The sequence below is a fragment of the Acinetobacter sp. YH16053 genome, from assembly GCF_013417035.1.
In the GTDB taxonomy this organism is placed as follows: Bacteria; Pseudomonadota; Gammaproteobacteria; order Pseudomonadales; family Moraxellaceae; genus Acinetobacter; species Acinetobacter towneri.
The window spans coordinates 230,686-319,559 of the sequence record NZ_VPEP01000003.1; the positions used below are offsets into that span (position 1 = coordinate 230,686).

Sequence of the window (88,874 nt, forward strand, 5' to 3'; positions counted from 1 at the left end):
TCGATAAAGTCGATGACCACCAAACCACCGATGTCGCGTAAACGCAATTGACGCGCAATTTCTTCGGCAGCTTCAAGGTTGGTATTAAGCGCAGTATCTTCAACATCTTGACCACGGGTAGACTTAGCCGAGTTGATGTCAATTGAAACTAATGCTTCAGTTTGGTCAATGACAATTGAGCCGCCTGAAGGCAATTTAACTTCACGCTCATAAGCTGTTTGAATTTGGCTTTCGATACCAAAATGCGCGAATAGCGGCTCATTTAAAGTATAGGTTTTTAGCTTGTCTAACTGACGTGGCATCACGGCTTTTACGAAGTTATAGGCTTCGTTATAAGCTTGTTCTGAGTCAATTAAAATTTCGGCAACATCATCACGTAAGTAGTCACGAATCGCACGTGTCACCACACCTGCTTCTTGGTGTACCAACATTGGCGATGGGCCAGAGCTTGCGGTGTTTTGAATTTGCGCCCAAAGGTCAAGCAAGTGTTGTAAATCAAGCTGTAATTCTTCTTGTGAACGACCAATGCCCGCAGTACGTACAATCACGCTCATGCCGCGTGGCACGTTTAAAGATGCCAACATTTCTTTGAGTTCTTCACGCACAGAACCTGAAATTTGACGACTGATACCGCCACCTTTCGGGTTATTTGGCATAAGCACTAAATAACGACCAGCCAAAGAAATGAAGGTAGAGAGCGCAGCACCTTTGTTGCCACGTTCTTCTTTTTCTACCTGTACCAAAAGCTCAGTGCCTTCAGTGATCAGTTCACGAATATTAGAAGTTTGGCGAGGGTCGGCTTTGTAATAAGAGTTTGCGATTTCACGCATCGACAGGAAGCCTTGGCGACCTGCACCGTATTCAACAAATACGGCTTCTAAAGAAGGTTCTACACGGGTCACATGACCTTTGTAGATATTCGATTTTTTTTGTTCACGGGTACGATTTTCTAAATCGAAATCGTAAAGACGCTGACCAGTGACAAGTGCAACGCGAATTTCTTCGGCATGTGTTGCATTAATCAACATACGTTTCATGGGTGTAACACCTAATAGTGATACACAGCAAAAAATCGCTAGACACGTAGCGAACATCAAGCATCACGGATCAACTGCTCAGATCTCAAAAAAACCAATTGTGGTCTGAGCTTTTTTTACCAGCCTTTTTGTGTGGGGCTGCGGTGTATGATTCACGTATTGATGATGGCAATACGGCTTTAACCTTTAAACGGATAAAGTCACCTGATCGCTTCACTGGCGGACGAGCGGTGTATTGGATGTGTGTAACTTTCACTGTCACATTGCTCGAAGATCATCTCTTCTTTCATAGATAGAGTGTCTTGATACGGAATTATCGTCGTATCTTTACAAATTGTGCAGATCCAATACATCAAACGCTTTAGCCTGAAGTGGTTTTCAGGGTGCGACTAATCTGATGTGTATCAGTTTACGTTTAAAAACCAACTAGAGTTGGCGACATATTTTTTCAGGCAAACTGATTTATGTACCTGAGGTACAATTAAACGCAACAGTTTGCTTTTTTGCCGATATAATAAGCCTTCGGCGTCGGCATAATTCTTTTGGGACCTGCTCGTATGTAGTGGGATGTTGGTTGATTGCTCTATTTCAGAAAAACCTGAAAAGATTCAACGTGAACCCACTGACGATGGTTTCCGTGCGCTGACTATATCAAACCTTGCATCATCTGCCTATGGGCTAAGCTTATGTTTCTTGTGTAAAGCATAGCCTAAATGATCAGTTTTTAATCAATTTTAGTATTTTATTAGGTCTCTTAACTGTATGAATTCTACCCAACAATGGCAAAGTGTCACTTGGTTTGAAGTGGATGAGCATCAAGCGGGTCAACGCATCGATAATTTTTTGTTTAGTCGTTTAAAAGGGGTGCCTAAAAGTCGCATCTATCGTTTGATTCGTGAAGGGCAGGTGCGGGTCAATAAAAAGCGCATTAAAGCAGAAACCAAACTGAATATTGGCGATCAAATTCGTGTGGCGCCGATTCGCTATGAACAAAAAGACGACAGTGCTGCTCCAATTTCAGACAAGGTGGCACAGGGTTTATTGAGCCGTGTGGTTTATGAAGATGAAGGCTTGATGGTGGTGAATAAACCTTCGGGCATTGCAGTCCATGGCGGCAGTGGCGTTGCCTACGGGTTGATTGAAGGCTTACGTGCTGCGACAGGTAAAAAATATTTGGAATTGATTCACCGTATTGACCGTGATACTTCAGGCTTGGTGATGATTTCCAAAAAACGCAGTACCTTAAAAACCCTGCAAGATTTATTGCGCGAACATAAAATCCAAAAAACTTATGCTGCGATTGTCAAAGGGCAGGTGAGTTTGGATCAACAATTGATTGATGCGCCGTTGCATCGTTATGAATTGGCGAATGGCGAACGTCGTGTACGTGTATCTAAAGAAGGTAAAGAGTCTAAAACCCAGTGGAATGTGGCTGAGCGTTTTATGCATGCAAGCTTGGTATATGCTTCGCCGTTGTCAGGACGTACCCATCAAATTCGTGTGCATGGTTTAAGCATTGGGCATCCGTTGGTGGGTGATGATAAATATGGTCATCAAACTGAATATCGGGGTCCTGCGCCACGTCGTTTGTGCTTACATGCCATGCGTTTGGAAATTCCAGGCTATCCTGTGATTGAAGCGCCTTTACCTGAAGATATGCAGAGTTTGGTGGCGCAGTTGAGAGCGCAAAAGGCGGATAAGCCGACGGCGCCACCTGAGTTTTAATTTTTGTAACTCTCTGTTGTGCGATAGCAGCTTGCTTCTTTTTAAAGATGAGGAACATTGTTTCGCAAAAAGGAGATGAGGTTTTCAGGGGTAATTCACTGCCACATTTTAAAGTTTTTAATTTAAATTTTTGGTGTATAGGCTATGCCTTACTTTTCAAAGATGAAAAGTAACAAAAAACTTTTGTTTCGCTGATGGAACATCTCTGTGCCACAGCGAAACGGCGACATCCATGTCGCCCTTCGCGTATCGAATATTTGTTGTGATATATGTGCTGATTCTTGGTCGTTTATCCTTTTGAGTTAAGGTAAAGCGAGGGAATTTAAAAGCCGAATCAAATCTAGGAATCTAATATGAACAAACCTGTAGAACTCATCATTTTTGATTGGGATGGCACCTTATTTAATTCCGTCGGTCAAATTGTGGCGAGTTTGCAGTTCGCAGCACAACAATTTCAGCAACCCCTGACCGATGCTGCGGCTAAAAGTATTATTGGTTTGGGTTTGCCTGAAGTGGCACAGCGTTTATTTCCTGAAGTGCCAGAGCTGCATCAAGCGATTTTGCAGTGCTATTCAGAACACTATGTCGAACACTCAAAAACCGATGCTTGGTTTGAGGGTGTGGCAGATATGCTCGATGAGTTGTCAGGTTTGGGACTGAAATTGGCAGTGGCAACAGGCAAAAGCCGTAAAGGTTTAGACCGAGTGTTGGCGCAAACCCAAAGTCAGGATTTGTTTGTGGCGACACGTGCTGCAAGTGAAACCAAATCTAAACCTGATCCTTTAATGCTGCAGGAAATTTTGAGCAGTACCGATGTGCAGGTCGAGCAAGCGATTATGGTGGGTGATACTTCTTACGATTTGGAAATGGCACAAAACATTGCCATGCCGCGTGTAGGCGTGAGTTATGGCGTGCATAGTGTAGAGGTGTTGCAGCGTTATCAGCCTTTAACCATTGCAGATGATGTGCCGAGTTTGCATGATTTTTTAGTGCAGCAATATCGTTTACGTCAGGCGAGTTAAACCCAGTAAAACAATTTAGATGAATTTGAAATTAGAGTAACTTGAAAAATTTCAGGTTGCTCTTTTTTTATGTACTTTTGGGAGCGTCATAAAAAGGCTTAGCTTTTAGTCTAAAGTTAGGATTAAGACATTTTAAGATTGCTGCGAATTGCCGAGTCAATGACTCGGAAAATAATGTCATAGCCTACAGACAACTGTTTTGCTTGCTTTTTATAAAAATAGATTAATAGCTAATAGCTATTGAAAAAAAGAAAATAAGTATTGGCATAAACCCGCCTTTTTTCCGATTCTTAATCAGTTTACATACCTCTGAGCTGGATAGCTTGTCCTGAGAATGGACAAGATCGGGGTCATCATCCCTATTTTCTATTATTACCTTTCCAACATCTCGGGGTATATGCCCAATTTTTGCAGTTTAAGGAAACATTGATGTCGAATTCTGCTGTTGTTGAATCAGTTGCGCAAGCATTACGTACTGCCGAACTCTCTCAAACTGCGATTGCGCCAATCCGCCCAGAACTTGGTGGTGAAAGTGCTGACGTAGATATTGCCTATGCCGTTCAAGAAGTGAATACCGAACGTGCCTTAAAAGAAGGTCGTCGTTTGGTGGGGCGTAAAATTGGTTTGACCTCTAAAGTGGTTCAAGCACAACTGGGTGTAGATCAGCCTGACTTTGGCATGTTGTTTGCCGATATGGCTTATGGTGATGGTGAAGCGATTCCTGCAGGTTTGCTGATTCAGCCAAAAGTAGAAGCAGAAATTGCATTGGTGATTAACCAAGATCTAACCAAAGAAAAACACACGTATGCGGATATTATCAGCGCGACTGAATATGCCTTGCCTGCCATTGAAGTGGTCGATAGCCGTATTGAAAACTGGAAAATTAGTTTGATTGATACCGTGGCCGATAACGCATCTTCTGCTGCATTCGTTCTAGGTTCAAAACCAGTCAAGCTAGAAAATCTGGATTTGGTGAACTGCAAAATGGTGATGACCCGTGGTGAAGAAGTAGTTTCTCAAGGCGTGGGTAAAGCTTGTTTAGCAAATCCATTAAACGCTGCCGTGTGGTTAGCCGATGAAATGGTGCGCCGTGGTCGTCCATTGTTAAAAGGCGACATCATCTTAACTGGTGCTTTAGGTCCTATGGTTGTTGCACAGCCAGGTGAAGAATTTAAAGTCGAAATTGAAGGCTTTGGTTCAGTGACAGCTGCGTTTGCTGCGGAATAAATCGAGATTCTAAGAGAGTACATGCATGAAAAAGATTAAATGTGCAATGATTGGTCCAGGTAATATTGGTACAGATTTGCTTTATAAATTACAACGCAGTGAATGGTTAGAGCCTGTGTGGATGGTGGGAATTGACCCAACATCTGAAGGTCTAGCTCGTGCGGCAAAAATGGGTTTAAAAACCACAAGTGACGGTGTAGATGGTCTTCTTCCTCACGTACTTGAAGATGACATTAAAATTGCTTTTGATGCAACTTCCGCTTATGTGCATGCAGAAAACAGTCGCAAACTGAATGAACTTGGCGTGTTGATGATTGACTTAACGCCTGCAGCAATTGGCCCATTCTGCGTACCACCAGTGAACCTTGAAGCGTTGCTACAAGCGGGCGAAGTGCCAAACGTCAACATGGTGACTTGTGGTGGTCAGGCAACAATTCCTATGGTGGCTGCAGTTTCTCGTGTTCAACCTGTGGAATACGGTGAAATTATTGCAACGGTATCGACTAAATCTGTGGGGCCGGGTACACGTAAAAACATTGATGAATTTACCCGTACCACTGCAGGCGCGATTGAAGAAGTTGGCGGTGCAAAACAAGGTAAAGCCATCATCATCATTAACCCAGCTGAGCCACCATTAATGATGCGTGATACCGTTCACTGCTTGGTGGAAGGTGAGCCAGATCAGGCAGCGATTACAGCATCTGTGCATGCCATGATCAAAGAAGTGCAAAAATATGTACCGGGTTACAAACTTGTAAACGGCCCTGTTTTTGATGGCAACCGTGTTTCAATTTTCTTGGAAGTTGAAGGTTTGGGTGATTACTTGCCTAAATATGCAGGTAACCTAGACATTATGACTGCAGCGGCTGCACGTACTGCAGAAATGTTTGCAGAACACGTTTTCAAAACTGCTGAAGCTTAAGGAATACCAAAATGTCTAAGATTATTATTAATGATATGACTTTACGTGATGGTATGCACCCAATGCGCCATCAAACCACGCCAGAGCAAATGGTTGCGATTGCCACTGCTTTGGATGATGCAGGTGTGCCTTTAATTGAAGTCACACACGGTGATGGCTTAGGTGGTAACTCTGTGAACTATGGTTTTGCAGCCGCTACTGATGAAGAATATCTGAAAGCAGTGATTCCAAACCTGAAACAGGCAAAAGTTTCTGCACTATTACTGCCAGGTATTGGAACAGTTGATCATCTGAAAATGGCGCATGATGTAGGCGTGGCAACCATTCGTGTGGCGACACATTCGACTGAAGCAGACGTTTCTGAACAGCACATTACTGCAGCACGTAAACTGGGTATGGACACTGTGGGCTTCTTGATGATGGCGCACATGGCTTCTCCAGAAAAATTGCTCGAAGAAGCACAAAAAATGGTGTCTTACGGTGCAAACTGTATCTATGTAACAGATTCTGCAGGCTATATGTTGCCTCAAGATGTGACTGATCGCGTAGGTATTTTACGTGCCAACCTCGCCTCAGACATCGAAATTGGTTTCCATGGTCACCATAACTTGGGCATGGGCGTTGCGAACTCTGTATCGGCTGTGACCGCAGGTGCAACCCGTGTTGACTTGGCTTCGGCTGGTTTAGGTGCAGGCGCAGGTAATACACCACTTGAATTGTTTGTAGCGGTCGCAAACCGTATGCAAATGGAAACAGGTGTGGACTTGTTTAAAGTGCAGGATATTGCTGAAGACTTGATCATTCCAATGATGACGCATCAAATTCGTGCAGACCGTGATGCAGCAACTTTAGGTTATGCAGGTGTTTACTCATCGTTCCTATTGTTCGCAAAACGTGCCGAAGCAAAATATGGAGTATCTGCGCGTGAAATTCTACTTGAGCTTGGTCGTCGCGGTACGGTGGGCGGTCAGGAAGATATGATTGAAGACTTGGCATTGACTATGTCTAAAGCACGTGAAATGCAAGCCTAAGTTTTTAATATAAAGCAGGCTTGAATTAAGCACTCCAAATGCGTTTGGGGTGCTTTTTTATGCTGTGAAAGATGTAAAACGTGCTGAATTTTGTGCTGATTAAAATGTTTTTCTTATAAGTTGGGTTTATAGAAAATAACGCTAACACATGGGTTTAAAGTTAAAAAAGATTAATCCTTCACATGATGCAAAAAATAACAGCGTTTTTCACCTAAATTAAGCAGTGAATTCAAATAAAAATTCATTTAGTGAGGATTTTGAGCTTAATTTTTTATCGTTAAAAAGAATTAAAAAACTTGGAAAAAAGCTGCTCGATACAGAAAGTGCTGAATTTGTAGAAAAGCTTAATACTGTGGTCGGATTTTTTTCATGACAAGAGTTTTGCATGATGCCCAGATTCGCTTATTGGATGAATAGGAAAAACGCATGCATCGTCACAATTTATGGATAGCACTTTTTGCTGCGACAGCAACTTTAGGGACAACTGCAACTCAGGCAGATTTTATTGACGACAGCAATGTTCAACTTAAATTTAAGAATTTTTATTTAGATCGTCAAATTAAAGACAACCCTGCGGGGAACTTTGGTTCATGGTCACAAGCAGTCACCTTGGATGCTAAATCGGGTTATCACGATTTAGGCGTAATTCAGGTGGGTGCTGATCTTCTCGTTCAACACGCAGTAAAACTCAATGGTCGTGATAAAAATGCAGACTGGGTTTTGCCGCATGATGGTAAAGAGTCAAAAGATCATTTTGGTAAGGTCGGTGCAACTCTAAAAGTTAAATTTTCTGAAACTGAATTAAAAGTAGGTGACTTATTACCAATGTCACCTGTGGTGTTTTTTGACCCATCGCGTCAATTGTTAACGACTTATAGCGGTGCATGGTTAGAATCAAAGGATTTAAAAGATACTAAATTAACTTTGGCTTATTTAGACGGTATTAATGCACGTTATGATAACCAATACCAAGATTTTACGTTGTTCCCTCAAAATAATTTTTCTGCTGCTGAAGCGAATAAATTAAGCACAGACGATGGCATGTATCTTGTGGGAGTAGATCATCAATTTACCCCTAAAGTAGGTGGAAGTTATTGGTATGCGGATGTAACCAACATCTATCAACAACATTATGTCGCTGCAAACTATAAAACGACTTTGGCTGAAAAAACTAAGCTGGATACCCATGTACGCTATTTTGACAACAGCGAATCGGGTGACAAGCTGTATGGTAATATTGACAGCCAGGCCGTGTCTGCGGGTGCAAAAATCAACAATGGGATGCACACTGTACAGTTAGGTTATCAACAAATGTTTGGTGAGCACGGTACAAAAGCCCCAATGTTCCCGACCTTGGGCGGGTGGGTGCCGCAGCCTTACTTAGACAACTGGTCTGTGGCGAGCTTCATTCGTAAAGATGAGCGTTCTTGGAGTTTGGGTTATACCTATAATTTTGCTGATGTGGGTGTTCCTGGTTTAACAGCGACAGTACGTCATTTCCGCGGTGACAATATCGATCTGGGCGCAGGCAAGCCAGAAGGTAAAGAAAACGAAAATAACGTCATTGTGAACTATGTTGTGCCAGAAGGTAAGCTTAAAGGTTTAGGCTTTAATTATATGTTCATCGATACCAATTTTAACTTTGCGAATGACTTAGAAGAACACCGTATCGCCACGACTTACACTTATAAATTCTAAACCGAGATAAAAATCAGAGCGGCTTTTTATAGTCGCTCTTTTTTTAATATTTACTGAATAAATACCTTATATAAATTAAGACTTTTATTTTATTAAATTTATAAAATTCAAAGAGTTGTTTAATCGTTTTTTTGTGGGTTGTGATCGTAAATTTGTATCAGTTGATGCCGTGTGAACAGGTAATATAAGCCTGTAAAAGTAATGTTGAATGAGTCCACTTGACGTCAAATTCTATACCTAGAGCCAAACGCAAGCTAAAGACTGTACGAGGAGTATATATGAGCACTGTTCAAATCCCTGACTATACAACAGATCCATTCTTTGGCTTAGAAGATAAATGGATTGAAACAGCAGAAGGCGAATTAACGCATTATCATGAAGTGGGTGAAGGTACACCTATTCTATTTTTACACGGTTCAGGTACAGGCGTATCGGCTGCTGCAAACTGGTGGTTAAACTTGCCACAAATTGGTGAGCAAGCACGTTGTATCGCCATTGATACCATCGGCTATGGTCAAACTGTGGTTGCACCGGGCACACAATATGGCATCCGTGCATGGGTAGATCATGCTGTACGTACTTTAGATGCATTGGGCATTGAAAAAACTTGGTTGGTGGGTAACTCGTTGGGTGGCTGGTTGGCATTCCAGTTGGCATTGGATTACCCAGAGCGTGTTCTTGGTATTATCTCAATGGGTACAGGCGGTGCAAAACAGACTGCAGCCCTCAAAGCGCATGCAAATCCTGTATTGACTGAAGAAGGCATTAAAAAGACGCTTTCAATGTTCGTGGTAAATAAAGACTTGATTACAGATGAGTTGGTCAAAGTCCGTTTTGCTTCTGCAAAAAATGACTATGCTTCAGACCGTTTAATGGATGTTGTGGGCGCGCGTGACCGTGACCGTTTCGAGTTCCCACTCGACTTTGACAAAATGAAAGACATCACTGTGCCTGTATTGCTGATTCACGGTACACAAGATGTGGTGATTCCAGTATCGCGTACATGGGATATTTTAAATATTGTGCCACATGCCGATGCACACATTTTCAGCCAATGTGGTCACTGGTCACAGGTTGAAAAAGCGGAAGAATTTAACACTGTGATTAAAAACTACTTAACTGCACGTGGCGTAAATTAAGCGCAGTGAGGTAAAAAAGGATGGCAATTTGCCATCCTTTTTTATGGATGTTTTATGTACCCAATTTAGTGCTGAATAAAGCTCGCGACCAAGTTAATGCAAATTGCCAAAATAGTGGTATTAAAGCTATAAGCCAAAATAATATGTAGCGTGTTCAGTACCCGCATGGGTTGTGAGCTAATCGAGACATCGGCGGTTTGTGCAGATGTACCAATCACATAGCTGAAATATAAAAAGTCAGGATAGGTTGGATGCGACGTCTTGGGAAAATCCAAACCACCTTCTTGCTGCTGTTGCAGTGCCAAATAATAGTCATGCGCATAGTGAATCGCAAAAATGGTGTGCATAAAAAACCAAGCACATAAAATAGTGGTAATGGATAAAATAAAATGTCCCATGCGCACAAACTCACTTTGTGCAAATAAATTCACCTCGACAATGATCGCAATAAAGCACATCACTAAGGTTAGAAATACCAAGAATAAAATCAGCCATTTGCTGGCATCTTGTTGTTGGGCACGTTGTAAAATATGTGCATGATCGCTGTGCCACAAACTGCGCATGGTTAAAACCAAATAGCAGGAAATCGCGATATTCCAGCTAATCAATAAACAGCTTGACCATGACCATGCAGTGAGGGTCTGAAAAATAGCATACAGCACAATGGTAATCACAAAACTGATAAAAAAATAAGGACGATATTGAATCCCTGTTTTCATTCTGCTGAAGGGTGTTTTTATCATTCTTGATCCTTTCTGGATGTGCAATCTAAAGGTGTTACTGCCTGTTATCATCGGCTTAATTTTAGAAAATAGCGATGGGGTGCCTATTTTAACTTATTAGACTTAAGTTGTAATTTGCAGGAAATGTGGTAGCGAAGCGAGGAAAAAGCAGACTGCAAAAATGCGAATGTTTGAGTGTAAGAATGAGCAGTAGTTCAGAAAAAGATTAAAAAAATAAGTTTAGACTTAAGTCTAAAGCTTTGTTTTAGCATTTAGGATGCACAAAAAAGTGCTTACTACATCAAGCAGCAAGCACTTTTGAAAGGTTGAAAAACGCGAGTGGTTTTAGAATTATTGTTCGCGGTTGATGTCCAAATAGAACACACGTGTGAGCAGTTCCATAAATTTCTGTACCGCAGCGGAATGGCTGTTTTTGCCGTAGCTGACGTATAAATCTAAATGTGGAAGTTCTACATCAAGTGGACGGATGACGGTATTTTCCATGGTGAGGGGGGCAACATAGCCCGGTAAAATGGTGCAACCCAAGCCCATACCAATCGAGTTGATATTAAATAAAATGTTGTCAGCTTTTTGCACAATGTTTAGTTCAATGTTGTGCTGTTTGGCAAAATCGACAATCAGGTGATGCAGATTATACGAAGCTTCTGCCGAAGGAATAATAAAATCAATACCATTCAATGCTTTGACAGGAATGCGTTCGTATTTTGCTAACGGATGATCTTTGGGCAAAATAAAAATTAACGGTTCACGCAGTACAAACTGGCTCTCAATTTCATCACTGTTGATATTGTGGCGGGTAAAGGTGATATCGAGTTCACCTTTTTTAATCATTTTCATTTGCTCAGTGTTGTTCAAACTTAGCAATTCAATTTTTAATTCTGGGTTTTGTACTCGTAAATTAGGCAGTACAAAAGGGAAAATTTTCATTTCTGCCACAGGAACAAAGCCAATACGCAGCATTTTCTGTTTGGCTTGTGACACCTGACGTGCCATGGCAACCGCTTTGTCGGCTTGCGCCAAAGTCAGACGCGCCTGTTCTAAAAATACAGCACCTTCTTCGGTTAGCTCGACTTTACGTTTGGTACGGTTGAGTAGCTTAACGCCGACATCTTCTTCTAAATCTTTAATTTGCTGACTCAGTGAAGGTTGCGCCGTATAAAGTTTAAGTGCGGCTTTACTGAAGTTGAGTTCTTCAGCAACGGTAATGAAGTAGCGAAGGTGACGTAATTCCATACAACCATTCCAAAGATTAATTCAAAATATGTCTAATTATAGATTAATAAAAGAATGATCTATAAACAACTATTCGGTGAAAATTATTGTGTCATTCACGAAGTAAATAGGGTTTCATCATTATGCAACGATTTAAATGCAAAATATAATGTTGGATTAATCTATAAAAACTATTAATTGAAACAAAAAAAATATTTCACTAAACGTCCCTAAAAAACCATTATCCATCAAAAGTTGAGTCTATTTACTTTGTGCCGTTGTTGGTCACAGGAGAGCTTTTCATGAGTGGAAAAATTGATGTGCGCGAAATCGACGCTTTGGTCGATGCACAAAATGGACGTATCACTCCATCTATTTATACAGATCCAGATATCTACGAATTAGAACTTGAACGTGTGTTCGGCCGTACGTGGTTGTTCCTGTGTCATGAAAGCCAAATTCCTAAAGCTGGCGACTTCTTCAACACCTACATGGGTGAAGATCCAATTATTGTGGCACGTCAAAAAGACGGTTCAATCAAAGCATTTTTAAACCAGTGCCGTCACCGTTCTATGCGTGTGAGCTTTGCAGACTGTGGTAATACCCGTGCATTTACTTGCCCATATCACGGTTGGTCTTACGGTATTGATGGTTCACTCAAAGATATTCCTTTAGAAGAACGTGCGTATCCACAAGGTGCTTGTAAAGAGCAATGGGGCTTGGTGGAAGTGAGCCGTGTGAAGTCTTACAAAGGCTTGATCTTTGGTTGCTGGGATGAAACTACTCCAGATCTAGAAGAATACATGGGCGACATCGCTTGGTACTTAGATGGCGTGATTGACCGTCGTCCGGGTGGTACAGAAATTATTGGTGGTGTACACAAGTGGGAAATTGACTGTAACTGGAAATTTGCTGCAGAACAGTTTGCCTCTGACCAATACCACGCTTTGTTCTCACACGCCTCTGCGATTCAGGTACTTGGTGCAAAACCAGATGATGACAGCAGCAAACAATTAGGTGCAGCGCAAACAGCTCGTCCTGTTTGGGAAACTGCCAAAGATGCGATTCAGTATGGTTCACGTGGTCATGGTTCAGGTTTCTTCTTTACAGAAAAACCAGATGCAAACGTTTGGGTTGATGGTGAAGTTGCCAACTACTTCCGTGAAACTTACGAAGAAGTGAAAGAGCGTTTAGGCGAAGTACGTGCCTTACGTCTTGCAGGTCACAACACCATGTTCCCAACACTGTCTTGGTTGAACGGTACTGCAACACTGCGCGTATGGCATCCACGTGGTCCAAATAAAACTGAAGTATGGGCATTCTGTATTGCCGATGCTGAAGCACCTCAAGACGTGAAAGAAGCATTTGAGCGTTCTGCAACACGTGCCTTCGGTCCTGCAGGTTTCTTAGAGCAAGATGACTCTGAGAACTGGATTGAAATTCAAAAAGTATTGCGCGGCTATAAAGCACGTCAAAACAAGCTCATTGTAGAAATGGGTAAAGGTAACGAAAAAGTACGTGAAGATGGTATTCCAGGAATCACCAACTACATTTTCTCTGAAACTGCAGCACGTGGTATGTACCGCCGTTGGGCAGACTTGCTGATCCATGAAAAGTGGGAAGATGTTGAAAAAGCAGCCGACGAATACGAGAAGGAGCTAATGAAATGAGTCAAATCAGTTTAGAACTTCAACATGAAGTGAGCCAATTCTTGTATCGCGAAGCAAAATTGCTGGACGACTGGAAATTCCGTGAGTGGTTAGACCTCATGGCAGAAGACATTTCTTATACCTTGCGTACTACACCAAATGCACAAACTCGTGACCGTCGTCGTTCAGTTGAACCGCCAACAACGTGGGTGTTCAACGACAACAAACACTTGCTTGAGCGCCGTGTTGCACGTCTGGAAACTGGTATGGCGTGGGCTGAAGAACCTCCGTCACGTACAACGCACATGGTCAGCAACGTGATTGTTGAAGCGACAGAGGTAGCAGGCGAATACGACGTACACGTGACTTACTTGTTGTACCGTACTCAAAAAGAGAAAGACGTGACTATTTACTGTGGTAAGCGCCATGACAAAATCCGTCGTGTTGAAGGTGGCTTAGGCTTCCAGATCTTCAACCGTAAGATTGTACTTGACCAAGTAACCTATAACTCACACAACCTGAGTGTATTCTTCTAATGAATAAAATCTTTGTTTGCCAAGTTGACGAATTAGACGAAGGCGAAGCGTTAAAAGTGGATTGCGGTGTGAACGGTATTGAAGCACTGGCAGTATTCAACAACGGTGGTGAGTTCTTTGCCATGAATGACCGTTGTTCACACGGCAATGCCTCAATGTCTGAAGGTTATCTTGAAGATGATGGCACAGTTGAATGCCCACTGCATTCTGCACGTTTCTGTTTAAAGACTGGTCAAGCATTATGCTTGCCAGCCACCGACCCGATTCAAACTTTCCCTGTGGTGGTTGAAGACGGCGCGTTATATGTAGAAATGGCAGGAGAGTAAGCATGGGTTGGCTAAAAGGCGAAGTGGCACTGATTACAGGTGGCGGTTCTGGTTTAGGTTGGGCTTTGGTCGAGCGCTTTCTTGAAGAAGGTGCGCATGTGGGCGTGTTACAGCGCTCACAATCTAAAGTCGATGCCTTAAAAGAACGTTTTGGTGATCAAATCGTGGCAGTCGCTGGTGATGTTGCCAACTATGCAGACAATGTCCGTGCTGTGCAGGCCACTGTGGAGCGTTTTGGAAAGCTGGATTGCTTTATTGGCAATGCAGGGATTTGGGATCACTACGCAGATATCGTCAATACTTCTGGTGAGCAGCTTGAAAAAGCCTTTGATGAAATCATGGGCATCAATACCAAGGCGTTAATCTTGGGGGCAAAAGCAGCACTGGATGAGTTGGTGAAATCTGAAGGTTCTATCATCTTAACCTTATCCAATTCTGCGCTGTATTCTTCAGGCGGTGGTCCTGTTTACACTGCATCTAAACATGCAGGTGTTGGCATCATGAAAGAGTTGGCTTATGAATTGGCACCTAAAGTACGTGTCAATGCTGTTGCGCCTTCAGCGATGAATGTCAATATTAAGGGCGCAGCATCTTTAGGTCAGGAAAACCTAGGCTTACTCGATGCACGTGATCCTGAAAAAATTGCACGCGGTATGCCGCTGAATTTCTTGCCTGAGCCAGAAGACATGACTGGTTCGTATGTGCTCTTGGCATCGCGTCAAAATAACCGTGCGCTGACTGGCGTTCTGATCAATGCAGAATGTGGTTTGGGTATTCGTGGTTTGCGTCAACCACGTGCAGGTTTTTTTGACGAATAAAATTGAGTCTAAATTCAATAGACGAATCGGCAGCCTTTCTCTGGGCTGCCTTCCTTATTTAGGAGTCTTTCATGGCCGTTAAACTCATTTGTGCATCGCACAGTCCTTTAATGGAATTTGCAACACCGCAAGATCAATCTAAAGAACAAAAAGTTCGTGCTGCCTTTGAGCAACTTTCTGCCGAAGTCAAAGCATACGATCCAACCCTGATCATTACCTTTGGTCCAGACCATTTCAACGGTTTCTTTTACGATTTGATGCCAAGTTTCTGTGTCGGTATTCGTGCTACGGCTGCGGGTGACTGGGACTACGGCAAAGACAACAACCGTATTGATGTGCCTGAAGACAAAGCCTTGGCGATGGTGCGCCGTGTGTTGGATGAAGGTGTAGATGTTGCATATTCGTATCGTATGCAGGCCGACCATGGGGTGACTCAGCCATTACACTTTTTGTGTGAAGGGCAGCTAGATCGTTATCCAACCATTCCCGTGTTTATTAATGGCGCTGCAGCGCCGATGCCAACCACCAAGCGTACCATTGCTTTGGGGCGTGCTGTGGGTCAATTTATCAAGTCGTTGAATCTTGAAAATGAACGTGTTCTTGTTTTAGGTACAGGTGGTTTGTCGCACGATCCACCAACACCGCAAATGGGTTCAGTACCGCCTGAAGTTGAAGAGTTTTTAATTGCAGGTCGTAATCCGAGCCCTGAAGCACGTCATGCACGTCAGGCTAAAGTGATTGCAGTCGGTCAAAAACTTGCAGCAGGTGATACCTCTGTGGCTGTGCCGCTCAGCCCTGAGTGGGATATTGCCTTGCTTGAAAAATTCAAACAGGCAGACTTTGTGGCTATGGAAGCCATGACCGAAGCTGAAATTCGTCGTGATGGTGGTCGTGGTGGTCAGGAAGTCCGTTCGTGGATGGCTGCTTTTGCTGCGTTAGATGAACTGGGTGCGTATGAAATGACCACGCATTGCTATGAAGATATTAGTGAGTGGATTGCGGGCTTTGGCATCGTATCTGCCGAGTTAAAAGGTTAAGCCCATGAGTGTAGAAACAATTGTGATTGTGGGGGCAGGTCAGGCAGGGGCGAGTGCCATTCTTGAGCTGCGCGGCAATCAATATGCAGGCAAAATCATCCTCATTGGTGATGAAACACATTTGCCTTATGAGCGTCCACCACTGTCTAAAGATGTAATTTTACGTCCTGAAGAAACCAAAATCGAAATTCTGTCTGAAGAAAAATTGGCAGAATTGGGCGTGGAAACCATCCGTGGCAATGGTGTGAGCAAAATCAATGCCGAAGCGAAAACCGTTGAACTCTTAAACGGTGATGTTGTTGCTTACGACAAACTTTTGCTTGCTACAGGCGGTGCAGCACGTCGTTTGCCAAATTTTGACGCTTTGGGTAAACACGTTTACACGTTGCGTAATCTTGAAGACTCGCAAGCCTTAGTACCTGTATTACAAGCGGGTCGTCGTATCATCTTAATTGGTGGTGGTGTGATTGGTTTAGAGTTGGCATCTTCTGCACGTTTTAAAGACTGTCAGGTAACCGTCATTGAAATGGGACCAATGGTGATGGGACGTTCATCACCACGCATTTTGAGCGAGTTCTTGTTGCAACAGCAGTTATTGGCAGGTGTTGATGTACGTTTGTCTACGCAAATTGCAGACTGCAAGCTAGATGGTGAAGAAATTGTTGTGACCCTAGAAGGTGGCGAAGAACTACGTGCCGATGCGGTGATTTACGGTATTGGGATTATTCCAAACGCACAATTGGCAGTTGAAGCAGGTTTAGATGCAGACTTTGCCGTGCATGTGAATGAAAACTGTCAAACTTCAAACCCAGACATTTATGCCGCGGGTGATGTCGCGTCACAACTGCGTGAATGTGGCAATCATCGCCGTGTAGAAACTTGGGAAAATGCTAACCTGCAAGCAGGCATTTTTGCACGTCATGTCATGGGCGTGGCGCATCCTGTAGCCAATCCCGCTTGGTTCTGGACTGATCAACTCGACATTAACTACCAATTTGTAGGAGATATGTCAGCAGCAGAATGGCATGTGCGTGGTGAGATGGATGCTTCCAAACGCAGTGAGTCTTCATTCGTATTGTTTGGTGTGACCGATGGCGTGATTGTCGGCGGAATTACCGTCAACTCAGCCAAAGATATGCGTCACTTGAAAAAGCTGATTGCTAAACAAGCTGCTTTTGAAGCAGACAAATATTTAGATGTGAGCCAAGACCTTCGCAAATTGGTGAAGTAAGCTTGAACTGATGAAAAACAGACCTGAGGCAACTTGGGTCTGTTTTTTATCTGCCGAAGAAAAGTGTCCATTTTATGTTGAGCAAGCGATGAATACGAATACATCTCCTGTTGTGGTAACCGCCAGTATTTATGCCTTATTGGTACTCATCTGGGCGACCACGCCATTGGCGATTGTCTGGAGTGTGCAGGAAATTCATCCAATGTGGGTTTTGATTATCCGCTACTTTGGGGCTTCCGTGATTGCGCTGTGCGTGCTTAAACTCATGCGCGATCCACTGCCTTTTGATCACACCTCAATGAAAAGCTATTTGGCGGGTAGTCTGAATTTAATTGGTGCACAGCTATTTATTTACTTGGCCGCCAATTATTTAACTTCAGGCTTAATGGCACTGATTTTTGGTTTTTCTCCTTTAATCGCAGGCTTGATTGGTCATGTGATTTTACGCACGCAAAAATTGATTGCCTTACAGTGGACAGGGATGGCAATTGCGATTGCAGGACTCAGCTTTGTCTTTGCAGACTCTGCCGACAGCAAAGTGAATCCATGGGGCGTGGTGTTGATGTTTATCAGTATGCTGTCCTATATCAGCTCAATTTTTTGGGTCAAACAAATCAATGCACCTTTAAGTCCTATGTCTCAGGCCACAGGTTCATTAATGGTTTCGGCACTGGGTTCATTGTTATTAATTCCTTTTATTTGGCAGCATGTTCCAACCGCCATGCCTGGGGTGAAAACCATGATTGGTTTTATCTTTACCATGATCATGTCATCTATTGTGGCAATGCTGTGCTATTTCTGGCTAATTCGCCGTTTAACTGCATCTACGGTTTCTTTAAGCAATGTGATGACGCCTATTATTGCGCTGATTCTGGGTGCAACGCTCAACAATGAACACATCAGCATGAATGCCTTTATTGGTATTGCTGTGGTGATGTTGGGTATTGTGATGTATTTCTGGAAAGAATGGCGCGAACAGTATTTCTGCAAAGGCTAATTTTGCAGTGCTGAGTTGTTGTCCGATACGACTTTTTTCTCAAAACAACAAAAACATAAAGGAAATTGCCCGCTTGATTTCGCTACTATGCGTGATAGAGTCAACACATGAACCAAAGCTGTGTTTATTTCTGAACAGATCAGGATTAAAAGCATCATGGCAGATGCGCTATATATTATTGGGCTTACATGAACAACGTGGAACAAAAGCATTTTCAACTGCCAACGGAAGCCTGTTGGTCACATACTTGGCGTAAACCCAAGCTACAGTTTTTGCCTTCAAATCATTATGATGGCACGCAGTTTTTTAATCCTGTGGCGTACCCTGAGGGGCGCAGCCAAACCGATTTGCTGAAATGGTTGCTAAAACGTAAATCGAACAGCTGGAAGGTCAATGCTCAACAAGAGGCACAACAGTTCTTTACAACGCCGCGTGCGGTTCCACAATTACGCCCACAGGCCAGTTTGGATGATTGGCAAGTTTGGTTTGTGGGGCATGCAACGGTGCTGATTCAAATTGGACCGTATAACTTTTTAACCGATCCAGTCTGGGCAGAGCATGCCAGTCCGAAACAGGGGCGAGGGCCTAAACGTGCCTGTCCTGCAGGGATTGCACTGGAAGATTTACCGACCATTCATGCCGTCTTCTTGAGCCATAACCATTATGACCACATGGATTTAGCCACCTTAAAATGGCTGAATCATCAATTTGCCATGCCTATTTATACAGGTTTGGGCAATGCTTGGTATTTGCCGCCTGATTTGCATGTGATTGAAATGGACTGGTGGCAATCGGCTTTATTTAAAGAAGTGAAAATTGTCTACACCCCTGCACAACATGGTTCAGGGCGTGGCGCACGTGATCAGAACATGGCGTTATGGGGCGGTTTTTCTATTTTGCATGGGCAAGATCATTGCTTCTTTGCGGGCGATACAGGTTACTCGCCACACTTTAAAGAAATCCAAACCCGCATTGGCGCACCGCGCGTGGCACTTTTGCCGATTGGTGCTTATGAACCCCGCAATTTAATGCGTTATATGCACATGAATCCTGAAGATGCTTTTCAGGCACATAAAGACTTACATTCCAAATGTTCATTGGCAATTCACTATCGAACCTTTGAATTGACTGATGAAGGACGTGATCAGCCTGAGGCAGATTTGCATCAAGCCATGAAGCGTTCTTCTAAACTGATGAATCCGTTTTATTGTATTCGTGAGGGTAAGAAATTAATTGTTTAATCTTTTAAAAACTTGACCTTAAATAAAAGTGACACGCTACTTTTCACGCTACTGAAAAGTGGCAATGATAGATATAGAACACAAAGCCCCTATCGAAATAGGGGCTTTGTTTTGGTGTTTAAAGTCTTGCTGTTTAGACTGACTTGATCTTTAACTACAAAGATTACAGTACGCCAGGCTGACCAAGTGCAGGGTCACTGGCACGTGCTGCTTGCGCATCGGCAACGGTCATGCCTAAAGCTGCTGCAACGCCTTCGCCATAAGCAGGGTCACATGCATAACAGTTACGAATATGACGATACTTAATAAAGTCTAAAGCATCACCCATCGCACGTGCCGTGTTATCAAACAGTGCTTGTTTTTGCTCAGGGTTCATTAAATTGAACAAGGCACGCGGCTGGCTAAAATAGTTGCTATCATCTTCACGATAATCCCAGAAATCTGCATCGCCACGAATTTTTAGCGGTGGTTCGCGGTATTGTGGTTGCTCTTGCCATTGATGGAAGCTGTTTGGCTCATAGTGTGGCAAGCTGCCATAGTTGCCATCCATACGACCCTGACCATCACGACGGTTTGAGTGCACAGGGCAGCGTGCAGCATTCACTGGAATTTGTGAATGGTTCACACCAACACGGTAACGTGCAGCATCGGCATAGTTGACCAAACGCGCTTGTAACATCCGATCTGGCGAGTAGCTAATTCCTGGTACAAGGTTGCTTGGTGCAAAGGCAGCCTGTTCAACATCTTGGAAGTAGTTTTCAGGGTTACGGTTCAGTTCAAATTCACCCACTTCAATCAGTGGATAATCACCTTTCGGCCAAACTTTGGTGAGGTCAAATGGGTGATAAGGGACTTTTTCTGCATCCAGTTCAGGCATGATTTGCACGAACAGCGTCCATTTCGGGAAATCACCGCGTTCAATGGCATTGTAAAGGTCAGTCTGGCTGCTTTCACGGTCACGACCAATCAATTCTGCTGCTTCTGCATCGGTCAGGTTTTGAATGCCTTGTTGAGTGCGGAAGTGGAATTTCACCCAGAAACGCTCATTATTGGCATTAATAAAACTATAGGTGTGGCTACCAAAACCATGCATGTGACGATAACCCACAGGAATACCACGATCCGACATCACAATGGTGACTTGGTGCAGTGCTTCTGGCAGCAAAGTCCAGAAATCCCAGTTATTGGTCGCATTACGCAGGTTGGTGCGTGGGTCACGCTTTACCGCTTTATTCAGGTCAGGGAATTGACGTGGGTCGCGGAAAAAGAACACTGGTGTGTTGTTACCGACTAAATCCCAGTTGCCTTCTTCAGTATAGAATTTTAAAGCAAAACCACGAATGTCACGTTCTGCATCGGCAGCGCCACGCTCACCTGCAACGGTAGAGAAACGAGCAAACATTTCAGTTTTTTTGCCAACTTCAGAGAAAATTTTGGCACGGGTATATTGGCTGATGTCGTGCGTGACCGTAAACGTACCAAACGCACCTGAACCTTTGGCATGCATACGACGCTCAGGAATTACTTCACGTACAAAGTTTGCCAACTTTTCATTGAGCCATAAATCTTGAGTAAGGAGTGGGCCACGTGCGCCCGCAGTCATACTATTTTGGTTATCTACAACAGGTGCGCCTGCATCGGTGGTTAAATGCGTTACAGGGCATTTTTTTATCTCTTGGCTCATCGTTGTTCTCCATTATTCTGATCATCATGTGGTGGGCTGTATTAGAAATTTAGCTTCTAAAACAAGCGGCCATGAACCGTTTTGTTTGTTTAAAAAATCAACTACAACACCACAATACCATGCAGATCGGGCTTTGTAGATGAAAGCTTTTCAAATCTCACCATTTTAATGTAAAACGATTTTTATAATTTTACAAATAGATAAATTTATTGTTTATGATTGGTGTATTCGATAGATCTTTGTAAACTAAATAATCAGTTTTGCTGCATTAAATATCTGAAACAGAGACTAAAAACGGTTGAATTGCTAGTGAAATATCGGTGTACAAGGTGCCCCAATCTTGAAAATGCGGATTGATTAATAAACTTTGTGAAATAAAGCCATAGCTGATGCGGTGCAGATTCAAAGCAAGGCGCAGTTGTAGTTCGGCATTATGTATGACAGGTGCGAATATCTGTTGCCACATTTGCAGCATCATGCTTTAACTTTTTTGGTAAGTTTCAATGTGTGAAACTTGTCGTTCCAGTAAAAAAGTCTGTGCCCAAAGCCATTGTTGTGCCTGAATTTGCTGAAGCTGAAACTGAATGATTGTTGCGATATAGCGGTTTATTTCAACAACTGTGGATAACTCAAGTTGCTGTTGGGCATAACTTTTTAAGCGTTCTGCATGCTGTTTGACTTGCAGGTGAATCGTCAATGCCAGTAAATCTTCTTTCTTGGCAAAGTATTCATAAAAAGTGCCTAAACCGACACCTGCCAAATTAGTAATTTCACGAATGGTAATTTCAGCTGCCGAGCGTTCATGCAAAAGCCGAACAAAACTTTCCTGTAAAGCCTCTTGAGTCAGTTTAGCCCGCGATTGGCGCGGCTTACGGCGCACTTGAACCTCAGAATTTTTCATAAATAAAGCCGAACACCTGAGCACATATTTTTCTCTATACTAAATGCAATGATAGCATCGCGTTTGTCTAGGAGTGACACAATGCAGACATGGATGACCCATCAAATTCAAAATCAGTTTGATGAATTACAAGACTATAACTTATTTGAAACCGATACGGTTTTACAAGAAATTTTAACCCGTTATGGCAGTCAAGATCAGACTCGACTGAGCGAATTGGGACATATTGCAGCATCGGCAGAATATTATCACTATGCCGATTTAGCCAATCGGCATACGCCTATTTTACATGCCTTCGATGCACGTGGACGCCGTAAAGATGCAGTGGAGTTTCATCCCGCATGGCATCACTGGATGGCGCTGAATCGCAAGTTTGACACGCATGCACATCCATTTAAACAACCGCAATCTACGGCAAAATGGGTCGATTGGGCCAGTCGTTTTTATTTGGCAGGACAGGTTGAGTGCGGTAATTTATGCTCAAATTCTATGACTTTAGGCAGCATTCCGCTCATTCAGCGTGAACCTGAGTTGTGGGCAAGCATGGGTGAGAAACTGTTATCGCATGAATATGACCCGCGTGATGTGCCGATTTCACAAAAGAAATCTATTTGGTTGGGCATGGGCATGACCGAAAAGCAGGGTGGTTCAGATGTGCGGGCCAACCAAACGCTCGCCGTTCCAGTCGCAGCGACAGGACGTGGGCAAGCCTATTTACTCACAGGTCATAAATGGTTTTTCTCTGCACCAATGTGTGATGCACATTTGGTGGTCGCCAATACCGAACAAGATGGTTTGGCTTGTTTCTTTGTACCGCGTTGGTTAGAAGATGGCAGAAAAAATAATATTCAGGTACAGCGTTTAAAAGACAAAGTGGGAAATCGGAGTAACTCCAGTTCTGAAGTCGAATTTCAGCAGGCGTGGGGCATCATGATTGGCGAAGCAGGGCGCGGTATTCCCACCATTATTGAAATGGCGAACTACACTCGTTTAACCTGTGCTGTGGGCAGTAGTGCCATGCTGCGTCAAGCCTTGGTGCAATGCCTTGCCTATACTCGACAACGTCAAGCATTTGGACAGACTTTGGCGAATCAGCCATTAATGCAGGCAGTCTTGGCAGATTTGGCTTTGGAAACTGAAGCTGCGGTACAGCTCAGTTTTCATTTGGCACATTGTTATGAAAGCGATGATGCTGTGTCTTTGGCATGGAAGCGTTTAATGACCCCTGCTGCAAAGTTCTGGATTTGCAAACGCGCGGTGGAACTTACAGGTGAGATGATGGAAGTTTTTGGTGGCAATGGTTATGTCGATAACAGCATCATGGCACGTATTTTCAAAGAAGCACCTGTAAATACCATTTGGGAAGGTTCAGGCAATGTCATGTGTCTGGATGTACTACGCGCTATGCAGCGAGAACCTGAGCTGATTCAGGTGTTATTGCAGGATTTTGCTCGCACTGCCGTTACTCATCCTATTTTGGGCAGTGAATTAGATGGTTTGCAGCAGTTATTGCAGACCACGAACAGCAACGATTTACAATTTATGGCACGTGCTTTGGTGAGCCGTTTGGTGATTTTGGCACAAGCGGTTTTGTTGTTGCGTTATGCGCCAAGTTTTGTGGCAGAAGGTTTTATTCAGTCGCGTTATAGTGCATTGCATGGGCAAGTGGTGGGTATGCTTAAACCTAAACAGGTCGATGTTGCATCCATCTTGCAGAGTGCATTTTCAGCATAGCATCCCTTGCTACTTGATTCTGCACAAAAAATTCACCCGCTTGGTAAAACCAAACGGGTGAATTGAACCGTATATTGCAGTCGAGTCGTGATCAATCACGCTCGCTTGTAGCAAAGCTGATTGCTTCAGCGAAACTTATTTCGCAGGCTCTTCAGCTTTTACACCTTTTTGATATAGAGTGTAGATGTAAATTGGAATATCCAAATCTTCTAAGTGTTTGTAGATGAGTGGACGTACATCTTCCCAATCTAAACCGCCTACACCTGTTGCAAGACGCGGTAACGCCAAGCTTTCAATTTTCTCTTCTTCAATCAACTGTTTTAAGTTTTTCAAAGTGCGGTTGACGTATTCTGTCGATGCTTTACCTGGTTTTGAACCGTTGTCATAAGCCGCTTCCTGAGTCATCAGGTTGACGATGCGTTGACCTTCGGCATTGACCCAAGTCCATTGCTCACCCGCTTTAGGATGGTAAATATGACAATAGTTGCGGAAGTCTTTATATAGCGCAGGCCAGTGCTCACGCAGACTTAAAGCCAAACCTGTTGCAAAGTTATCGTTAGGGGCAACACCGTGAGCAATCGCACGTGCTTCGCTCAGTAAAATATCTCCAGAAACTTCATAAATCATGAATTTGACTCCTGTTTTTAATGGTCTTGTTAAACTGATCTTCTATATTCATATTAGCCAATCATTGCAGTTTTTCTAGTGGATTTTATAACTAATAAGTCTTTGAAAGGTAATAAAATTTTTTAGAATTTTATGCTATAATTGTATGGGTAAAGCCGCTGAGTGTTCTTTAAAATAGCCTTCAAAAATAACCGTCAGAAAAATCTGATAAAGTGGCGGCAATAATTTATTTACCCTTCTTTTTATCTTAGCACTATTGAGTGAAAATCGCTTGTAAAATGTACAAAAAAGCGTATGATCGGCTTCCCAATTTAATATGGAACATTGGTGAGAGAATAGTCACGTTATGCAGAAGCAATTGGCTTGAATTTTCCCTCAACATCTCCATCTAAAAGAGTAGCGACACTGCTCATTTCCATGATCAACCGAAAGGAACAGCGTAATGGCAAAGAAAAAACAGCCTGAGCTTATTCAGCATAACTTTGTGGCCAAGCACATGCACGAGGTCAACAAAAGTCAGGTTTTTGTAGACCGTAAGAAAAATGCCAAACGAGGCTATAGCAAACACAAACAAGGGCGATATTCCGATGATTATCGCCCTTGTTGTTTTTGGAGTGAATGGTGTGTTGCTTGAGGCTTAAACTAAGTTTTATGGAGATACGATACGTGTCGCTAGTTTCACCATATCGCCCAAGCCATGGGTTTTAAAATAATATTCCATCAGACTTTTCACCATCAGCGGATTATTCATTTTTAACGCCTGATCTAATAAATGTTGCGCATCGGTCATCGGTACATGACAAATTGCTTTACGCACCCGCAAGATATTACTTGAACTCATCGACAGGGTATTAAAGCCCATTGCCATCAGAATTACCGCAGACAGCGGATCTCCTGCCATTTCGCCACAAACGCTCACAGGCTTGTCATATTTATGACATTCTTTCACCAAGCGGGTTAAGGCGCGCAGTACTGCAGGATGAAAGTGTGAATAGACGTTGGCCACACGCGGATTGTTACGATCCACTGCCAATAAATACTGGGTTAAATCGTTTGATCCTACCGAGAAAAAATCCACCAACGGGGCAAATTCATCAATTTGCAGCAGCACACTCGGTACTTCTACCATAATGCCAATTTTCGGTTTGGTGATTTTAACCTGTTCTTCTTCCTGCACTGCTTGCAAGTCACGATCTAGCAAATACAAGGCTTCTTCAACCTCGCTGACACTGGTGATCATTGGCAGCAAAATATGCAGATTATTCAAACCAATACTGGCTTTGAGCATGGCACGAATTTGCGAAGAAAAAATTTCAGGATGATCTAGCGTGAAGCGAATCCCGCGCCAACCCAAGGCTGAGTTTTCTTCTTCAATCGAAAAGTACGGCAAGTCCTTGTCTGCGCCAATATCTAGCGTACGCATCACCACAGGTTTGTTGGCAAAGTGACTGAGCTGTTGGCGGTAAATAGCACGCTGTTCTTCTTCGCCCGGGAAACGGTCACGTAGCATAAATGGAATTTCAGAACGATATAAACCAACACCTTTAGCACCGCGTTGTACGCCACGCACTACGTCAATCATCAAGCCTGTATTGACATACAATTTTACCGCTACGCCGTCAGGGGTAATCGCGTCTTTGGTTTCATATTGCTTGAGGTCTTTGGCAATCTGTTCTTCTTCTTTTTGAATTTCTTTATAGCGCGTCCGCATGCGACGTGGCGGGTTGATAAACACCCGACCTTGGTGCGCATCTACAATCATTTCCACATCGTCTAGGCTGTTGATGGGCAATTCAGTTACGCCAACTACGGTTGGAATACCCAAAGCACGTGCCACAATGACCATGTGAGAATTCATTGCGCCTTCGGTGGTGACAATTGCTGCAATTTTATCGACAGGTAGTTCTACCAAAGCTGCTGTGGAAATTTCTTCGCCAATTAAAATACTTTCATCGGTCAGTTCACGGTGACTGGCATCGGCTTCTTGTAAAGAGGCGAGAATACGACGCCCTAAATCTTTCAGGTCAGAAACACGTTCGCGTAAATAGTCATCTTCCATTTGCGAAAATAGGGCAATGTGATTGTCAATTACAATACGCACTGCACCTTGTGCCCAGTTACCTTCACGAATCAGTTCTTTAATTTCTGCAGGCAGGGCATTTTCATCCAACATGCGTAGGAACACACTGAATAAAGCGCGTTCTTCTGCCATTAAGGCATCCTGCATTTTGTCATCTAGTGCCTGAATTTCTTGACGCACTGCATCTAGTGCGTTGTCTAGTAATTCTAACTCTTCACTAATGTCTTCAGCTTCACGATCAGGTACAGCCGCCAAATCTGCAGGTGGATACAGAATTACCGCACGGCCGATTGCAATTCCGCCTGAACCCGATACGCCCTGAAAGGTTTTGTAGGCAGGCAGGTTGTTGGGTTTGCGGAATACATCAATATTGCCCACGGCATGCGCATGCGCAATGACACCAGAAAGCTGGGCGCAGAGCGTCACTAAAAAGGATTCTGCCGCTTCAGAAAAGTCTTGTTTATCCTTGTTTTGCACCACAAGAACGCCCATCACTTTACGACGATACATGACAGGCACGCCAAGGAAGGAATTATAAATTTCCTCGCCCGTTTCGGCCAAATACATGAAGCGTTCGTGTTTGGGCGCATCGTTTAGGTTGACAATTTCTTCACGTTGTCCGACTAAACCGACCAAACCTTCACTGGTATGTAATGACACATGCCCCACGGACTCAGGATTTAAACCCTTTGATGCCATGAGCAAGTAGCGTTGATTGCGTTCATCTAACAGGTAAATAGAGCAGACATCCACATGCATGGCTTCTGCGACCTGATTGACCATAATATCGAGTGATTCATGCAAACTGGTGGACACATTGATTTCTTGTACAATGCGTCGAAGGGTATCCAGTTGCATGTTCGACATACGCGCTACTCCATATTCCAATCAATGATTTGAGGTCAGTTTTACACCACAGATGACCCTATAACAATAAGCTAAAAAATCTACATCTTCATGCAAATTTTAAGGTTTTTTCAGGGGCAATTGATTGCACAACTCCACCATCGCTTTACGGTAGACGTCACGTTTAAAATTGACGACCTGACCAAGCGGATACCAGTAACTGACCCATTGCCATTGATCAAATTCGGGTGGATCTGACAAATTCAGCCGAATATGATGCGCTGACGCTGTCAGTTGCAATAAAAACCACTTCTGTTTTTGACCAATACATACGGGATCCGAATCCGTGCGTATATACCGATGTGGCAAACGATAACGCAGCCAACCTTTAGTTTGCGCGATAACTTGGACGTGTTCGGGCAGTAAGCCAACTTCTTCTCTCAGCTCACGATAAAGTGCCTGTTCAGGGGTTTCTCCATATTGGATACCTCCTTGCGGAAATTGCCATGCATTGTGACCAATGCGTTTTGCCCATAAAACTTGTCCAAACTCGTTTGCCAAAATGATCCCGACATTGGGTCGGAAACCTTCTGAGTCGATCATTTGGCTACCTAAATATTGTTTAATTTATGACTTTGCACTCGGGGATGATGATTTCTTTTCTCCAACTCGAAAACGCAAAGTGTAAATAATGTTAAAATTGCTATGATCTTAACGAATTTCTATCGACTAGCGGAGATAGATTTACAATTTTTTTCTTAAATTTCAGTTTTTACGAGTATTTTCATGAAATTGGCGCTATTTGATCTCGATCACACCTTGTTAAATACTGATTCAGATCATTCTTGGGGTGAGTTTTTGGTAAATGAAGGTTTGGTCGATCCAGTCCGTCATCGCGCCATGAACGACAAGTTTTATGAAGACTATAAGGCAGGGCAGCTCGACCCAATTGCATATAACGAATTTGTATTTGAATTTTTAACTCAGCACAACAATCAATACCTGACCGAATTGCATGAATTATTTATGCAAAAGGTGATTCGTCCGCAAATGCGTCCTGAAGGTTTTAAAGCAATTCAGCGTCATCAGGCTTTAGGACATGAATTGGTGGGCATCACCGCAACTTCTGACTTTATTACAGCACCTATTTTTCGTGAATTTGGCATTACTGAAATTATTGCCACCAATGCGGAAGTAGTCGATGGTAAATATACAGGCAAAGTGATTAACACCGCATGTTACCAAAAAGGCAAATTAGTGCGTTTGGAGCAATGGCTAGAAGGCCGCGATGTGACTGAGTCTTGGGCGTATTCAGATTCCATTAACGACCGTTTCTTGCTGGAATATGCAGATCACGCCATTGCTGTAAATCCTGATGCACGTTTACAGGCTTTGGCTGAAGAGCAAGGTTGGGATGTGCAGGACTGGTCAATTTAAGTCTGAATTTTTTTGAGGTGTTGCTACTCTGGCTTTTACTAGCTTATTGATTTATTTTTGTTTTTATTTATTGCAATGTTGGATTATGTCATTCATTTTTAGAATAGGCATGCTAAGGTAAGACAAGAATTAAAAATGATCAGGAGTGAAAAAATGAGTGGTGTACGCCCAAGAATGACACATTTATTTGAACAACTGGGTTTGGATGCCAGTGAAGCCGCGATTCAGCAATTTATTGAAACGCATCAATTGAATGCGGAAACAACAATTGCCGAGGCAGAATTTTGGACGGAAGCACAGCGTCAGTTTATCGTCGAAAAAATGAAATCGGATGGTTCATGGGCAATTGTGGTAGATCAATTGAATGAATCTTTACATGAAGATTCGGTGAATCGTTAAGACCTCACTTGCACCTAAATTAAGCCAATAAAAAATACCCTCAATACAATCGTGTTTGAGGGTGTTTTCATTCAAAAGAAACCATTAATCTTTTAGTGTTCATCATCTCAATCAATTCTAAAACAGCGCGTGATTGCGTCCGTCCCGGATGCCATACCATGCCCAATTGACGGTTCATTTCTAAGTCAATATCTAACTGTTGTAAGTCCTGATTGACCAACGTTTTAGGTAAAACAGACCATCCCAAACCAATTGACACCAACATCCGAATTGATTCTAACGGATTGTTGCTCATGGTGACTTTAGGTTTAACACCTTGCTTTTCAAACTCTGCCAAAGTGATTTGACTGGTATAGGTTTGCGCGGCAGGCAACAAACTAGGGTAGGCGAGTAAATCGGTCAATTGCAGGTTTTTCTGATGTGCAAGCGGATGAAAAGATGCGACCACAAACACCAATGGATCATTCCAAATGGTGACATAAGACAGACGTTCATCTAATTTGGGCGGTAAGGTCAGAAAAGCCAGTTCTAAATCGCCTGCCAAAACTTGTTCATGTGCCTGTTCTGAGTCGACAAAATGCACATCTAACGTGACGTTGGGAAATTCCTGTACATATTCACGTAAATGATTGGGTAAATGGTGCAAACCAATATGGTGACTGGTGCCGATTTTCAGTTTGCCTTGAACCTGTCCTTGCTCATGACTGAGAGTGTGGTGAATATCGCCCAGTTCATTCAGCCAGTTTTTGACTTTGGGTAATAATGAATGTGCTGCATGCGTGGCTTGCACTCCACGACCTGCTGATTCAAACAGTTTCACGCCAAAATAGTCTTCTAGGCTGTGAATACGTTTGGTCACCGCAGGTTGGGTAATAAATAACTGATCTGCTGCCAAAGAAATAGAACCTGTTTCCATGACTTTAACAAAGGCTTCAAAGGCTGCAAGATTCATTTGCACCATCCATAAAGATTTTTTATTACTGTGCTTATTATTTAGAAAAAATTAGAATTAATCAAAACAAATTCTACTTATTTTTAAACTATGCATTCGGGATGATCTTGTAGAGATACAGCAGAGATAAAAAAAGATCATCGTGGGCTGCAACCAAAATGATCTCAAACTGAAATGGAATATTCACAAGCAGAATCTATAAAACCATTAAGCGATAATTTTAGAATCTTGCGTTTGTGCTTTCTTTTCCCAAATCCGCTCGTGAATGAAATACGCAACAGCTTGTACTGTCGGTTCGACCAAACTTAAGGTAATGGCCATCCAAATATTGCCTGTGACTATATAACCGACCACCATCGCCACGGTGATGTGCATGATGTAGTAGCTTAAAGTTTTTTTGAACATGCGTTGATTGTTGGCGACAAATTTTTGAATATGGCTCATGTGAATACTCCTTCTGCTGCTTTGACCGTTTTCTGTGTGGATAGCTAAAGGATAATTATTCTTATTTAATTTGTAAAAACGAATAATTTTGTAATTTTGATTGGAAAATTAGATTTTAATAAAAATATCAAAGATAAAAAATTTTAAGTATCTATCATGTTTTGCTTATAGGTAGGTCGTGATGAATCAATAAAAATTATTTTGCTAGAAATTCCTAAAAGTTTTTAAATTAATAAAAATGATAAATTAGATTTATACAAATTCGCGGTTATAATCAAATTAATGAAAAAATTACCCAGTCCAGTGGAGTAGATCTGACATGGCAGGCGAAAACCAACAAGCACAAAATCCAGCTGCAAAAACTTTGTACGACAAATTGTGGGATGATCACTTGGTCACTCAACGTGATGATGGCTCGGCTTTATTGTATATCGACCGTCATTTATTGCATGAAGTGACTTCTCCACAAGCCTTTGAAGGTTTGCAACTTGCAGGACGTAAGCCGTGGCGTTTAAGTGCCAACGTGGCAACGCCTGACCATAACGTACCAACGTCTAAGAAAGAACGTGCAGACGGTATTGCAGGTATTGAAGATGATACCTCACGTATTCAGGTACAAACTTTAGATGACAACTGTAAAACCTTTAACGTGGTGCAGTTTGACATCAACGACATCCGTCAGGGGATTGCGCACGTGGTTGGGCCTGAGCAGGGCTTAACTTTGCCAGGTATGACCGTAGTTTGTGGTGACTCACATACAGCGACTCACGGTGCATTTGGGTGTTTAGCGCATGGTATTGGGACGTCTGAAGTTGAACACGTATTAGCAACCCAATGCTTAGTTCAAAAGAAAATGAAAAACATGCTAGTGCGTGTAGATGGCAAATTAGGTCAAGGTGTTACACCGAAAGATGTCGTTTTAGCGATCATTGGTAAAATTGGTACTGCAGGCGGTACAGGTCACGCGATTGAGTTTGGTGGTCAAGTATTCCGTGATATGTCGATTGAAGGACGTATGACAGTATGTAATATGGCGATTGAAGCAGGCGCGCGCGTAGGTATGGTCGCTGTGGATGACAAAACCATTGAATACGTGAAAGGTCGTAACTATGCACCAAAAGGCGAGCAATGGGATGCAGCAGTTGCTTACTGGAATACTTTACACTCAGATGAAGGCGCGCACTTTGACACCGTAGTGGTATTACAAGGCGAAGAAATTGAGCCGCAAGTGTCTTGGGGAACTTCACCTGAAATGGTCATTCCAGTATCACAAGCCGTACCAACTTTAGAGCAGGCGAAAGATGATGTACAGCGCAATGACTGGACGCGTGCTTATCAATATATGGGCTTAACTGCAGGTCAGTCTTTGGCAGATATTCAATTAGACCGCGTATTTATTGGCTCATGCACCAACTCGCGTATTGAAGATATTCGTGCAGCCGCTGAAGTGATTAAAGGTCGTAAAGTTGCAGCAAGTATTAAACAGGCGATGGTGGTTCCAGGTTCTGGTTTAGTTAAGCAACAAGCGGAACAAGAAGGCTTAGACAAAGTGTTTGTAGAAGCAGGCTTTGAATGGCGTGAACCAGGTTGTTCAATGTGCTTGGCAATGAACGCAGACAAATTGCAACCGGGTGAACACTGTGCATCGACTTCAAACCGTAACTTTGAAGGTCGTCAAGGTAACGGTGGTCGTACCCATTTGGTGAGTCCAGCAATGGCAGCTGCGGCAGCAATCGCAGGTCATTTTGTAGACGTACGTTCATTCTAAGTTATGCCTTCATCCCAGCCTTCTCTCAGAGAGATGGCGTTCCCTCTCGCTATAGCAGAGGGCAAGGGAGAGGTTACGGATTCAGTGAGAATTAAACATGAAAAAATATACCGTTGAACAAGGTATCGTTGCACCATTAGACCGTGCCAATGTCGATACAGACTTAATCATTCCAAAACAGTTTTTGAAATCTATCAAACGTACAGGTTTTGGCGATAACTTATTTGATGAATTGCGTTATTTAGATGAAGGTTATCCGGGTCAGGACAACTCAAAACGTCCGATTAATACTGAGTTTGTATTGAATCAGCCGCGTTATCAGGGTGCTTCAATCTTAATTTCACGTGCCAACTTTGGTTGTGGTTCAAGCCGTGAGCACGCACCTTGGGCATTGAATGAATATGGTTTTCGTACCGTTATTGCACCAAGTTTTGCCGACATTTTCTTCAATAACTGCTTTAAAAACGGCATGTTGCCTGTGATCTTGTCTGAAGAGCAGGTTGAGCAATTATTTAAAGAATGTGCGGCGACTGAAGGTTATCAATTAACCATCGACTTGGACGCACAAGAAGTACGCACACCAAGCGGTACGGCATTTAAATTTGAAGTAGATCCATTCCGTAAACACTGTTTATTGAATGGTTTGGATGATATTGGTTTAACATTACAAGCAGCCGATGACATTCGTGCTTATGAAGAGAAAACTAAGCAGTCGCGTCCGTGGGTTTTTGCCGAAATTCAGGCATAAATTCTCTGAAATTTGTCATAGCATCGCTGCCTAACTCTTGCTAACATCGGCACATAATAATTTTTATATTTTGTATCTAACAGGTGAGGTTGGGCGCGAACAATGACTAAAATTTTCGGTCGGCTTGCTGTCATTGGATTATGTATCACCACGCTAAGCGCATGCCAAACGTGGAATACAGCACGCATTAAACAGGTGAAAGAAACTGAACAAAGCAAATCCAATGCATTGATTTACTGTGCGGGTACAGATGAATGTGAGTTTGAGCGTTTAAATACGGTCACAATTGTCGATGCAGAAAAACATCGTGTTACACGTGCTGCCATTCAGGAGGGTTTAGTGCGTTTACAGGAATCATCCTTAAATAAATCCAATGCCTTGTATTTATCTGTACCGCCTAAACAACATGAATTGGTGATTCGCTTTTATCCCATTTCTAAAGATCGTGCAGAAAAACTGCATGTAATTCATAAGTTTAATGCCAAGCAAAAATATACCTTTAGAATGTATCGTGATCGAAGTCGTACTAAAGGCAGCTTATTAAATGTGTCTGCGCCAGATCCTTTATGTGTAGATTTGGTGCAAAACAACAAAACCATTCGACGTTTTTGCAAACCCTACAATGTCTTAAATGGCTTGGGTGAGTTTGTAGAACAAAAAATTTAATCCCACAGTCTTTGACTGTCATGAACAATGGAAACTCTCATGTCAAAACATATTTTGATTTTAGCTGGTGACGGCATTGGTCCAGAAATTGTGAAAGCTGCTGAACAAGTGCTGACACGTGTCAATGAAAAATTCAATTTGGGTTTGACTTGGGAACAAGGTTTATTGGGTGGTTCTGCAATTGATGCACATGGCGAACCGTACCCAGCAGTGACATCTGAGCAAGCGAAAAAAGCCGATGCAATTTTATTGGGTGCAGTTGGTGGTCCAAAATGGGACAACATTGAGCGCTCAATCCGTCCAGAGCGTGGTTTGTTAAAATTGCGTTCAGAACTCAATTTATTTGCGAACTTACGTCCTGCAATTTTGTATCCACAATTGGCAGATGCTTCAAGCTTAAAACCTGAAATCGTATCAGGCTTAGATATCTTAATCGTGCGTGAATTGACAGGTGGTATCTATTTCGGTCAGCCACGTGGTATCCGTGAATTAGAAAATGGTGAAAAACAAGGTTTTAATACCGACGTATATGCTGAGTCAGAAATCAAACGCATTGCAAAAGTAGCGTTTGAAATGGCGAAATTGCGTGGCGGTAAAGTATGTTCGGTGGATAAAGCCAACGTACTGGAAGTGACTGAATTGTGGAAGCAAACCGTGACTCAGTTACATGCAGAACAGTACCCAGAAATCAACTTGTCGCACATGTATGTCGATAACGCAGCGATGCAATTGGTACGCGCGCCAAAACAATTTGACGTATTGGTGACAGGTAACTTGTTTGGTGACATCTTGTCTGATGAAGCGGCGATGTTGACAGGTTCTATTGGTATGTTGCCATCTGCGTCTTTAGACGAAAATGGCAAAGGTATGTATGAGCCTTGCCATGGTTCAGCGCCAGATATCGCAGGTCAAAACTTGGCAAACCCATTGGCAACCATTCTTTCTGTGGCAATGATGTTACGTTACACCTTCCGCGAAGAAGCGGCAGCAAAAGCCATTGAAGATGCAGTAGGCAATGTATTAGATCAAGGTTTACGTACTGCCGATATTATGTCTGAAGGCATGAATAAAGTTGGTACTGTTGAAATGGGTCAAGCAGTCGTTACGGCACTCAACTAAAAATTTAAGCGATTTAACCTATCGCTTACAGCTCAAAATCAAATCATTAAACGCAGTCTTCGGGCTGCGTTTTTTTATTGGTTTTGTACTTTCAGAGTGTTTTAGCTAGGAGACTTAACAGCGTTGTCCCGAAACATACACTGCGGTAGCAATACCCTGCTGTAGGCGAAAATACAAATCACAAGTCAGTGCAACATCGTAACTTTCATGACTCGGGATACCGATATTTAACGGAACTGCGCCAATTCCCGTGGTTGGATGCTGCGCCATAGGGATCGGAACACGTACAGGACGAATGATACGGTAATGTAGCAATTGAGGGGTAGCTTGAGCTGTACCAAGCTGTTGATAGCCAATTTGGCTTAATTGCAAATGGGTCAGGATATATTGGCTAGATTGACCAATAAATTGCTGTAAATACGCATCGCGGTTTAAAGTGGAATGTGGTGGATTACTACTACACGCCACTAAACTGAGCGCAAAAAGACCTGTTATACAAGCAACGCAGGATCGAAATAACATGCTTTTTCTCCCTTGCTCAAAACTTTATTGTAGAAGGCAATGCAAGAAAAGAATGTGGTGATTCGATAAGCGGCGGGGACGAATTAAAGGCTAAACAGAATTTTTTTAAGTGAACGTAAAAAAGCCACTCCGAAAGTGGCTTTAGCTTACTCTAAAACTTAGCGTGCGCGGTAAGTGATGCGACCCTTGGTTAAGTCGTAAGGTGTCATTTCAACTTTCACACTGTCGCCTGTTAAAATACGAATATAGTGTTTACGCATTTTACCAGAAATGTGAGCAATCACTTCATGACCGTTTTCTAAACGTACACGAAACATAGTATTAGGAAGCGTTTCGGTGACAACGCCTTCGAACTCGATGAGTTCCTCTTTATTGGCCATAGCCTACCTGAGTATCAAATTGGAAAGGCGCAAATTATAGGCAATTTTTCTGAAAAAAACAAGATGCTTTACCCTATACACAGCGCATCTGTTAGTAAAATAAGCGAATCATCGGTTTATACTTTTTCTGTAAAAATGGGCTTGGGTAGGTTGTCAGTTCGGTCAATCGCAGTTAATCTAATTTCAATCTTTTTAAGTATAAATGAAGTACATACAAGGAAGGTTTTTGCGTGGGTCAGCTAACTGATGCATCGGTTGTATTGCGTTTAGGCTACCAAGCGATTCGTCGTGCGGGGTTGCCAGCCGAAGATATTTTAACAAAAGCAGGTGTGGCCTTAAATCAGGTCGAAGCCAATCAACGTACGCCTTTAAATGCACAATATGCGTTTTGGGTTGCGGCTGAGGAAGTCAGTAAAGACCCTGATATTGGTTTACATCTGGGGGAACATTTGCCACTTTATCGCGGGCAGGTGATTGAACATTTGTTTATTTCTTCAGAAAACTTTGGTGAAGGCCTAAAACGCGCTTTGGCTTATCAACGCCTGATTAGTGATGCTTTTGATGCCAAATTGGTGGTGGAAGATGGACGCTGCTATTTAACCAATGGCGTGCAGCCGTGGTCGGAAAATATCGTCAATCGTCATTTTTCTGAATGTGCCATGTCGGGTGTTTTACGCTTCTTTAAATTTATTACTGAAGGTCGTTTTCAGCCTATTTATATTGACTTTAACTTCAGTGATGGCGCTGCAGATGATGAATATTTTCGGGTCTTTGAATGTCCTGTGAGTTTGGGGCAGAAAGAAACGCGTTTGTATTTTGATCCGAGTATTTTGGATTATCCACTATGGCAGGCAGAACCTGAGTTATTGCAATTACACGAACAGTTGGCATTGGAAAAGCTGCAGGAGCTGGCGCGTTATGACTTGGTTGGTGAAGTACGCCGTGCCATTGGTTCAACTTTAGAAAGCGGTGAAACGACATTGGAAACAGTAGCGGCGCAATTGAATATCACGCCACGCCGTTTGCGCACACAATTGAGCGAAGCCAATACCAGTTTTCAGCAAATTCTGTCCGATTATCGATGTCGTTTGGCTAAACGATTATTATCGAATACCAATGAAAGCGTGGAGCGGATTGTGTACTTAACGGGTTTTTCAGAGCCAAGTACGTTCTATCGTGCCTTTAAACGCTGGACTAATGAAACTCCAGTGGAATATAGAAAGCGCAAGCAGCGTTAAGTTTGAAAATTTAAAACCTTTCCTAAACAGAATCCCCCCTAAATCCCCCTTTTTCAAAGGGGGACTTTCGTTTTAAAGCCTCGAAATGGAGCTCCTCTCTTTGGAAAAGGGAGGTCGGAAGGGATTAAATTATTCCGGCATATTTAACCAATGTGGCCCTAAGGGAACTTTCGGTAAATCAAACTGTTCAGGATAGTGTGCCTGAATAAAATACAAGCCATCGGGTGGGGCGGTAATTCCTGCTGCTTTACGGTCTTGAGCTGCAAAAATTTGGTCAATATGCGCAATGTCATATAAACCTTGTCCAATCTCCAATAGACAACCCATGATATTGCGAACCATGTGATGTAAAAAACCATCGGCTTGAATATCTAATACCAAATAATTGCCGTGACGAATTAAGCGACAATGACTGACATGACGGACAGGCTGATTGGACTGACACGCTGCAGCACGAAAGCTTTCAAAATTATGTGTCCCTTCAAATTTCTGCGCAGCTGCAATCATTTTATCGACATCTAAAGGATAATAAGCGTGGGTGACTTGTTTGTGCAGCAAGGCAGGGCGTTGTGGATTGTTATACACCACATAGCGATAACGCCGTGCCTGAGCCTTAAAACGAGCATGGAAGTCCATATCCATCGTTTTAATCCATTGAATTGCAATGTCTTTGGGTAGTTGGCTGTTGGCACCCATCAACCAACCGCGTTCAGGGCGAATGGCATGCGTATCAAAATGTGCCACCATATTGGTTGCATGCACGCCTGCATCGGTACGTCCTGCACCATGTAAAATAATGGGTTCATCGGCAATTTTGCTCAGAACTTTTTCAATGGTTTCCTGCACACTAGGTACGCCTGCTTGCTGGGTTTGCCAACCCCGATACCGAATGCCACAAAACTCAATTCCGATTGCAAAACGCTGCATAATCACCTCAAATCACACTGAAGACTGCCAATGCGCATACCACTGTGCAAGGCTGTCGTATTGTAAATACATTTTTAAGGCTTTGGCATAAAGATCTGCGTGACTTTGGCAATCACTGATTAAAATTTTACTGTCCTGTAACCACTGGCTGATCGCATAGCGTTGTTGCATGCCACCAAAAGTGACTTGGGTGGTGAGAATCACGGCACATTGTTGAGCTTGTAAGGCCTGAATTAACTCAATCACTTCGGCATTGACGGCCATATTGCCTGTACCATAACTCTGTAAAATGAGGCAGTGTGGTGGCTGTTGCTGTAAGGCTTTTAAATTATCGACCAAAGCGGAAATGGCAATTGGCTGTAACATCCAGTTCAGGCAGTTAAAGTGCTGGGCTTTTTCAATATGTTGAGAGCTAATGTTGAATGCTGGCTCATTCTGCGATTTGCTCTCCGTGCAAACCAAAGCGGACTGACCTATAAATGCATTTAACTCGGTGGTGTGTTGTTTCAGTGCCGTTGCGGCATGAATCAGTTGATTATGGAAGGCGAGATATACGCCCTGAGTCACTTGATGAATCTGTTGTAAAGCAAAATTTAGGTTGTCCAAGGCATCACTAAATTCACGGGTATCTGTGCCTTGTGCATTGAGTAAGGGATATTGGCTACCCGTGAGAATGACATGGGTACTTTGCGCTAAAAAACGTGCCAAGACTGCGCTGGCATAGCTGAGGGTGTCGGTGCCATGTAAAATAACGAAATGTTGAAAATCATCGTGTTGTAATTTTTGAATATATTGAATGAGCTGTAACCAGTCTGCGGCTGTGCAGGCACTACTGTCTTTAATGACAGGGGCAACAAAGCATTCAATCTCTAAATTTAGGGGTAAGACCTGTGCCAAGCGTGGCAGAAATTGCTCCGCAGGCATTGGGCTTAGTGGTTCACCGACACAGCCAAAAGTGCCGCCCATATAGATTAACGCAATTTTTTTCATCATAAAAAAAGCAGCCAAGAATGACTGCTTTATCTTAATCTGATTTGAATTAAGAAGCGATTTGATTCAGTAACTGATCGGCACGTTGGCGTTGTTCAGTAGAATAATTTGCGCCTTGTTCGCTAAGTAAAGCTTTCGCAGCATCATAAGCGCCCAACTCTACATATTGGCTCGCTAAGTCTAAGTTCAACTGAATTTCATCCACTTGAGATAAGTCTGGGAATGATTTCACCAATGGATCATTCAGATCAACATCTGTGCTGACAACGGTTGCAGCAGGTTCAAGTGCAATACTTGGTGCAGCAATGATTTCTGGTTCAGTTGTAGGTTGAAGATTGGTTTCCGCAGCAGGCGTATTGTCAAATGTGAAATTAAAATCAGGTGTTGCAGGTTCAGTTTTTGCTTCAACAGTCGCAGGGGTTTCTGTTGTTGAAAAGTCAAAGTCTAAACTTGGGGCTTCAGTTGTAGCAGGTGCATTTGCTGGTGTTTCAGATGCTACTATTTCAGTTTTATTCGGTTCTAAATCAAAAGAAAACTCAAGCGGTTGGGCTGCTTCTGTAGCACTTGTACTTGGCTCAGGAGTAATTGCGGGTGTTTCAGTTTTCTCTGTTGCTGGTGCAGTATCTACAGAAAAATTAAAGTCTAAAGCAGCAGGTTCTGCTTTTACTTCAGGCTCAGCTGCTTTTTCTACAGGTGCAGCAGCAGGGCTGAAATTTAACGATGAGGTATCAAATTCTAAAGCTGCTTCAGGTGCTGCTGTTTTATTTGAAGTTAGTTCGTGCTGTAACTGGTCAAAAGAAGAGCTATCAGAAGAGATATCATCTTTTGATTGTATGAGGGCATCAAAATCAGCAGTTGATTTTTGTTCAACAGGAGCCGATTCTAAATCCGCTGGAGTCGTTGGTTGAAAATCAATCCCATCAATTGCTTTGTTGTTTTGCTCATCAAATACTTGTTTTTGAGCTTCTGCTTGAACCAAAATATCATCAAGGCCCAAAGCGCGTATATGATTGAGTAATTGATCAATCGCAAACTCATCTTTTTGCTGTAAATGAATGTCGAGCAAGAATAAATACAGACCGTGTAAAGAATTATCACGTTTTAAGGCCTGGTTGATCTGTGCTTCCGCAGCAAAGAAATTGCGCTCCTTAATCAGATTTTCAATATTTGTCTGAATTTTAACAGGTACAGGGGTAGAGTGTTGTGGAGTTGGAACAACCTCTTCAACCACCACCGATTTCTGGGCAACTTTTTTGGTAGTTGTGGTTTTCTTGCCACTGGTTTTGGCTGGCGCTGCTGTTTTCTTGTTGCTTGGTTCGGCTTCTTTACTTGCTTCACGCTTTTTCAAGAAAATTGCGATCACCAGTAATAAAATAAACGGAATCACATAAATCAGCATGTTTATACCCCTTGAGGATGTGGTCCCTGTTTGACCTTATCCCAAAAAAATCATTGTGTGTAACATTTAGTGTTTTGGCTTATTTGCGGCTTGTTGTTTTTGCAATTGTTGTTGCAGTTCGGCAAGGCGCGCGTTGAGTAATTGAATTCTGTGATCCTTCTGACGTAATGCCAATTCTAATTCTGTTACGTTTCTCTGTAATTTAACGGTTTTCTCGCGGGATGTCATAACTTTTAATGACAAGTCACCCGAAGTTTGTGTGGATTGTGTGTTCTTCTTGGCAGAACCGTGGGTGGAGTCCTGTTGATTCTCTGCCACGAGGCTCATTTCTGCTTGATTTAAACGATATTTGGCTTTGCCTGATTGTGGTGTACTGGCCGTTTCTGGTTTTGGAATTGCGGCTTTTTTCTCTGTTTTAGAGTTAGCTTGTGCATGTAAATTTAAGGTCGCACCACGACGCAAACGATTGGCATCGCCTTGAATAAAAGCATGCTCATTATTGGCTTTAATTTGCTGCATCACTTCAGCAACAGGGCGGTTATTTTCACCCGCAATGCGTGAGGCAATTGCCCATAATGATTCATTCGATTGCACCACGTGTTGGGTATTGACTGCAGGCATGGCTGTGGCAGGGCTTGGTTTAGCCTGTGCAGCCGCTGTTTGTGCAGGCTTTTTCACGGCAGCAGCAGGCTGAGTTTGTGCCAGTTGCTTCGTGCGTTGCTGTTCAGCAAATTTTTGTACCAATGGATCAGCCGATTGTTGTGCGGTGACTGAAGTGGTGGCTGTAGATGCTGTCGGTGTTGGGTTGTTATTTGTCTGTGCTGGCGCTACTTTTGGGGCAATCACAGTCGTATTTTCACTTGCTGCGCTACGGCTTGGTGCAGTTTGAACCACCGTCACTGTTTGATGGTTTAATGCAGGTGGTGTATTACGTTTAATGGTTAACGGTGCTTCAAAAGTTTGTTGTTCAATTGCTTTAGGCGTTTCAACCTGATAGTTCGCACTTACGGGTAAATTTAAAGCAATGTCTTGCTCATTGACAATCATGACAGGCGTTAAAGCTTGTTCATTACTGCGTTGCATAGCGGCCAATGGCGCAGGTGCACTGCGTTTTAATGGTGTACGAATATGTTGCAGGCGGGTTGCATTGCCTTCTTTAATTTTGACCACAATATTCAACTCAGACTCGGTTAACGGTCGAGATGAGGTAATGGTGATAACCCCTGTACCATTGCTGTTACGACGTGTAAAAAAGTTAAGATGACCAGGCGGACGGTGACTCGCACCAATCGACATCAGATCTTCTGCCGTAGCTAAACTGACATCAATCGCTTCATTCACATTCGATTGACGAAAGTTGATTTCGGCATAGAGCAATTCCCCAGTTGTTGACTGAATTTGAATCGGGTCAACATTCATTGCATACATTTGCTGTGAAGCCAAAATAGATAAAATGGCGATCTTTAATTTGTTATATACAGTCATCTTAATTGTTAGCTCGGTCATTTATCGCAAGGCGAAAAGGATAGAGTAGCGAGTTGTATGTCGATTGTAAAATATTAACACGTTGATTACATAAAAAAGCCAGTCAAATTTGACTGGCTTGTTGAGTTTGATCACAGAATCCAAAATGATTCAGTGCTCAAGACGAGGCTTAAGCATTTTTGTAATCAATTAAGATGCGTAACATACGACGTAATGGCTCTGCTGCGCCCCAAAGTAATTGGTCACCTACAGTGAATGCACCAAGGTATTCTTTACCCATGTTCATTTTGCGTAAACGACCAACAGGTACTGTTAAAGTCCCTGTAACTGCAACTGGGGTAAGATCGGTCATTGATGCTTCGCGTGTATTTGGTACCACTTTTGCCCATTGGCTTGATTGACGAATCATATCTTCAATTTCGTTCAGTGGAACGTCTTTTTTCAGCTTCAATGTGATTGCCTGAGAGTGACAACGCATTGCGCCAATACGCACACAGTGACCATCAATTGGAACGATCTGCTGATTGCCTAAAATCTTGTTGGTTTCAACCTGACCTTTCCATTCTTCTTTTGACTGACCGCTTTCAAGCTGTTTGTCGATATATGGAATGAGAGAACCCGCTAAAGGCACACCAAAGTTTGCCGATGGGAAACCTTCGCCACGTTGTAATTCGGCAATTTTAGAGTCGATGTCTAAAATTGGTGAACGTGGGTCATCCAACAAGTCTTTGGTGTTGTTATACAAGTAGCCCATGCCTGTGATCAGCTCACGCATGTTTTGCGCACCTGCACCAGAAGCTGCTTGATAGGTCATTGAAGTTGCCCATTCCACCAAATTGTTTTGGAATAATGAACCCAAGCCCATCAACATGAGTGAAACAGTACAGTTACCGCCCACAAATGTTTTGGTGCCATTCACCAAGCCATCTTTAATGACATTCATGTTGACTGGATCAAGTACGATAATCGCTTCATCATCCATACGCAGGGTAGATGCAGCATCAATCCAGTAACCATTCCAACCTTCAGCTTTAAGCTTCGGGAAAACGGCAGAAGTGTAATCACCACCTTGACAGGTAATAATGACATCCATTTGCTTCAGACTTTCAATATCTGTTGCATCCATAAGTGCTGGGGCAGTCTTACCACCAAACGCTGGTGCTTCACCGCCAGCATTACTGGTAGAGAAATAGAATGGCTCAAAATGAGCAAAATCATTTTCTTGAACCATACGTTGCATAAGGACGGAACCCACCATCCCGCGCCAACCGACCAGACCTACTTTCATGTCACTTTGCCTCGGTGCGTTAAAAAACAATAAAGGAATATAAGTCTATCAAAAGGGGACGCAACTGCAAGCATTACATGAACAAAACATGAGTATTATTGAGTGAAATCTCTTGTTTGTGTTACATACAAAATTGATAACTTTGGTTTTCATGTAAAAACGACAAAAAATACAAAAGAGTAAAGCAAGATGATTTGGGTAGAAGGGCTTGCAATATTAGTCATTTGGTTAAGTTTTTGGTCACTGATTCCGCGTGATGAATGGTGGATTCGGGGCGCAGATTTTCCACGTTTACAGATCTTGGTTTTGGGCATCATTGCCTTTGTTTTGCTCCTAATTTGGGAGCAGACGTGGGATGTGTCTAGCCAAGTGATTTTAATTGGGCTGATTGCGGCTTTGGCTTATCAGCTCAAAATGGTCTTGCCCTACACCTTGCTGTGGAAAAAACAGGTCAAACAAGTTCGTCCAGAACAGCTAAATCCTGAAAAACAGATTTCATTAATCGTGTCCAATGTCCTGACACCAAATCAAAAATATCATCTTTTAATTGAACATATTCAAGCCTTAAAACCAGATTTGGTGTTGACCCTAGAATCTGATTTGGCTTGGCAGAAAGCCTTGTCTGTGATTGAAGCCGATTATCCTTATCGGGTCGCTGCACCTTTAGATAATTTATATGGCATGCATTTGTATAGCCGTTTGCCATTAAAAGACAGTGAGATCAAATTTATTCTCAGCGATGAAATTCCATCCATTCATACCAGTGTGATTTTGCCTTCGGGGCAGCCTGTACAGTTGTATTGTTTGCATCCTAAACCACCAAGTCCTACCGAAGCCAAAGATTCAGTTTTAAGAGATGCCGAATTGTTGATTGTAGGCGATCAAATCAAAGATTTAGATGAAAGCTGTATCGTAATGGGTGATTTAAACGATGTGGCGTGGTCGCGGACTACGCGCTTGTTCCAAAGAATCAGTGGCTTGCTCGACCCGCGCGTAGGGCGGCACTATATCAATACCTTTCATGCCGATTATCCTTTACTGCGTTGGTCATTAGACCATGTATTTCATAGTACAGATTTTGCATTGGTAGATATGCAGCGTTTAGCACATATTGGTTCAGATCATTTTCCTGTGTATGTGGTATTGCAAACTGGGCGGGTGTTTGATCGAATTCAGGAAGAACTGCCGCAAACCGATGCCGATGAGCAGGAAGCACAACAGGCGATTCAGGATGGGATTGAAAAAGCAGAGCAAGAAGAAAAACTGGTGACCGATGAAATTGCACAACCGTATAAAGCACAGGATAAATCGGTTTAGAAATTAAACGAAAAGTGTACGAAATGGCTTACACGGATTTAGGCACATGACGCATGGTTTATTCTGACTGATCTGGTTAAGATTAATTCATCAGCACAAGGACTCGGGAACGGAATATCCCATTAAGGAAGACGACGCTGAGGGATAAACATCAAGGATATGATGTAGGTAAGGAACGCCATACAATAAAATAACAATAAGTTTTGAAAGCACAACCTCATGAGCCCGAGTTTTACAGGATGTAGAACTCGGGCGATGATTTTTTAGGGCTTATTTTTTCATTCTCATTGTTTTTAAACAAATTAAATTTCAATCAGCTCGATTCAGTTTTAAGGCTTTAGGTGTGTTTTGACTGCAAAACTTGCTGATATAAATCTAAGGTTTGATGACACATATCTGCCAAGCTGAACAATTCAACAGGGGTGACACTTTGCGGTATTTCCAGATGCAATTGCACTGCATTGAATAAAGCCACTTGGTCATCTGCTGCGATGAGCCCTTGCGGATACAGTTGTGACAAAATTTCAGCCACACCACCACGGTTCCAGCCAATCACAGGTGTTCCTACAGATAAAGCCTCAAGTGCAGTGCGTCCAAAGGTTTCCGCCTGATTGGAAAGTGAAAGTACAATATCGCTAAACGCAAGCCACTCGCGAATGTCAGAACGGTGTCCAACAAAGGTTATCGCTTCGGTCAGATGTTTATCCCGAATATTGCGTTCCAGTTCCTGTAAATAAGCTGCTTTTTTAACATCTGCACCGCCTACAACAACAGCATGAATCTGTGGATACTGGGTTTTTAATTTCGCAATTAGATCAATCAATGTTTCATGACCTTTTAAGCGGGTGATACGTCCCGGCAAACAAATTAAAAACTTATGTTCAAGTTCTGGGAAATCTTGATAGGTTTGTTGCATCCATTGTGCCGAAGGTTGATACCCGTGCGGAAATGCAGCAGGGTCAATTCCACGATAAATACGGACAATATCTTCAGGTGGACAGTTTTGATAATGATCACGAATGTATTTGACTACACTGTCAGAAACTGCGATCACTTTTTCCGCTTGGGTCATAATTTGGCTGTAACGGTTAACTGAATAAAAACCATGTACAGTTGAAATTAAGTGTGGACGTTTTTCGGCTGGAATACCTTTTAGGGAAAAATGAGTTAGCCATGCAGGTATGCGGGAACGTACATGCACAATATCAGGTTGATGTTGCATAATCAGTTGGCGTAAAGGACGGATTTGCCACAAGCTTGATAATGATTTTTTGTGGATGGCTAACTTTAAATGAGTGGAACCTTCAGCTTCGAGTTGGTTAACCATCCGTCCGCCATTCGACACCACCAATGACGTATGTCCTTGAGCGACCAAGGCTCGGGCGATTTCGAGCGTACCGCGTTCTACACCGCCACTGTTTAATTCGGGTAATAACTGCATGACTTTCATGAATCTTTCCTTCTGCCGTACAGATTAGTAAATACTGTCATAACCTTCGGGGCGGCTCTTAAACCGACGATGAAACCACATATATTGGGTAGGAGCGATCCGTAATTGCTGCTCAATAATGAAATTGGTGCGCGTTGCATCTGCAACTTCATCTGCGCTTGGGAAATCCAGCAGTTCAGGTTCAATCAAGACTTTATATTGAGGGTTGGAAAGCTCACCTGTACGGTAAAAATATAACGGAATTGCTGCGGCTTTGGTCATTTTAAGTAAACGACGATGCGCTGTAACTGTCGCAGCAGGCACGCCAAAAAATGGCGCCATAACACCTTGTTTTAAACCAAAGTCCTGATCTGGGCTATACCAAATGGCACGACCATTTTTTAAGTGGCGGATTAAACCACGCATGTCATCGTGGTCAATTTGATGACCGTAAATGGTGGCGCGACAACGGTAAATCAGCATGTCCAGTAAGGGATTGTTTTGTGGACGATAGACCACATCGGGGTCAAAATATTGTGCACAGACATAGCCACCTGCATCTAGCAGAGTAGAATGTGTGCCTAACAATAAAACCCCGCGACCATCTGCTTGGGCTTGCTGAATATGTTCCAAACCTTCAACCTGAGTGCGTCCTTTAAACCACTGTGGACAGTACCATGCATTTAAGGTTTCAAATACGCCCAGCATTTGATCAACAAAGACTTGGCGAGCATTTTCATGTACTTCAGCCTCGCTCCATTCAGGAAAACACACTTCCAAATTGCGTAACGTAGTTACGCGACGTGACTTCATGCTGTTAAAGGCAAGATTGCCTAAAAGCTGCGCCAAACGATACTGAATCGCCCACGGCAAAATGGCTAAAATCATCAGGCAGACAATGCCAATCCAGATGCCCCAATATTTTGGCAACAGGAAAGACCATTGAAATTCGCCTGGTTGATATTCAGTGTGTTGACTCATAATGACCGTGTAAAGTGTTGTATCGTTGCAGTTTAGCACGAACCGATTTTAAAATTTAAAAGCATCCGTCCAATGGGAAAGATGCTTAAAACGGTTTTGCGAAGTCTTTCAGGACAAGCGTAGACGAAGTGTCAATAGACCCTAGTTACCATTCGCCAAGTTTTCCAGTTCGTCCCAACGCTCCAGTTTTTCCAGCAGTTCTTCATCAATTTCAGCCAAACGCTGTGAGGCTTTGGTGGCTGCATTGGCATCTGTTACAAACCAAGAACCATCCGCCAGTTTTTCAGCCAATTCGGTTTGTTCCTGTTCCAGTGCTTCAATTTCACCTGGCAACTGCTCTAAAGCACGTTGATCTTTGTAGCTCAATTTTACTTTTTTAGCCGTTGGTGCTGCTGCAGCCGCTTCGGCTTTGGCAACGGCTTTTTTAACATCACTTTTTTGATCAACCACAGTTTGGTCTGGGCGTTGCTGCAAATAGTCCTGATAGCCGCCAATATATTCATCAATATTGCCTTTGCCATCAAATACCCAAGTTGAAGTCACCACGTTGTCCATAAAGGCACGGTCGTGTGAAATCAGCAATAAGGTGCCTTTATAGTCGCTGAGCATTTCCTCAAGCAATTCTAAAGTGACCATATCCAAGTCGTTGGTCGGCTCATCCATCACTATCAGGTTAGATGGTTTGAGTAATAATTTTGCCAGTAAAATACGGTTGCGTTCACCGCCAGACAAGGCTTTAACAGGCGTGCGCGCACGTTCTGGTGAGAATAAAAAGTCTTGTAAATAACTATAGATATGACGACGTTGTCCGTTCACATCAACAAAATCTGAACCTTCAGACACGTTATCTTTGACCGACTTTTCCAAATCCAAGACGTTACGCAATTGGTCAAAATAGGCAATTTCCAGTTGTGTTCCTGTTTTGACAGAGCCGCCATGCTCAATTTCACCTAAAATGGCTTTAATCAGAGTGGTTTTACCGACACCGTTATCACCAACTAAACCAATACGGTCGCCACGTAATACCAATGTTGAAAAGTCTTTGATAATTGGAGCTTGATTGCCAAAGGCCACTTGTAAATGTTCAATATCAAAGACCAGTTTACCTGAGCGATTGGCTTCCTGCGCTGCCATATTGACTTTGCCTTGTTGGAAGCGACGTGCTTTGGATTCTTCACGTAAGGCTTTTAAAGCACGCACACGTCCTTCGTTGCGGGTACGACGTGCTTTAATGCCTTGACGAATCCATGCTTCTTCTTCGGCCAGTTTTTTATCAAACAGCGCATTTTGTTTTTCTTCAGCTTCAAGTTGCTGCGCTTTTAAATCTAAATAACGCGAATAGTTGCCTTCGTAGCTGCGTAATACACCACGATCTAACTCGACAATGCGGGTGGCGATACTATCGACAAAAGCACGGTCATGCGAAATAAACAGCAGGGTTAAATTGTTTTGATCGAGTAAGAATTTTTCTAGCCATTCAATACTTTCTACATCCAAGTGGTTGGTCGGCTCATCTAATAACAACACATCAGGTTGTGTGAGCAGGGCACGTGCCAACAACACACGACGTTTACGTCCGCCCGATAAATCGGCCAAGTCTGCATTCGGATCCAGTCCCATTTTACTTAAAATGGCATTGACCTTATTTTCTAGCGCCCAGCCATCCAGTTGATCCAACTTGTGTTGCAGGTTCCCCATACGGTCACAGGCATCCATATCGCCCAATACACAGGCATCACTGGCTTCGTGATAGGCTTTTAATACTGCAGCAGCTTCGCCTGCACCATCAGCAACAATATCGGCGACTTTGCCTGAATCCATGGGCACATCTTGTGCCAGCATAGAAATAGTGATGCCATTTTGCAACGATACTTCACCGGCATCTGGCAGTAAACTTCCTTCAATCAGTTTAAGTAGAGTAGACTTACCTTCCCCATTACGGCCAATCAAACACACTCGTTCGCCACGTTCTAGGTTAAAATTCGCGCCGTCGAGCAAGGCAGGTCCACCAAATGCAAGCTGGACATCCCTTAAAGTAATATAGGCCATAGTGTTTCCTAAAAAATCTCAAATGAGGATTTGAAATGACTAAACAAAGTATAGATGATCAGGCGTCATTTTCCGCACCCATTGAAGATTTGCAAGTGCGAATTGCATTTTTGGACGATTTAGTTGAACAATTGAATGAACAAGTGGTACGTCAAAGTCTGGAAATTGCGGATTTAAAGCAACAAATGCAATTGTTGTATCAGCGGGTAGAGTCGGCAGATTTGTCGGAAGGCATTGCACCATTTGACCCACTGACTAACCGTCCACCGCATTATTAAGGCTTGAAGACGCATAAATATAGGGAAGGGAGTTGAGATCAAAACAATGTCAGACATGAATTTTATTTGACCTTTACGATACTTCCCGTTGTAATGCTCGGCTGCTGCGCCTAAATCTTAAAATCTACCCGTGTTCGCTAAAATTTATGTCTTCTAAAGTTGTGTTACTTGATCTTGAAAACAACATGCCTACCGCGACTTTGTTGCGAGAGATTGTTGAGCATCATCCTAGTGTGTATCTGTTTAATTGTGCAGGAAAATTTGAATACAGCCTGCAAGATTTAACCGAGTTCGCAGGCTGGATCAGTACCGGTCAGCTCATTATTTTAGATAGCCCTCGTGCCGAATTTAAAGAGTTTGAATATGCTGTGGTGGTGGGACAACTCATGGCGCTACTTGAGCCAGATACACAGGTTGAAGTCATTTCTGCCGCAGACAGTATTCAGATTTTATTGGAAATGTTGCAGGCTTCTGAAATCGCCTGTCACCTGATTCATATTCAGCCTGAAGCACAGGCTGCGAAAAGCAAACATCATTTGCCAAGCCCTGCGGCAATTCGCAGTAAGCCTGAATTGCTATTGGTGAAAAAGTACTGTGATGCGTTGGCAAAAATGTCAGGCAAACCGACAACTCAAGACGCTTTAAAAAACTCGATCTCCAATATTTTGCAGCTTGAAACAGACAAGGCACAGCATGTGTTGGGCATGCTGATTAACCTAAAAATTGTTAAACGTGTAGATGAGCAGATCAGTTTCCGTAAAAAAGTACTGAAACAATGGGTGCAGTTAGATTTAGATGCCGCAGCAGAACCTGTCCAAGAGACGACGGTAAGGTCTACGCTAGCGGAGCAAGCAGAAGTCGCAGAATTGCATCCTCAGCATACGTTGTTTAAAAACTTTAGCCAAATTGACCCTGTGCAATGGGAAGTGGCAAAAAAACTACGTGAGTTAAAAGGTAATAAGCCTAAAGATATTTATGAGTTGCGTGATTTATTGGAACGACTTTTTCCAAAATCTGACATTCGTTTATTGCTCAAAGAACTGATTGAAAAAGGCTATATTTATTGGAATGGGCATGAAGTGCTGTATAGCCATGAAATGTTTTTGAGTTAAGCATTTCGATTAAAGGCGTGTACAGTTGCTCATAAAACTAAAGCAGATTTTTCCTGTATTTAAACTTATTGAAATTAAAGATTATCAATGATTTAAATTTTAATTTATATGTAGGTTTATATAGGTTAAAACGGTGAGAAGGACGCTTTAATTTGTCTAAAGTCTTGCAATAAACAGATTCCCCCTTAATTTTGATCTTGCGTTTTATATTGTGCTTATGCAACTCTAATATAAGAATAGAAAGGTTGTACTATGGAAAATACTGGAATTTGGGTTGCCGTTGCCGTCATTGTATTTGTGATGGGCTCTATTTTTGGTCTGCGTGTAAGCCCAAGAGAAAAAGCTTTGGGACTAATGCGTGAGAAAGCCCGAAAAATGGGACTACACCCACGTTTGGTGGTTGCACCCGACTGGACCAAAATCCCGAAAGCAGCGGAATCACGTGCCAGTATGGTGGCGTATTATAGCGTCTTAATCGCCGATGCTCGTTTACCATTGATGCGTGCTTTAGTGACAGATCAAAAGCTTAATGTGCTGCATGGCGATGAGAAATTCCAAGGCTTACTCATTGCATTAAAGGGCATTTATGCTATTGATATGCAGGCAAACTGTGTAGGAATCTATTGGGATGAAGAAGCCGATCTTCGCGCAACTCAATTAGATGAGATGAAAGCCTTTTTACATAGCTTGGCTGAACGTTAATTTTTAAACCATTAAATAGGAAATACGGTTACTTATGGCGAACGCTCCTCGGTCCACATCCAAAAGCACTGCAGCCAAATCTGAAGCTGGTCACAAACGTGCCTTAGTGATTGTGGAGTCGCCTGCAAAAGCGAAAACAATCAATAAATATCTTGGTTCGGACTACATTGTGAAGTCTTCGGTCGGTCACGTGCGTGATTTGCCAACCAGTGGTGGCGCAAAAACCACAGAAAAGAAAACCACCACCCGAACCAAACTGACCGAGGCTCAGAAAGCTGAAAAAGCTCAACAAGCATTAGTCAACCGTATGGGGGTTGATCCTGAACATGACTGGAAAGCACACTATGAAGTGCTGCCAGGCAAAGAAAATGTAGTCGCTGAATTAAAAAAACTGGCATCGCAGGTCGATGAAGTCTATCTCGCAACGGACTTGGACCGTGAAGGGGAAGCGATTGCGTGGCACTTAAAAGAAGTCATTGGTGGAGATGACTCACGTTATCAACGTGTCGTGTTTAACGAAATTACCAAAAATGCGATTCAAGAAGCCTTTAAGCATCCTGCGCGTTTAGATACCAACAAAGTCAATGCCCAACAGGCACGTCGTTTCTTAGATCGCGTGGTGGGTTTTATGATTTCGCCACTGCTCTGGGAAAAAATTGCCCGTGGTTTATCGGCAGGACGAGTGCAGTCAGTTGCGGTGAAGCTGGTTGTGGAGCGCGAGCGTGAAATTCGCGCCTTTGTACCCGAAGAATACTGGCAAGTCTTTGCAGATACTAAATCAGCAAAAGATGACATTCGCCTAGAAGCAGTTAAACAAGCGGGTAAAACCCTCAAGTTACGTAATAAAGCTGAAACTGATGCTTTACTGAACTTGATTAAAGATGCGCAATACACCGTATCTGCACGTGAAGATAAGCCGACCAAAGTCAACCCAAGTGCGCCGTATATCACGTCAACACTGCAACAGGCAGCGAGTACCCGTCTTGGTTTTTCAGTCAAGAAAACCATGATGCTGGCACAGCGTTTGTATGAAGCAGGTTTTATCACCTATATGCGTACTGACTCGACCTTTCTGAGTGATGATGCGGTCAATATGGTGCGTACACATATTGAAGCGGAGTTTGGTCAAAAATATCTGCCTGCTAAACCAAATCGTTATGGCAATAAAGCAGGTGCACAAGAAGCGCACGAAGCGATTCGTCCATCTAATGTTGCACTTAAAGGCGACAATTTAGTGGGTGTAGAGCGCGATGCACAGCGTTTATATGATCTGATTTGGCGTCAATTCGTGGCCTGTCAAATGACACCAGCCGAATATTTGTCATCGACCATTTTAGTGGATGCCAATGGTGTTGAGTTAAAAGCCAAAGGTCGTACGCTGGTTTTTGATGGTTTCACCAAAGTGCGTGGGCAAAACAAATCGGATGATGATGTATTACTGCCAGCAGTTAAAGTCGGTGAAATTCTTAAATTAGTAAAGCTTGATCCATCGCAACACTTTACCAAACCACCTGCGCGTTTTACTGAAGCTTCCTTGGTTAAAGAGCTTGAGAAAAAAGGCATTGGGCGTCCTTCGACCTATGCTGCGATTATTTCGACCATTCAAGACCGTGGTTATGTAAAACTAGAAAACCGTCGTCTTTATGCCGAAAAAATGGGAGAGATTGTTACAGACCGCCTGGATGAAAGTTTTAATAATCTGATGAACTACGACTTTACAGCAGATTTGGAAGGTCAGCTAGATAAGGTTGCAGATGGTGAACGTGACTGGAAAGACTTACTCAACAGTTTTTATGGTGACTTCAAACAGCGTTTGACCAATGCACAGGGCGAACAAGGCATGCGCCGTAATCTCCCTGTAGAAGTTGATGCAGTGCATTGTAAAGAATGTTCGCGTCCAATGCAGATTCGTACAGGTACAACAGGGGTATTCTTGGGATGTTCAGGCTATAATTTGCCACCAAAAGAACGTTGCAAGGGAACTTTGAACCTGACTCCTGTCGAGTCGCTTGCCGCATTGTCGGATGATGATGCCGCTGAAACTGCAGATTTGATGTCTAAAAAACGCTGCCCAATTTGCGAAACGGCTATGGATAGTTACGTGATTGATGGTGGTCGTAAACTGCATATTTGCGGGAATAACCCAGACTGTGGAGGTTTTGAGCTAGAGGAAGGCGAGTTCAAAATTAAAGGCTATGATGGCCCAACCATTCCGTGCGACAAGTGTGATGGTGAAATGCAGTTGAAAACAGGTCGCTTTGGCCCTTATTTTGCCTGCACCAGTTGTGAAAATACACGTAAAGTACTCAAGAATGGTCAGCCTGCGCCACCGCGTGTTGATCCAATTAAAATGGAACATTTACGCTCAACCAAACACGATGATTTCTTTGTGTTGCGTGATGGTGCAGCAGGTTTGTTCTTGGCAGCCAGCAAGTTTCCGAAAGTCCGTGAAACCCGTGCGCCGAAAGTCGCGGAATTGCGTACAGTTGCAGAACAGCTTGATCCGAAATATCAGTTTATTTTGCAAGCACCCGATACAGACCCAGAGGGTAATCCAACATTGGTGAAATTCAGCCGTAAGAATCAAGCGCAATATATTGGTTCGGAAACGCCTGAAGGCAAACAAACCAAATGGTCATTGGTTTACAAAGATGGTAAATGGGTTGAGGCTTAATTATCCAAATTACAAAATGCTGGCTTCGGTCAGCATTTTTTTAAATCATATAATTTGAAATGTGAAAAAATAAAAAACAGAGAGGTTTTGTGAATCTTAATCCGATGTGGGGGGCGAGTTTAAAGATAATAAGATTAAACTCGGTAAAGTGATTGCCTAAAGATATTTAAAGTATGTGGAAAAAAATCCGAATTTTATGCTTATTGCTGGTTTTACTGGTTGTTGCAGTCAATGCTTGGCGTGATCAGAACCAAGACTGGAATAAGCCCATCATCGTATTGTTACATCCAATCAATGCCGATGGACGATCAAATACCCAAAACTATATCAATACATTAAATATCACTAATTTAAATTCTGCTCAAGACTATCTAAAACAAGCTTCTTTGCAGTATCGTGGGCAACCCATTGCGCTTTATTTCAAACAGGGGCGAGAATTAAAGCAGTTGCCACCAAAAGTGCCTGAGCAAGCATCGCTACTGAGCACCGTACTATGGAGTTTAAAGTTCCGTTTTTACGCTTGGCAGCAACGACAAAGCAGTGATGGTGCGGCAACCGTGACGCTGTACCTGAATTATTATGATCCGAGTCAAACTCAAATTTTGAAACATTCCACCGCTTTGCAAAAAGGCAAAATTGGCTCGGTGAATTTATTTGCTTCTGCTGCGCACAGTGAGCGCAATACCATGGTGATGGTGCATGAATTACTGCATACTTTTGGCGCCACAGATAAATATGATTTGAGCACAGGTCAGCCGATTTATCCGATTGGTTATGCAGACCCAAATCAGCAACCATTGTACCCACAACGACAGGCTGAACTAATGGCGGGTTATGTGCCACTTTCGCAAAGCAAAAGTAAAATGCCTGAATCGCTACAACAAACACGTATTAACGAAATCACTGCCATAGAGTTGGGTTGGAAATAATGTGGATAAGCATGGACTTATCCACATTTCTATCATAGGGACTGTGTAAAAGTATGTGCTTGAGCATGACTTGAGTATAAATTGAGCAATTTATATTCATGGGTTTATTCCTAAACCGATCTGTTAAACTATTCATCCACCCAGTACGATGAGTCACTATGAGTTTAGCCAGCCTAATTGATGAATTGAATCCCCAGCAAAAACAAGCAGCCACGACAGCACATCAACATAGTCTGGTCTTGGCTGGCGCAGGCTGTGGCAAAACCAAAACCATTGTGGCACGTGCAGCGTACTTGATAGATCAAGGTATTCCAGCCAATCAAATTCAAATTTTGACCTTTACCCGTCGTGCGGCGAGTGAAATTGTCGCGCGGGTGGAGTTGGCACTGGGTGAGCAAGCCAAAGGCTTACGTGCTTCGACCTTTCATACTTTTTGTATGTACCTATTACGACGTATTCCTAAAGCTTTTGGCTTAGAGCAGTTTTCTATTATTGATCGTGATGATCAGTTGATGATGTTTCGCCTCATTCGCGGAAAAGATGATAAGAAAAATCCAAGTCAGTTGCCTAAGCCTCAAGAATTATGTGATTTGTATTCTTTTGCGCGGAATACCCGTCAAAAACTGAGTGTGGCTTTAGAAAAGCAACAGCCTGAATATTTGGCATTAAAAGATCAAATTGCTGAAATTATGCAGGAATACGAAAGCCGTAAACGTGCACGTGGCTTTCTCGATTATGACGATATTTTGGCTGTGGTGGCATCGGCATTGGCGCAGTCGGAAGGTCTGGTCGATTATGTCGCGTCAATTTGTCAGCATCTTCTGGTCGATGAAATGCAGGACACCAATCCTTTGCAATGGGCTTTGCTTGAGCCTTTAAAAGATCGGGTCAGTTTGTTTTGTGTGGGCGATGATGCACAGTCGATTTATGGTTTCCGTGGTGCAGATTTTGAAAATATTCATCATTTCACTGAACGTGTGCCGAATGCTCAAATTTTTAAACTGGAACAAAATTATCGCTCCACTCAGGAAATATTAGACCTGTCTAATTGGTTGCTGGAGCAAAGTGAAATTCGCTATAACAAACGATTGCAGGCGCATCGTGGTGATGGCATCAAGCCAAAAATGCATCTTTTCCCAAATGAGTTTGATGAAGCCAAATGGATCGCCATTGATATTAAAGAGCGACATTTTTTAGAAGGTGCACCGTGGTCAGATCACATGGTGTTGGTACGCTCCAGTTTTGCCGCACGGCATATTGAAGCGGCATGTATTGCGGCAAGCGTGCCATATCGTTTTATTGGCGGCATGAAGTTATTGGAAACCGCGCATGTGAAAGACTTGCTCAGTTTATTGCGGGTCATTGCCAATCCTCTAGATGATATTGCATGGATGCGTTTTCTGACCTTATGGAATGGCGTGGGTGATGTCGGTGCAAGTAAGTTGGCCCAACAACTATTGCTTGAACCGAGCATGGATAAAATTATTGGAAAGTTGGAAAAGTTTGGAAAATTGCCTGAAAAAACTTTACTGATTATGAAGCAGATGGACGTTTTACGGCATGAAGTTGCTGCTTGTGTCGGTTTGGGGATTGAAGCTATTCAGGAACAATTGGCAGAAAATTATAAAAAAGACTGGAATCGTCGTCAGGGCGATTTTCAGTTGGTGCAACAATTGGCGGCTAAGCATGCGCAGTTAAGTGAATTTTTAGAAGAGTATGTACTCGATCCTGTATCTATTTCAGAAATTGAACGTCAGTCTGATACCGATGTGGTCACTTTGATTACGATTCACTCTGCCAAGGGTACAGAGCAAAAAGTGTGCTATGTGGCCAATGTGACACCGGGGCAGTACCCACACGCACGGGCGCAGGGCAGTTTTGATGATATTGAAGAAGAACGTCGCGTGTTGTATGTGGCCTTGACCCGTGCCCAAAATGAACTGATTTTAACCAAACAAAATCTGAATTTATGGGCGCGTGACATGGTAGATGAACAGGGGCGCAAGCTAGACAGTTATTTTTTGAATGATTTGACACGTCAGTTGTGTAGCATGGAAACCCATCACCGTCCCCGTCAGCAAACGGTTAAAAGCGCCTTGGTGGAACGTCAAGCGATTAATTTAGATTTTGGCATTGATCTCGATTAAACTATGTCACATGGTTTCCTGCAAAAAGTAGAGTAGGCGAGTGCTTTTTGATGTTTTTTGCCTATTTTAAGGTTGTAAGATGAAAATTTTAGTTCGTAGTTTAGAGCGCACGGTTACTGAAGAAGAGTTATTAAAACTTTTTCAGGAATACGGCACAGTTGAATCTTGTACGTTGGTGCTGGATGCGGCAACAGGAAAATCGAAAGGGTTTGCATTTGTAGAAATGCCGCATGCACGTGAAGCTGTGAAAGCCATTAAAGGCTTGAACACATTGCGTCTGCATGGACATGGTATTCGAGTCAAAGCGGCGGAAGATAAGCCTGCCTCAAAATAGTTCAAAGGGAGCAACAAATGCTCCTTTTTTATGCGCATTTTCTAATGCAAATTCTGATATGGGCACTGTATTGGTGCGCATTTTAGGTTGTATAAAAACAGTCTATTTTTTATTGGGAATCATGTAAAAATCGGTTTAATCTAAAGCTCTTAGACCGCTAAATTGAGGAAAGGCTCATGTCTCGTGTTGCTCGTTTTCATGCAGATCGTACCAATCAGAAATTATATTTTGCCCGCCTTTCGTGCCAACAGGCAGAGCAAACCGAACACGTTCAGCAAGCGCAGGCGCATCGTGAAGCTGCGGTATTTCATTTGCATGGTGCGGTACTGGCTTTTTTGCAGGAATTGGTACGCTATTATCGCCTGAATGACAGCAATCCGACCCTTAAATCGATTGAAGAATTAATGGCTGCAAAAGGGCAGATTTCCCCTGAAGTGGCTATTTTACAGCAACTGAGTAAATCGGGCTTTATTGCAGAGTTAAAGCGAGCGTATCGCTTGTGTCAGTACACACCAGAACCGAGTGCGCCTGAACCTGAAGATGAAACCTCATCTAATTTAATTATTAAAGTCACGCAAACGCCGCAAGCATGGTTGCCAGACACCAAAATTTTACGGGAATGGCATCGAGATTTAACCCAATTGATTGATGGTTTTCGCAATGAGATGGTAGAGTTTTAAGCTGACCAAGAGCCCTTGAAAAATTTTTGATCAGCCCGATATAAATATTCTAAACGATGCAAAGTGCAAGCGCCTTTGCCGCCATGTCGAGCATGGAGGATATATGTCTATAGAGCAATTGAAAGAATTATTTGGTAATCAGGAAGCTATTTTGGAGCTGGTGCAGCTTGAAGGCGGTGAGTTGGCATTGCGTAATGCAGGCTCAGAGAAAGAGCCGTTGGTGAAAATCCAGTTTAATGACGAAGTCAAAGCCTTATTGGGTGATCAGACTGCTGTTGTTGCGCAGCACATGATTCAGGCGGCATTATTTGGCTTGTTGGAAAAACAGGTCAATGAGTGGCATGCAGAAATTGTGGATGAGCAGCCAAAATTTATGAGTTGATCTGTATGCTTCAGCGAACTTGCTAGATCAGTAGTGACGGCAATCATTCATATAAAAAAAGCGCACTGTATAAAGTGCGCTTTTGTTTGTTGCATATCTGGCTTAGATCGCCATACGTCCAAAATTGGCTTAATGCGTTGGTGGTTGATGATGCGCAATTTCAATTTGATTTAAAATATAATTACTCATATTTTTCGCCATTTCTTCTTTGGCGAAATACACCTCACCAATGTTGTCCTTACGAATCACTTCGGCTTCAGCTTTGCTTTCTGCACAAACCAAGACTTGAATTTCTGGGTTAAGGGTTTTGGCAATATCCACAATTTTATGAATGTCCAGAATATCCATAGGCGAAAGCACCAACAGTCTTGCATGCTGGATATGCGCCTGAATCAGCACACCTGCTTCTGTGGCAACTCCGCTGACCGCAGCAATGCCTTTTGCACGCAAATCTTCTACAATTTCACGGTTTTCTTCGGCAATCACGACCTTAATATTTTCAGCCATGAGATTTTGGGTAATACGACGTCCGACTTCACCATGCCCAACAATCACGACCTGATCACGTAAATAGTCCTGTGAGACTTCATCGGGTAGCATCGCTAATGGATCGCTGCTACGTTCCAGTAAACGTGCCAAGTAAGAGCGTTCCCGAATCCAGTTTTGAACGGGTTCAATTGCAGAGAAAACAAAAGAGTTGAGCGTAATAGAAATGAGTGCTCCTGCCAGAATCAGGTTTTGGCCTTCCAGCGACAACAGTTGTAGCGATACGCCTAAGGTTGCCAAAATGAAGGAGAACTCACCAATTTGCGCTAAGCTTGCACCTACAGTTAAGGCCGTGTTGAGTGGGTAGCGGAAGAACAGCACCAAAGCCATTGCTGCAATGGTTTTACCCACCATAACAATGGCGACCACAGCCAGTACGTGTATCGGTTCTTCAATTAAAATACGTGGGTCAAACAGCATGCCCACGGCTACAAAGAACAGAATTGAGAAAATTTCACGTAGTGGAAGCGTTTCTTCTTCGGCACGATGGCTAAAGTCAGACTCTTTCACCACCATACCTGCAAAGAATGCACCGAGCGCCATTGATACGCCAAAGACTTTATAGGCACCAAAGGCAATTGATACTGCCGCTGCAACTACAGTTAGGGTAAACAGTTCCCGAGAGCCCAAACGTGCCACAATTTGCATGATAAAGGGCACAAGGCGTTTGCCCACAATGAGCATAAAGGCAATGAAGCCTGATACCTTAAGTAAGGTTAGCCCCAAAGTTAGCCAGATATTTTCATCATTTGCACCTTCAATGGCTTGTCCACCCAGTAATACGGCTGTTGCGGGAAGCAGTACCAAGGCCAAGACCATCACCAAGTCTTCAACCAATAACCAACCCACAGCAATTTTACCGTTAACGGAGTCAAGCAAGCCGCGATCTCCTAAGGCTTTGAGCAAAACAACGGTACTGGCACAGGACAGGCTTAAGCCAAAGATGAGCGCAGAACCAAAGCTCCAGCCCCACATCATCGACACACTCACACCCAATAAAGTCGCCACTGCAATTTGTAGGATTGCACCGGGTAGGGCAATGCGTCGGACTTGCATGAGATCATTCAGGGAAAAGTGCATGCCCACGCCAAACATGAGGAACATCACCCCAAGTTCTGCCAGTTGGTTGGCTAAGTGGATGTCGGCAACAATTCCGGGGGTGTTGGGACTAATGATCACCCCAGCAATCAAATAGCCCATGAGCGGCGGCAGGCGTAAACGAGCAGCGATATAACCAAATACCAGCGCCAAGCCAAAACCAACGGCAAGTAAGATAATGAGTTCTACATCATGCGGCACGAGAAACTCCTGAAGCCATGGTTAACCTTATGTGAAGACAAGCACAAACAGTGCCAAAAGAAAAATGCGAGGAAATTTTAACAAGTGGGACAAAAAAAGTGCAAAAAAAACGACCTAATTCAGGTCGTTTTTTTAAAAAGCCAAAATTATTTGATTTTAGCTTCTTTGAAAATCACGTGTTGACGGATTTTTGGATCAAATTTTTTGATTTCCATTTTTTCCGGCATAGTACGTTTGTTTTTAGTAGTGGTGTAGAAATAACCAGTACCCGCTGTAGACACTAAGCGAATCTTATCACGCATTGTCTTGACTCCTTACTTAGATCTTTTGACCTTGAGCACGTAGGTCAGCAACAACCTTTTCAATGCCCAATTTGTCGATAATACGCATACCTTTAGTGGTTAAACGAAGACGTACGAAACGTTTTTCGCTTTCTAACCAGAAACGGTGGTTGTGCAGGTTCGGCTCGAACCGGCGCTTAGTTTTGTTGTTGGCGTGTGAGACGTTGTTACCAACGACTGGACGCTTGCCGGTAACTTGGCAAACCTTAGACATGGTGTAACTCCATTGATTTAGCCAACAGCAAATCTGTATGGCCAGTCAAAAATAAACGGATGAATTCATTCAAGGGGCGTTTTATATCAAAAATACGCTTAAAAGACAAGCGATTTTCTTCAAAAACAGCATGAGCTAGTTTGATAGCTCATGCCTTGATCAGTTAGCGAAGCAGTGTCTTCGAAATCAATCGATGAATCGGCTTATCAAATGGGGGAAGAATGAACTTCAAGCTATATAGCTTCGGATTAGACATTACCGACCGTTCATGTGATAAGCTGAAAAAACCTTCAGGACCGTGATATTTCCCCATCCCTGATGCGCCAACTCCGCCAAACGGTAGGTCATCTTGTGCAACGTGGGTCAATACAGTATTGATTCCGAAATGCCCTGAATGGGTTCGCTGTGCGACATAGTCGGCACGCGCCTGATCAAAGTCGAAATAGTATAAAGCAAGAGGACGCGGTCGGCTATTAATAAACTCGATTACATCATCAATTTGATCATATTCTAAGATAGGTAGCACTGGCCCGAAGATTTCGTTTTGCATAATTTGCATGTCTGGGCTGACATTGGTCAGCACAGTAGGTGCCATTTTGCGGGTCGCAGCGACATTTTCACTTTGCGGATTAATTTCAATAATATTGGCACCACGTTCACGGGCATCTTCCAAATAACCCTGCAAACGGCGGTACTGTTTGTCATTAATAATGGCGGTATAGTCCTGATTGTCACGAATATGTGGATACATTTCGGTCACATAGTGTTCAAAATGTTCCATAAATTCGGCAGTTTTGCCTTTAGGCAGGAACATATAGTCAGGTGCAACACAGGTTTGGCCTGCATTCCAAAGTTTACCTACGGCAAGGCGTTGTGCAACATCGGCCATGTCGCTAGAAGGGTGAACCAAAACAGGTGATTTTCCACCAAGTTCTAAAATAACAGGGACTAAGTTTTTGGATGCTGCGGCCATCACCGTTTTACCCACTTCGGTAGAGCCTGTGAAAATCATTTTGTCAAAAGGCAAATGGCTGAAGGCGTCAGAAAGATTACCGCCGCCATTAATCACTGCCACCAGTTCTTGCGGGAACGCTTCACTCAAGGCGTTTTCCAATACTCGTCCAAAATGGGTCGAGGCACTGGAAATTTTAATCATAGCGTGGTTGCCTGCTGCCAAGGCGCAAATGAGTGGGCCTAAAGACAGTAATAATGGATAATTCCATGGTGCAATAATGCCAATCACGCCTAAAGGCTGATACTGTACCCACGCTTTTGCAGGTTGGTGGATAATACCAACCTGACGTTTAGATGGCTTCATCCAGTCGGTCAGGTTTTTGCTGTAATATTTGATATGTTCCAAGCAGGTAAGTAATTCACCAATTTTGGTTTCTGCAATGGCGCGGTTGCCATAGTCACGGTTAATGGCTTCGGCAAATTGATCCTGATATTTCACAATCACACGTTTTAAGCGGGCTAAGCGTTCAATGCGTTCTTTGGCACTTGGGACAGGATGACGCTGATAGGCATATTTCTGCAATGCCAAAATATCATCCAGACGTTGTAAATCGGGTGAATGTGGGGTCATTGAAGTTGTTTTTGTTTGACTGTTCATGGCATGTTACCATTCAATAAAAGCAATATAAGTTAATTTTTAGAGTATTTACTCTAATCAGTCAAGTGACTTTATGTTTTCATGCCACCCAAATTTTAAAGAATGGTTGTTTTTAGGATGTCTCAAACCAAAACGTTGAAAACCAAAGAACGTATTTTGCAATTGAGTTTGCAATTGTTTAACGAGCGTGGTGAGCGTTCGGTAACAACCAATCATATTGCGGCAGAACTGGGCATGAGCCCAGGAAACTTGTATTACCACTTCCGCAATAAGAACGAAATTATTAAAGAGCTGATGGAACAATATCAGCAAGAAACTTTAGAAATGCTGGCTTTGCCTGAAAATCGTGGCTTAGATGCCAATGACAAAATTCGTTATTTTCAGGTTCTCAGTAGTCAGCTGTGGGCTTATCGTTTTTTGCATCGTGATGTCTATCATTTGGTCGAAACCAATGAAGATTTCCGCAAAATGTATCCACGTTTTGCAGGACAGGTCATGCAGCAGGGACAAAAAATTTATCAGGCCTTTGTGGATGCGGGTCTGATGCAAATGACTGAGTCAGAAATTGAAGCCTTGATTATCAATATTTGGATTGTGCTGACCAACTGGACGAACTTCTTATATATGTCGGGTCACATTACCGATTCAAACCATTTGGAAGAAAAATGGATTTGGCAGGCTTTACGTCAAATGCTGTTCCTTGAAGGGGCATATTTACGGGGTGAAAGTCGTGCAACCTATGAGCGTTTACTAGAAACACTAGGCACATCTGAACTGTTTGAGAGTTTATCATCCAGTAAAAATACTCAAGCCGACTAAGAGACTGAGAATGGCTATTTAGAATGTCTGAGAAACGCGCTAGAATACTCGGCTTGTTTTTCAATTTAACCAAGTAGTGACTAAAAACAACATGAATATGACGACTGCGAATACTGCACGTTTACTGATTACCTGTGAAGATAAGCCAGGTATTGTGCAGGCTGTATCGAGCTTTTTGTATCATCAAGGAGCCAACATTACCGCGCTTGATCAATACGCAACAGAAGCTCAGGGCGGGCGTTATTTCATGCGGGTTGAGTTTGAACTGGATCACTTGCAAAGCCGTAAAGAAAGCTTATTGCAAACCTTTGCTTCTAACGTGGCAGAGCGTTATGAAATGCAATGGCGTTTGGCTTTGGTCAGCGATGTGAAAAAAGTCGGCATTTTGGTGTCTAAAGTTGATCATGCTTTGCTCGAACTATTATGGCGTCATTCACGTGGTGGTTTACCATGTGAAATTACCAAAGTGGTGTCGAACCATGACACCTTGCGTGAAGCGGTAGAAAACTTTGGTATTCCGTTTGAAGTAGTGCCTGTTAATAAAGAAAATAAACGTGAAGCTTACGCTAAAATTGATGAATTGATGCAAGGCAATGATTTGTTGGTATTGGCGCGTTATATGCAAATTTTGGATGAAGAGTTTGTCTCTAAGTGGGAAATGAAAGTGATCAATATTCACCATTCATTCCTGCCTGCTTTCGTGGGCGCAAATCCATATAAACAAGCTTATGAAAAAGGCGTAAAACTGATTGGTGCAACTGCACACTATGTAACAGCAGACCTAGATCAAGGTCCGATCATTGAGCAAGATGTAGAGCGTGTAAACCACGACTTTACGGTAGATCAACTGCGTGAATTGGGTCAGGATGTGGAACGTAATGTACTGGCACGTGCAGTTAAATGGCATTTGGAAGACCGTATTATTGTAGATGGCAACAAAACTGTTGTATTTCAATAGGGCAAAAGCTATCTAAAAATCGAATTAAAACATGCCGACATGGCATGTTTTTTTATGCTAAAATTGTAATGTTATAACATTTATTTAAACTGTTTTTAAAATAGCAAATTTATTGGATGATTCACGTTTGTTATTAAAAAATAGTTGCAAATGAAAACACTTCTCATTTATTATTGCGTTACTTTAATTGTGCTAACCGATCAGTTTGATCGTTCGGAATTGTGATGGTTTGGCAATTGCTTTTGAAGGTCGCTGACTTTAATGAACCAATCTCCCAACGCTATGCTACAAATGCCCAATGCCATGAAAAAGAAAGTTGTGACGGCTTTAGCTGTTGTTGCATTAGGTCATGTCGGTGTGTTGTGGGCATTGGGGCAAATGCAAACTCCGACCTTAAAGCCCATAGAAAAAGAACCTTTAAAAGTACGCTTTGTAAAAATTCAAGAACAGCCTAAACCGTTGCCACCGCAACCTAAGGCTGAACCACAGCCTGAAAAACCCAAGCCTCAGCCTGTAAAAGAAGTGCCTGTGGTAGAAAAACCGTTACTGCCGCCACCTAAAAAAGTGGAAAAAGTACAACAGGTAAAAAAAGCTGAAGCGCCTAAGCCTGTGGCAAAACCCGTAGAGAAACCTGTCGAGCGGGTAGTGAAACCTGCACCTGTAGCGACAGTGACTGAAACTAAAGTGGTACAAGCCGCGCCTAAACCAACTCCTGCTCCTGTTGCACCCGCACCTGTCGTACCAGCCGCACCTAAAACAGTTTCAATTGGTGGGTCAGGGGTGCAATGGAGTCGCTCACCAAAACCAACTTATAGTAACCGCGATTTACAAGGTGAAACCCGAACAGTGGTGGTTCTCATTGAGGCCAATGAAAAAGGCGCAATTACCCATGCACAAATCACCCGTTCCAGTGGTTTACCTGCTTTAGATCAAAAGATTTTACGCGCTGTGCGTAGTGCAAAATTCAAACCGTACAAAGAAAATGGCGTTGCTTATCCAATTCGTGCTGAGCAGCCTTTTGAATTGACATTGAACCCTAACGGCTAACCTTAACAGGAGTTCGAGTATGAACTTTTCCGTCTATTGGCAACACGCAGATGCAGTCAGCAAAACGCTGTATTTCGTGTTATTGGCGATGTCGATTGCGACATGGACCATCTTCGCATTACGTTTGATAGGCACGCGCCAATTGAAGCAACAAGCTTATGCTCAACTGTCACAGGCTTTAAATCAGCTTAAGGCAAAACTGGTGCCACTAAGTTTTGAACAGCGCAAAGCGGTTGCAGAACAGGCTCTATTGCGTCAAATTTCTGTAGAAAAAGCATCGGCAGAAAAAGGGGTGTCGGTATTGGGTACGATTGCCTCACTTGCACCGTTTGTCGGTTTATTCGGTACGGTTTGGGGTATTTTCCATGCACTGGTTGCCGTGGGTAAAAGTGGACAGGCAGGATTGGCACAAGTCGCAACCCCTGTGGGTGAAGCTCTAATTATGACAGGCTTTGGTTTGGCAGTCGCAATTCCAGCAGTAATTGCCTACAACATTTGCTCGCGCGTGAACCGTACCTTATCGAATAACCTGCAAGATCATGCACACAGTTTGTTGATTGATACCATGTTGCAGCAAGATTCATCTGTGCAAAAAACAGAAGTGAAAGCAACACAACAAAGTTTAGTGGGAGGTCAGGTTTAATGGCTTTTCAATTGGGTGAAGACAACGACTCAGGCATGAATGAGATGAACCTCATTCCCCTGATCGACATTATGTTGGTATTGATGATCATCTTTTTGGTGACAGCGACCGTTGCCAACCCATCTATACCATTAACCTTGCCGCAAACGACTGCAGAGATTGTAGATTTACCACCTGATCAAATTCAGGTCAGTATCAATGCCAATGGTGAAGTGGCGTGGGATGATCAAATTATTAGCTTAGATGAATTGCAAACCCGCTTTAACAGTGCCAGTCAGCAAGCACAGCAACCAACGGTGGTGTTAAGAGCCGACAAAGAAGCGCGTTATGATACTGTAGCGCAAGTAATGTCACGTGCGAGTGAAGCCGGACTCAGTGATATTGCTTTTGCAACAGACGATTAAGCCCATATCTTATTTAAAATTAGCGATCTTTTAAGGTCGCTTTTTTTATGCAAACTCACGCATAATGCCAAAATATTTCACCTACTCAAGCGTATTTAATCATCCATGCTATTTGGGTTGAGTTCGCCGCTTATTTGAAAGTCTATTTTTTTATTTAAATCAGGTTCAGCCATGAGTTCACGCCAAGCACTAGATGCAAAAGCCAGCAGTATGATGCTTATTTTGTGCGTCTTTTGGGGTTTACAACAAGTAGTGCTGAAGCTGGCCGCACCTGATATTTCTCCATTAATGCAATTGGCATTACGCTCAGGTTTATCTGCCATCATGGTGTTGCCTTTGTTGTGGATGGCAAGAAATACGCAATTGCTTGCAGCGCAATATGTGTATCCCGGCATATTGGTCGGGGTGTTGTTTGCCGCAGAATTTTTTATGCTAGGGCAAGCTATTCAATATACCTCTGCCTCGCACGTGGTGGTTTTACTATATACCGCACCTATTTTTGTGGCTTTAGGCTTACATTGGAAACTACCTGCAGAGCAGTTATCTCCTTTGCAGTGGAGCGGAATTATTTTGGCTTTTGTCGGGATTGCGGTTACGTTTTTGTGGCGTGCTGAATCTCAACAGCAAGACTTCAGCCAAATGCTTTTTGGTGATTTACTGGCCTTAAGTGCAGGTATGCTTTGGGCAGCCACCACGATAGCTGTACGTTTAAGCCGTTTGTCTGAAGCACCTGCAACGCAAACCCTGTTTTATCAATTGGTAGGTGGCTTTCTGATTTTATTGCCTATGGCGTATGCACTCGGGCAAGCAGACATTCATTGGACTGCTATTGCATGGGCAAGTTTGGTTTTTCATGCTGTGTTGATTTCATTTATTAGCTATTTGGCTTGGTTTTGGTTGTTGAAGCAATATTTAGCCTCTAGCTTAGGCGTATTTTCATTTTTAACGCCTTTATTCGGGGTGTTGTTTGGTGTTTGGTTATTGAATGAAAGTCTGAGTCAAAGTTTTATGGTTGGGGCAATTTTGGTCATGTTGGGCGTGTTGATGGTCAATGCACAAGGTTGGTTTAAACATAAAACCCAAGTACTAAAAAGAAAATAAGTATTTGCAGCTTTTCCATGAACTTGAGCAAGACTCAACATCAGCAATGTTGTCATGTAAAAATCATCTTCAAATAACCTAGTAGCTCAATACGGGTTTAAATTTGAAGATGGGTGATATTTAAAATCTAGCGAGCGCGTACAAGATTATTTTTCTTCAAAAATCTTAGAGAGCGGAATCGACAATTTGGCAGCCAAATAGTCATCGGTTTCACTGAGTACGGGGCCAAGTTTTTGCATCCATTCATCATCAGGATAGACATTGGCCAAGTCCTGACGACGTGGCAATGAATACGGTAGCTGTGAATAAAAACTCCAAAAATCTACCTGAGATAAATTGCGCACCAAAACAAATTCATCATTTTCAGTGCGTTTAATTAAATTTTGCTGTTCCAACATCAACACATAAGATGGCCAACGTCCAATTTCATTGCGGCCTAAAACATCCAATGCTTCTGCTTCGCTCACACTCTCGCCACGCATTTGCTTTTTATAGAACAATTCTAGCAAGTCTAAAAGCATAAGTAGGGGATGGCATTTTTTTTCTCGACTGGCTTCAAATGCGGTCAGGGCATAACTAATTTCGACACCTAAGAGCACAATGTTCCAAGACAGAAAAATCCACAGTAAGAAAATAGGCACAGCCGCAAATGCACCATAAATTAGCTCATAGCTGGTGAAGTTGGACATAATAAAACCAAACAGGTTTTTTAATAATTCAAACACCACTGCGCTAAAAACACCTGCAATTAGGGCGGCTTTTACAGGCACACTGCGGTTGGGAATCGTCCAATTTAGAATAAAAAAGCCTAAAACAGTCAGGGCAAATGAAATCAGCCATAAAATAAACGCACCGTTGAGTTCATAACCTGCAAAGTTATTGCTGAGAACATTCATAGATGCCAAAGTGGATGAAATAACAAAGGCGCTGCCCAGCAAAATAGGTCCTAAAGAAATAATGGTCCAATAACGCATAAAACCCATAATGCCACCACGGGTTTCTTTGACACGCCAAATGCGATTAAACACGGTTTCAATACTGGTCAGCATCATCACTGTGGTAATGAATAAAAACAGAATCCCGATAATCGTGAGGTTGCTAGATTTATCAGTAAAAGCACTTAAGGCTTTGTCGAATGCGATGGTGGTTTTAGGTAAAAAGTTACTGTAAATCAGCTGTTGTAATTGTTGGCGTGCAGGTTCAAGTGCCTTAATGGAAGAGATGATCACTAAAAAAACGGTCAGCATAGGCACAACCGCAAACAGGGTGGTGTAGGTTAAAGAACCTGCTTGTTCACGGCAGCGGTCGGCTTCAAAGCGACGCAGCACAAATAAGACAAATTGAAACCATTTTTTGTCATAGAAGGGCAGTTTCTTTAAATACTCAACAATCATACAGTCGCTGTCTCAATTTTTAATCATCTTTATGTGTTTTCATGTTTAAGCTTAACCAAAAAAGCAGCAAAATACCGTATAGTTTTCATTTTTAGTCTGATTTATTCGCATGATGCAAGCATATATTCTGGTTTTGTACTTTAGTAAATATGGTTCTACTAAGGAAATGGCACATTTAATTGCCAATGGAGTAGAGGCCAGTGGCATGCCTGTTAAAATTAGAACCGTACCCAATATTTCAACTGTGGTACAACAAGCTGAGCCAAGTATTCCAGCAGAAGGCGATATTTACTGTACTTTGGATGATCTGGCCAATTGTTCAGGTTTGGCCTTAGGTTCGCCAACACGCTTTGGCAATATGGCATCAGAAATGAAATACTTTTGGGATCAAACCACCAGTCTGTGGCTGAATGGTGCGTTACATAATAAACCTGCCTGTGTGTTTACCTCTTCAGGTTCGATGCATGGCGGACAGGAAAGCACTTTACTGACTATGTTACCGCCACTTTTTCACCATGGCATGATGATCATGGGCTTGCACAATGCACATCCTGCGTTATCCAACACCAAGACAGGCGGTACACCGTATGGGGCAACTCATGTGAGTGGCCCACGCCACGATCAGGCTTTGAGTCAGGATGAAAAAATCCTTTGTGAAGCGCAAGGACAACGCCTAGGTGAAATGGTAAAAAAATTACAGGGCATGTGAGATTCTTTCTTTAATTAAGATGAAGCGTAAAATGTGGATATCGTTTTACGCTTTTATCTTTTGTACTTGAATTCGATTGGCTTATGTAGCATTGAGCGTGCTAAAAAATAAGTTCACTTTTCACCTAAAATCACCATTTGCAGTGATATTCAGTTTTCTCTTTTCACGTCTAATAACCGCTTTAAAAGCAGAGTTTTCTGTCACGGTTCACGCAGCATTTTTTTGCAGGCTAGGGTCTGTTGACATTTCATAAATGGCTTGCGCTGTAGGCTAAAACTGAGCAGATCAGGCATGAAACGCAAGGAATAGCGAGATTATTGCTAAGTTTCATAACGCAATCTGAGAAAGTTTTAGCCACAGCCTTTCGGGGCGAGCATATTTTTTGCTGCTATTGCGTTATGTGCCAGTCATTTAGAATGACTAAATTTCCTGTCCCATGCCTTATATCAGCTAAAAAACCTTGCGAGATATATCTCTCATGCCGCAAACATAGACGAATTGTCAACAGACCCTAATGTATTGAGCACAACGGACTGCTGTAAAAATGAGAGATTGAGGAAAGTGAAAATGAATAAGTGGATGCTGATTGGGTTAGGTCTAATGAGTTTAGGGTGTTCATGGTCGAGTGTTGCAGCGACTGAAATTGTGCATAGTCTGAGTTTTTCAGAAGAACAACGTATTGAAAAACAACCTGCGGAAGCACAGTATTTAGCGGCACAAAAAACTGTGATGACTTCTGCAAGCAGCACTGCAAAATAAAAAGATGCAATCAAAAAGTGCTGCAATGTGCAGCACTTTTTTTGAAATTGATTTAGGGTTACTTAGAGTTGCTTGGCTGTTTCAACTTTTCTTTAAAGCGGTGTTTACATTTGAGGCATTGAAAATCTAGAAAAATATTCTGATCAACAATTACACCTGCTTTTTTACCAAAGCGATGCCCAAGAAAACCGCCTGTGATTCCCACACTAATTGCCCCGACAAACGTGCCAATCGTGCCGCCCATAATTACGCCCAAAGGTCCTGCGGCAGTACCGATTGCCGCACCAATAGAAGCTCCTGAAGCTGCGCCGCCTACTGTACCTGCTGCCGTACCTGCAGAGCCTAATAACACGCCACCAATTTTTTGTAAGTTTTGTTCATGGTCGCGTTTTTCAACTTGAGTTGAACCACATTTCGGACAGGTGATACTGTGTTGCATCAACGGATTGTCTTGTGTCATGACTGTAAATTGCCTTATGCTCATGCCGCATGCATCAATGCACGCAGACGATCTAAAAAGTGCTGTCTAGAGCTGCAATCAGAAAAACTAGACTGCTGAATCACTGTTATTTCAAGTGCAGAATGGCGTAGCGCGGCTATTTTGTAAATTCAATATATGTAAATGAGTTGTTTAAGTTTAAAAAAAGCATAAAAAAAAGAGCGCCTAAGCACTCTTTGATCATCGGGTTTAAATGATGAACCAACATCAGTTTTAATCGACCTTAATCGCGTACAAATTCAACTGTACCGTTTGCCAAAGACTTTACTCGTGCCAATGATTCAACGCGATAGCCTTTTTCAAGCAATAATTCACGACCCGGCTGGAATGACTTTTCAATCACAATCCCAATACCCACGACTTCTGCATTGGCTTGATGGATTAAATCTGCTAAACCAAGTGCAGCTTGACCATTTGCCAAAAAGTCATCAATCACCAAGACTTTGTCGCTCGCGCTGATATGTTTGTTTGAAATGGCAATCGTGCTTTCAGTTTGCTTGGTAAATGAAAATACTTTAGAGCGGTATAAATCATCTTTTAAGGTTAAAGATTGATATTTACGTGCAAAAATTACAGGTACGCCAAGCTCTAAACCTGCCATCACAGCTGGTGCAATGCCAGAAGCTTCGATGGTAATAATTTTGGTGATGCCTGCATCTTTAAACAAACGCGCAAATTCTTGACCAATTTGCTGCATCATCACAGGGTCAATTTGATGGTTTAAGAAAGAGTCGACTTTTAGAACCGCTTCAGATAGAACGATACCTTCGGCTAAAATTTTCTGTTCTAGTGCATGCACGGGAGAATCCTCAAGAGCAGGTGCTTTTCAAAGCAAAAGCGTATTTTAAAAAGCACCTGAAAAAATGCAAGAACAATTTACCAAATGGTGAATAACTGCCAAGCTTTGCTCAGTAGTTATATTCTAAATTAGTTGGTCGGGCCTTTATAGCCTGTGAGTAATAATCCATAAGACTTGTCTTTGTCTTGGTGGGTAACTTTGACAGGCAAGTAGTCAAGTTTTGGTGCCAACCAGAAAATCGTATCACGGTTTGGTTTGTTGTGTTTCAGCACCACTTTAATGGTATCAAAAGTACCATAACTGGTTTTGATTTTTTCTGAACCTTGCTTAATAAAGCGACGTGATTCCACCTCTTTATTATCGGCAATATAGTAGCTCGATTTTAAACCGCCACTTTTTAAGTCTTCACGGATTTGCAGTTCCGCATTCAACTCATCCAACACGCCCGCTTTCCACGCAAAAGAACGGGTGTCGCTGTCCTTTTTGGTGTTAATGGTTTTCGCCGAAGGATTGAAGTTAATACTCATGGTGTTGTTATGCACCAAAATCTTACTGCTGCGGCTAAAGCTAGATGAGCCAATTTTGCCATTATTAAAACTAAAACGGCTAGTTTCTGTAGCAGAGGCAATCACGCCTGCTTTGGCAGCAAACACATAACTCCATTGGTTACCTGTTTGGCTTAAAGTACGTGTTGCAGAACCTAAGTTTTTACCATTGTAGTTAAATTGATAACTGGCTTGGAAAGGACTCATGGCAAATGTTTGGCTAGAGAAACCAGCCAAAAACAGTGCTGTAGACACACCGGCTGCCATACCCATTTTTTTCAATACATGATTTGCCATTGCTGAGATATTTCCTCTGTATGTAGGGAGATGCAATTTACTTGCTTGTTGCCATTATACGCGTTGAATATGAAGAGAAAATTAGGAATTATGCGGCTTGTGTAGTTTTCCTGTATGTATTCTCTTCTAAAGTTTCAGCTTAGCTTTATTTTTGTTTCAGCGGTGTGACTTGCGTATCTGCAAGAGATTCTTCCACATCTTCTAGTCTTTCTTCAGACATTTTGCGGAACAACGCCGTTAAATTGACGTTGCCAGTGAGCACCAATTCCGCTTCACGTAATACCGCATGATTCACATGAACTTTGCTGAGTGTGTCAATGATAGAGCGGCTTTTGCTCAACCAGCGATTTAAATCTAAATGCAGCAAATCATCTTTGACTTTAATGACTTTGAGTTTTTCTAAAATCATGCCTAAAGGGTCATCATTGCGTATTTTTTGATAGTAAAATAAAGCACACTTAACCGCGATTTTATGTAAAAAGCTTGGATAACTCGCCTCAATGACCTGCGTGTCACTAATTTGTTCAAACACAATCAGCTGAGTATCTTTATTCAATTCCATCTGTACTAATTTTAAATCGACAGACAGAGTGATGTTCAAGCCGTTGTAATCTAGGGTTGCATAAAGACGTAACCAGTCGTCGTGTAAGTCTGCGTGCAGATCTTGCAACATTTTCACATTATCGGTCACAAAGCGCTGAAAAGTCGCATTTAAGAAGACCTGAGATAATGGAAATTCACGTTCATCCTCAATAAATCCTTCCGCTTTTTGGTACACTTGACGGATACGTTGAGAGATATTGGTGATCAGGGTTTGCATACGGCCGTCCAAGTCGTTCATTCATTCTTTACAGATACAAATATTTTGTCGAATTGTATTAAAAATACAGGCATAGAAGCTTGCAGTTTAGCAAAATAAGTTGCACCATTTTTAAGATTTTAAGGCTCAGTAGTCAGCTTTTTGATGAACTTCGCAGTTTTGCAGAAAAGCAAAAACTGAGCAAAGTAATATGCTCTTTAGTTTATACCGCATTTGGCGGCTTGGGGAATCAGACGTTTTGTCGGATTAATGTGATGCTAAAAAAAATTCAATTGATGCCTTCTACGCAAGATTGGTGGAAAGATCCTATTTTTGCTGCAGCGTTGCTGGTGGCTGCTGTATTGCACGCATTAATTTTGGCCGTGCAGTTTGCTGCACCGCAACAAAGCGATGCTGCGGTCAAAGAGATTGCGGTATCGGTACGCATGAGCGATGCAAAAGTTGAAGATGCAGATTTCTTAGCCCAAGCCGATCAGCAAGGTTCAGGTACGTTCCGTGAAGAACATCGCATGTCGAGTGATATGCCTGCACCCATGACTGAACAAAGTGCAGGGGAGCAGCAATTGGAAAGTTTAGAGCGTATGCAGCAACAGCGTGAATTAAACTTTGAAGAAAAAGTATTGATGACCACGCTCAGTTGGCAAAAACAGGCTGCAGAAAATCAGCGCAAAAAAGCCATGCAGGAGTTGAATAGCCAATTCCAAGCTAAGGCTGCCATGGTCGCCAGTATTGAAGCGCAATATTTACATCGCCAACAAAATTTTAGCCGTCAGCAAAAAATTAAAACCATCGATGGGATTCAGGCCAAGCAAGACAACACCGCTGGTTATATGGAAAAATTCCGTCAAAAAGTCGAATTTTATGGTAACCGTTATTATCCAGAACAAGCCAAAGCACAGAATTTGGCAGGCGAAGTACGTTTAATGGTGATTTTGAACAACAATGGTGGGATTCGCGCCATTCGTTTAATTGAAAGTTCAGGACATGCCATGCTAGATGAAGCAGCCAAAGCTTCGGTGCGTAAAGCCGCACCTTTTGGTGCATTTGATGCCAAAATGAAAGATATTTCTGAATTGCGGATTGTACGGACGTGGCGTTTTGACCCTGCTGAAGCTGAGTTTGAGGTGCGCTAGTTTTTCCCTCTCTCTGGCTCTCTCCCAAAGGGAGAGAGGACTTTGTGGACAAGTAACAAGAATCTACTCTCTGCTTTACGCAGCAATGTTCTTCTGGTATTTAGCAATCATGGGACTCTAATGAATGTTCTCCCTCCCATTGGGAGGGAGTAGTTTTAAACAAAAAAGCGAGCCTTAGCCCGCTATTTTTATGATTTTCTAAAACTTAAAATTCAATCTCTTTCCATGTATGGATTATCCAAACCCAACTTGGCAAGAATCTCAACTTCTAAAGCTTCCATTTCTTCGGCATCCTCATCTGAGGTTTCATGATCATATCCCATAAGGTGCAGCGTGCCATGTACTAGCATGTGAGTGAAATGCGCTAATGGTGTTTTGGCTTGTTCTGCAGCTTCCTGTAAAACCACAGGAATACAAATTACCAAATCCCCAATAGGGAAGCTCGGCAAAACTTGTGCCATTTCATCGGGTAAATCGCTTGGGAAAGACAAGACGTTGGTAGATTTGTCTTTTTTGCGATATTCCAGATTGAGCTTGTGACTTTCGGCATGATCGACACAGGCAATTCCAATTTCACAATCACTTTGGGTGTCTATATGTCTTAAAGTGGTTTCGACTACTTTTTTCAGATAGGCACGTTTTAACACCAGCTCAGGCGCTTGAATGTCCTGTTGCAGGCTGAGACTTAATTTCAAAATGAATCCTTAATACTTCAGTAGGTTGCAGAGCGCACAGCGATTAGTGCTGTGCATCTGCTGCGGCATCATTTTCCGCAATTAATGCTTCCTGGCGCGCTTTACGTTCTGCACGCGCTTCGGCACTTAAACGCTGTTGCTCACTGTCCCAGCCTTCATAGGCTTCAACAATTTTTTGCACCAACTGGTGACGGACTACATCGCGTGAGTGGAAACGTGTGATGTGAATTTCATGCACATTTTCCAAGACACGTAGCGCATGAGATAAACCTGATTGCTGACCACGAGGTAAATCAACCTGAGTCACGTCACCAGTAATGACTGCACGTGAGCCGAAGCCTAAACGAGTCAGGAACATTTTCATTTGTTCAGGGGTAGTATTTTGCGCTTCATCCAAAATCACAAAAGAGTGATTTAGGGTGCGACCACGCATATATGCTAGGGGCGCAACTTCAATTACTTGACGTTCAATGAGTTTGGCCACTTTCTCAAAACCCAACATTTCATATAGGGCGTCATAAAGTGGGCGCAAGTAGGGGTCAATTTTTTGGGTTAAATCACCAGGTAGGAAACCCAGTTTTTCACCTGCTTCAACCGCAGGACGCACCAATAGAATTCGCTGAATTTCATTGCGTTCCAGCATATCTACGGCAGCAGCTACGGCCAAATAGGTTTTACCTGTACCTGCAGGACCAATACCAAAAGAAATATCGCTTTGCAAAATACGCTGAACATAACGCTTTTGGTTGGCACCGCGTGGGTTAATACGGCCTTTGCGGGTTTGTAACCAAACAGCATCCAATCCAGTATGCTCTTGCCCATCATCCGATTGTAATTCACGGTCAGTCTGACTGCCTTGAATCATCATGTGGAGCGTGTCTGCACTGATTTGTGCAGAACTTTCCGCTTCTTCATGCAGGCGTTGCAAGAGCGTTTCGGCTCGCTCAACTGCATCAATTTCCCCATCTATAAAAAAGGCGTCACCACGATGGGAAATTTGGACGTCTAGGCGTTGTTCGATTTGTTTCAAATGTCCGTTATAAGCACCGAGCATGCTTTTTAAACGTTCCATTGAAATACCAGGAAAAGTTACTGTACGTCGAATCGCTGCAGTCAAGAGAATTCCTTAATCTGTTATTGGACTTTAGCTCCTACATTACGCCACGTCAGGCTCAAGATTCAAGAGTTCACCATAAACTAAATTCAAAGTTTTAATCTCGGTAATCTCAATCTCCGCAAAGCGTCCGACCCAAGCAGGGTCACCAATAAATGTTACTAAACGTGTATTGTCTGCTGTGCCGACCAAAATGTTCGGATCTTTATCAGAAACATTTTCAATCAGGACACGTTGCACCGTACCCAGCATGGCATCGGTCTTATCAATACTCGATTGTTTGATCCATTGTTGGACTTTGGCCAAACGCTCTTTTTTCACATCTTCAGGTGTGGTGTCTTCAAGTTCAGATGCAGGCGTACCTGGACGTTTTGAATAGATGAAACTGTACGAGTGGTCAAAATCCATCTCTTGAATAAACTGATAAGTTTCTTCAAAGTTTTGATCGGTTTCACCAGGGAAGCCAATAATAAAATCGCTAGATAAATGCATATCTGGGCGCACTTTACGTAATTTGGCAATCTTGTCGATATACACATCAATGGTGTGGTTACGCTTCATGGCTTGTAGCACATCGTTTGAGCCACTTTGTACAGGTAAGTGTAAATGCGACACCATTTGCGGTAAATCACGGTAGCATTGAATTAAATCATCATTAAATTCAAGCGGGTGTGATGTGGTGTAACGAATACGACCAATGCCAGGCACTTCGGCAACTAAACGCAGTAAATCTGCGAAAGTACAAATTTTGCCGTCAAAAGTCTCACCACGGTAACCATTCACGTTTTGACCGAGCAAGCTAATTTCACGTACACCTTTTTCTGCCAAAGTCGCAATTTCAGCCAATACGTCATCTAAAGGACGTGAAACTTCTTCACCACGGGTATATGGCACGACACAGAATGAGCAGTATTTTGAACAGCCTTCCATAATCGATACAAAGGCCTTAAAGCCTTCAACTCGCGGCTCAGGTAGGAAGTCGAACTTTTCGATGTCTGGGAAAGAAATATCCACCAGTTTGATTTTTTCTTTCTTTGGTTTTTCGACCTGATCGTGGTGTTGATCAAGCATTTGCGGTAAACGGTGCAAGGTTTGTGGACCAAAAATCATATCCACATACGGGGCACGCTTTTGAATATTGTCGCCTTCCTGAGAAGCGACGCAACCGCCTACGCCAATCACCAAATCAGGATTTTTTTCTTTCAGCTTACGCCAGCGACCTAATTCAGAAAACACCTTTTCCTGCGCTTTTTCACGAATCGAACAGGTATTCATGAGCAGAATATCGGCATCAGCAGGGTTGCTGGTCAGTACATAGCCGTGAGAATCGCCTAAAAGGTCTGCCATACGGTGACTGTCATACTCATTCATCTGACACCCTTGCGTTTCGATATACAGTTTTTTGACTGAACCGTCGGCTGGGGTGTGCTGTGGCTGGGTAACAGTGTTTTCTGAGGCAGCTTGGGCACCATTGGGGATGAAGGTTTGAACCGTCATGTAGGCTCCTAAGAGATAGTTCACTAAATCGTTTATAAAAAATAAACGTCATTAGACAAAAGAAAGGCGCATATTTTAGCAGGAATTCACGCTAAACTGACAGCCTTAAATCAGCACAACAGCTGATTGAAATATGAAGAAATTTGTTTGAACATGAGTTGTAAGATTAATAGTGTCTAATCAGAAGGTTACATAACAGAACACAACTGCGGTTCTAGACTAATTAAACTAAACCTAAAGATGAGATGCGGACCTCGAGGCGGAAGTAAATGACCGAAAGCAAGCGAATGCTGCAAATGATGAAACAAAATAATAAATTAACGAAAAAGCTTGTGCTAAGTCTGGTTTCGCTTGCCGTGATGACGGGTACGCATGCCGCAAATGAACAGTTTAATGATGCACTGCGTGCAGCCAATTCAGGTGATGTCGATTTATTGCAGCAGTATCAATATGCCATGCAAAATGATGTTTTGGGCTACTATCCTGAATACTGGGCATTGAACACCAATTTGGGCATGCAACCTGCCAGTGCAATTGTTCAGTTTGCACAGCGCCATCCACAATCAGCGATGGCAGAAAAACTCGCAGCCGATTACATCGAAGAAAAAGTGAAACAGGCCGATTTTAGCAGTGCACAACCTGTGCTTGCCTATGTGAGTAATGCTGATCAGGCCGAAAGCTGTGCCATGGCACAAGTTCGTACCCGTTCGGGTGATCCTTTGGTGGTCGCGGAATTTAAAGATGTTTGGTTGACCACGAACTCACAACCTGAATCTTGTACAGGTCTAGGTCGAATGATGCTCTCTAGTCCAATTATGACTCAGCAAGACAAGCAGCAGCGTTTGTGGGGACAACTGCGTGCAGGGCAGTCCGGGCAAGCTTTGGCGACTGCGCAAAGTTTAGGTATGAATCTGAGTTTGGCACAACTGAACAGTATTCAGGCCAATCCACTGAATTATTTATGGTCGGCCCCAAAAGCCAGCAATGAAGATCACGCTTATTTAATTTATGCCATAGGTCGTTTGGCTGACAGTGATCTGGATTCGGCCTTGTCTTCACTAAAACGGAGTGCAGAGGGTACACCCGATGCCGTACAAAAAGCGTTGCACCGTGCAGTAGGCTATATTGGTGGCACCACGGTGATGAAAAATAATTTCAACCGTGAAGTGTTAAGCGCCTTAGATGCCAGTTATGGCTTGCCATTTAGCCCCGAAGAAGCAGAAATCTATGCCCGACAGGCCATCCGCTTTGGTGCATGGGAAAGTGTGATTCGTGCAGTAGACAGCATGAGTGTGACTCAGAAACAAGAAGACCGTTGGCAATACTGGTTGGCTCGTGCTTCAGAACAACGCAATGATGCAGCATCGAAACGCAGCGCGCAAAATATTTATAAACAGTTGGCACAGGGCGATGATTATCACAACTTATTAGCAAAAGATCGTCTTGGGCAGCGTTACAATGCCATTCCAGTAAATAGCCAGCCGACAACCAATGATTTACAGCGTTTAAATCAGGATATTCACTTTAACCGTGCTTTTGCCTTACGTGAAATTAATGCGCCCGCCAATTATGTGAATCGTGAATGGAACTGGGCAGTACGTCAGGCTTATTTAAGACAGGATGATGGTTTGATTTTGGCAGCTGCCAAACGTGCGACCGATATGGGGTGGTACGACCGTGCGATTTATGCGGCAGACCGTACTGTGAATAAGCACAACTACAGTTACCGTTATGCAATGCCACACCGTAATTATGTGGTGAGTCATAGTCAAAATGCAGGTATTGATCCTGCTTGGGCTTATGGTTTGATGCGTCAGGAAAGCCGTTTTAATACTACTGCGCGTTCGCATGTCGGCGCAGGTGGGCTAATGCAAATCATGCCCGATACGGCACGTTTAGTTGCACGACAAATGGGTGAAACTTATAATCCTGCCGCGCTAAGTGATATGAATACCAATATTCGTTATGGCACATTTTATTTGTCGACCATTCAGAGACAGTTAAGCAATAGTCCAGTACTCGCCACAGCGGGATATAACGCAGGGCCGAACCGTGCACGTCGTTGGCAGCCCGAGTTTCAAGCGATTGCTGCAGACCAATATACCGAGAGTATTCCATTGTTAGAAACACGTGACTATGTCAAGCATGTCATGACCAATGCCACACATTATGGTGTGTTGTTGGGGCAGGGGGGACAATCGATGAGTAGTCGTATGCAACATATTCCATCTCGGAATACACCTTAGGAAAATGTTACAAGTGATACAGTTAGATGATCATGCGTGTTGATATATAGATGCGTGAGTCATTGGGTGTATAAGAATTTAGGGGGCTGAAGCATTGAAAATGTGGATGAGTACAGTTTTACAGCCAATTCAAGTTACATTGCTCGGTTTGAGTGGTACAGCTTTGGTTTTGTGTACGCAAAATACATTTTCTGCCCCCGTGCAAGGCTATGTGATGTCCGTGCAAATGACGCCCGCCGTGTGTTTAATCGATTCGAGCAAAAGCAAAAAGCGTAAATGTTTAGAAGGCTACTCACTGAATATTGAAGGCTTATATCCTGAAGTTGCTGCGCGCGAGTGTAGCACTCAATCATCGGCAAAGTTGCCACCTTTACAAGCCAAAGTGGTGGCGCGGGTCATGCCTGATGAAGCAGCACGGGTACAATTGTGGCAAGCCATTGGTGGTTGTGTGCCCATGAATGCCAGTCAGTATTTCCGTATGATCATTAACAATGCTGATCGGATGAACGTGCCTTCGGTATTGACAGGCCAAGACTCGCAGACGGTGCAATTGTCACAACTACGGAGTTTGTTTCTCAAGTCCAATTCAGGTATGTCATCAAAAAGCGTGCATTTTCAGTGCTCTAACCATCAAGGTAAAAGTTATTTAACTGAAATCAAAATTTGTTATAACACCGCAGGACGCTATAAGCAGTGCGGTGCAGCGATTGAATCAAATTGCCCGAATCAGTTTGTCATTAAAGGTTCTTACTAGTTTGCTAGGTGACTGTAATTTCTGAATTTTAAGCTTTTTGAGAAATTTTATTCATATTTTCTATCAGACTTTTGTGGAATTTGATGCGCTTTTGCATGCATCCGCTGAATGATTGGAGTACAATCTTTCGCGTTTATGATTATTAAGATTAGATAGAACAGCTATTTAATCGCATTGACTATCCTCTCAATTGGAGATAATTACATGAAGCAACCTGTTCGCGTTGCCGTTACTGGCGCTGCTGGTCAAATTGGTTACAGCCTATTATTCCGTATCGCTAGCGGTGAAATGTTGGGTAAAGACCAACCAGTTATCCTTCAATTATTAGAAGTTCCTTTTGAGAAAGCTCAAGCTGCGCTTAAAGGCGTAATGATGGAACTTGACGACTGTGCTTTCCCATTATTGGCTGGCATGATCGGTACTGATGATCCTAAAGTGGCATTTAAAGATGCTGACTACGCGTTATTGGTTGGTTCTCGTCCACGTGGTCCTGGTATGGAGCGTGCTGACCTTCTTAAAGTAAACGGTGAAATCTTTATTGGTCAAGGTCAAGCACTTAACGAAGTTGCTAGCCGTGATGTTAAAGTTCTAGTTGTTGGTAACCCAGCGAACACGAATGCTTACATCGCAATGAAATCTGCTCCAGATCTTCCAGCGAAAAACTTCACAGCAATGTTACGTCTTGACCACAACCGCGCGTTAACTCAACTTGCTCAAAAAGCTGGCGTTGCTGTTTCTGACATCAAAACAATGACAGTTTGGGGTAACCACTCTCCAACAATGTATGCTGACTACCGTTTTGCAACTGCAAATGGAGAAAGCTTAAAAGACAAAATCAACGATGCAGAATGGAACAAAGACGTATTTCTTCCAACTGTTGGTAAGCGTGGTGCTGCGATCATCGAAGCGCGTGGTTTATCTTCTGCTGCTTCTGCTGCAAACGCTGCAATTGACCACATGCGTGACTGGGCGCTTGGCACAAACGGCGAATGGGTAACGATGGGTATCCCTTCTGATGGTTCTTACGGTATTCCTGAAGGCGTAATGTTCGGTTTCCCTGTAACTTGCGAAAATGGCGAGTACAAAATCGTTCAAGGTCTTGAAATCGACGAGTTCAGCCGTGAGCGTATCAACTTCACGTTAAATGAACTTGAAGAAGAGCGCGCAGCAATTGCTGACATGCTTAAATAATTTAATCTTCTAGATTAAATTAAAAACTCGGTTACGAGTTAGGCCAGTCAATTTTATTGACTGGCCTTTTGTTTTCTATGTTCATATTTCTTATAAAAATAAGACTTATAAATCAAATTTACTTATATTTATTATCAGATATAAGAATGAATTATCTGCGATAAAATAAGCAGTCAGTCCTACAGCGTAGGGGAAATTGCGTAGAATACGCGGGTTTCCTTTTTCAAATTCTCTCTTCCATGTCTGTTATTGTTGCAGCTTCCCAAAGATCGAATGTTTCGGTTTGGGTGGCTTTTATCTTGTTAATTGTGGGTACCTTGGGTGCCTATCAAATTGTTGGTCTGAATCAAGCGCTGTTATTTTTAATTGGTGGTGCTTTGGGGATGACCTTGTATCATGATTCTTTTGGCTTTACTTCTAGCTGGCGCGTATTTATTAAGGCTCTAGACTAACATATCTATTCTGCTAGTCTAGAGCCTTATTAAAGAAGGGCGTGGGCGTGGGTTGCGTGCCCAAATGATCATGTTGGGTTTGGCGGTATTGCTATTTTTCCCTGCTTTAGGGGCAGGTGAATTATTTGGAAATCCTGTCAAAGGTAATGTAAATCCTGTTTCCATGTCAGTCATGATTGGTGCCTTTATTTTTGGTATTGGTATGCAATTGGGCGGCGGTTGTGCTTCAGGTACTTTGTACACCGTTGGCGGTGGTAGTGCCCGCATGTTGGTGACCTTATTCTTCTTTTGCTTAGGTTCGTTGATTGCAACATCACATTTGGATTGGTGGTTTAACCTACCACATTTAGCACCCATTTCTATTGTAGAAAGCTTTGGGGTGATTCCTGCGCTGCTGTTGAGTTTCGTTATTTTTGCGTTAATTGCAGCCGTGACAGTATGGGTTGAAAAGAAACGCCATGGCAGTTTAGAGGCAGAGCCACAAAGTCAGTACCATGGTTGGAAGCGTTTCCTCAAAGGTCCTTGGCCGTTAATTTGGGGTGGGCTTATTTTAACGCTGCTGAATTTTGCTACCTTGGTATTGGCTGGTCGTCCGTGGGGCGTGACTTCTGCGCTTGCAGTTTGGGCTGCAAAAGTTGCTGTTTTTGCGGGTGTAGATGTAAGCGCTTGGGATTATTGGCAGCAGTCAGGCAATGCTAAAGCATTGGCAAATTCATTGTGGCATGACATTACCTCGATGATGAATTTTGGCATCATGCTCGGTGCTTTGCTTGCAGCGAGTTTGGCAGGCAAGTTTGCGCCTAACTTTAATATTCCACGTCGCTCACTGGTTGCAGCAGTTGTTGGTGGCCTATTACTTGGCTATGGCGCACGTTTAGCATACGGTTGTAATATCGGTGCTTACTTCAGCGGTATAGCTTCAGGAAGTGTGCATGGTTGGTTGTGGTTGGTATTTGCTTTTATGGGGAATGCAATTGGCGTAAAACTGCGCCCAATTTTCTTTCCAAGTGAAAAGCCACAACCTGAAAAATTAACAGGTTGCTAAATTTAAAACTAAACCTATTCAGCCAGTCAGCGTAAATTTTGACTGGCTTTTTTATTTTGTAGTCTCTTTACAGCTTTAAGCTAAACATCCGACATGATTCTTATCAACAATTTCTGATTCATTCTTACTTGTATTGCATGCTTTGAAACTTGCACAGAAACGGTGGTGTTGTACAAAAAATAACATGCTGCAACTCGGCTGCTGCTGAATGCTTGAATAAAGCGAGTTACAGTCATCTTAATCACTGAAAGAGTTAAAGGAGGATGTCATGTTTGATCAACAACCAACTTTAGAACTGTTATTTCAACAATTGGGTCTAGATGCAGATGATGCTGCAATTGATCAATTTATTCGTGAACATCAATTGCCCGCAGAAACCAAATTACACTGTGCTGAATTTTGGACAGAGGGTCAGCGGCAATTTCTACAAAGCCATTGGAAAAAAGATGATGACTGGGCCATTGTGATTGAAACGCTGAATGAGCAATTGCATAGTGATCAGCATCCAAGTACGTAAATGGCGTGAAGTATGGTTATAAAAACTTGAGTGAGAGCAGCTCAAAAAATTAATCACAAAAAGATACAACAAACCCAGTCAAAGGACTGGGTTTTTTATGCAAATTGTTATAAGTTGGTTCAATAAGGAATTACAAATAAACTAATAAAGGGGGCAAGGTGCTCATGCAAAATACTCCATCATTAGCCATGTTATTCAGCCAGCTCGGTTTAGCCAGTAGCCCTGCAGCCATTGAACTGTATGTACGTACACATCAATTACCTGCGCAGATTAATTTACATGAAGCGCCGTTTTGGAATAAATCGCAACGTGAATTTTTAATCAGTCATTTGGTACAGGATGATGACTGGGCCATTTGGATTGATGAACTCAATCAACAGCTACACTTAGATGCTTATCGTTTGCAAGCAGTATAAAAACCATTTCATATTTATGCTAACGCCTCAATACGAGGCGTTTTAATGCATTCTGCTTTTAAGCATCTGTTTAAACCACACTTCAGTTTGGTAAACATTAAAGGCAGGGTGAATCTGCAATAACTCCAAATCAAACTCGGCAGTTTTACTGTATTTTCCTAGCCAATGGCGGCATAGTGCAGTTTCATTTTTACTGGCGCTGGCATAGGCCAAGAAAAAGAAAATATCACCATGTGCATAATGGGTCATGGCTTTTAAAATTTGCTGGGTAATTAGTGCATATTTGGCATCACGCGTGAGCTCAAAATACATCATATATGCTTTGGCCAAATGCAAAGATAGATTGATATACAGCGACAAAGGCATTTCTTCAAATTCAACGCGACCTTGTTCCAATAGCACAATGGCTTCTTGCAAAAAGTAAATCTGCTCTTGGCGCAACTCACTTAAACTGACCAGTTGTAAGCGTAAATCGGCACGTTCCAAAGCTAGTTCTGGGGTGTTCCCTTGTAAGAAAAGTTGGTCAGTTTCACCAATACGTTGAATAAGTTGTTGAGTCGAATGGCGCATTGGTGAATTCCTTGTTGCAATATGGGCTATACATCGGGGCAGATTTGAGCTTTTAAAGCCAAAGCACTGGAAAAACTGCAAGCATTTTTAGCAAATTTACCAAAGCGTATTGCCACTGCGTAACCACGCTGTGATAGATAGGCGTTGTTGCTTGGCGAGCAAAACCTCATGCAATAAATCACTTTGAAAAATGGCTAAACGGTTCGGTGATGGTTCAATAATATGCCATTGGTCGTGTTTATCTTGTAGGCGGAGCTGACCACCCCAGTCAGGCTGCCATTCACTGTGCAAATAATAAACGGCAGAAATCACCCGATCATTTTTCTGTTGAGGGTTGTCACGGTGCAAGGCGTAAAAAGACCCAGTTTGATAACTGGCAAAATGTGCTTCGACTTCACGAATACCCAAATAAAACGCCTGATTGAATTGCTCAGCTAAGGCTAAAAGCGTTTGGGTATGTTGATGGGCTGTGCTTAAGTTTTCATGAATCCATAAAATATGATCGCTACGAATATTGCTGACCACACCATTTTGAATGGCGGCTTCACGAAATTGATCTAAATTTTGACTACACTCTAGCAGCAATTGTTGTTGATATTCGGGTGAATAAGCATCATCAATTATTGCAAAACCATGTTGATCCAAATCTTCAAGAATTCGATCAACATTCCAGGACTTTGGGAGAAGTGTAGCGTCCATATAAAATACTCAGAAAAAGATGAAATTGAGAGTTGGTTATTTTAGAGGAATACAAGCTCCTGAATGAAACTTTTTTTCATGCTAAAATAGCGGTTGATTTTAGGAATGAACCAAACATGAATTATCGTCACCATTTCCATGCGGGCAACTTTGCCGATGTCATGAAGCATGTTTTATTGCTGCAAATTCTGACACGTTTAAATGCCAAAGATAAACCTTATCGCTATGTCGATACACATGGCGGTGCGGGTAAATATGACTTATCTTTAGCACCTGCACAAAAATCGGGCGAATTTTTAAATGGTATTCACCGTTTAGTGAAACTAGATGATTCAATCAAACGTCAGGCACCAGAAGGCGTACAGCAGTATTTAAAACTGGTTGAAGCAATGCGTGAAACGGATGGGCAAGGTGCATATCCCGGTTCGCCATGGTTTGCTTTACAAGGTATGCGTGACATCGACAAAGCAACTATTTTTGAAATGCAGCGCGATGTATTCCAGCAATTGCGTCATAACATTCGTGACAAACGCGCAGGTTTACATGAGCGTGATGCTTACGAAGGTTTATTGGGCGTCATTCCACCAAAAGAAAAACGCGGTTTGGTGATGATTGATCCACCGTATGAATTGGAACGTAAAGATTTCCCTCAGTTGGTTGAATTATTGGCAGCTGCACATAAAAAATGGCCAACAGGCGTATTTGCGGTGTGGTATCCAATTAAAGACCGCGCCATGATTGAACGTTTTGAAAAGAAAATGTTTAAAACAGGTATTCGCCGTCAACTCATTTGTGAAATTTGTGTGTGGCCTGACGATACTCCTGTGGGCTTAAACGGTTGTGGTTTATTGGTGATTAATCCACCATGGAAATTCTCTGAAGATGCAGATGAAGCCCTGCAATGGTTGTTCCCGCACTTGCGTATGCAAGAACATGGTGGACATGCTGCAGTGCGTTGGTTAGTTGGCGAATAAAAAATTTAAATAGACGTTCAGGTTACAGTTAGGACACAAAATAATGACAAACACATCCAAACCCGAAGGAGAATATAGTTCCCGTGATCTTGAGCATGACGGAATTACATTTGAAGTGGTGGAAGAAGAACATACCCGTGAAGGGCAAAAGGTGAAACGTCGTGGTATCTATCTGTGGCCAAACCTGATTACCACGGCAGCCTTGCTGTCGGGTTTTTACTCCATTATTGCCAGTATGAATGGCGAATTTAGCCAAGCGATTTATGCCATTTTTCTAGCAGCATTGTTTGATGGTTTAGATGGTCGTGTGGCACGTGCGATTGGTGCGCAAAGTCCATTTGGCGAACAGTTTGATTCATTATCCGATATGCTCGCTTTTGGTGTTGCACCTGCGATTTTGATGTATAGCTGGAGTTTGCATGATTTAGGTCGTATCGGCTTGGCGGCTTGCTTTGTTTATACGGCTTGTGCCGCATTCCGTTTGGCGCGTTTTAATGTGCAAATTGGTGTGGTCGATAAACGCTACTTTATTGGTGTTGCAAGTCCTTTGGCTGCGCTGATTATCGTGTCGCTGGTTTGGGTAGGACGGGATTTTCCTGAACTGTATGATATTCGTGAAATTGGTCTACAAATCCTCAATGCTGTGATTATTATTGCAGTAGGATTGTTGATGATTTCCAATATTAAATATTATTCATTTAAAACCTTTGATCGTAAGCGTGTGCCGTTTTTTGTATTGCCAATCGCAGTATTTATCCTTGCAGCCATGACTTATAATATTCCTGTTGGAATTTTAGTGATTTCAATTATTTATGCACTTTCAGGTTTTGTGACCACTTTTATGGCAAGAAAAAATGCAGTGAGTTAATTAAGCTTTCATAAAAGCATCAACTCACAAGGAGTTTGATATGCAGCTGTTTCAAGATTTTCTCGATCGTTCCAAACAACTCAATCAAACTCCTGCGGCAACCGCCAAACTGCCTTATCACGCCCCAAAACATCATTATAAATTTATCTATCAGGGCTTAATTCTTCCTAATTTGCCTGCACCCTTACATTATCTCAACTTTATTGGTTTATTGGGCAGCCTAAATACCGCAATGCTGCGCCCTGAAAATGTGATTACAACCTCAGCTTTAGACACAGCCAGTATTCTTTGTAGTAGCAGCCCACACATGGTGGGGCAGTCCAATCATTATTCAATACAACATGATTGCGTATTTACTGCAGAGTATTTTCAGTTTGCCAATAAAGAGCGCATTACTGGACACTTTCCGCAATTTCATATTCAACGTGAAGATAGCGAACTTAGCTTTGATTTAAAGATCACCACAAGCTCTACAATTTCATATTTCACTAAATTGCGAATGAATTTGGCAGAACATTGGTCTTTGCTGTGTCAGTGTCAGGGAAGTGTACGCTATAAAGATCAGCATTTTCAGATTGAGCAATTGGGTAGTTTTGAGTTTGCCCGCTCAATCCAGTTTCCTTATTTCGCTGTGGCATTTTTTTGCTATCAAGTGATTAATCTGAATCATCAGCAACAAATGATATTGCTACAAAGTCGTGATGTGTTGAATCGAATTTTGCAATCTCGAATCTATCTGCGAAATGCGAACACGGAGCAAACTCGGGTATTTGATGGGCAAGTACAATTTAATATTCAACGGGTTTATCCAAAAGTAAAAACGCCAACAGGTCAGTGTATGTATTTGCCACGTGAGTTTGAATGGCGTTATCAAGATGAAGATGGCACCTCAATTCATTTACAGGCGCAGAGTCGTGGTGATTTTAAATTTGGGGCTGCAGCAGGTTATGTCGGAAGTTTTCAATATCAGTTGGCTATAAATGGAGATCAACAACAAGGTGAAGGCGGCTATTGTGAATATATCGACTGCCGCGCACTGAAATGGCAGGAACATGATCAGCCAGAAAAAATGCCAGATGTAGTTATGAATCCTGAACCTTTTATGATCAAGAAAAAGAAATAAACAGTATTTTGTGGAAAAGTGAAGTATTTTGCTGAATAATTAACCGTTCGGACTAAAAAACTGATAAAACTTAAAAAGAGGGGTTGCAAGGCGAAATATTTGCCCTATAATGCACATCCATCGGCGGTGATGAAGATTAAAACTTCTGATAAAACAATGACTTGATTGAGCTTGATTAAGTTGGGTTTTAGAAAGAAAGTTTAAAATAATTTAAATTACCAGTTGACACTTTAGAAATAAAGCGTAATATAGCCGACCTAGCTTGATGCTGACGAAGCATCGAGAAGATCATTAAGAGATTATGAAGAACAACTTGTGTGGATTTTTACTGATTGATTGATCGAAATATTATCATTGATTGATTGGTTTAAATTACTCGAAGTTTATTTGAGCGAAATTTAAGTCAGAAAATTGATGAGCCAGATTTGGAAGTTTAGATTAAAACTTCAAAATGATTTTAACTGAAGAGTTTGATCATGGCTCAGATTGAACGCTGGCGGCAGGCTTAACACATGCAAGTCGAGCGGGCGAGGTT

Annotated in this window: 84 protein-coding genes, 1 rRNA gene and 2 pseudogenes (1 of these 87 running past the window's edge); 53 read left to right on the top strand and 34 right to left on the bottom strand. The window is 42.6% G+C overall.

All coding sequences use genetic code 11. The features are described from left to right. On the bottom strand, nucleotides 1-1,037 hold the beginning of the coding sequence (locus tag FTV43_RS04465; RefSeq protein ID WP_179994951.1) for an Rne/Rng family ribonuclease. It extends 2,398 nt beyond the left edge of the window; 1,037 of the gene's 3,435 nt are visible here — the first part of the coding sequence; its start codon is at nucleotides 1,035-1,037; its stop codon lies off the left edge, out of view. Between the two features lie 762 nt (nucleotides 1,038-1,799). On the opposite strand from FTV43_RS04465, the gene FTV43_RS04470 reads away from it, so the two are divergent. From FTV43_RS04470 to FTV43_RS04500, 7 genes are all read left to right on the top strand, one after another. Further along, nucleotides 1,800-2,762 (top strand): RluA family pseudouridine synthase, encoded by a 963-nt coding sequence (locus FTV43_RS04470; protein ID WP_154321085.1) that lies wholly within the window; start codon nucleotides 1,800-1,802, stop codon nucleotides 2,760-2,762. A gap of 353 nt (nucleotides 2,763-3,115) precedes the next feature. Then, the gene (locus FTV43_RS04475; protein WP_004976034.1) at nucleotides 3,116-3,784 is read left to right on the top strand and encodes an HAD-IA family hydrolase; all 669 of its coding nucleotides are present in this window, start codon (nucleotides 3,116-3,118) and stop codon (nucleotides 3,782-3,784) included. A gap of 429 nt (nucleotides 3,785-4,213) precedes the next feature. Further along, entirely contained in the window at nucleotides 4,214-5,011 is a 798-nt protein-coding gene (locus FTV43_RS04480; protein ID WP_004976036.1) for a 2-keto-4-pentenoate hydratase, read from the top strand. Nucleotides 5,012-5,036: 25 nt separating this feature from the next. Then, nucleotides 5,037-5,933 carry an acetaldehyde dehydrogenase (acetylating) gene (locus FTV43_RS04485; protein WP_096901306.1) on the top strand — a complete coding sequence of 299 codons (897 nt, stop codon included), beginning with the start codon at nucleotides 5,037-5,039 and terminating at the stop codon, nucleotides 5,931-5,933. A gap of 11 nt (nucleotides 5,934-5,944) precedes the next feature. Beyond that, the gene (dmpG, locus tag FTV43_RS04490; protein WP_096901305.1) at nucleotides 5,945-6,964 is read left to right on the top strand and encodes a 4-hydroxy-2-oxovalerate aldolase; all 1,020 of its coding nucleotides are present in this window, start codon (nucleotides 5,945-5,947) and stop codon (nucleotides 6,962-6,964) included. Nucleotides 6,965-7,390: 426 nt separating this feature from the next. Beyond that, the gene (locus tag FTV43_RS04495) at nucleotides 7,391-8,662 is read left to right on the top strand and encodes an OprD family outer membrane porin (RefSeq protein WP_154321082.1); all 1,272 of its coding nucleotides are present in this window, start codon (nucleotides 7,391-7,393) and stop codon (nucleotides 8,660-8,662) included. Nucleotides 8,663-8,940: 278 nt separating this feature from the next. Then, complete coding sequence (locus tag FTV43_RS04500; RefSeq protein WP_004976044.1) at nucleotides 8,941-9,801, top strand: alpha/beta fold hydrolase; 861 nt, start codon at nucleotides 8,941-8,943, stop codon at nucleotides 9,799-9,801. Between the two features lie 65 nt (nucleotides 9,802-9,866). Here FTV43_RS04500 and FTV43_RS04505 read toward each other — a convergent pair whose 3' ends face one another. Then, nucleotides 9,867-10,544, bottom strand: coding sequence for a DUF1345 domain-containing protein (locus tag FTV43_RS04505; RefSeq protein WP_096901303.1), 678 nt, complete (start codon nucleotides 10,542-10,544; stop codon nucleotides 9,867-9,869). Between the two features lie 330 nt (nucleotides 10,545-10,874). Continuing rightward, complete coding sequence (gene hcaR, locus FTV43_RS04510) at nucleotides 10,875-11,777, bottom strand: DNA-binding transcriptional regulator HcaR (protein ID WP_004976051.1); 903 nt, start codon at nucleotides 11,775-11,777, stop codon at nucleotides 10,875-10,877. A gap of 281 nt (nucleotides 11,778-12,058) precedes the next feature. On the opposite strand from hcaR, the gene hcaE reads away from it, so the two are divergent. The 8 genes from hcaE to FTV43_RS04550 all read left to right on the top strand — a co-directional run bounded on the left by hcaE (nucleotide 12,059) and on the right by FTV43_RS04550 (nucleotide 19,591). Then, nucleotides 12,059-13,426 carry a 3-phenylpropionate/cinnamic acid dioxygenase subunit alpha gene (gene hcaE, locus FTV43_RS04515; protein ID WP_179994952.1) on the top strand — a complete coding sequence of 456 codons (1,368 nt, stop codon included), beginning with the start codon at nucleotides 12,059-12,061 and terminating at the stop codon, nucleotides 13,424-13,426. After that, nucleotides 13,423-13,941, top strand: a complete 519-nt coding sequence (gene hcaF, locus FTV43_RS04520) for a 3-phenylpropionate/cinnamic acid dioxygenase subunit beta (RefSeq protein ID WP_004976055.1) — start codon at nucleotides 13,423-13,425, stop codon at nucleotides 13,939-13,941. The genes hcaE and hcaF overlap by 4 nt, the downstream gene beginning before the upstream one ends. Then, complete coding sequence (gene hcaC / locus FTV43_RS04525) at nucleotides 13,941-14,267, top strand: 3-phenylpropionate/cinnamic acid dioxygenase ferredoxin subunit (protein ID WP_004976057.1); 327 nt, start codon at nucleotides 13,941-13,943, stop codon at nucleotides 14,265-14,267. Before hcaF ends, hcaC begins: the two co-directional genes overlap by 1 nt. 2 nt (nucleotides 14,268-14,269) lie before the next feature. Beyond that, complete coding sequence (gene hcaB / locus FTV43_RS04530; RefSeq protein ID WP_004976058.1) at nucleotides 14,270-15,085, top strand: 3-phenylpropionate-dihydrodiol/cinnamic acid-dihydrodiol dehydrogenase; 816 nt, start codon at nucleotides 14,270-14,272, stop codon at nucleotides 15,083-15,085. Between the two features lie 71 nt (nucleotides 15,086-15,156). Beyond that, nucleotides 15,157-16,122 carry a 3-carboxyethylcatechol 2,3-dioxygenase gene (locus FTV43_RS04535; RefSeq protein WP_167845747.1) on the top strand — a complete coding sequence of 322 codons (966 nt, stop codon included), beginning with the start codon at nucleotides 15,157-15,159 and terminating at the stop codon, nucleotides 16,120-16,122. Nucleotides 16,123-16,126: 4 nt separating this feature from the next. Then, on the top strand, nucleotides 16,127-17,353 hold the full coding sequence (hcaD, locus tag FTV43_RS04540) for a 3-phenylpropionate/cinnamic acid dioxygenase ferredoxin--NAD(+) reductase subunit (protein ID WP_179994953.1): 1,227 nt from the start codon (nucleotides 16,127-16,129) through the stop codon (nucleotides 17,351-17,353). An 88-nt stretch (nucleotides 17,354-17,441) separates the two neighbouring features. Continuing rightward, on the top strand, nucleotides 17,442-18,350 hold the full coding sequence (locus tag FTV43_RS04545; protein WP_179994988.1) for a DMT family transporter: 909 nt from the start codon (nucleotides 17,442-17,444) through the stop codon (nucleotides 18,348-18,350). A 188-nt stretch (nucleotides 18,351-18,538) separates the two neighbouring features. Beyond that, nucleotides 18,539-19,591 carry an MBL fold metallo-hydrolase gene (locus tag FTV43_RS04550; protein WP_179994954.1) on the top strand — a complete coding sequence of 351 codons (1,053 nt, stop codon included), beginning with the start codon at nucleotides 18,539-18,541 and terminating at the stop codon, nucleotides 19,589-19,591. 163 nt (nucleotides 19,592-19,754) lie between these two features. Here the strand turns inward: FTV43_RS04550 and FTV43_RS04555 are convergent, their stop codons facing one another. Further along, nucleotides 19,755-21,275, bottom strand: coding sequence for a catalase (locus FTV43_RS04555; RefSeq protein ID WP_096902685.1), 1,521 nt, complete (start codon nucleotides 21,273-21,275; stop codon nucleotides 19,755-19,757). A gap of 268 nt (nucleotides 21,276-21,543) precedes the next feature. Next, nucleotides 21,544-22,176 (bottom strand): annotated as a pseudogene (locus tag FTV43_RS04560) (TetR/AcrR family transcriptional regulator). A gap of 81 nt (nucleotides 22,177-22,257) precedes the next feature. Here FTV43_RS04560 and FTV43_RS04565 point away from each other — a divergent pair. Then, nucleotides 22,258-23,910: an acyl-CoA dehydrogenase family protein gene (locus FTV43_RS04565; RefSeq protein ID WP_179994955.1), complete on the top strand. Its 1,653-nt coding sequence runs from the start codon at nucleotides 22,258-22,260 to the stop codon at nucleotides 23,908-23,910. A gap of 135 nt (nucleotides 23,911-24,045) precedes the next feature. On the opposite strand, the gene FTV43_RS04570 is transcribed toward FTV43_RS04565, so the two are convergent. Beyond that, entirely contained in the window at nucleotides 24,046-24,537 is a 492-nt protein-coding gene (locus FTV43_RS04570; protein ID WP_004976080.1) for a macro domain-containing protein, read from the bottom strand. Between the two features lie 442 nt (nucleotides 24,538-24,979). Between FTV43_RS04570 and FTV43_RS04575 the strand changes: the two genes are divergently transcribed. Then, nucleotides 24,980-25,171, top strand: a complete 192-nt coding sequence (locus FTV43_RS04575; protein WP_004976081.1) for a hypothetical protein — start codon at nucleotides 24,980-24,982, stop codon at nucleotides 25,169-25,171. 15 nt (nucleotides 25,172-25,186) lie between these two features. On the opposite strand, the gene ptsP is transcribed toward FTV43_RS04575, so the two are convergent. Beyond that, on the bottom strand, nucleotides 25,187-27,484 hold the full coding sequence (gene ptsP / locus FTV43_RS04580; protein ID WP_179994956.1) for a phosphoenolpyruvate--protein phosphotransferase: 2,298 nt from the start codon (nucleotides 27,482-27,484) through the stop codon (nucleotides 25,187-25,189). Nucleotides 27,485-27,583: 99 nt separating this feature from the next. After that, the gene (locus FTV43_RS04585; RefSeq protein WP_004976084.1) at nucleotides 27,584-28,066 is read right to left on the bottom strand and encodes an RNA pyrophosphohydrolase; all 483 of its coding nucleotides are present in this window, start codon (nucleotides 28,064-28,066) and stop codon (nucleotides 27,584-27,586) included. Nucleotides 28,067-28,249: 183 nt separating this feature from the next. Here FTV43_RS04585 and FTV43_RS04590 point away from each other — a divergent pair, with 183 nt between their 5' ends. Further along, a complete protein-coding gene (locus FTV43_RS04590) occupies nucleotides 28,250-28,900 on the top strand; it encodes an HAD family phosphatase (RefSeq protein ID WP_179993533.1) in 651 nt (216 codons plus the stop codon). Nucleotides 28,901-29,053: 153 nt separating this feature from the next. Then, entirely contained in the window at nucleotides 29,054-29,299 is a 246-nt protein-coding gene (locus FTV43_RS04595; protein WP_136144729.1) for a DUF2789 family protein, read from the top strand. A gap of 67 nt (nucleotides 29,300-29,366) precedes the next feature. On the opposite strand, the gene FTV43_RS04600 is transcribed toward FTV43_RS04595, so the two are convergent. Together FTV43_RS04600 and FTV43_RS04605 are read right to left on the bottom strand one after the other, a co-directional pair. Next, a complete protein-coding gene (locus tag FTV43_RS04600) occupies nucleotides 29,367-30,251 on the bottom strand; it encodes a LysR family transcriptional regulator (RefSeq protein ID WP_179994957.1) in 885 nt (294 codons plus the stop codon). A 207-nt stretch (nucleotides 30,252-30,458) separates the two neighbouring features. Continuing rightward, nucleotides 30,459-30,695, bottom strand: a complete 237-nt coding sequence (locus FTV43_RS04605) for a DUF2061 domain-containing protein (protein ID WP_004976091.1) — start codon at nucleotides 30,693-30,695, stop codon at nucleotides 30,459-30,461. A 319-nt stretch (nucleotides 30,696-31,014) separates the two neighbouring features. Here FTV43_RS04605 and leuC point away from each other — a divergent pair, with 319 nt between their 5' ends. The 4 genes from leuC to leuB all read left to right on the top strand — a co-directional run bounded on the left by leuC (nucleotide 31,015) and on the right by leuB (nucleotide 34,996). Then, nucleotides 31,015-32,463, top strand: a complete 1,449-nt coding sequence (leuC, locus tag FTV43_RS04610) for a 3-isopropylmalate dehydratase large subunit (protein ID WP_004976092.1) — start codon at nucleotides 31,015-31,017, stop codon at nucleotides 32,461-32,463. Nucleotides 32,464-32,560: 97 nt separating this feature from the next. Further along, nucleotides 32,561-33,211 carry a 3-isopropylmalate dehydratase small subunit gene (gene leuD, locus FTV43_RS04615; protein WP_004976094.1) on the top strand — a complete coding sequence of 217 codons (651 nt, stop codon included), beginning with the start codon at nucleotides 32,561-32,563 and terminating at the stop codon, nucleotides 33,209-33,211. A gap of 102 nt (nucleotides 33,212-33,313) precedes the next feature. Further along, entirely contained in the window at nucleotides 33,314-33,877 is a 564-nt protein-coding gene (locus FTV43_RS04620) for a hypothetical protein (protein WP_179994958.1), read from the top strand. A 39-nt stretch (nucleotides 33,878-33,916) separates the two neighbouring features. Continuing rightward, nucleotides 33,917-34,996 (top strand): 3-isopropylmalate dehydrogenase, encoded by a 1,080-nt coding sequence (gene leuB, locus FTV43_RS04625; protein ID WP_004976098.1) that lies wholly within the window; start codon nucleotides 33,917-33,919, stop codon nucleotides 34,994-34,996. A gap of 114 nt (nucleotides 34,997-35,110) precedes the next feature. Here leuB and FTV43_RS04630 read toward each other — a convergent pair whose 3' ends face one another. Together FTV43_RS04630 and infA are read right to left on the bottom strand one after the other, a co-directional pair. Further along, a complete protein-coding gene (locus FTV43_RS04630; protein ID WP_004976100.1) occupies nucleotides 35,111-35,518 on the bottom strand; it encodes a hypothetical protein in 408 nt (135 codons plus the stop codon). A 158-nt stretch (nucleotides 35,519-35,676) separates the two neighbouring features. Then, nucleotides 35,677-35,898 carry a translation initiation factor IF-1 gene (gene infA, locus FTV43_RS04635; RefSeq protein WP_001284370.1) on the bottom strand — a complete coding sequence of 74 codons (222 nt, stop codon included), beginning with the start codon at nucleotides 35,896-35,898 and terminating at the stop codon, nucleotides 35,677-35,679. A 230-nt stretch (nucleotides 35,899-36,128) separates the two neighbouring features. Between infA and FTV43_RS04640 the strand changes: the two genes are divergently transcribed. Beyond that, entirely contained in the window at nucleotides 36,129-37,136 is a 1,008-nt protein-coding gene (locus tag FTV43_RS04640) for an AraC family transcriptional regulator (protein ID WP_179994959.1), read from the top strand. Between the two features lie 129 nt (nucleotides 37,137-37,265). On the opposite strand, the gene truA is transcribed toward FTV43_RS04640, so the two are convergent. The 5 genes from truA to asd all read right to left on the bottom strand — a co-directional run bounded on the left by truA (nucleotide 37,266) and on the right by asd (nucleotide 43,225). Continuing rightward, nucleotides 37,266-38,063, bottom strand: a complete 798-nt coding sequence (gene truA, locus FTV43_RS04645; protein WP_004976106.1) for a tRNA pseudouridine(38-40) synthase TruA — start codon at nucleotides 38,061-38,063, stop codon at nucleotides 37,266-37,268. A 12-nt stretch (nucleotides 38,064-38,075) separates the two neighbouring features. After that, nucleotides 38,076-39,056 carry an asparaginase gene (locus FTV43_RS04650; RefSeq protein WP_179994960.1) on the bottom strand — a complete coding sequence of 327 codons (981 nt, stop codon included), beginning with the start codon at nucleotides 39,054-39,056 and terminating at the stop codon, nucleotides 38,076-38,078. Nucleotides 39,057-39,102: 46 nt separating this feature from the next. Further along, nucleotides 39,103-40,452, bottom strand: a complete 1,350-nt coding sequence (locus FTV43_RS04655; protein WP_179994961.1) for a fimbrial protein FimV — start codon at nucleotides 40,450-40,452, stop codon at nucleotides 39,103-39,105. A 66-nt stretch (nucleotides 40,453-40,518) separates the two neighbouring features. After that, nucleotides 40,519-41,937, bottom strand: coding sequence for a hypothetical protein (locus tag FTV43_RS04660; protein WP_253106703.1), 1,419 nt, complete (start codon nucleotides 41,935-41,937; stop codon nucleotides 40,519-40,521). 169 nt (nucleotides 41,938-42,106) lie between these two features. Next, entirely contained in the window at nucleotides 42,107-43,225 is a 1,119-nt protein-coding gene (gene asd / locus FTV43_RS04665; protein WP_104853023.1) for an aspartate-semialdehyde dehydrogenase, read from the bottom strand. Nucleotides 43,226-43,414: 189 nt separating this feature from the next. On the opposite strand from asd, the gene FTV43_RS04670 reads away from it, so the two are divergent. Further along, nucleotides 43,415-44,542: an endonuclease/exonuclease/phosphatase family protein gene (locus tag FTV43_RS04670; protein ID WP_104853024.1), complete on the top strand. Its 1,128-nt coding sequence runs from the start codon at nucleotides 43,415-43,417 to the stop codon at nucleotides 44,540-44,542. Between the two features lie 337 nt (nucleotides 44,543-44,879). Here FTV43_RS04670 and FTV43_RS04675 read toward each other — a convergent pair whose 3' ends face one another. The 3 genes from FTV43_RS04675 to FTV43_RS04685 all read right to left on the bottom strand — a co-directional run bounded on the left by FTV43_RS04675 (nucleotide 44,880) and on the right by FTV43_RS04685 (nucleotide 49,001). Further along, nucleotides 44,880-45,992, bottom strand: coding sequence for a glycosyltransferase family 4 protein (locus tag FTV43_RS04675; protein ID WP_179994963.1), 1,113 nt, complete (start codon nucleotides 45,990-45,992; stop codon nucleotides 44,880-44,882). Between the two features lie 24 nt (nucleotides 45,993-46,016). Next, complete coding sequence (locus FTV43_RS04680; RefSeq protein WP_104853025.1) at nucleotides 46,017-46,952, bottom strand: lauroyl acyltransferase; 936 nt, start codon at nucleotides 46,950-46,952, stop codon at nucleotides 46,017-46,019. 141 nt (nucleotides 46,953-47,093) lie between these two features. Then, nucleotides 47,094-49,001 carry an ATP-binding cassette domain-containing protein gene (locus tag FTV43_RS04685; protein WP_179994964.1) on the bottom strand — a complete coding sequence of 636 codons (1,908 nt, stop codon included), beginning with the start codon at nucleotides 48,999-49,001 and terminating at the stop codon, nucleotides 47,094-47,096. A gap of 35 nt (nucleotides 49,002-49,036) precedes the next feature. On the opposite strand from FTV43_RS04685, the gene FTV43_RS04690 reads away from it, so the two are divergent. The 9 genes from FTV43_RS04690 to FTV43_RS04730 all read left to right on the top strand — a co-directional run bounded on the left by FTV43_RS04690 (nucleotide 49,037) and on the right by FTV43_RS04730 (nucleotide 58,239). After that, nucleotides 49,037-49,279, top strand: a complete 243-nt coding sequence (locus tag FTV43_RS04690; protein WP_154321065.1) for a SlyX family protein — start codon at nucleotides 49,037-49,039, stop codon at nucleotides 49,277-49,279. 146 nt (nucleotides 49,280-49,425) lie between these two features. Then, nucleotides 49,426-50,391: a hypothetical protein gene (locus tag FTV43_RS04695; RefSeq protein ID WP_179994965.1), complete on the top strand. Its 966-nt coding sequence runs from the start codon at nucleotides 49,426-49,428 to the stop codon at nucleotides 50,389-50,391. Between the two features lie 252 nt (nucleotides 50,392-50,643). Beyond that, entirely contained in the window at nucleotides 50,644-51,093 is a 450-nt protein-coding gene (locus tag FTV43_RS04700) for an ammonium transporter (RefSeq protein ID WP_179994966.1), read from the top strand. A gap of 34 nt (nucleotides 51,094-51,127) precedes the next feature. Beyond that, nucleotides 51,128-53,767, top strand: coding sequence for a type I DNA topoisomerase (gene topA / locus FTV43_RS04705; protein WP_179994967.1), 2,640 nt, complete (start codon nucleotides 51,128-51,130; stop codon nucleotides 53,765-53,767). 173 nt (nucleotides 53,768-53,940) lie between these two features. Beyond that, a complete protein-coding gene (locus tag FTV43_RS04710) occupies nucleotides 53,941-54,696 on the top strand; it encodes a hypothetical protein (RefSeq protein WP_179994968.1) in 756 nt (251 codons plus the stop codon). Between the two features lie 158 nt (nucleotides 54,697-54,854). After that, nucleotides 54,855-56,843, top strand: a complete 1,989-nt coding sequence (locus FTV43_RS04715; RefSeq protein WP_179994969.1) for an ATP-dependent helicase — start codon at nucleotides 54,855-54,857, stop codon at nucleotides 56,841-56,843. Between the two features lie 79 nt (nucleotides 56,844-56,922). Further along, complete coding sequence (locus FTV43_RS04720; protein WP_168541438.1) at nucleotides 56,923-57,177, top strand: RNA-binding protein; 255 nt, start codon at nucleotides 56,923-56,925, stop codon at nucleotides 57,175-57,177. Between the two features lie 176 nt (nucleotides 57,178-57,353). Beyond that, nucleotides 57,354-57,857 (top strand): DUF6586 family protein, encoded by a 504-nt coding sequence (locus tag FTV43_RS04725; protein WP_096901716.1) that lies wholly within the window; start codon nucleotides 57,354-57,356, stop codon nucleotides 57,855-57,857. 103 nt (nucleotides 57,858-57,960) lie between these two features. Continuing rightward, on the top strand, nucleotides 57,961-58,239 hold the full coding sequence (locus FTV43_RS04730) for a hypothetical protein (protein ID WP_004976142.1): 279 nt from the start codon (nucleotides 57,961-57,963) through the stop codon (nucleotides 58,237-58,239). Nucleotides 58,240-58,368: 129 nt separating this feature from the next. Here FTV43_RS04730 and FTV43_RS04735 read toward each other — a convergent pair whose 3' ends face one another. The 4 genes from FTV43_RS04735 to FTV43_RS04750 all read right to left on the bottom strand — a co-directional run bounded on the left by FTV43_RS04735 (nucleotide 58,369) and on the right by FTV43_RS04750 (nucleotide 62,251). Further along, the gene (locus FTV43_RS04735) at nucleotides 58,369-60,084 is read right to left on the bottom strand and encodes a cation:proton antiporter (RefSeq protein ID WP_179994970.1); all 1,716 of its coding nucleotides are present in this window, start codon (nucleotides 60,082-60,084) and stop codon (nucleotides 58,369-58,371) included. A gap of 146 nt (nucleotides 60,085-60,230) precedes the next feature. Further along, nucleotides 60,231-60,386 (bottom strand): 50S ribosomal protein L33, encoded by a 156-nt coding sequence (rpmG, locus tag FTV43_RS04740; RefSeq protein WP_003654787.1) that lies wholly within the window; start codon nucleotides 60,384-60,386, stop codon nucleotides 60,231-60,233. A gap of 16 nt (nucleotides 60,387-60,402) precedes the next feature. Then, on the bottom strand, nucleotides 60,403-60,639 hold the full coding sequence (rpmB, locus tag FTV43_RS04745) for a 50S ribosomal protein L28 (protein WP_004976147.1): 237 nt from the start codon (nucleotides 60,637-60,639) through the stop codon (nucleotides 60,403-60,405). A gap of 163 nt (nucleotides 60,640-60,802) precedes the next feature. Beyond that, the gene (locus FTV43_RS04750) at nucleotides 60,803-62,251 is read right to left on the bottom strand and encodes a coniferyl aldehyde dehydrogenase (protein ID WP_179994971.1); all 1,449 of its coding nucleotides are present in this window, start codon (nucleotides 62,249-62,251) and stop codon (nucleotides 60,803-60,805) included. Between the two features lie 117 nt (nucleotides 62,252-62,368). On the opposite strand from FTV43_RS04750, the gene FTV43_RS04755 reads away from it, so the two are divergent. From FTV43_RS04755 to FTV43_RS04780, 6 genes are all read left to right on the top strand, one after another. Next, the gene (locus FTV43_RS04755; protein WP_004976150.1) at nucleotides 62,369-63,070 is read left to right on the top strand and encodes a TetR/AcrR family transcriptional regulator; all 702 of its coding nucleotides are present in this window, start codon (nucleotides 62,369-62,371) and stop codon (nucleotides 63,068-63,070) included. A 91-nt stretch (nucleotides 63,071-63,161) separates the two neighbouring features. Beyond that, on the top strand, nucleotides 63,162-64,028 hold the full coding sequence (purU, locus tag FTV43_RS04760) for a formyltetrahydrofolate deformylase (protein ID WP_004976151.1): 867 nt from the start codon (nucleotides 63,162-63,164) through the stop codon (nucleotides 64,026-64,028). Nucleotides 64,029-64,289: 261 nt separating this feature from the next. Then, nucleotides 64,290-65,075 carry an energy transducer TonB gene (locus FTV43_RS04765; RefSeq protein WP_179994972.1) on the top strand — a complete coding sequence of 262 codons (786 nt, stop codon included), beginning with the start codon at nucleotides 64,290-64,292 and terminating at the stop codon, nucleotides 65,073-65,075. Nucleotides 65,076-65,094: 19 nt separating this feature from the next. Next, a complete protein-coding gene (locus tag FTV43_RS04770) occupies nucleotides 65,095-65,718 on the top strand; it encodes a MotA/TolQ/ExbB proton channel family protein (protein ID WP_179994973.1) in 624 nt (207 codons plus the stop codon). After that, nucleotides 65,718-66,122, top strand: coding sequence for a biopolymer transporter ExbD (locus FTV43_RS04775; RefSeq protein ID WP_168461080.1), 405 nt, complete (start codon nucleotides 65,718-65,720; stop codon nucleotides 66,120-66,122). The genes FTV43_RS04770 and FTV43_RS04775 overlap by 1 nt, the downstream gene beginning before the upstream one ends. 171 nt (nucleotides 66,123-66,293) lie before the next feature. After that, entirely contained in the window at nucleotides 66,294-67,223 is a 930-nt protein-coding gene (locus FTV43_RS04780) for a DMT family transporter (RefSeq protein WP_179994974.1), read from the top strand. Nucleotides 67,224-67,369: 146 nt separating this feature from the next. Here FTV43_RS04780 and FTV43_RS04785 read toward each other — a convergent pair whose 3' ends face one another. Continuing rightward, nucleotides 67,370-68,617 carry a YihY family inner membrane protein gene (locus tag FTV43_RS04785; RefSeq protein WP_179994975.1) on the bottom strand — a complete coding sequence of 416 codons (1,248 nt, stop codon included), beginning with the start codon at nucleotides 68,615-68,617 and terminating at the stop codon, nucleotides 67,370-67,372. Between the two features lie 112 nt (nucleotides 68,618-68,729). Between FTV43_RS04785 and wrbA the strand changes: the two genes are divergently transcribed. Together wrbA and FTV43_RS04795 are read left to right on the top strand one after the other, a co-directional pair. Next, nucleotides 68,730-69,326: an NAD(P)H:quinone oxidoreductase gene (gene wrbA, locus FTV43_RS04790; RefSeq protein ID WP_168418546.1), complete on the top strand. Its 597-nt coding sequence runs from the start codon at nucleotides 68,730-68,732 to the stop codon at nucleotides 69,324-69,326. 567 nt (nucleotides 69,327-69,893) lie between these two features. Further along, nucleotides 69,894-70,085 carry a hypothetical protein gene (locus FTV43_RS04795; protein ID WP_179989432.1) on the top strand — a complete coding sequence of 64 codons (192 nt, stop codon included), beginning with the start codon at nucleotides 69,894-69,896 and terminating at the stop codon, nucleotides 70,083-70,085. A gap of 58 nt (nucleotides 70,086-70,143) precedes the next feature. Here FTV43_RS04795 and FTV43_RS04800 read toward each other — a convergent pair whose 3' ends face one another. From FTV43_RS04800 to FTV43_RS04815, 4 genes are all read right to left on the bottom strand, one after another. Beyond that, the gene (locus FTV43_RS04800; RefSeq protein ID WP_179994976.1) at nucleotides 70,144-70,545 is read right to left on the bottom strand and encodes a hypothetical protein; all 402 of its coding nucleotides are present in this window, start codon (nucleotides 70,543-70,545) and stop codon (nucleotides 70,144-70,146) included. Nucleotides 70,546-70,807: 262 nt separating this feature from the next. Further along, the gene (locus FTV43_RS04805; protein ID WP_004976172.1) at nucleotides 70,808-71,383 is read right to left on the bottom strand and encodes a xanthine phosphoribosyltransferase; all 576 of its coding nucleotides are present in this window, start codon (nucleotides 71,381-71,383) and stop codon (nucleotides 70,808-70,810) included. A gap of 128 nt (nucleotides 71,384-71,511) precedes the next feature. Continuing rightward, nucleotides 71,512-72,225 (bottom strand): DUF3108 domain-containing protein, encoded by a 714-nt coding sequence (locus FTV43_RS04810; RefSeq protein WP_004976176.1) that lies wholly within the window; start codon nucleotides 72,223-72,225, stop codon nucleotides 71,512-71,514. 145 nt (nucleotides 72,226-72,370) lie between these two features. Continuing rightward, a complete protein-coding gene (locus FTV43_RS04815) occupies nucleotides 72,371-73,045 on the bottom strand; it encodes a hypothetical protein (RefSeq protein ID WP_179994977.1) in 675 nt (224 codons plus the stop codon). A 275-nt stretch (nucleotides 73,046-73,320) separates the two neighbouring features. On the opposite strand from FTV43_RS04815, the gene FTV43_RS04820 reads away from it, so the two are divergent. Next, nucleotides 73,321-74,178, top strand: coding sequence for an energy transducer TonB (locus FTV43_RS04820; RefSeq protein WP_218950777.1), 858 nt, complete (start codon nucleotides 73,321-73,323; stop codon nucleotides 74,176-74,178). A gap of 212 nt (nucleotides 74,179-74,390) precedes the next feature. Here FTV43_RS04820 and ybeY read toward each other — a convergent pair whose 3' ends face one another. The 3 genes from ybeY to miaB are packed head-to-tail and all read right to left on the bottom strand — an operon-like array spanning nucleotide 74,391 to nucleotide 77,484. Continuing rightward, the gene (gene ybeY, locus FTV43_RS04825; protein WP_004976192.1) at nucleotides 74,391-74,873 is read right to left on the bottom strand and encodes an rRNA maturation RNase YbeY; all 483 of its coding nucleotides are present in this window, start codon (nucleotides 74,871-74,873) and stop codon (nucleotides 74,391-74,393) included. Between the two features lie 43 nt (nucleotides 74,874-74,916). After that, nucleotides 74,917-75,990, bottom strand: coding sequence for a PhoH family protein (locus FTV43_RS04830; RefSeq protein WP_070155261.1), 1,074 nt, complete (start codon nucleotides 75,988-75,990; stop codon nucleotides 74,917-74,919). A 39-nt stretch (nucleotides 75,991-76,029) separates the two neighbouring features. Further along, nucleotides 76,030-77,484, bottom strand: coding sequence for a tRNA (N6-isopentenyl adenosine(37)-C2)-methylthiotransferase MiaB (gene miaB / locus FTV43_RS04835; RefSeq protein ID WP_168418537.1), 1,455 nt, complete (start codon nucleotides 77,482-77,484; stop codon nucleotides 76,030-76,032). Between the two features lie 359 nt (nucleotides 77,485-77,843). Here miaB and FTV43_RS04840 point away from each other — a divergent pair, with 359 nt between their 5' ends. The 6 genes and pseudogenes from FTV43_RS04840 to FTV43_RS04865 all read left to right on the top strand — a co-directional run bounded on the left by FTV43_RS04840 (nucleotide 77,844) and on the right by FTV43_RS04865 (nucleotide 84,105). Next, nucleotides 77,844-79,730: a lytic transglycosylase domain-containing protein gene (locus FTV43_RS04840; protein WP_179994989.1), complete on the top strand. Its 1,887-nt coding sequence runs from the start codon at nucleotides 77,844-77,846 to the stop codon at nucleotides 79,728-79,730. A gap of 106 nt (nucleotides 79,731-79,836) precedes the next feature. Further along, the gene (locus FTV43_RS04845) at nucleotides 79,837-80,484 is read left to right on the top strand and encodes a ribonuclease I (RefSeq protein ID WP_179994979.1); all 648 of its coding nucleotides are present in this window, start codon (nucleotides 79,837-79,839) and stop codon (nucleotides 80,482-80,484) included. Nucleotides 80,485-80,688: 204 nt separating this feature from the next. After that, nucleotides 80,689-81,675 (top strand): malate dehydrogenase, encoded by a 987-nt coding sequence (locus FTV43_RS04850; RefSeq protein WP_104853045.1) that lies wholly within the window; start codon nucleotides 80,689-80,691, stop codon nucleotides 81,673-81,675. Nucleotides 81,676-81,914: 239 nt separating this feature from the next. Continuing rightward, a pseudogene (locus FTV43_RS04855) lies at nucleotides 81,915-83,172 on the top strand (YeeE/YedE family protein). A 268-nt stretch (nucleotides 83,173-83,440) separates the two neighbouring features. Next, on the top strand, nucleotides 83,441-83,689 hold the full coding sequence (locus FTV43_RS04860) for a DUF2789 family protein (protein WP_004976204.1): 249 nt from the start codon (nucleotides 83,441-83,443) through the stop codon (nucleotides 83,687-83,689). A gap of 158 nt (nucleotides 83,690-83,847) precedes the next feature. Continuing rightward, a complete protein-coding gene (locus FTV43_RS04865; RefSeq protein ID WP_026438536.1) occupies nucleotides 83,848-84,105 on the top strand; it encodes a DUF2789 family protein in 258 nt (85 codons plus the stop codon). Between the two features lie 42 nt (nucleotides 84,106-84,147). On the opposite strand, the gene FTV43_RS04870 is transcribed toward FTV43_RS04865, so the two are convergent. Beyond that, nucleotides 84,148-84,675 (bottom strand): hypothetical protein, encoded by a 528-nt coding sequence (locus FTV43_RS04870; protein WP_168418541.1) that lies wholly within the window; start codon nucleotides 84,673-84,675, stop codon nucleotides 84,148-84,150. 96 nt (nucleotides 84,676-84,771) lie between these two features. Then, on the bottom strand, nucleotides 84,772-85,374 hold the full coding sequence (locus FTV43_RS04875) for a 2OG-Fe(II) oxygenase (RefSeq protein WP_168418542.1): 603 nt from the start codon (nucleotides 85,372-85,374) through the stop codon (nucleotides 84,772-84,774). A 116-nt stretch (nucleotides 85,375-85,490) separates the two neighbouring features. On the opposite strand from FTV43_RS04875, the gene FTV43_RS04880 reads away from it, so the two are divergent. From FTV43_RS04880 to FTV43_RS15890, 4 genes are all read left to right on the top strand, one after another. After that, complete coding sequence (locus tag FTV43_RS04880; RefSeq protein WP_026438537.1) at nucleotides 85,491-86,348, top strand: 23S rRNA (adenine(2030)-N(6))-methyltransferase RlmJ; 858 nt, start codon at nucleotides 85,491-85,493, stop codon at nucleotides 86,346-86,348. A gap of 43 nt (nucleotides 86,349-86,391) precedes the next feature. Continuing rightward, a complete protein-coding gene (gene pssA, locus FTV43_RS04885) occupies nucleotides 86,392-87,216 on the top strand; it encodes a CDP-diacylglycerol--serine O-phosphatidyltransferase (RefSeq protein WP_004976213.1) in 825 nt (274 codons plus the stop codon). 40 nt (nucleotides 87,217-87,256) lie between these two features. After that, a complete protein-coding gene (locus FTV43_RS04890) occupies nucleotides 87,257-88,339 on the top strand; it encodes a DUF6670 family protein (RefSeq protein ID WP_104853049.1) in 1,083 nt (360 codons plus the stop codon). 458 nt (nucleotides 88,340-88,797) lie between these two features. Then, a 16S ribosomal RNA gene (locus FTV43_RS15890) occupies nucleotides 88,798-88,874 on the top strand; the annotation flags it as partial.

Excerpts from the sequence above, each read along its gene's own strand:
- FTV43_RS04470 (WP_154321085.1), top strand. The coding sequence starts at position 1,800 with ATGAATTCTACCCAACAATGGCAAAGTGTCACTTGGTTTGAAGTGGAT.
- FTV43_RS04475 (WP_004976034.1), top strand. The coding sequence starts at position 3,116 with ATGAACAAACCTGTAGAACTCATCATTTTTGATTGGGATGGCACCTTA.
- FTV43_RS04480 (WP_004976036.1), top strand. The coding sequence starts at position 4,214 with ATGTCGAATTCTGCTGTTGTTGAATCAGTTGCGCAAGCATTACGTACT.
- FTV43_RS04485 (WP_096901306.1), top strand. The coding sequence starts at position 5,037 with ATGAAAAAGATTAAATGTGCAATGATTGGTCCAGGTAATATTGGTACA.
- dmpG (WP_096901305.1), top strand. The coding sequence starts at position 5,945 with ATGTCTAAGATTATTATTAATGATATGACTTTACGTGATGGTATGCAC.
- FTV43_RS04495 (WP_154321082.1), top strand. The coding sequence starts at position 7,391 with ATGCATCGTCACAATTTATGGATAGCACTTTTTGCTGCGACAGCAACT.
- FTV43_RS04500 (WP_004976044.1), top strand. The coding sequence starts at position 8,941 with ATGAGCACTGTTCAAATCCCTGACTATACAACAGATCCATTCTTTGGC.
- FTV43_RS04505 (WP_096901303.1), bottom strand. The coding sequence starts at position 10,544 with ATGATAAAAACACCCTTCAGCAGAATGAAAACAGGGATTCAATATCGT.
- hcaR (WP_004976051.1), bottom strand. The coding sequence starts at position 11,777 with ATGGAATTACGTCACCTTCGCTACTTCATTACCGTTGCTGAAGAACTC.
- hcaE (WP_179994952.1), top strand. The coding sequence starts at position 12,059 with ATGAGTGGAAAAATTGATGTGCGCGAAATCGACGCTTTGGTCGATGCA.
- hcaF (WP_004976055.1), top strand. The coding sequence starts at position 13,423 with ATGAGTCAAATCAGTTTAGAACTTCAACATGAAGTGAGCCAATTCTTG.
- hcaC (WP_004976057.1), top strand. The coding sequence starts at position 13,941 with ATGAATAAAATCTTTGTTTGCCAAGTTGACGAATTAGACGAAGGCGAA.
- hcaB (WP_004976058.1), top strand. The coding sequence starts at position 14,270 with ATGGGTTGGCTAAAAGGCGAAGTGGCACTGATTACAGGTGGCGGTTCT.
- FTV43_RS04535 (WP_167845747.1), top strand. The coding sequence starts at position 15,157 with ATGGCCGTTAAACTCATTTGTGCATCGCACAGTCCTTTAATGGAATTT.
- hcaD (WP_179994953.1), top strand. The coding sequence starts at position 16,127 with ATGAGTGTAGAAACAATTGTGATTGTGGGGGCAGGTCAGGCAGGGGCG.
- FTV43_RS04545 (WP_179994988.1), top strand. The coding sequence starts at position 17,442 with ATGAATACGAATACATCTCCTGTTGTGGTAACCGCCAGTATTTATGCC.
- FTV43_RS04550 (WP_179994954.1), top strand. The coding sequence starts at position 18,539 with ATGAACAACGTGGAACAAAAGCATTTTCAACTGCCAACGGAAGCCTGT.
- FTV43_RS04555 (WP_096902685.1), bottom strand. The coding sequence starts at position 21,275 with ATGAGCCAAGAGATAAAAAAATGCCCTGTAACGCATTTAACCACCGAT.
- FTV43_RS04565 (WP_179994955.1), top strand. The coding sequence starts at position 22,258 with ATGCAGACATGGATGACCCATCAAATTCAAAATCAGTTTGATGAATTA.
- FTV43_RS04570 (WP_004976080.1), bottom strand. The coding sequence starts at position 24,537 with ATGATTTATGAAGTTTCTGGAGATATTTTACTGAGCGAAGCACGTGCG.
- FTV43_RS04575 (WP_004976081.1), top strand. The coding sequence starts at position 24,980 with ATGGCAAAGAAAAAACAGCCTGAGCTTATTCAGCATAACTTTGTGGCC.
- ptsP (WP_179994956.1), bottom strand. The coding sequence starts at position 27,484 with ATGTCGAACATGCAACTGGATACCCTTCGACGCATTGTACAAGAAATC.
- FTV43_RS04585 (WP_004976084.1), bottom strand. The coding sequence starts at position 28,066 with ATGATCGACTCAGAAGGTTTCCGACCCAATGTCGGGATCATTTTGGCA.
- FTV43_RS04590 (WP_179993533.1), top strand. The coding sequence starts at position 28,250 with ATGAAATTGGCGCTATTTGATCTCGATCACACCTTGTTAAATACTGAT.
- FTV43_RS04595 (WP_136144729.1), top strand. The coding sequence starts at position 29,054 with ATGAGTGGTGTACGCCCAAGAATGACACATTTATTTGAACAACTGGGT.
- FTV43_RS04600 (WP_179994957.1), bottom strand. The coding sequence starts at position 30,251 with ATGAATCTTGCAGCCTTTGAAGCCTTTGTTAAAGTCATGGAAACAGGT.
- FTV43_RS04605 (WP_004976091.1), bottom strand. The coding sequence starts at position 30,695 with ATGAGCCATATTCAAAAATTTGTCGCCAACAATCAACGCATGTTCAAA.
- leuC (WP_004976092.1), top strand. The coding sequence starts at position 31,015 with ATGGCAGGCGAAAACCAACAAGCACAAAATCCAGCTGCAAAAACTTTG.
- leuD (WP_004976094.1), top strand. The coding sequence starts at position 32,561 with ATGAAAAAATATACCGTTGAACAAGGTATCGTTGCACCATTAGACCGT.
- FTV43_RS04620 (WP_179994958.1), top strand. The coding sequence starts at position 33,314 with ATGACTAAAATTTTCGGTCGGCTTGCTGTCATTGGATTATGTATCACC.
- leuB (WP_004976098.1), top strand. The coding sequence starts at position 33,917 with ATGTCAAAACATATTTTGATTTTAGCTGGTGACGGCATTGGTCCAGAA.
- FTV43_RS04630 (WP_004976100.1), bottom strand. The coding sequence starts at position 35,518 with ATGTTATTTCGATCCTGCGTTGCTTGTATAACAGGTCTTTTTGCGCTC.
- infA (WP_001284370.1), bottom strand. The coding sequence starts at position 35,898 with ATGGCCAATAAAGAGGAACTCATCGAGTTCGAAGGCGTTGTCACCGAA.
- truA (WP_004976106.1), bottom strand. The coding sequence starts at position 38,063 with ATGCAGCGTTTTGCAATCGGAATTGAGTTTTGTGGCATTCGGTATCGG.
- FTV43_RS04650 (WP_179994960.1), bottom strand. The coding sequence starts at position 39,056 with ATGATGAAAAAAATTGCGTTAATCTATATGGGCGGCACTTTTGGCTGT.
- FTV43_RS04655 (WP_179994961.1), bottom strand. The coding sequence starts at position 40,452 with ATGCTGATTTATGTGATTCCGTTTATTTTATTACTGGTGATCGCAATT.
- FTV43_RS04660 (WP_253106703.1), bottom strand. The coding sequence starts at position 41,937 with ATGACTGTATATAACAAATTAAAGATCGCCATTTTATCTATTTTGGCT.
- asd (WP_104853023.1), bottom strand. The coding sequence starts at position 43,225 with ATGAAAGTAGGTCTGGTCGGTTGGCGCGGGATGGTGGGTTCCGTCCTT.
- FTV43_RS04670 (WP_104853024.1), top strand. The coding sequence starts at position 43,415 with ATGATTTGGGTAGAAGGGCTTGCAATATTAGTCATTTGGTTAAGTTTT.
- FTV43_RS04675 (WP_179994963.1), bottom strand. The coding sequence starts at position 45,992 with ATGAAAGTCATGCAGTTATTACCCGAATTAAACAGTGGCGGTGTAGAA.
- FTV43_RS04680 (WP_104853025.1), bottom strand. The coding sequence starts at position 46,952 with ATGAGTCAACACACTGAATATCAACCAGGCGAATTTCAATGGTCTTTC.
- FTV43_RS04685 (WP_179994964.1), bottom strand. The coding sequence starts at position 49,001 with ATGGCCTATATTACTTTAAGGGATGTCCAGCTTGCATTTGGTGGACCT.
- FTV43_RS04690 (WP_154321065.1), top strand. The coding sequence starts at position 49,037 with ATGACTAAACAAAGTATAGATGATCAGGCGTCATTTTCCGCACCCATT.
- FTV43_RS04695 (WP_179994965.1), top strand. The coding sequence starts at position 49,426 with ATGTCTTCTAAAGTTGTGTTACTTGATCTTGAAAACAACATGCCTACC.
- FTV43_RS04700 (WP_179994966.1), top strand. The coding sequence starts at position 50,644 with ATGGAAAATACTGGAATTTGGGTTGCCGTTGCCGTCATTGTATTTGTG.
- topA (WP_179994967.1), top strand. The coding sequence starts at position 51,128 with ATGGCGAACGCTCCTCGGTCCACATCCAAAAGCACTGCAGCCAAATCT.
- FTV43_RS04710 (WP_179994968.1), top strand. The coding sequence starts at position 53,941 with ATGTGGAAAAAAATCCGAATTTTATGCTTATTGCTGGTTTTACTGGTT.
- FTV43_RS04715 (WP_179994969.1), top strand. The coding sequence starts at position 54,855 with ATGAGTTTAGCCAGCCTAATTGATGAATTGAATCCCCAGCAAAAACAA.
- FTV43_RS04720 (WP_168541438.1), top strand. The coding sequence starts at position 56,923 with ATGAAAATTTTAGTTCGTAGTTTAGAGCGCACGGTTACTGAAGAAGAG.
- FTV43_RS04725 (WP_096901716.1), top strand. The coding sequence starts at position 57,354 with ATGTCTCGTGTTGCTCGTTTTCATGCAGATCGTACCAATCAGAAATTA.
- FTV43_RS04730 (WP_004976142.1), top strand. The coding sequence starts at position 57,961 with ATGTCTATAGAGCAATTGAAAGAATTATTTGGTAATCAGGAAGCTATT.
- rpmG (WP_003654787.1), bottom strand. The coding sequence starts at position 60,386 with ATGCGTGATAAGATTCGCTTAGTGTCTACAGCGGGTACTGGTTATTTC.
- rpmB (WP_004976147.1), bottom strand. The coding sequence starts at position 60,639 with ATGTCTAAGGTTTGCCAAGTTACCGGCAAGCGTCCAGTCGTTGGTAAC.
- FTV43_RS04750 (WP_179994971.1), bottom strand. The coding sequence starts at position 62,251 with ATGAACAGTCAAACAAAAACAACTTCAATGACCCCACATTCACCCGAT.
- FTV43_RS04755 (WP_004976150.1), top strand. The coding sequence starts at position 62,369 with ATGTCTCAAACCAAAACGTTGAAAACCAAAGAACGTATTTTGCAATTG.
- purU (WP_004976151.1), top strand. The coding sequence starts at position 63,162 with ATGAATATGACGACTGCGAATACTGCACGTTTACTGATTACCTGTGAA.
- FTV43_RS04765 (WP_179994972.1), top strand. The coding sequence starts at position 64,290 with ATGAACCAATCTCCCAACGCTATGCTACAAATGCCCAATGCCATGAAA.
- FTV43_RS04770 (WP_179994973.1), top strand. The coding sequence starts at position 65,095 with ATGAACTTTTCCGTCTATTGGCAACACGCAGATGCAGTCAGCAAAACG.
- FTV43_RS04775 (WP_168461080.1), top strand. The coding sequence starts at position 65,718 with ATGGCTTTTCAATTGGGTGAAGACAACGACTCAGGCATGAATGAGATG.
- FTV43_RS04780 (WP_179994974.1), top strand. The coding sequence starts at position 66,294 with ATGAGTTCACGCCAAGCACTAGATGCAAAAGCCAGCAGTATGATGCTT.
- FTV43_RS04785 (WP_179994975.1), bottom strand. The coding sequence starts at position 68,617 with ATGATTGTTGAGTATTTAAAGAAACTGCCCTTCTATGACAAAAAATGG.
- wrbA (WP_168418546.1), top strand. The coding sequence starts at position 68,730 with ATGCAAGCATATATTCTGGTTTTGTACTTTAGTAAATATGGTTCTACT.
- FTV43_RS04795 (WP_179989432.1), top strand. The coding sequence starts at position 69,894 with ATGAATAAGTGGATGCTGATTGGGTTAGGTCTAATGAGTTTAGGGTGT.
- FTV43_RS04800 (WP_179994976.1), bottom strand. The coding sequence starts at position 70,545 with ATGACACAAGACAATCCGTTGATGCAACACAGTATCACCTGTCCGAAA.
- FTV43_RS04810 (WP_004976176.1), bottom strand. The coding sequence starts at position 72,225 with ATGGCAAATCATGTATTGAAAAAAATGGGTATGGCAGCCGGTGTGTCT.
- FTV43_RS04815 (WP_179994977.1), bottom strand. The coding sequence starts at position 73,045 with ATGCAAACCCTGATCACCAATATCTCTCAACGTATCCGTCAAGTGTAC.
- FTV43_RS04820 (WP_218950777.1), top strand. The coding sequence starts at position 73,321 with ATGCCTTCTACGCAAGATTGGTGGAAAGATCCTATTTTTGCTGCAGCG.
- miaB (WP_168418537.1), bottom strand. The coding sequence starts at position 77,484 with ATGACGGTTCAAACCTTCATCCCCAATGGTGCCCAAGCTGCCTCAGAA.
- FTV43_RS04840 (WP_179994989.1), top strand. The coding sequence starts at position 77,844 with ATGACGGGTACGCATGCCGCAAATGAACAGTTTAATGATGCACTGCGT.
- FTV43_RS04845 (WP_179994979.1), top strand. The coding sequence starts at position 79,837 with ATGAGTACAGTTTTACAGCCAATTCAAGTTACATTGCTCGGTTTGAGT.
- FTV43_RS04850 (WP_104853045.1), top strand. The coding sequence starts at position 80,689 with ATGAAGCAACCTGTTCGCGTTGCCGTTACTGGCGCTGCTGGTCAAATT.
- FTV43_RS04860 (WP_004976204.1), top strand. The coding sequence starts at position 83,441 with ATGTTTGATCAACAACCAACTTTAGAACTGTTATTTCAACAATTGGGT.
- FTV43_RS04870 (WP_168418541.1), bottom strand. The coding sequence starts at position 84,675 with ATGCGCCATTCGACTCAACAACTTATTCAACGTATTGGTGAAACTGAC.
- FTV43_RS04875 (WP_168418542.1), bottom strand. The coding sequence starts at position 85,374 with ATGGACGCTACACTTCTCCCAAAGTCCTGGAATGTTGATCGAATTCTT.
- FTV43_RS04880 (WP_026438537.1), top strand. The coding sequence starts at position 85,491 with ATGAATTATCGTCACCATTTCCATGCGGGCAACTTTGCCGATGTCATG.
- pssA (WP_004976213.1), top strand. The coding sequence starts at position 86,392 with ATGACAAACACATCCAAACCCGAAGGAGAATATAGTTCCCGTGATCTT.
- FTV43_RS04890 (WP_104853049.1), top strand. The coding sequence starts at position 87,257 with ATGCAGCTGTTTCAAGATTTTCTCGATCGTTCCAAACAACTCAATCAA.